We start from the raw sequence: 101,917 nt of genomic DNA, 5'->3' as shown, positions 1-101,917 counted from the left end.
GTGACCAGACCCGGACCCTGCTTGCGCAGGTACATCACGACCGGCTCGTCGTGCTCCGAGGAGACGACCAGCTGCTTGATGTTGAGGATCAGGTCCGTGACGTCCTCCTTGACACCCGGCACGGTGGTGAACTCGTGCAGGACACCGTCGATGCGGATGGACGTGACAGCCGCACCCGGGATCGACGAAAGGAGCGTGCGGCGAAGGGAGTTGCCGAGGGTGTAGCCGAAGCCCGGCTCCAGCGGCTCGATCACGAACCGGGACCGGAACTCGTCGACGACCTCTTCGGTCAACGACGGGCGCTGAGCGATCAGCATAGGAAGATCCTTCAGTCAGGGGCACCCGCTATTTGATGCCCTGAGGCCACCAGGCCGAGCCTGGCGGGTTACTTCAAGGGTACGGGCGGCACGGGCTCCGTACAGAGGCCGTACCGCCCGGAACCGGCGGAGCGCTGTGCGTCAGACGCGGCGGCGCTTCGGCGGACGGCAGCCGTTGTGCGGGGTCGGGGTGACGTCCTGGATGGAGCCGACCTCGAGGCCCGTGGCCTGGAGCGAACGGATCGCGGTCTCACGACCGGAACCCGGACCCTTCACGAACACGTCGACCTTGCGCATGCCGTGCTCCTGGGCGCGGCGGGCAGCCGACTCGGCGGCCATCTGCGCGGCGAACGGCGTGGACTTCCGGGAGCCCTTGAAGCCGACGTGGCCGGCGGAGGCCCAGGAGATCACGTTGCCCGACGGGTCCGTGATGGAGACGATCGTGTTGTTGAACGTGCTCTTGATGTGCGCGTGGCCGTGAGCGACGTTCTTCTTTTCCTTGCGGCGCACCTTCTTGGCAGCGCCCTGACGACCCTTGGGGGGCATCTAGTAACTCCTACGGGGAGGTGGTCGGTCCTACAGCGAAGACCGCTGATGAAGCGTTGTCCGCTGAGGACTACTTCTTGCCCGGCTTCTTCTTGCCGGCGATGGCGCGACGCGGGCCCTTGCGGGTGCGGGCGTTGGTGCTGGTGCGCTGACCGCGGACAGGCAGACCGCGGCGGTGACGCAGACCCTGGTAGCAGCCGATCTCGACCTTGCGGCGGATGTCGGCCTGGATCTCGCGACGGAGGTCACCCTCGGTCTTGATGTTGTTGTCGACGTACTCGCGGATCGCGACCAGCTGCTCTTCGGTCAGGTCACGGACGCGGGTGTTCGGGTCGATGCCGGTCTCGGCCAGCGTCTGCTGGGAGAGCGTCCGGCCGATGCCGAACACATAGGTGAGGGCGACTTCCACACGCTTTTCGCGCGGGATGTCCACACCGGAAACGCGTGCCATTCAATGGCTCCTGGTGATCGTCGGAGGTCTTCCGCAGGACCTGGGCCCAGCCGCCGTATCAGGTACGAGCTGGGTCCCCGGCCTCCGAGCCGGGGGTGTCAGACACCTGGGTGCCTGGGACCTGCGTATGAACAGATTCAGCTTGCGTCGCGCGAATCTCTGCGAGGGTGCAGAGGGATCGGTCGTGCGTCAGCCCTGGCGCTGCTTGTGGCGCGGGTTCTCGCAGATGACCATGACCCGACCGTGACGGCGGATCACCCTGCACTTGTCGCAGATCTTCTTGACGCTCGGCTTGACCTTCATGGGATTGAGGTTCTCCGGGTCAGTGCCACCACCCCGCCGAAACGGGATGCGGGCAAGATCTACTTGTAGCGGTAGACGATCCGGCCACGCGTCAGGTCGTACGGAGACAGCTCCACCACGACCCGGTCGTCAGGGAGGATGCGGATGTAGTGCATACGCATCTTGCCGCTGATGTGTGCCAGGACCTGGTGGCCGTTCTGGAGCTCGACCTTGAACATGGCGTTCGGAAGAGACTCGACGACAGTGCCCTCGATCTCGATGGCACCTTGCTTCTTGGCCACGCTTCGCCCTTCGAATCGACTACCTTGATCGACTCCCGCACTTTCCCTCTCGGGCGCATGCGGACATGCGGGTGCACGAGAGCCGACGAGTCAGTCTACGTCAGCGCACCCGGAAAGACGAATCGAGAATTCCTGCCCAGGACGACAGATCATTAAGCGCACCGGATCGAAGCACCCCACAGGGGCGCGGGGAACCACGCGACCGGCCCCCACCGGAGCCGCGCGTCGAAGCGATGCTCAGCCCAGCGGATCCGGCGCGGCCGTGATCCCGAGCTCGGCCAGCTTGGCCCTGCCCCCGTCGGGAGCCGTCAGCACCAGGGGACCCTCTTCGGTCAGCGCCACACTGTGCTCCCAGTGCGAGGACCAGGTCCCGTCCGTGGTGATGACGGTCCAGTCGTCCTCCAGGACCTCCGTGCGCGGCGTCCCCAGCGACACCATCGGCTCGATGGCCAGGCAGAACCCGGGCACCAGCTTGGGGCCCTTGCCCCGCCGGCGGTCCACGTAGTTCAGCAGGTGCGGGTCCATGTGCATCTCGGTGCCGATGCCGTGGCCGCCGTAGTCCTCGATGATCCCGTACTTGCCGCCGCCCGGCTTCGGCTGCCGGCGGATGTACGTCTCGATCGCGCGGGAGACGTCGACCAGTCGGCTGCCCTGCTTCATCGCCGCGATGCCGGCCCACATCGACTCCTCGGTCACCCGGGAGAGCTCGATCAGCTCCGGGGCGTGACCGGAGCCCACGAACGCGGTGTAGGCCGCGTCACCGTGCCAGCCGTCGACGATCGCGCCGCAGTCGATGGAGATGATGTCGCCGTCCTTGAGGACGACGTCCTCGGAGGGGATGCCGTGGACGACCACGTCGTTGACGGACGTGCAGATGGTGGCGGGGAAGCCGCCGTAGCCGAGGAAGTTGGACTTGGCACCGTGCTCGGCGAGGACCTTGCGGGCCACCTCGTCCAGGTCCCGGGTGCTGGCGCCGGGGACCGCCGCCTCCCGCGTCGCCGCGTGGATGGCGGCGACGACCAGGCCCGCCGCACGCATCCTGGCGATCTGCTCGGGCGTCTTGATCTGCACCATGAGGGGCCTGCGCTCTCCGTCACTCGCTCAACGTCAACCGAATACCTGCACAACAGTACGGCCGCGGCACCCGAGGGGGTACCGCGGCCACAACCGCCGCAGAACTTACTTCTCGTCGTCCTCGTGCGGCCGGAGCGCTTCCAGCGCCCGCCCGGTGATCTCGTCGACGGGTCCCAGCGAGGAGATCGTACGGACCAGGCCCTGCGACTTGTAGTAGTCGATGATGGGCTCGGTCTGCGTGTGGTAGACCTCCAGCCGCGTCCGGACGGTGTCCTCGGAGTCGTCGTCGCGCTGGTACAGCTCGCCGCCGCAGACGTCGCAGACACCCTCGGCCTTGGGCGGGGTGTACGTGACGTGGAAGACGTGGGACGAGTCGTTGCGGCAGATGCGGCGGCCCGCGATCCGCTTCACGACCTCTTCCTCGGAGACCTCCAGGTCGAGTACGGCGTCCAGCTTGATCTGCTCGTTCTTGAGCAGCTCGTCGAGCGCCTCGGCCTGCGACACGTTGCGCGGGAAGCCGTCCAGCAGGAAGCCGGGCTGGGCGTCCGACTGCTCCATGCGGTCCTTGGCCATCGCGATCGTGACCTCGTCGGGGACGAGGTTGCCGGCGTCCATGTAGGACTTCGCGAGTTTCCCGAGCTCCGTCTGCTGGCTGATGTTGGCGCGGAACAGGTCGCCCGTGGAGATGTGCGGGATCTTCAGCTCCTTGGCAAGGCGAACGGCTTGCGTTCCCTTACCGGCGCCAGGCGGCCCGACGAGGACGATTCGCATCAGCGGAGGAACCCTTCGTAATTGCGCTGCTGAAGCTGGCTCTCGATCTGCTTCACCGTTTCGAGACCCACACCCACGATGATCAGGATGCTGGTGCCACCGAACGGGAAGTTCTGGCTTGCCCCAAAGCCAACCAACGCCATCGTCGGTACGAGAGCGATCAGGCCCAGATACAGCGAACCCGGCCAGGTGATCCGGTTGAGCACGTACGAGAGGTACTCAGCGGTCGGTCGGCCAGCCCGGATGCCCGGGATGAAGCCACCATACTTCTTCATGTTGTCGGCTACTTCTTCGGGGTTGAAGGAGATGGCGACGTAGAAGAACGCGAAGAAAACGATGAGCAAGAAGTACAGGGTGATGTAAATCGGGTGGTCACCCTTGGTCAGGTTCGTGGAGATCCACTGCTTCCAGCCCGAATTGCCGCCGGCGAACTGCGCCACGAGGGCCGGAATGTAGAGCAGCGACGAGGCGAAGATGACCGGGATCACACCGGCCTGGTTCACCTTGAGCGGGATGTACGTCGAGGTACCGCCGTAGGAACGGCGGCCGATCATGCGCTTCGCGTACTGGACCGGGATGCGACGCTGGGCCTGCTCGACGAAGACCACCAGGGCGACCATGACCAGGCCGACCAGGATGACGGTGCCGAACTCGATCCAGCCGCCGGCCAGGGTGCCCTGCTTCTTGATGGCCCACAGCGCGGACGGGAACGTCGCGGCGATCGAGATGAACATCAGGATCGACATGCCGTTGCCGATGCCGCGGTCGGTGATGAGCTCGCCGAGCCACATCACGACACAGGTACCGGCGGTCATGCAGATCACCATCGTGATGGTGGTGAAGATGGCCTGGTCCGGGACGATCGAGCTGGCGACCTGGCAGCCGCTGAAGAGCGCGCCGCTGCGGGCGGTGGCGACCAGGCCGGTGCCCTGGAGCACGGCCAGCGCCACGGTCAGGTACCGGGTGTACTGCGTGATCTTCGCCGTACCCGCCTGGCCTTCCTTCTTCAGGGCCTCCAGGCGCGGGATCACCACCGTCAGCAGCTGAAGGATGATGCTGGCCGTGATGTACGGCATGATGCCCAGCGCGAAGATCGTGATCTGGAGCAGCGCGCCGCCGCTGAACATGTTGACGAGACCGAACAGGCCGGTGTTGCCGGAGGCCTCGCTGACGCACTCCTGGACGGCCTTGTAGTTCACCCCGGGGATCGGAATGTGCGTGCCGACCCTGTACACCACGATGATGGCCAGCGTGAACAGCAGCTTCTTGCGCAGGTCGGGCGTCCTGAACGCCCGGGCGAACGCGGTGAGCACGGTTCCTCCTGCGACCCCCGCGCCGCGCGCGGTAGGGGATAGTCGTTGTGACCGGGCCGGTGACCCGAACGATGTTTTCTACCACCCCGACGCCGAACGGCATACCTCGCGCGGGTACAGGTGGACCTCATGGACTCTAACAGTGCGCGCGCAACAAGGTGAAGTTAGCCAGCCAGGCCACCGGTAAGGGTTCGGTCCGGGGTTTTCCAAACCATCACCCGGCACGTGTCACCTCACGTTGACGCCCCTGGACCGATGGTGCCAAAAGGGCGGAACGGGCCCCTTGTACGGCGAAGGCCGGACAGCGCCCCTCGCGGGGAACTGTCCGGCCTTCGTACGTGCTGCGGTGGGTACCGCCCGGGCTCAGACGAGCTCGGTGACGGTGCCGCCGGCGGCGGTGATCTTCTCCTTGGCGGAGCCGGAGACGGCGTCGACCGTCACCTGCAGCGCCACGGAGACCTCGCCCTGGCCCAGGACCTTGACGAGGCTGTTCTTGCGAACGGCACCCTTGGCGACGAGACCCTCGACGGTGACCTCGCCACCCTCCGGGTACAGCGCGGCCAGCTTGTCGAGGTTCACGACCTGGTACTCGGTCTTGAACGGGTTCTTGAAGCCCTTCAGCTTCGGAAGACGCATGTGGAGGGGCATCTGGCCACCCTCGAAGCGCTCCGGAACCTGGTAACGGGCCTTCGTACCCTTGGTACCACGACCGGCCGTCTTACCCTTCGACGCCTCACCACGACCCACACGGGTCTTGGCGGTCTTGGCGCCCGGGGCGGGACGGAGGTTGTGGATCTTGAGCGGGTTGTTCTCCGCCATGATCAGTCGACCTCCTCAACCGTCACGAGGTGGCGGACGGTGTGCACCATGCCGCGGAACTCGGGGCGGTCCTCCTTGACGACCACGGTGTTGATCCCCTTGAGACCAAGGGACCGCAGGGTGTCACGGTGGTTCTGCTTGCTACCGATGTACGACTTCGTCTGCGTGACCTTGAGGCGAGCCATCACACACCCGCCCCGGCACGCGCACGAAGGAGGGCCGCGGGGGCGACGTCCTCGAGGGGCAGACCGCGGCGGGCCGCGATCTCCTCGGGACGCTGCAGGCCCTTCAGGGCCTCCACGGTCGCGTGCACGATGTTGATCGCGTTGTCGGAGCCCAGGGACTTCGACAGGATGTCGTGAACGCCGGCGCACTCCAGCACGGCACGCACGGGACCACCGGCGATAACACCGGTACCCGGCGAAGCCGGCTTGAGGAGAACGACACCGGCGGCCTTCTCACCCTGGATGGGGTGCGGGATGGTGCCCTGGATACGGGGGACCTTGAAGAAGTGCTTCTTGGCCTCCTCCACACCCTTGGCGATGGCGGCCGGCACCTCCTTGGCCTTGCCGTAACCGACACCCACGGTGCCGTCACCGTCGCCCACCACGACCAGCGCGGTGAAGCTGAAGCGACGACCACCCTTCACAACCTTGGCGACGCGGTTGATCGCGACGACGCGCTCAACGTACGCGGTCTTCTCGGCGGCAGCAGCGCCGCCGTCACGGCCCTTCCGGTCCCGCCGCTCGCCGCCACCGGCACCGCCACCGCGGCGCTGGGGTCCAGCCATTGGATTACCTCTCTCTTTCCGCTAGCTACAAGCGGCTCAGAACTTGAGCCCGGCCTCGCGGGCGGCGTCCGCCAGGGCGGCGATGCGCCCGGCGTACTGGTTACCACCACGGTCGAACACCACGGCCTCGACACCGGCGGCCTTGGCACGCTCGGCGACCAGGGCGCCGACCTGCTTGGCCTGCGAGGACTTGTCGCCCTCGCCACCGCGCACCGACACGTCCAGGGTGGACGCGGAGGCCAGGGTGTGGCCCTTCAGGTCGTCGATCACCTGCGCCACGATGTGGCGGTTGGAGCGGGTCACGACCAGACGGGGACGCTCCGCCGTACCGGAGATGTTCTTGCGGATCCGGATGTGACGGCGCTTGATCGCGGCGCGCTTGTAGGCGTCGCCCTTGAGGATCTTCTGCCCGTATGCCATGGCTTACTTACCCGCCTTTCCGACCTTGCGGCGGATGACTTCGCCCTCGTACTTGACGCCCTTGGCCTTGTACGGGTCGGGCTTGCGCAGCTTGCGGATGTTGGCCGCGACCTCGCCGACCTTCTGCTTGTCGATGCCCTCGACCGAGAAACGGGTCGGAGCCTCGACCTTGAAGGTGATGCCCTCGGGGGCCTCGACCAGGATCGGGTGGCTGTAACCGAGCGCGAACTCGAGGTTCGAGCCCTTGGCGGTCACGCGGTAACCGACACCGCTGATTTCGAGCTTCTTCACGTAACCCTGGGTCACGCCGGTGATCATGTTCGCCACCAGCGTGCGGGACAGGCCGTGCAGGGCCTTGCTCTGACGCTCGTCGTTGGGGCGGGTCACCGCGAGAGTGCCGTCCTCGCCCTTGGCGATGTCGATCGGTGCCACGACGGTGTGAGTCAGCTCGCCCTTGGGGCCCTTGACCTTCACCGTGCGGCCGTCGATGGTGACGTCCACGCCGGCGGGAACCGCGATGGGGAGCTTGCCGATGCGCGACATAGCTGTTTCCTCCGTTCCCTTCTGCTACCAGACGTAGGCGAGGACTTCCCCACCCACGCCCTTCTTGCCGGCCTGCTTGTCGGTGAGGAGCCCGTGCGACGTGGAGATGATCGCCACGCCGAGGCCGCCCAGCACCTTCGGCAGGGAGGTGGACTTCGCGTACACCCGGAGACCGGGCTTGGAGATCCGCTTGATGCCCGCGATGGAGCGCTCACGGTTGGGACCGAACTTCAGGTCCAGGACGAGGTTCTTGCCGACCTCGGCGTCCTCGACCTTCCAGCCCGTGATGAAGCCCTCCTGCTGGAGGATCTCCGCGATGTGAGACTTGATCTTGGACGCCGGCATCGTCACGGAGTCGTGGTATGCCGAGTTCGCGTTCCGCAGACGCGTAAGCATGTCTGCGATCGGATCAGTCATGGTCATGAATTGGCCTTCGGCCTCTCTCGCCGGGGTTTCCTGGTGCGCCATCCCTCTCCCCGATCCGAGACGGGACGGGTGCGGCGCGGTGGACCTACGGCGTAGTAAGTCGTACGGGCGACTGTCAGGCGCCCAACCCTCCAAGCCTAAGCCATGAAGGGGAGGGCGCCTGACACGCCCATTGCTTACCGAGAGCCTCTGGAATCCCTAAAAAGCGGGGACTACCAGGAGCTCTTGGTCACGCCCGGCAGCTCGCCACGGTGAGCCATCTCACGAAGGCACACGCGGCAGAGGCCGAACTTGCGGTACACGGAGTGCGGACGGCCGCAGCGCTGGCAGCGGGTGTAGCCACGCACACCGAACTTGGGCTTGCGAGCAGCCTTGGCAATCAGAGCCTTCTTCGCCATCTCGCTCACGCCTCCTTGAACGGGAAGCCGAGGTGACGAAGGAGCGCGCGGCCCTCAGCGTCGTTGGTCGCCGTGGTGACCACGGTGATGTCCATGCCCCGGGTACGGTCGATCTTGTCCTGGTCGATCTCGTGGAACATGACCTGCTCCGTGAGACCGAAGGTGTAGTTGCCACGGCCGTCGAACTGCTTGGGGGACAGACCACGGAAGTCGCGGATGCGCGGGAGCGCGAGCGACAGGGTGCGGTCCAGGAACTCCCACATGCGGTCGCCACGGAGCGTGACGTGGGCACCGATCGGCTGGCCCTCACGCAGCTTGAACTGCGCGATGGACTTGCGGGCCTTGGTGACCTGCGGCTTCTGACCGGTGATGGTCGTCAGGTCGCGGATCGCACCGTCGATCAGCTTCGAGTCGCGGGCGGCGTCGCCGACACCCATGTTGACCACGATCTTGACGAGGCCGGGGATCTGCATGACGTTCTCGTACTTGAACTCGTCACGCAGCTTGCCCGCGATCTCCTCGCGGTACTTCAGCTTCAGACGCGGAGCAGTGGTGGTAGCCATCAGATGTCCTCACCCGTCCGCTTGGCAACGCGGATCTTGTTGCCTTCGTCGTCGAAGCGGTAACCGACACGCGTGACGACCTTGTTGCCGTCCTTCTCAACGACCAGCTGGACGTTGGAGACGTGGACGGGCGCCTCGGTCGTGACGATGCCGCCGGCCTGGGAACCGCGAGCGGTCGGGCCGGCCTTGGTGTGCTTCTTGACCCGGTTGACACCCTCGACCAGGACACGGTCCTCGCGGGGGTAGGCCGCGATGACCTTGCCCTGCTTGCCCTTGTCCTTACCGGTGATGACCTGGACCAGGTCGCCCTTCTTGATCTTCATGCTTACAGCACCTCCGGAGCCAGCGAGATGATCTTCATGAACTTCTTCTCGCGCAGCTCACGCCCGACCGGGCCGAAGATGCGGGTGCCGCGAGGGTCGCCGTCGTTCTTCAGAATGACGGCGGCGTTCTCGTCGAAGCGGATGTACGAGCCGTCCGGACGGCGGCGCTCCTTGACGGTGCGAACGATGACCGCCTTGATGACGTCACCCTTCTTCACGTTGCCGCCGGGGATCGCGTCCTTGACGGTGGCGACGATGACGTCACCGATGCCCGCGTAGCGGCGACCGGAGCCACCGAGCACACGGATGCAAAGGATCTCCTTCGCACCAGTGTTGTCGGCGACGCGCAGTCGCGACTCCTGCTGGATCACGTCTATCTCCTGTGTGTCTGCCGGTTCCCGGCAGGGGCCTCAGTGACGAGGGCCCCTGCCGAGCCTGGCGGAACTGTCCTGCGAGGGATGCCCCGCAGGAGACTTACTTGGCCTTCTCGAGGATCTCGACGACGCGCCAGCGCTTCGTCGCGGACAGCGGCCGGGTCTCCATGAGGAGGACACGGTCGCCGACACCCGCGGCGTTCTGCTCGTCGTGCGCCTTGAGCTTGTTCGTACGGCGGATGACCTTGCCGTACAGCGCGTGCTTGACGCGGTCCTCGACGGCGACGACGACGGTCTTGTCCATCTTGTCGCTGACGACGAGACCCTCACGGGTCTTGCGGAAGCTGTCGCGCGCCTCGGTGTTCTCAGTCACGTTGCTCTCGCTCATCAGGCGCTCTCCACCGTCTCGATGCCCAGCTCGCGCTCACGCATCAGGGTGTAGATCCGCGCGATGTCCTTACGGACGGCCTTGAGCCGACCGTGGTTCTCGAGCTGACCCGTCGCCGCCTGGAAGCGGAGGTTGAACAGCTCTTCCTTGGCCTCGCGGAGCTTGCCCAGAAGCTCCTCGTTGCCCAGCTCGCGCAGCTCGGACGCCTTGGTACCGGCCGACATCACGCTTCACCTGCCTCGCGCTTGACGATCCGGCACTTCATCGGCAGCTTGTGGGCTGCGCGAGTAAGGGCCTCACGGGCGATCTTCTCGTTGGGGTACGACAGCTCGAACATCACGCGTCCGGGCTTGACGTTGGCGATCCACCACTCCGGCGAACCCTTACCGGAACCCATGCGGGTCTCGGCGGGCTTCTTGGTGAGGGGACGGTCCGGGTAGATGTTGATCCAGACCTTGCCACCACGCTTGATGTGACGCGTCATGGCGATACGAGCGGCCTCGATCTGACGGTTGGTCACGTAAGCCGGGGTGATGGCCTGGATGCCGTACTCGCCGAACGCAACCGTGGTACCGCCCTTGGCAGCGCCGTCGCGCTTCGGGTGGTGCTGCTTGCGGTGCTTGACCCTACGGGGGATCAGCATGACGGTCAGGCCTCCGTTCCGGTGCTCTCAGCCGGAGCGGCGGCGGGGGCCTCGGCCTTGGGGGCCTCGGCGCCGGCAGCCTGCTGCGGCTTACGACCACGCCGCTCGCCACCGCGGCCACCACGGGCCGGACGGTCGGCAGCGCCACCACGGGCCGGGCGGTTACCCGCACGGGCGGCAGCGTTCTCGGCGCGGACCTCGGCGATGTTCTTGACGTCGCCCTTGTAGATCCAGACCTTCACACCGATGCGGCCGAAGGTCGTCTTGGCCTCGAAGAAGCCGTAGTCCACGTTCGCGCGGAGCGTGTGCAGGGGCACACGGCCCTCGCGGTAGAACTCCGAGCGGGACATCTCGGCGCCACCGAGGCGGCCGCCGCACTGGATCTTGATGCCCTTGGCGCCGGCCTTCATCGCCGACTGCATGCTCTTACGCATGGCACGGCGGAAGGAGACGCGGGAGGAGAGCTGCTCGGCAACGGCCTGAGCAACCAGCTGAGCGTCCGTCTCGGGGTTCTTGACCTCGAGGATGTTCAGCTGGACCTGCTTGCCCGTGAGCTTCTCGAGGTCGCCGCGGATGCGGTCGGCCTCGGCGCCACGGCGGCCGATGACGATGCCCGGACGCGCGGTGTGGATGTCCACCCGCACACGGTCACGGGTGCGCTCGATCTCAACCTTCGAGATACCGGCGCGCTCCATGCCGGACGTCATCATCCGACGGATGGCGACGTCTTCCTTGACGTAGTCCTTGTACAGCTTGTCGGCGTACCACCGGGACTTGAAGTCCGTGGTGACACCGAGCCGGAACCCATGCGGGTTAACCTTCTGGCCCATTACCGGGTTCCTTCCTTGCTGCTGACGACCACGGTGATGTGGCTGGTCCGCTTGCGGATCCGGTAGGCACGGCCCTGGGCGCGCGGACGGAACCGCTTCAGGGTCGGGCCCTCGTCGACGTACGCCTCGGAGATGAAGAGGCTGTCGGCGTCGGTGTGGTCGTAGTTGTGCGCGGCGTTGGCGATGGCGCTGTCGAGCACCTTGCCGACCGGCACGGAGGCTGCCTGCGGAGCGAATCGCAGAACAGCCTGAGCCTCCGTGGCATCCATGCCACGGATAAGGTCCACCACGCGGCGGGCCTTCATGGGCGTAACGCGGATGTACCGCGCCTGGGCCCTGGCTTCCATGGTTGTCCCTCTCAGTTACTTACGTGTCTGAATGCGATCCGCTACTAGCGGCGCTTCGACTTCCGGTCGTCCTTGACGTGGCCGCGGAAGGTGCGGGTCGGCGAGAACTCGCCGAGCTTGTGGCCGACCATCGACTCGGTGACGAACACCGGGATGTGGGTCTTGCCGTTGTGCACCGCGATCGTGTGGCCGAGCATGGCCGGGACGATCATCGAGCGACGGGACCAGGTCTTGATGACGTTCTTGGTGCCGGCTTCGTTCTGGACATCCACCTTCTTGATCAGGTGGTCGTCGACGAAGGGCCCCTTCTTCAAGCTACGCGGCATCTCAACCCGTCCTTAGCGCTTCTTGTTCGTCTTGCGGCGGCGGACGATGTACTTGTTCGACGCCTTCTTGGGCGAACGAGTACGGCCTTCCTTCTTGCCCCACGGGGACACGGGGTGACGACCACCGGAGGTCCGGCCCTCACCACCACCGTGCGGGTGGTCGACCGGGTTCATCACGACACCACGGACGGTCGGGCGGACGCCCAGCCACCGCTTGCGGCCGGCCTTGCCCCAGTTGATGTTCGACTGCTCGGCGTTGCCGACCTCACCGACGGTGGCGCGGCAGCGCGCGTCCACCATGCGGATCTCGCCGGACGGCATACGGAGGGTCGCCATGGCGCCCTCACGGGCGAGCAGCTGCACCGAGGCACCCGCGGAGCGGGCGAACTTGGCGCCACCACCGGGACGGAGCTCGATCGCGTGGATCGTGGTACCGACCGGGATGTTGCGGAGGGCCAGGTTGTTGCCCGGCTTGATGTCGGCCCCGGGACCGTTCTCCACGGTGTCGCCCTGCTGCAGGTTGCGCGGGGCGAGGATGTAGCGCTTCTCGCCGTCCGCGTAGTGCAGCAGCGCGATGCGCGCGGTGCGGTTGGGGTCGTACTCGATGTGCGCGACCTTCGCCGGCACGCCGTCCTTGTCGTGACGACGGAAGTCGATCACTCGGTAGGCGCGCTTGTGTCCGCCACCCTGGTGGCGAACGGTCACACGACCGGCGTTGTTACGGCCGCCCTTGCTGTGCAGGGGGCGGACCAGCGACTTCTCCGGCGTGGACCGCGTGACCTCGACGAAGTCGGCGACGCTGGCGCCACGACGGCCCGGCGTAGTCGGCTTGTACTTGCGGATTCCCATTTCTCAGTCCTCGTCCGATATCGGACGATCCGACCCGCTTACGCGGTCGGACCGCCGAAGATGTCGATACGGTCGCCCTCGGCAAGGGTCACGATCGCGCGCTTGCTGCCGGCACGCTGACCGAAACCGGTCTTCGTGCGCTTGCGCTTGCCCTGGCGGTTGAGCGTGTTGACCCCGGTGACCTTGACCGAGAAGACCGCCTGGACGGCCTGCTTGATCTGGGTCTTGTTGGCGCCCGGGGCGACGACGAACGTGTACTTGTTCTCGTCCAGGAGCGCGTAGCTCTTCTCCGAGACCACCGGCTTCAGCAGGACGTCACGGGGGTCCGTGTACGACTTGCTCAGCGGGGTCTCGACGGTGTTCTTGCCCTCGGCCTCGTGGCGGCGCGCCTTGGCGACGCGCGCGGCCTTGGCGGCCTTGGCGGCCTTCGAGGCGATGCTCGGGTGGCGGGTAGCCATCAGACCTCGGTCCCTTCGGTGTCGTTGGCCTTCGGGCCGGCGACGAAGGACTCGAGAGCGGCCTGGGTGAAGACCACGTCGTCCGAGACGATCACGTCGTACGTGTTCAGCTGGCCCGGCTCCAGGATGTGGACCTGGGGCAGGTTGCGGGCGGACAGCCACGCGGCCTCGTCGGCGCGGTCGACGACCAGGAGCAGGTTCTTGCGCTCCGAGATCTTGCCGAACAGCGTGCGAGCGGCCTTGGTGCTGGGGGTCTCGCCCTCGATCACGCCGGTGACGACGTGAATGCGGTTGTGGCGCGCCCGGTCGGTGAGGGCGTGACGCAGAGCGGCAGCCTTCATCTTCTTCGGGGTGCGCTGCGAGTAGTCACGCGGCTGCGGGCCGTGGACGACGCCACCGCCGGCGAACTGCGGGGCGCGGGTCGAGCCCTGACGGGCGCGGCCGGTGCCCTTCTGGCGGTACGGCTTCTTGCCACCACCACGGACTTCGCCACGGGTCTTGGTCTTGTGGGTGCCCTGGCGGGCAGCCGCGTTCTGCGCGACGACGACCTGGTGGATCAGCGGGATGCTGACCTTCTCCACGCCGAAGATCTCCGCGGGGAGCTCGACGCTACCGGTCTTCTCGCCGGCAGGCGAAAGGATGTCAACAGTGCTCATCGGTTACCTCAGGCCCCCTTGGCCGCGGTGCGGACCAGGACGAGGCCGCCGTTCGGACCGGGAACCGCGCCCTTGATGAGCAGCAGACCCTTCTCCGCGTCAACGGCGTGGACGGTCAGGTTCTGGGTGGTGACACGCTCGTTGCCCATGCGACCCGCCATGCGGAGGCCCTTGAACACGCGGCCCGGGGTGGCGCAGCCACCGATGGAACCGGGCGAGCGGTGCTTGCGCTGGGTGCCGTGACCGGCGCCGAGGCCCTTGAAGTTGTGACGCTTCATGACACCGGCGAAGCCCTTGCCCTTGCTCTTGCCGGTGACGTCGACCTTCACGCCGGCCTCGAAGACCTCGGCGGTGACTTCCTGGCCGAGGGTGTACTCGGAGGCGTCAGCCGTGCGGATCTCGACGAGGTGGCGACGAGGGGTGACGTCGGCCTTGGCGAAGTGGCCCTTGAGGGGCTTGTTCACCTTGCGCGGGTCGATCTCGCCGAAGGCGATCTGGACCGACTCGTAGCCGTCGACGTCGTTGGTACGGACCTGGGTGACGACGTTGGGGCCGGCCTTGACGACGGTGACCGGAACAACACGGTTGTTCTCGTCCCACACCTGCGTCATGCCGAGCTTCTCGCCCAGGATGCCCTTGATCTGCTTAGCCATTCTCAGATCACCGGCCTCAGAGCTTGATCTCGATGTCGACACCGGCCGGGAGGTCGAGTCGCATCAGGGAGTCAACGGTCTTGGGCGTCGGGTCGAGGATGTCGATCAGGCGCTTGTGCGTGCGCATCTCGAAGTGCTCGCGCGAGTCCTTGTACTTGTGCGGCGACTTGATGACGCAGTACACGTTCTTCTCAGTGGGCAGCGGCACCGGGCCCGCGACCGACGCACCAGTGCGGGTCACCGTCTCGACGATCTTCTTCGCCGAGGAGTCGATGACCTCGTGGTCGTAGGCCTTGAGCCGGATGCGGATCTTCTGTCCCGCCATGGCTACTCAGTAGTCCTGTCTCTGCTTACGCTCTGCAACCCGGCGGTTACCGCCTTCGTTCTCCGACCCACGCGGTCGGGCGTGTCGCGCTCCCGCTGACAAAGATGTCCCTTGTTCGAACATCCCTGCGGGGAATGCACACGGCCCTTCCGGAAACCGCAAGCCGGGGGCGGAAGACCCACCGGGCGCTTGGCCGGTGCCGCACCGCGCTTCCCGAAAGATTCCCGTACGTCCGCCCCAGTGCTGCCGTAAGGCAGTTAAGGCGACGAGTACTGTGGGACTCGCTTCCGGTCCCCCCGGCGGGAGGCGCACAGCATCAACACTCGACCGAGCAACTCCGACAGTCTGCCATACGGGGCAGGCGGCTGGCCAATCGGGGGCCGGAGAGGATACCCCCAGGGCGACACGGGTCAAACACCCGTCCCCTCTCCTCCTCCGGACCCGACGCTCAGCCCAGGGTCGACCCCACCACGGGCAGCAGCTCGTCGAGCCCCAGTTCCCGCCGCCCGGACGCGTCCGAGAGCGCCCACGTGCCGTTCCGCTCCCACTCCACCCGCCGTACGTCACCCGAGTGGTTCTCGTACTCCACGAACCCGCCGGGAGCGTCCTTCAGCTCCGGGATCTCGGCCAGCAGGACCTCGGGCCGGGCCAGGGCACGCCCCGGGTTGTTGCTGCCTCCCCCGGTGCGAGGGTTGTCGAAGCGCATCTTCAGGAACGGTACGGGTCCCCGGCCGATGTCCGCGGTGGGCAGCATCTTGTGGTACCTGGCCTCCGCCTCCTCCAGGGTCTCCCGCCCCGAGAACTCGCACCGGTACGCGGGAAAGACGATGGTGGTCACGGCCGTGAGGCCGGGGTTCTGGACCCGGTGGTGGCCGTGCACCTCGGGCACGGTGGCCGCGACGGCGTCGAACGGGTATCCGGGCGCCTCGAAACCGCCGGCGGAGGTCAGGAAGCGCCCCCCGCCGATCAGCTCCGACTCGTGCGCGCGGGCGAAGGCCAGTACCGCGCGCGCCAGCGCCGCGTCGTGCCGGCGCACCTGGTTCATCTGGAGGAGCCGGGTGCCGTCGGTGGTCAGCGCTCCGGCGAAGTTCAGCACCGGGTTCAGACTCCACGTCCAGGCGTGGTCCAGGCCGTCGATCGGCGTGGCCCGCGGGAACGCGGTGACGGTGGACTGCAGATCCATGGTTCCTTCCGGGGTGTCCGGGGGTCGGTTCCGGGCCGGGCGGCCCGGCCGTCAGCGGCAGGAGTACTTGTCGCCCGTGTCCTGTCGGTATCGCGCGTCCATCAGCGCCCCGCCACGGGAGTTCTTGCTCTTCTCCATGGCTTCCATCTTGCTCGCGTCGTTGTAGAAGTCGTTCCGGGTGCCCCGGTCGGTGTCGTACCCGGTGCTGTTCCAGTGATCCACGACGGGATGCGTGTGCTCGTACGTGACCGTCTCGTGGAACGGTTTCGAACCGGGGTTCTTCGGGTCCCAGATGATGTCACCCTTGGAGTCGAACCAGGTGAGATCCTCCCGCGGGATCTTGTTGCCCTTCGAGTCGACGGGCCGCGCGTCCGCGGCCGCGCCCTCCAGCGTCCAGTTCTTGGCCATCTCGTCGTGCGTCGACTCCCGGTAGCCGGAGGGGTACTCGCTCTTCCTGTTGTGCGCCGTGTCCGGTGCGTCGGGGTCCCGCGCGTACTGGCCGTTGTCCTCGTCCCGGTACAGGCCGAGCGGGTCGATCCACCGGTAGGGGTTGGACACGTAGGCGGTGTCGTTGGCGGCGGGCAGCAGCCCGAGCGGGTCGGGGGTCGTGTAGTGCCCGGTCTCGGGGTCGTAGTGGCGGTGGCGGTTGTAGTGCCATCCGGTCTCGGCGTCGGCGTACTGGCCGGGGAAGCGCAGCGGGCAGGTGACCTCGTCCCCGGATTGCGCCGGACCGCCGCCCTGCGTCCCCATCGGCAGCCCCCACAGCGTGGTGAGCCGCTTCCAGGCCAGCTCGCCGTCGGGCGAGACCAGCTCGGCGGGTGCCCCCGAGAGGTCGGTGACCACCGCGTGGAAGCGGGTGTCCCCGCCGGGGCGGTCCGACCGGTGGTCGATCTGGGTGAGCGGCAGGTGGGTGCCCGGGGCGTAGTCCCAGGAGGTCACCCGGCCGCCGGTCGTGACCTGCTCGGCGAGCCGTGCGCCGTCCCAGGTGAAGCGCGTCTCCTCGGCGACGTCGCCGTCCGCGTCGAGACGGTGCTTCGCCACTCTGCGGCCCTCCGCGTCGTAGAGGTAACGCCAGCGCGTGCCCTCCGGGGTCACGGTGCCGACGAGCTGGCTCTGGCTGTTCCAGGCGAACGTGCGCACGCGCCTCTGCCCGTTGAGCAGTCGGCGTACCGACCGGACGATCCGGCCGTCGCGGTCCCGTTCGTAGCTGGTCCGGCCGCTTCGGCGGATCAGGGTGCCCGTGAACTCCCGGTCCCTTTCGTCGCCGCCGGTGACCGGTGTCGAGGCCTGGACCAGGTTCCCGAGGTCGTCGTAGGCGTACGTCTCGGTCCAGTCGCGCGCGTGGACGCCGGTGACGCGCCCGCCGGCGTCGAGGTCGAACCGCCTTGTGCCGCTGCTCAGTTCGCTCAGTTCGGTCAGGTAGCCGTCGGCGCGGTAGGCGTAGCTGCGGTGCTGGAGCAGCGTCTCCGCGCCCTCCGGGTGCCGGGAGAGCGTCTGGGACGTGAGCCGGTTGGCCTCGTCCCAGGACTGGCCGAGCGTGATCCCGGGGCCCAGGCTGCGGGCGGTCTCCCGTCCCGCGGCGTCGAACCCGAAGCCGATGCGATGGCCCGCGGCCTCCAGGCCGTCGGGGCGTCCCGCCGCGTCGTAGGTCCACGTCGACACGATCCCGGACGGGGTACGGCGCTCGACCCGGCGGCCGAGCGTGTCGTAACGGAACGTCGTGGTGCGGCCGTCGACGCTCTCGGAGAGGAGCCGGCCGACGGGATCGAAGGCGCGGTCGACCCTGACCTCGGGCCCGGTCTGTTCGACCAGTTGTCCCTGTCTGTCGTAGCGGAGCACCGTGGTCCGGCCGTCGTGCCGGAAGGAGGTCGTGCGGCCGAGGGCGTCCCGGCCGAAGGAGACGGTCTCACCGGCGCCGTTGGTGGCCGCGGTGAGCCCTCCCATCGCGTTCACCTCGTAGGCGAGCGTGCGCCCGTTGAAGTCGGTCTCGGCGATCACCCGGTTCGCCGCGTCGTAGCCGTAGTCCCAGGTGGCGCCCTGGGGGTTGGTCACCCGGACCAGGTTCAGCTCGGTGTCGTAGGTGAAGGTGTAGCGCGAGCCGTCGGGGCGGGTCCGGACGGCGGCGAGCTGGAAGTGCGTGGGCGTGTACGTGCTGGTGTGGCCGGCCTCGTCGGTGTACCGGACGAGGTTTCCCGCGGGGTCCCACTCGAAGCGTTCCGCGGGTGCGTCACCGGTCTGCCGCCAGGAGAGCCGTCCCTCGGTGGTCCAGCCGAACCGGGTGACCTGCCCCAGCGCCCCGGTGCGAGCGGTGGTCCGGCCGAAGGCGTCGTACTCGGCCGTCGAGACGCTGCCGAGCGGGTTGGTGAGCCGGACCGGCAGCCCCACGGCGTTCCCGACGGCGGTGTGCCGGTTTCCCAGGGCGTCGGTGACCTCCGTGAGGAATCCGGCGGCGTCGTAGCGGTAGTGGGTCTCGGCGCCGAGCGGATCGCGGGTGGCGGTGCGGTTCCCGCGTTCGTCGTAGCGGTGCTGCCATGCGACGCCGTCCTCCTCGGTCACGGAGACCGGCAGGTGGAGGCTGTTGTAGGCGGCGGTCGCGGACGTGCCGTCGGGGCGGGTGATCCTCGTGATGTTGCCGGCGGCGTCGTAGGCGTAGCCGAAGGTGTTGCCCAGGGCGTCGGTGCGGCTCACCAGCCGGTCGTTCTCGTCCCACGTGTTGTGCACGGCGGCGCCGAGCGGATCGGTGGTGGAGAGGAGTTGCAGCCGCTCGTTGTGGCGGTAGACGGTGGTACGGCCGAGGGAGTCGGTGTAACGGGTGGCGCGGGCCTCGGTGTCGTACTCGATGGAGCAGGCGAGCACGCCGTCCGCGCCCTCGCCCCGAACGACACGGTCGTGCTCGTCGTAGCCGTAGCGGTACCAGGAGCCGTTGCGGTCGGTCCGGGACTCGATCCTTCCGGCGAGGTCGTAGGTGAAGGTGAAGGGGACCCCGGTGGAGTCGTGGATCTCCGTGAGGTCGCCGGCCCGGTCGTAGCCGAAGCGCAGCAGCGTGGTCGCCGGGGATCCGTCGGCGGCGGCGCGCAGAGCGAGCCCGACGACGCGGCCGTCCCGGGTGTCGACGTCGACGTGGTAGCCGCCGGAGTGGCGCACCGCGACGGGCGTGCCGTCGGGAGCGCGGTCGAAGTGGACGCGGTTGCCGTTGCGGTCCGATATCGCGGCCAGCGGCAGGGTGGACGCCGCGTCGTCCGGGTTCCCGCCCGGCGGCCGGGAGAAGTGCCGGGTGATCCCCGTTGCGGGGTCGGTGACCCGCAGCCCCCCGGGCTGTTCGTCGTCCTGGGCCAGGGGCCGGCGCGGCCCCGCCACGGGCAGCACCGGACCGTCGGCGGCCGGGACGGGATAGCAGAGGATCATGCCGTCCTCGGTGGCGAACAGCACCCCGTCCTCGTCCGCTTCCAGCCGCTCGTCGAGGGTGGAGGCCCATGACTCGCCGAACAGGCTGCCCCAGTGATAAGTGGACAGGTGCGTCCGGCGGAGGATGACCGGAAGCACTCCGGGCAGCCCCACATCGGTCTGCTCGATGAGCATCTCGCCGGAGACCATGTCGACGGGGTCGCCGTTCTTGCACCGCCCCTTGGTCGGCTTGCTCTTCTCGACGGCGTCCTCGGCTCCCTTGCGCAGGTCCTTGCCGAGTCCTCTGCCCATGGCCTTGAGGCCGCCCTTGAGGAACTTCATCTCCTTGACGCCCTTGGCGAGTTTGCCGAGCGAGGTGATGCCCTTGCCTCCGGGTATGCAGTCCATGGCGGCGAACGCCACGTCCCACAGGGACGCCTGTCCCTTGGAGTACTTGTAGAGGGTGTCGGCGAGGACGACGAGGGCGGCGATGAGGACGATCGCGCCGAGGACGGGCCCGCCGATGATCATCGCGATGACACCGACGACGGCGACGACCACCTTGCAGACGGTGACGATGGTGTCCCAGTTGTCCTCGAACCAGTGGCCGACGTCCTGCCACCAGTGCCGGTTCGGGATCCCCGCGTCCGACGCCTCGTCGATCCTCCGCTTCGCCTCGCCCGCCGCGTCGTCCCGCATCTTGCGGGCGTCCTCGGCCATCTTCTTCGCCGCGTCCAGCGCGCTCTGCGCGGTCGTCACGTCCGACTGGGCCTTGGTGTGCGCGGACTTGGCGCTCTGAACGTCCCGGGTGGCCGCCCGCACCTTCCCCTCGTCCGGCTTGTCGCCGTCCGATTTGCTGCCGGTGGGGTCGTCCTTGTACTTGTCGGCTTCCTTCGTCGCCCGCGACACCCACGAATCGGCCGAGGACAGGCGCGACTTGGCGGAGGAGAGGTCGGACTGGGCGTCCTTCGCCTTCGCCAGGGCCTTGTCCGCCAGTGCCTGGGCGCGCTCCAGCTTCGGCCAGTAGTCGGCGAGGGCGTCCCCGCACAGCTCGTAGGACTTCTTGAGCTTCTTCAGGTTCTTGGGGACGTCCTTGAACTGGTCCTTGAAGACCTCGGCGGACTTGCCCGCCCACTGGAGCAGGGTGTCCTCGCCGGCCATGCCCCTGACCAGGCGCAGGGCGTCGGAGACGTCGTCGGCGAAGTCGTGGAGCTGCTTGGCGAGGGTACGGACGCGTTGCGGGTCGCCCGGAGTGGGGTCCTTGTCGAGGTCGAGAGGATGCCAGTCCGCCGGTCGGTACCCCGCCATGATTCCGCAACCCCCGTCACGTACTCACCGTCAACATCGCTGTGCACAAGCGAACTTACAAGGAACGGCTGTTCGGGGTGAAGAGCGCCGGCCCGTTCGGCTGCGGTGGGTGAGCCGGCACCAGTGGACCGGAGGGGATGCTCGGCCGCGCCGCCGAGCCCCTCGGTCCTCAGGGCCGCGGACGGCTGGGCCGGGCCGGATCACCGCGGTGCCGAGGTACCGCTCGCCCGGTCCGGGGAGTTCGGTTCGCTCAGTCCGCGAAGCGGAACGTCGAGGTGATCGCGTCGAAGATGTCGAAGAAGGAGTCGGCGAGGTCGAGGACCTGGCTGCTGCCGGCGACAAGGGCGACCTTGCCCTCCTGGCCAGGCACCGGGATGAAGGTCTGCATCAGGACCGCGCGGATCGTGCGGCCCAGGCTGTCCTCGGGGATCTGGATGTCCTCGATGCCGTACGTCCGCGCGGCGGGGCCCACGCCGGGGATGTCGACGGTCGTCACCTTGCGCCAGGAGTCGCCCTCCCGGTGCGCCTCCTTCGGCGCGAGCTGCGCGGCGATGGCGGCCGGGTCGTTGGAGAGCGGCGCGCCCTCGCGGGTACGGCCGCCGACCAGCGACACCGTGACCGAGCCGGTGATCGGGGTGTCGCCGCCGAAGCTCTCCGCCATGCAGCCGCAGTACAGGGCGCCCGACTTCCACGCGTCCGCCGCGGACTTGCGCAGGAAGCCGATGTAGGTGTCCCGGTACTGCGCCAGCTCCGGGTACCGGGTGACGCGTTCGGCGACCATGCGCCGGATCGAGTCGTCCCGCGACTCCGGCCGTACGTCGAACTCCCACCACGACTCGGGCACCTTGATCCGGAATCCGCCGCGCTCGATGGTGAGCGTCTCCATGTAGCGGGCCATGGTGTACGTCGTCCCCCGTCTGATGGTGTGATGTACGGTGCGGCCCAGACTACGAGATGCGCGGACGGGGGACGGTCACGTGGGCAAAGGGAAAAGCGATCTCGCGATACCGCTGAGCGAGCTGGAGGACTACGGCCGCCAGTTGCGCTCCATCAAAGAGCGTCTCAACCACACCAAGAAGATGTTCGAGTCGTACAAGGACGACATCGGCAGCGGCACGGTCTACGACGCCCTCGACGACTTCGAGTCCAACTGGCACGACGGCCGCGAGGACATCACCAAGCAGATCGACTCGCTCGCCGACATGTCCGACACCGTCGTGCGCGAGTTCAAGAGACTGGACGGCGACCTCGCGAAGAAGGCGCAGGACGCGGTGCGGCAGGAGGGGCAGCAGCAAGGCGGAGGCGGCGGCCAGCAGCAAGGTGGGGGCGGCGGGCAGCCGAAGGCCGAGTAGGGCGGGGTCCGGTCGCCCGGGACCGGACTACGGCCGGTCCCGGAGCAGTTCGTCCAGGGTTTCGTCGTAGGCCCGGAAGCCGGTCCTGACGGGGGCGGGGACGGGCGAGCCGGGGCGGAGCACCGGGGGGAGGCGGGCCACCCGCCACATGCGGTGTCCGGCACATGCGGCGGACGGGGCCGGGTCGTGCAGGGTCTCGGCTCCCGTCACCCCGGCCGACCAGAGGACGAGGAGCGGCGGCGGCAGGTCGTAGTCGCGGAAGCAGCCCGTCCCGTCGGTGGCCGTGCGGGCCTCGTCGGTGTCACCGCGCCGAGCGGCGCGAGCAGTTCGCGGGCGTGTCGGACCACGTCTCCCCCAGCCCCCTCGGCGGCACGCGGCCAAGGAACGGTTAATTCCAGGTTGTTCACCGTCGACCGACCGTGAAAAGGCCGCTCGGATATACCTGTGAGCAGCCATTCCGGAACATTTTCCATGCCTGTGACAATGCCTTATCCCGGCTTTACCATCGCCCAATGCGTATGTCCGAGGTCGAAGCAGCCAATGCCCGCACGCTCGCCCACGCACCGTCGGTCCGACCGGTCGCCACCGGGGACATCATCAGGGTGCACCGCAAGAAGTTCCCCTACCGCGGGTTCGTCGAGATCGAGTCCCCTTACTGTCCGCCGTTCGTGATGTTCTGCGTGAACGACGACGCGGTGGCCATGGACACCCTGTGGAACGGGACGTTCGGCTACGAACCCGGCACCCTCGCCACCTGGTCCCGTCTCGCCGCGCGGGCCACGACGATCGCCGATGTCGGCGCCCACGTCGGCTATTTCACGATGATCGCCGCGCTCGCCAGTCCGGACGCGCAGGTGCACTCCTTCGAACCGGTCGACCTCGTCCACGCCCGGCTGTCCGTGAACGTCCGCTCCAACGGCCTGCAGAACATCCGGCTCCACCAGGCCGGCGTCTCCGCCGAGACGGGCTGGGCCGACATCGGCGTCCGGTTCTCCGGGAACCTGCTCTCGACCGGCTCCACCCTGGAGGCCGCCGCCCCCGACGCCCAGCTCAAGCGCATCCCGCTGCGCACCCTGGACGAGGTGTTCGCCGGGACCAGGCTCGACCTCGTCAAGATCGACGTGGAGGGGCACGAGATGTCGGTGCTGCGCGGGGCCCGCCGGGTGCTGGAGCGCGACCGGCCGACCCTGGTGGTGGAGGCCCTGGCGGACGCTCCCCTGGACGGGCTCGTCGCCGAGTTCGAGCCGCTCGGCTACGACGTCCGCTGGATCTCCGAGTACGACGGCTCGCTCGTCCACTGGCGCGAGCCCCGCCCCCGGCACACCCGCAACCTCCTCTTCTCCCCGCGCCACTGAGTCCGCCGCTGGGCCCGGACGCACCGGACCCAGCCCCTGATGTCCCAGTGGGACACATGTCTCAGTGCGTCATGTGTCCCACTGGGACATCAAGGCGTATCCTCGGAGGCATGACGGCGACGAAGCCCCTCACCCCGACCCAGGACCGGCGGCAGCGCAAGGCGCGGCAGACGCGGAGCGCACTGGCCGGTGCCGCGGTGGAGCTGATCCTGGAGCGCGGGCTCGCGGCCACGACCGTCGAGGCGATAGCGGAGCGGGCCGACGTCACCCGCCGCACCTTCAGCCGGCACTTCGTCGGCAAGGAGGACGCGGCCCTGGACTTCGTCCGCGGCGACGGCGACCGCATCAACGCCCTGCTGCGCGACCGGCCGCACTCGGAGCCGCCGCTGCTCGCCTACCGGCGGGCGGTGCGCGACTGGCTCGCCGACCGGGAGAACCCGGCCCACCACCTGCGCCCCCGGATGCGGCGACTGCTGACCCTGGTGGACGCCGAGCCGGCCCTGTTCGCCGCCTACGAACGCATCCGGGTCGACGCCCAGGAGGAGTCGATCCGCATCATCGCCGAGCGGCTCGGCACGGACGACGTACGGGACGTGCGCCCGGCCGTGGTCGTCGACGCCGCCGCCGGAGTACTCACCGCCGCGCTGCGCGTCTGGGCGCGCGGCGGCTCCGGCCACGACTCGGGAGCCGCAGACCTGGCCGCCCTGGTGGAGCGGGCCTACGACGCCCTGATCTCGGAGGCCGCCACCGCGGCCGCCGAACCATCTTCCGAAGAGTGAGAACAGCAACATGAGCACCACCTACAGCACTGAGTTCGCCGGCCGTACCGCCCTGGTCACCGGCGCCGCCTCCGGCATCGGCCTGGCCACCGCCCGCCGCCTCGGGGCCGGCGGCGCGAACGTCGTCATCGCCGACTACAACGCCGAGGGCGCCGAGCAGGCCGCCGCCGAGCTGAAGGCCGAGGGCATCAAGGCCGCCGCCGTCCGGCTCGACGTCACCGACCCGGAGTCCGTGGCCGCCGCCGTGGCCTTCGCCGTCGACACCTTCGGTGCCCTGCACCTCGCCGTGAACAACGCCGGCATCGGCGGCCCGAGCGCCCCGACCGGCGAGTACGACATCGACGCCTACAGCCGGGTCGTCCGCACCAACCTCGACGGCGTCTTCTACTCCCTGCGCCACGAGCTCCCCGCCATCGAGGCGGCGGGCGAGGGCGGCGCGATCGTCAACGTGGCCTCCATCCTCGGCTCGGTCGGCTTCGCCGGCTCCTCCGCCTACGTGGCCGCCAAGCACGGCGTGGTCGGCCTGACCAAGACGGCCGCCGCCGAGTACGCCGCGAAGAACATCCGGATCAACGCGGTGGGCCCCGGCTTCATCGAGACCCCGCTGCTCAAGGGCATGGACCAGGAGGCCTACGACGGCCTGGTCGGCCTGCACCCGATCGCCCGCCTCGGCCGCTCGGAGGAGGTCGCCGAGCTGATCGTCTTCCTGCTCTCCGACCGCGCCTCCTTCGTGGCCGGCAGCTACCACCTGGTCGACGGCGCGTACACCGCCGTCTGAGTCCGGAGAGGAGTCCCTGTCATGAAGGCACTGCAGTACCGCACCATCGGCGCCGCCCCCGAGGTGGTCACGGTCCCCGACCCCGAGCCCGGCCCCGGCCAGGTCCTGCTGAAGGTCACCGCCGCCGGTGTCTGCCACTCCGACATCGCGGTGATGAGCTGGCCCGCCGAGAACTTCCCCTACGAGCTTCCGCTCACCCTCGGCCACGAGGGCGTCGGCACGGTCGCCGCCCTCGGTGACGGCGTCACCGGCCTCGGCGAGGGCGACCCGGTCGCGGTGTACGGCCCCTGGGGCTGCGGCACCTGCGCCAAGTGCGCGGAGGGCAAGGAGAACTACTGCCTGCGGGCGGACGCGCTGGGCATCCGGCCGCCGGGGCTCGGCTCGCCGGGCGCCATCGCCGAGTACCTCCTCGTCGACGACCCGCGTCACCTCGTACCGCTGGACGGTCTGGACCCGGTCGCCGCGGTTCCGCTGACCGACGCGGGGCTCACCCCGTACCACGCGATCAGGCGCTCGCTGCCGAAGCTGGTGCCGGGCTCGACGGCCGTGGTCATCGGCACCGGCGGGCTCGGGCACGTCGCCATCCAGCTGCTGCGCGCGCTCACCCCGGCCCGGGTGATCGCCCTCGACGTCAGCGAGGACAAGCTGCGCCTCGCGCGGGAGGTCGGCGCCCACGAGGCGGTGCTGTCCGACGCCCGCGCCGCCGACGCCGTACGCGCCCTGACCGGCGGTCTCGGCGCCGAGGCGGTGTTCGACTTCGTCGGGGCCGAGCCCACCGTGAAGACCGCGGGCGCGGTCGCCGCGGTGGAGGCCGACGTCACGATCGTCGGCATCGGCGGCGCCGCGCTCCCCGTCGGCTTCGGGTTCCTGCCCTTCGAGGTGTCCGTCGCCGCGCCCTACTGGGGCAGCCGCGGTGAGCTGATCGAGGTGCTGGGCCTGGCCCGCTCGGGCGCGGTCTCGGTGCACACCGAGACCTACTCCCTGGACGAGGCCCCGCTCGCCTACGAGCGCCTGCACGCCGGGAAGGTCAACGGCAGGGCCGTGATCCTCCCCAACGGCTGACCGGCGTACGGCGGTTCAGAGCCGCCGGCTCTCCAGCGGCCCCAGGTACGTCGGCGTCAGCCCGCCCGTGTCGACGACCAGCCGCTGCACCACCACCGTGGGGTCCACCGCCCAGAACGTCAGGCGGTGGACCCCGGCGGTGGTGAGGGTGTGCCGGGTCGCCGAGCGGTTCACGTTGTCCGACGTGTTGCGCGCCCACACCGTGTTCAGCAGCCCGTCGTCCGCGCCGGCCGTGATGTCCACGGTCGTGGGGTGGTCCTCGTCGAAGGAGAGCGCGTAGCGCAGGCCGGCCGTCGCCAGGGCGGGATTGCGCGGGGACAGGTACGCCCACACCGTCACCTCGCCCGCCGACAGCAGGCTCACCTCGTACTCCAGCCGGGGCCAGGCGTCCGGGGAGTCTCCCCAGCCGCCCGTCACCGGCCACGCCGTCATGCCCGCCCCGGTCCGGCCGATCCCGGCCAGCCGCCGCCACCGCCCGACCGCGAGGTGGTGGTGGTCCGCGTCGATCGCCACGTACCCGCCGGCCTCGACGAAGCCGCGCGGCCCCGGCCGGGCCGGCGGCCGCTCCGCCACGCACTCCACCGTCACCGACTCCCCCGCCCCGGTCACCGTCAGCGTCCCCCGTGACCGGCCCTGCGGCGCCCGCGACCAGTCCACCCGCACCTCCAGCCTGACCTGGCGCGTCACCCGGCCCCGCGGCCGGTCCACCACCAGCCACGGCACCGAGGGCTCCACCCGGTAACGGAAGGGCGTACGGCCCCGGTTGAACACCTCGACGTACTGCTGCGGCCGGGTCTGGTACGGGCTGAACGACGGCAGCGCCACGGCCGCCTCGTCGCCGTCCGCCGACACCCCGAGGCCCGCCGCCGCCGGCACCTCGATGCGCCGTACCGCCGGGAAGAGGACGTCGGGCAGGGCCACGTTGTCCTGCTCCGGCTGCTGCCAGGGCGCGTTGGGGCCGTAGCGGTCCACGTCTCCGTAGTCGATGTGCGGCTGGGTCTGGAAGCCCCGCCATTTGCCGCCCGCCACCCGGGAGTTGAAGTGGTCGGCGAGTGCGAGGTCGCGCTCCAGGCCCTGTTCCGCGGCCGTCGCGAGGTCGTTGGCCGCCGCCCGGCCCTCCCGGGCGTAGCGGAGGTTGGTGAACTCGGCCTCCCGCAGCTCGTAGAGGTTCGCGGTCGCCGCCACCTCGTACCCGACCAGCTCGAACCACGCGTCCTGGGCCGCCCGGGGCAGCCGCCGTCCGATCCGGGCCGCCCGGCCGCCCAGCTCCCGCCACTCCTGTGTGACCCGCTCCAGCTCACGGTGGGCGACGGAGAAGGGCGTCTGCCGGTCGTCGTACACCACCTGGCCGTCGTCCGCGAGCGTGATCCGGCGGTTCAGCAGCTCGGGCTTGCGGCGCGCCTGCAACTGGCCGTACCGGGCGAGGAGTCCGGCGATCTCCCGGGCGTGCGGTTCGCCGAAGTTCTGCCGCGCGTAGCGCAGTTCCCACTCGTCCAGCCGGTCGAGGTCCCAGCGCTCCGGGTTCCAGGCGTAGTCGAGGAAGAACTCGGTGGGCAGTTCGTTGCCCTTCAGGTCGCCCACGTTCGCCACCCACAGGCCGTGATTGCCGTAGGCGTGCGCCTGGTGGAGCTGGTCCCAGACGTTGCGGAGGTTCGCGGTGTCGACCCACTTGTAGTTGCGGCCGGCGCCGACGTAGTCGAAGTGGTAGTAGAGGCCGTATCCGCCGCCGCGGGGTTCCGCCGGGGACGGGTGCTTGCGGATGTTGCCCCAGTTGTCGTCCGTGAGGACCACCGTCACGTCGTCCGGTGCGCGCAGGCCCCGGTCCCAGTAGCGCTGGACCTCCTTGTACAGCGTCCACACCTGCGGGGTCTCGGCGGCCGGGCGCCCGGTCACCTCCTCGATGATCCGGCGCTGGTCCGCGATGATCTCCCGCATCAGCTCGATGCCGTCGCCGTCCGGCAGACCGGTGTCGCCGTTGCCGCGCATGCCGAGGGTGACCACGCCCTCGAAGCCCTGGTCGACCATGCGCTGGAGGCCGGCCCGCCAGTACGCCCGCAGCGCCTCGGGGTTGCGGAGGTAGGACCACTCTCCGGTGCCCCCGTAGGGGTCGGTGCCGCCGGTGGCGTGCCGGTTCCACTCCTCGATGCCGCGCATCATCGGCGCCTCGTGAGACGTGCCCATGACAACCCCGTAGTCGGCGGCGCGCCGGTGGTTCTCCGGGTCGTCCTCCGCGAACGCCCGTCCCCACACGGCCGGCCAGAGGTAGTTCCCCTTCAGCCGCAGCAGCACCTCGAAGACCCGGGCGTAGAAGTCCGCGTTGAAGCCGCCCGGATGTCCCGGCGCCTTCCCCGGGCCGAAGTACGCCGGCGCCCAGGTCCCGAGCGCCGGGTTCTCGTCGTTGAGGAAGAAGCCCCGGTAGCGCACCGCCGGGGTGCCCTGCGTGTACCGGCCCGGCAGCACCCACACCCGGTCGCGGTGGACCGGCGGCACGTCGTCCCACCAGTACCAGGGCGAGACCCCGATGCCGTACGAGACGTCGTACGCCCCGAAGATCGTGCCGCGCGGGTCGCTGCCCGCGATGACGAACGCGCGGTCGACGCCGGGCAGGGGGTGGTCGACCACCGTCTGGAGCGAGGTCTCCCAGCGCCCGCGGATCCCGGACACGTCCAGCCTGCCGGCGGCCACCAGCCCGTCGATCAGCGGGCTGCGGCCGACCGTGCCGACCAGCACCGCCTGCCGCGCGATCGCGGAGCCCGGCCGCACCCCCGTCACCCGCTCGATGTCGTCGCGGAGGTCGCCCGCCACCCGGACGACCCCGGGGTGGTCCTGGCCGCTCACCACGACCGGGGCGCCGACCAGCGAGAACGCCCCGCCGGTGAAGGAGATGTAGGCGCCGGGGTCGGTCGCGCGCGGCGCGCTGCCGCCCTCGGCCCACGCCACGCCCCGCGACAGCACGGGCACGGCGGCGAGCCCCGCACCCAGGACAGTCCTTCGACGCACGGACATGACTCACCCCTCCACCCGAATTTGGTCAGCGGCATGACAAATGGTGGAGGGGGTGGCCCGTGCGAACCAGGGGTCGTACGCGACGAATAGTTTCGAACGGCGAAGAGGCCCGCACGACCGGAGTCGTACGGGCCTCTTCGGACCTGCCCGGTCAGCCCTTGCGGGCCGAGATCACTTGTTGATCTTGGTGACCTGGCCGGCGCCGACCGTGCGGCCACCCTCACGGATGGCGAACTTCAGGCCCTCTTCCATGGCGATGGGCTGGATGAGCTCGACCTTCATCTCAGTGTTGTCGCCCGGCATGACCATCTCGGTGCCCTCGGGGAGGGTCACGACGCCGGTCACGTCCGTGGTACGGAAGTAGAACTGCGGACGGTAGTTGTTGAAGAACGGCGTGTGGCGGCCACCCTCGTCCTTGGACAGGATGTAGGCCTGCGCCTCGAACTCGGTGTGCGGGGTGACCGAGCCCGGCTTGATGATGACCTGGCCGCGCTCGACGTCCTCGCGCTTGATGCCGCGGAGCAGCAGACCGACGTTCTCACCGGCCTGGCCCTCGTCGAGCAGCTTGCGGAACATCTCGATGCCGGTGACCGTGGTGGTGGTCTTCTCGGTCTTGATGCCGATGATGTCGACGGTCTCGTTGACCTTGAGGACACCACGCTCGATACGACCGGTGACGACGGTGCCACGACCGGTGATCGTGAAGACGTCCTCGATCGGCATCAGGAACGGCTTGTCGACGTCGCGCTCGGGCTGCGGGATGGCCTCGTCGACGGCGGACATCAGGTCCAGGACGGACTGGGTCCACTGGGCGTCGCCCTCGAGCGCCTTGAGCGCCGAGACCTTGACGACCGGGACGTCGTCGCCCGGGAACTCGTACTCGGAGAGGAGCTCACGGACCTCGAGCTCGACGAGCTCCAGGATCTCCTCGTCGTCCACCATGTCGGCCTTGTTCAGGGCGACGACGATGTACGGAACGCCGACCTGGCGGGCCAGGAGCACGTGCTCCTTGGTCTGCGGCATCGGGCCGTCGGTGGCGGCCACGACCAGGATCGCGCCGTCCATCTGCGCGGCACCCGTGATCATGTTCTTGATGTAGTCCGCGTGACCGGGGCAGTCGACGTGCGCGTAGTGACGGGTCTCCGTCTGGTACTCGACGTGCGCGATGGAGATCGTGATACCGCGCTGACGCTCCTCGGGCGCCTTGTCGATGTTGTCGAACGCGGTCGCCTCGTTCAGGTCCGGGTACGCGTCGTGCAGCACCTTGGTAATGGCGGCCGTGAGGGTCGTCTTACCGTGGTCGATGTGACCGATGGTGCCGATGTTGACGTGCGGCTTAGTCCGCTCGAACTTCGCCTTCGCCACTGGGGTCCTCCTGTGGAGTGGTTCTGTACGCCTTGATTCGATCGGTTTGATGCGATCGGCGCCAGGTGATCTTTGCTGTTGGGTCCCGGGCCCCGGGTCATTCCACCGCGTATGCGGAGGAACGACCCGTGAGGCTCCGGGGTCAAGCCTAAGGCGTCTGTGCGCGCCGCGTTAAACGCGGTGGTTACTCGCCCTTGGCCTTCGCGATGATCTCCTCGGCGACGTTCCGCGGAACCTCGGCGTAGGAGTCGAACTGCATGGAGTAGCTGGCCCGGCCGGACGTCTTGCTGCGCAGGTCGCCGACGTAACCGAACATCTCCGAGAGGGGCACGAGGCCCTTCACGACGCGGGCACCGGCCCGCTCCTCCATGGCCTGGATCTGGCCACGGCGGGAGTTGATGTCGCCGATGACCTCACCCATGTAGTCCTCGGGCGTGGTGACCTCGACGGCCATCATCGGCTCCAGGAGCACGGGCTTGGCCTTGCGCGCGGCCTCCTTGAAGGCCTGCGAACCGGCGATCTTGAAGGCCAGCTCGGAGGAGTCGACCTCGTGGTAGCCACCGTCGAGGAGCGTGACGCGGACACCGGTCATCTCGTAACCGGCGAGGATGCCGAACTGCATGGCCTCCTGCGCACCGGCGTCGACCGAAGGGATGTACTCCTTCGGGATGCGGCCACCGGTCACCTTGTTCACGAACTCGTACGAGGCGTCGCCGCCCTCGATCGGCTCGATCGCGATCTGCACCTTGGCGAACTGACCGGTACCACCGGTCTGCTTCTTGTGGGTGTAGTCGACGCGGTCGACGGCCTGACGGATCGTCTCGCGGTACGCGACCTGCGGCTTGCCGACGTTGGCCTCGACCCGGAACTCACGGCGCATACGGTCGACCAGCACCTCGAGGTGCAGCTCGCCCATGCCGCCGATGATGGTCTGGCCGGTCTCCTCGTCCGAGTGGACCTGGAAGGAGGGGTCCTCCTCCGCGAGACGCTGGATGGCGACACCCAGCTTCTCCTGGTCACCCTTGGACTTGGGCTCGATGGCGACCTGGATGACCGGCGCCGGGAAGTCCATGGACTCCAGGATCACCGGCTGCTTGTCGTCGCACAGCGTCTCACCGGTCGTGGTCTGCTTGAGACCCATGACGGCGATGATGTCGCCGGCGCCCACCGACTCGATCTCCTCACGCTTGTTCGCGTGCATGCGGTAGATCTTGCCGATGCGCTCCTTCTTGCCCTTGACGGAGTTCAGCACAGCGCTGCCGGACTCCAGGCGGCCCGAGTAGACCCGGACGAAGGTGAGCTTGCCGAGGTGCGGGTCGCTCATGATCTTGAACGCCAGCGCGGACAGCGGCTCCTCGTCCGACGGCTTGCGCTTGACCACGGTCTCCGGGTCCTTCACGTCGTGGCCTTCGATGGCCTCGACGTCCAGGGGGGAGGGCAGGTAGCGCACGACCGCGTCGAGCAGGGGCTGGACGCCCTTGTTCTTGAACGCGGTACCGCAGAACACCGGGGTGACCGTGACGCCGTCGGACTTGCCGGACGCGATGGTGATGCGACGGATCGCGGCGTACAGCTGCTCCACGGAAGGCTCCTGGCCCTCCAGGTACAGCTCCATGATCTCGTCGTCGTTCTCGGCGACGGTCTCGACGAGCTTGCCGCGGTACTCCTCGGCAGCCTCGGTGTGGGTGGCCGGGATGTCGACGACGTCGTACATCTCGCCCTTCTCCGCCTCGGCGGACCACACGAAGGCCTTCATCGTGACCAGGTCGACGACGCCCTTGAAGTCGGCCTCGGCACCGATCGGCAGCTGCATGACGATCGGCGTGGCGCCCAGGCGGCCGCTGATCATGTCGACGCAGCGGTGGAACTCGGCACCGGTCCGGTCGAGCTTGTTGACGAAGCAGATACGCGGCACGCCGTAGCGGTCCGCCTGACGCCACACCGTCTCGGACTGCGGCTCGACACCGGCGACGCCGTCGAACACCGTCACGGCACCGTCGAGCACGCGCAGGGAGCGCTCCACCTCGACGGTGAAGTCGACGTGGCCCGGGGTGTCGATGATGTTGATGGTGTGGTCGACGTCTTCGAGCGGCCAGTGACAGGTGGTGGCAGCAGAGGTGATCGTGATGCCACGCTCCTGCTCCTGCTCCATCCAGTCCATGGTGGCGGCGCCGTCGTGGACCTCACCGATCTTGTACGAAACGCCGGTGTAGAAGAGGATCCGCTCGGTGGTGGTCGTCTTGCCCGCGTCGATGTGGGCCATGATCCCGATGTTGCGGACCTTGGCCAGGTCAAGTGAAGTGGTAGCCATAAGGCTTCGGTCTTCTCTCGGTCTCGATGTGGGTAGCGACTACCAGCGGTAGTGCGCGAAGGCCTTGTTGGACTCGGCCATCTTGTGCGTGTCCTCGCGCTTCTTGACGGCCGCACCGAGGCCGTTCGAAGCGTCGAGAAGCTCGTTGAGCAGACGCTCGGTCATGGTCTTCTCGCGACGGGCGCGGGAGTAGCCGACGAGCCAGCGCAGCGCGAGGGTGTTGGCGCGACCGGGCTTGACCTCGATCGGCACCTGGTACGTCGCACCACCGACACGGCGGGACTTGACCTCGAGGGTCGGCTTGATGTTCTCCAGCGCGCGCTTCAGCGTGATGACCGGGTCGTTGCTGGTCTTCTCGCGCAGGCCCTCCATGGCGCCGTACACGATGCGCTCGGCGGTGGAGCGCTTGCCGTTCAGCAGCACCTTGTTGATGAGGGAGGTCACCAGAGGAGAACCGTAGACCGGGTCGATGATGACCGGGCGCTTCGGGGCGGGGCCCTTACGAGGCATTCTTACTTCTCCTTCTTGGCGCCGTAGCGGCTGCGGGCCTGCTTGCGGTTCTTGACACCCTGGGTGTCGAGCGAGCCGCGGATGATCTTGTAGCGAACACCGGGCAGGTCCTTCACACGGCCGCCGCGCACGAGCACGATGGAGTGCTCCTGCAGGTTGTGTCCCTCACCCGGAATGTAAGCGGTGACCTCGATCCCGCTGGTCAGACGCACACGCGCGACCTTACGCAGGGCCGAGTTCGGCTTCTTCGGGGTGGTCGTGAACACACGCGTGCAGACGCCACGACGCTGAGGGGAACCCTCGAGTGCGGGCGTCTTGTTCTTCTCGACCTTGTCCTGCCGGCCCTTACGGACCAGCTGCTGGATCGTAGGCACTACTTCTCCGGTTTCTGTGTGCCGAATGGTGAAGCTAACCTGGAACGTCGCCGACCCACGCGGTCGGGTGTGTCGGATTCCGCGAACTCCTGCCGGTAGGCAGAAGGGGGCGCGGATCACGGTGGCCACTTCGTCACTCAGGTGCGGTTTGAAGGCACGCACGAGGGTCAGGGCACACCCCAGGCACAAGGTCTGAGCGTACCCAGCGCATTCACTCCGGTCAAAACAAAAGGAGGGGGACCGGCTGCGGAGGACCTGAGCTGCGGTTTTGAGGCAGCCCTCCGATATACCACGAAGCCGAACGACACGCGAACGGAAGCGGGCGCGGGGCTACCGGGAACCGGGCGGGCGGCCGTGCGACCCTTGTCGGATCTTCTGACCGCCGTTCCGCCGCAGTGCCCCTTGGGGGCGCGGGGGACTGCGCGCACGGCCACCGCTGGTGCTGACCGCGTACACCCTGGCCTCGATCGTGACGGTCCTCGGCACCCAGCAGATGTTCGGCAACACCCCGCGCTACCTGCTCTCCGCCTTCCCCCTGCTCCTGGCCCCGGCGACGGCGCTGGGCCGGCTGCGGTGGCCGAGCCTCGCGGTGTTCTTCTCGACGGCGGCGGTGGCGTCGGGGTGGTACGCGCACTACGTGATCTTCGAGCTGGGGATTCCCTAGCAGCGGGGGCGGGGGCGGGGCGGAGGCGCCCCGGTCCGTCAGGGGCGAAACGGGGTCCCTCCGCCCCGGTCCGTCAGGGGCGGCGCCGGGCGGCCGCGCGTTCCGCGGCGAAGACGTCCTCCAGCCGGAAGAGCGCGGCCCGGCCCGCCTTCCCGGCGGCCGTGAGGTGCCCGAGCTGGACCCATTTCCTGATGGTCGCCGGGGCGACACCGGCCTCCCGGGCGGCGAGCGGCCCGGGGAGGAGGGTGGGCGTGTCCGGCGTGTCCGTCCGCTTCATCGGCGGCTCCACTCCCCCTCGCCCCAGGTGTGCCGGTAGGCCGGGTCGTCGTGGCAGCCGCAGTCCGGGGCCGGGCAGCGGCAGGCGGGGTTCACGCAGAGGACGGCGGCACGGTCCGGGAAGGCCCGCAGCGAGACGGAGTCGCACCAGGGACAGCGCCCGGAGACGCGGACGACGGTCTCGGTGTCGCCCAGGGCGCGGGCGCAGCGCCGGGCCATGCGGCGGGCCTCGTCCCGGACGTGGGCGGCGAGGACGGGGTCGGCGGCGATGCCGTCGAGGAGGCCGGCGATCCGGCGCAGCCGCTCGGGCACGGGGGCGCGGCGGACCCGGGGCAGCCCGAGCCGGTCCCGTACCGCCTCCTCCAGCTCGGTCACGCCGTCGGTGATGTCGCGGATGGTGTCGGAGATGTGCAGCCGCAGCGGCGCGGCGCTGTGCCCGGGGGCGACCAGTCCGTGCGCCTGCTGGAGGAGCAGCGCCTCGGCGCGTTCCTCGCGGAGCCGGTCGGCGAGGTCCGCGGAGGGCGGGGCGGGCGTGGGCCGGTGGGCCGGGGAGGTGCGGCCGGGGACGAGCTCCACGGCCAGTTCGGGGAACTGCCGGAGCAGCAGTCCGATCCAGAGGGTGGCGTCGTCGGCGCCGGGGCGGTCCCCGGCGGGCGGGTGTGCGGGCGTCGTACGGCGGTCAGGCAACGGAGCCTCCGCTGCGCAGGGCGCCGCGCACGGCCGGGCTCTGCATGGCCGGGAGGAGCCGCGCGGGGATCTCGACCGGGCGGCCCCGGCGCCAGAGGCGGCCCCCGCAGACGCCGTCGAACCAGTTGGCGGCGGGGGCCACGGCCTCCTCGCAGGGGCGCCGGACCGGGCAGCGGGCGCAGGCCCGCAGCGCGGGGGCGGCCTCCTTCACCTTCTTCGAGAAGACGACCCGGGGCGGGAGTCCCGCGCAGGCGGCCGCGGTCTGCCAGGCGGGTGGTGGGCATGAGCTGCCGGTGACGGTCATGGGGCCTCCCAAGGTGGCTCCGGTGGGGCTGGTGTGAGCTGGTGCGAGGCGAGCGCCGCCCAGACTTACAGATTGCGCGCGCGCTCGCAACAAATATGCCAGCGACCCATTCGGAAGATCACGGAAGGATCGGGATCACTCGGGCACGTTTCACGGCCGAATCTCCCGTATCGCACGGACTTTCCTCAGCGCTTGCACGAGAGCACGTAATTCTGCGCGCGCAAGCAAGCTAAACTTGCTGCCCTCTAAAGGAAGCGAGCCCTCAGATGACCAGCCAGGATCTGGACGCGTTCGCGGCGTGGATCGAAGACCTGATGCGCGACCGCGGTTACGACATCGACAGTCCGCGCGGCGGCGGCAAGTCGCGGATAGCGGACGAGGCGGGGGTGCACCGGGCCGCCGTCACCCGCCTGCTGCAACGCCAGAGCATGCCGGACCTGGAGACCACGCGCCGGCTCGCCCGCGTGCTGGGCGTCCCGGTCCGCGAGATGCTCATCCGCTCCGGCCGCCTGACGGCGGAGGAGCTGGCCGACCCGCACGACCGGCTGACCGCCCCGGCGCCGAGCACGGAGTTCGACCGCCGTCCCACGCTGGAGGAGGTCGCCGACCTGCTGGGGGTGCCCGCGGACCGACGGGAGATGTTCGTGCGGGTGGTGGAGCAGTTCCTGCCGAACGACGCGTACGACCAGCCGATGGACGCGGCGACGACGACCGCGGACTGAATGCCGCCTCCGGCGCCGGACGCACCGCCGAGGAGACCCGTGGGCCGACGGGAGCTCCCGCACTCGCACCGAACCCCCTCCCCCACTCCAGCCATCCCCCCAGCCCCCCAGCCATCCCCCCGATCACCCCTTCTCGATCACTTCCGCGACTTAGTTGCGTGCGCGCACGCTCTCTGTCACAGTTGGTGCAGCGGCGGAGCTGTGCCCGGCGCCCCGCCCCCTCCGCACGCATCCACCCGCTGCCCCGAGGTGATCCGGCATGACCACACCCACCCCGCCCGCCTCGTTCCCCGACGTCGAGGCGATGATCGTCGACGTCCTGGAGGACGACCCGCGGCTCTCCGGCGCCACCGTCGCCGTACAGGCACCGACCGGCTTCGACGGCACGGCCGCCGCCGTCTTCGTCAACCGCCGCGGCGGCGCCTGGGTCGGTGAACGCCACGTCGACCAGCCGCTGATCGAGCTGGAGGTGTACGGCCCGACGAAGCAGGCCGCGCACGTCCTGGCCAACGACGCCCGCCAGATCCTGCTGTCGATGGCGGACAACCGGTACGGCACGAACCTCGTCACCGAGGTCGAGGAACAGGACGGCCCGCGCTGGCTGCCCGACTATCTCTACTCGGCCGCCAACCGCTACGTCACCGTGATGAAGGTGTACGTCGACGTCTACTGACGGACGGACGACCAGGGAACGACGCCCCCCACCCCACAGACCGAAGGCCCCGCCGCCCCGGCGGGGCCTTCGTCGTACCCGGACACCGCCGGGTACGGCACCTCACCCGAACAATCACTCGTCACAAGGAGAGACCACCATGGCAGGAACCAACTCCTCCGAGATCCGCATCGCCGGCGTAGGCCGCCTCTACGTCGCCACCGCCGACACCGCCGTGCCGACGACCTTCTCCTCCGACACCGCCACCGACTGGGCGAGCTGGAAGAACCTCGGCTTCACCTCCGGCGACGGCGTCACCTTCTCCAAGAAGGACAAGCTGGAGCCGGTCGACGTGTGGCAGGCCGTCAGCCCGGTGCACTTCGTGTACTCGGACCGCGACCTCACCCTGAAGTTCTCGCTGATGCAGTTCAACGAGGACACGCTGCCGTTCTTCATGGGCGGCGGCACGGTGGACGCGGTGACCGGTTCGACCGGTGTCTACAAGTACGACATCGCCGACCGGCCGTTCGCCGACGTGCGCGCCCTCGGCCTGGAGTTCACGGACGTCCGGGCGAGCGACGGCACCACCGTCACGTACCGCTTCGGCATCCCGCGCGGCCAGGTCACCGCGGCGGACGACATCAAGCTGGCCCGCAAGTCGGCGGCCCAGCTCGGCATCACCTACACGGCGATGGCCGCCGCCGACGGCTCGGCGCTGGCCAGCTTCGTGATGAAGGACGCCGCGTACGCCGCGTCCTGACCCGCCGGGGTGGGACGGCCCCCGGTCCGTCCCACCCCGGACCCCTCCCCCACCGCCTTTCCTCTGCTTCCTCTGTGCCCAAGGAGTCCCCATGGCCCGTTTCGACGTCAACGCGGCGCGCGCCCAGCGCCTCGAAGCCCTCGGCCGCACCTGGTCGTTCGAACTCGACAGCGAGAGCTACACCCTGCCCACGGAGCTGACCCGCGCGACCGCGAAGGCCCTGCGCAAGCTCGACGACAACGACGTGGACGGGCTGCTGCGCCTGCTGCTCGGCGAGAAGCAGTTCACCCGCTTCGAACAGCACGAGGTCACCATGCAGGACATCGCCGCCATCCTGGAGGCCTACGGCAAGGAGACCGGGCTCGGCCTGGGGGAAGGCTGAGCCTCGTCGGGTTCGTGGACGAACACGCCGAGGCCCTCGAAGCGGACCTGCTCCGCTACTACGGCATCGACCTGCTCGACTGGCATCGCGAGACGCTGACCGCACGGCGCCTCGCGCTGCTCGTCAAGCACCTGCCGCGCGACAGCGCGCTGAACAGGGAGCTGCACGGCGAGGCCGCCGAGTGGTCGGTGTCCGACCATCTCCTCGCCGCCGTGGTGGACCATCTGGCGGCCGCGAACTGGATGTTCGCGTGCGTCAACTCGGAGGAGGGCGACCAGCCGGAAGCACCGGCACCGGTACCGAGGCCCTCGTACGACGACTCGCACGAGGGCTCGCACGACGGCTCGCACGAGGGCTCTCGTGGCGGCTCTCGCGGCGGGGAGGCGGCACAGTCCGAGTCGGCCCCGAGCCCCGGTGCGGACGCGCCGGGGCCCGCCGACTCGGCGCCCTCGGCCGTACAACTGGCCCGTTTCTTCGGCTGATTCACCTGTACGGCACCGCCCCGGTCGGCCCGCTCACTCGTCCCGGCGCCGACCGGGGGCCCGGCCCTCCAGCTCGTCCGCGAGGGCGCGGGCCTTGTCGGAGAGCCGACGGCCGGGAGCATCCGCGGCCTCCTGCGCCCCGCGCTCCCCACCACCCTCCCCGCGGCGCCCCTTGTCCCGGCCTCCGCCCGGAGCGTCCCGCTGCAACGGAGGCACGCTGGGCCGCCCGTTCCGCCGTACGACCGGACGCCGTTCGGCGGGGGCCGGGGCCACCCGTTTCTCCCGCACCTCGCGCGCGGACAGCAGCGTGTCGGCCCCGGGCCCGGCGTCCGTCCCACCGCCGTCGACGCCCATGCCGATGTCGTCGTCGTCCTCGGCGTCGTCGAAGTCGTCGAGGACGTCGACCTCGTCGACGATGCCGTCCCACGGTGTCTGGTCCGCGACGGACCGCTCCCGCTCGCCGCGCTGCTCTACCCGCGTCAATTCGGACGGCGGCCTCAGTAACTGGACATAGGGCAGCGGAATGACCTCACCGCCCTGGGCCCGTTCCCGCTCCCCCTCGGGACGGCGGGCGCGCCGGGGCCGGCGTCCGGTCCGGGCGTCCTCCTGCCCCTGGAGATAGGCCGCGGTGATCCGCTGTTCGTACGCCCGCCGCACAGCGGGGAGTTGCTCGTCGACCACGTCGGCCCAGCCCGCGCTGTAGGCGGCCGTCTCCCGGCGGTCGAGCTCACCGCGGGGAAGGATCACCAGATCCTCGGGTTCGTACCCGAAACTCAGGACCAGCTCGGAGAGACGAGCGATGAGATGTGGCAGATCGGAGGCCTGTTCAAGCCAGTCGATCACGTGCCGTTGCCGCGCGTTATTCGCGTCCCCGTCCACCCCGTAGGCCTTGCTCTCGTCCCTGCCCCCATCGCGCCCCCCGCGCGAGGACGGCCGCCCGGTCGCCGTCCGCCGTCGTATGACAGGCCCTCAGGTCCGTTGTCAGGCCACACCGTTCACTTTCGATTCACCGACGGGAGAACGGCCGGATCCTACTCCACGGATCTGACACAAGATCCACTGCACCCTGACATCTCCCCAGGTCCGGCCGGGGCGGCAACGGAGAGTGAAATAAAACGGCTTCCGCAAACACGGAGCGACACCACCGGATTACTCGTACACTAGTTCGAACGTACGCTTCGAACGCGTCGGGAGCGCACACCTGTACCACCAGCCCAGCGGACAGACCGGAAAGCAGGACGACGACATGGCGACTGGCACCAGCAACTCCCCGCAGCAGCCGATCGACACCTACACCCGCCTCGCCCATCTCCTGCACTCCCCCGCACCCGACCGCGAGACACTGCTCGACCGGGTGTACGAGGAACTGCTTACCCGCGAATCCCGCGCCTACGCCGCCGGCTGGACCGACGCCCTCACGGAAGCCCGCCGAAGCCGCCCGTAGCCGTTCACCGCCCGCGGCTCACAGGGCGAACGAGCACCACACCGACTTCTCGCCGCACCCCGCCCGGTGCCACCCCCACCGCCGCGACACCGCCTCGACCAGCCGCAGCCCGCGTCCGCTCTCCCCCAACGGGTCACCTCCGAGCGGCAGTCGAGGCGCCCGCCCCGGCTCCCGGTCGACCACCACGACCCGAAGCGACGGCGGCGCGAACCGCAGCCCGGCCCGCCCCAGCACCAGTTCCAGCCCGGCGAGCCCGCCGCCGTGCCGTACGGCGTTCGCGCACAACTCCCCGACGGCCAGCTCGACGGAGTCCGCCAACTCGGGCAGCAGCCAACGCTCCTGAACCCACACCCGCGCCCGGCACCGGGCCTCGGCGACGGGCCGGAGCGGATCGAGAGCGGAACCGTCCCAGCCGACACGGGTGGGGGTGGTGTCGAAGCGGCAGGAGTCCATGGGTTCACCTCACGGGAGTCGGGGAGTGGCTTGCGTCACACCGTAGCGATAACTCCCAACCCGTGAGACCGAGTTCACTCCAACGAGTTGAACTCCGATGTTCGATGGACGGGTCCGGGGCAGGTCGGCAGACTGTGCGCGAACGACGAGAGGACGACATGGCACCGAGGCAGGCCCCGACGGTCCGGCAGCGCCGTTTCGGTACCGAGCTGAGACGGCTACGGGAAGCCACCGGGATGTCGGCCCCGCGGGCGGCCGAACTCCTGGGCACCGACCGCACCACCATCTCCAACACCGAGGCGGGTCGCTTCGGCATCAGCGAGCGGCGGCTACGGCGCATGGCCGCGATCTACGAGTGCGACGACCCGACACTGATCGACGCGCTGGCGACGATGACGGGCGGGCGCAACTCCGGCTGGTGGGACGAGTACCGGGGCAAGGTGCCCCCGGACTTCCTGGACCTGGCCGAACTGGAGCACCATGCGGCGTCGCTGCGCACGCTCCAGACGGCGCACCTGCCGGGCATGTTCCAGGTCGAGGACCATGCCCGCGCCCTCTTCGACCTGTTCATCCCCGCGTTGCCGCGCCTTGAGGTCGAGCTGCGCATCGCCCAGCGCCTGGCCCGCCGCTCGGTGATCACCAAGGAGCCGGCGGTGCCCTACCGGGGCGTGATCCACGAGACCGCGCTCCGGATGCGGGTGGGTGGCCGGCAGGTGGCCCGCGCCCAGCTCAGCCACCTGCTCGCGGAGAGCGAGCGCGAGAACGTCACGCTCCTCGTGATCCCGTTCAGCGCCGGCGGCTTCCCCCTGTGCGGCGACTCCGTGCTCTACGCGGCAGCCTCCAGCCCTCACCTCGACACCGTGCAGGTGGACTCACCCAACGGTGCCGTCTTCATCGACGCCCCCGGTCAACTGGCCAACTTCCGACGTCGTATGGACGCGGCCGAACAAGTAGCGTTGAATCGCAGCCAGTCGAGGGACGCCGTTCTCGGCATCATCAAGGAGCTGTAAGAGGAAGCCGTCGTGACCGAGTTGAAGTGGGTCAAGTCCTCGTACTCCGAGGCGTCCGCCAACAACTGCGTCGAGATAGCCACCGCCGGCCCCCTGATCGCCATCCGCGACTCGAAGGACCCGCTGCTCCCCTCGACCACGGTCCACCGGGCGGCCTGGACGAAGTTCACCGAAGCCCTGAGCCGACCCTTGCCACCGCAGTGACACCGGGGACGCTCCCGCGATCCCGCTGATCCGGATCGCCTCCAGGACAGGCTCCGGCATCGACATGGACGGCTCCCTCACGGCTCTGGCGAGTTTCGCTCCGGGCCCGCAGCCGGCCGGAAGGGCCTCCTGACCCGCGCACACCGCGCTCGCCGCCGGCACGGACCACGCCGTCCCGATCCCCGTCATCCGCGGAGAGCGTGCCTTTCATGCGCCATTTCCGGTCGCCCGGCATACCTGAATTCAGGGCTTGAACGTGTAGAAAACCACCATGAGCCCCTCTGCGGCAACGCCCGCACAGAGCCATAGCAGGAATTTCGCGAAGGGAACCTCCTTCTCGTCCTTGCGCCACATCAGGAACATCAGAAAAGCGACATAAAAAAGGAGCAATCCGCCCAAAAGGAAGAGGCTCCCGATAACCCAGAACAGAAAATCTACCATTTCCCCCCCTAATCCCGCACGATCCTCCGAGGGTACCGGGGGCCCACGGCGCAGGCAAGCCCCAAAAGGGGACAAAACCCCAGGCGGGCGACATCAGCGAGGAGCAGCCACATGGGAAATCACACCACGGACGAGGTATACGACCGACTCGCCGAACTGAAGCAGCAAATCGAAAACAATTCCAAGTCCGAGGTCACAGCCGGCCACTTCGACTCAAAGATCGCCGACCTGAAGGCGGCCATCGAGAAAGGAGGCAAAACCCCCGAGGAGAAGAATCCGAGCGGCCTGGACCTCATCAAGGAAATGCCGATCGTCAAGGAGATCCTGGCCCTCTTCAAGCAGGTCATTGATGTTTTCCACGGTAAAGACATATTGGCGCAGATCATCTTGGTCGGTTCCGCTGTCGCCGGTTTCATCGCTTTCTACGGCAAGATCCGTACGCTGATCACCGGCCTCGTCGAGAAGGTCAAAGGCTTCTTGGCAGTGTTCAAGAGCCTGACATTGAACATCACCGGCCGCCTGCCAGGAGGCCGCCGCTACCTCGGACGCGACGACGACGGGCGGCTGGGTCTCCGGCCGGAACAGACCTCCGGGGAGCGACAGCAGGCACATCGGGAGCACGCGCGGCAGTTCCGTCAGCGGACACGGCAGCTGGGCCGCAGCGCCTCGGGACTGCCCTCGGCAGGCGACGCACACTCGCTGGGACAGGCGATGAGCAGGGTCAACAGCGGAATCGAGACCTTCGACAGAATCAAGTCGAAGCTCCCGTCCGCAGCCAAGATGAAGCAGACGGCCGGCGCGGCGAACCGATTGGGCCGTGCGCTGGAGAAAGTGACCGAACGACTGCGTACCGCGGATCTCGACGATCTGACCAACGCCACGGACAGGCTCAACCAGAAGATGTCGGCCTTCGATCACGAAAAGCTGCCCAGGCCCGGAATGCTGCGGGACATCTCCACGGCCGCGAAGGAACTCCACAACAACGCGGACAAAGTAAAGGAGATGTTCCAGAATCTCGCCACTGCATCCGCTCACGCCGCCGACTCCATCGGCGCCTGACCTCGCCCTCTTCGAAGGAGGTGTCCCATAACGGCCCCCTCCGCTCCAGACATGAAGATCTTGCGCGCCGCAAGAAGACTGGGCCCGGTCGGCCAACTCCTCGTCGCCCGGTCCGGCTTGCGAGGGTCGTACACGAGGCGGACTACGGACTCGTCCTCCGCGAGTCCAAGATCCTCGGCCGGCATCGTGACGTAGTGCCTCTCATCGGCTTCGCACTGATAGACGACGTCGAGACGAACACAGCGAAGCACTCCGCCCGATAGTGGATGTCTTTCAAGAAGCCGCTCCTGCCGCACTGCGGATTCCTTCGCTCATATACGGCCGAAACCACCACACCTAGGATTGCCTCGCCCTGCCGGACTTCATCCGACCTGAGAAACCGTCGCGCCTAAACCGACCACAATCCGTTCCCCCCGCCGTTCAATGCCAAGGGTTCACATCGAGCCTGCCAAGCAGCACAACAAGCATGGACTTCCGCAGCAACAGGTCAATAACTTGCTTCAGCCCTTGCGGACACTTCGGACCAGAACCGGACTCATAGCGTGAGAAGGAATACCGAAAGCCCCAAGAACACCAGACCCGCTCCAGCCGTTGCGGCGATGAGCTTTGGTTTCGCCGGTATTTCCGCGACCCTTCGGGCGCTCTCCCAGGCCGAGAAGGAAACAAAGAAGAAAATCCCCGATACCAAGAAGAGCCCTGCGGAGATGAAGAAGTACCAGAGTCTCATTCCCCCCCCCCCACGTTCCAATGATCCCGTCAAAGGATAGCGGAGGAAAAGAACTCGGGCAAGAAAGATTCTCCCGGCGATGCCTTCACTTGTGGACAGCCCCTTTTGGGACATTAGCCGTTTTTCAGGCACCCGCGACCATCGAGGGGAAGGAAACTCATGGCACAGCACAGCACAACACGGATGAGGTGTACGACAAGCTGACCGACATCGAGCAGAAACTCGACAGCAGCTCCAAGACCTCTGTAACGATCAGGCATTTCGACGGCAAGATAAAAGACCTCAAGGAGGCCATCCAGAACGGGGAGAAGAAAGATGATGAAGACGAGAAGAAGAGCTTCAAGGACATCATCAAAGACATCTCCCCCATCAAGGAGATTCTCGCCGTCGCGAACGGCACCGATGCCCTCGGCAAACTTGCCCTGATGGTGACCGCTTTGAGTGCCGCAGCCGCTCTCGTCGTCGGCATCGTGGCGAAGATCAAGGAATTGACCCTCTCGTTCACAGGAAGCACGCGACAGTTCGGCCTCTTCAGGACCGCGATTCCGGAGAACCGACGAGTTCGAAGGTCCTTCGACCGCACCGAGAACGGCAGTTGGGGATTCCAGCCGGAGGAGCAGGCCGATGTCCGGCAGCCACGGCTCCCCTCGGTGGAGGAGGTCGGCCGAGTCAAGGACGCCATAGGACTCCTCAACACCGAGATCGGCACCTATCGCGAGAAGGTGCGCGGTCTCGCCACCCCCCGTGCCATACGCCAGATGGCCTCCGCCGCAAAGAAGTTGGAGAGCGCGGCGAAGAACCACCAGTCCGTCGACACACTCGCCGGCTCGATCCGTGACCTCAACGCGGAAATGCGTGCGCTCGCGGGCACGGCCGCGAACTGACACCCACGCCGAGGAGAACAGAACATGAGCCTCGTCAGTTCACTGAAAAAGGCGTCCGGTTCCCTTCAGGACTTCAAGGAGAAGGCCTCCGGCGCCGGTACGGCCGCGAAGAACGTCGGCAGCGCCGGACAGAAGGGGGCCGGACAGCTCAAGAGCCTCAAGTCTGCGGCCCAGGACTCGGGAAAGGAGCTGAAGGACCTCAAGTCCGCATCCGACCAGGCGGAGAAGTCGCTCGGGAAGGCCGGCAAAACCGGTTCCAGCGCGGGGAAGAACCTCGGGAAGTACGAGTCCGGGGCGAGCAAGGCGGCCAAGGGCCAGGACAAGATGAACAAGTCGATGAAGGGCAACTTCTTCGGCCTGCTCATGCAGTTGCTGCAGCCGCTCATCGACAAGGTCATCGACATGGTGACCAACTCGAAGACCATGCAGCGGGTCCTGAAGCAGGCCTTCGAGGTCATCAAGACCGTGATCAGCAACGTCATGAAGGCCATCGGGCCGATCATGAAGAACGCTGGCAAGCTGATCAAGTCGGTCTGGAGCGGCATCAAGACGGCGGTCAGCAACATCGTGAAGGCCGTCGCCACCGTCATCCGCACCTACGTCACCATGTGGAAGACGATCATCACCGGCGTGCTCAACGCGATCCGCTCGGTCGTCTCCGGGGTGTGGAAGGGCATCAAGGCCGTCATCTCGCCGGTCGTCAGCTGGATCAGGTCCGCCGTCCCGAACGCCTTCAAGGCGGTCAAGGACCGGCTGTCCAGCATCTGGGGCGGGCTCAAGGGCATCGCCGGCCGTGCCTTCGACGGCATCAAGGGCGCCGTCCGCGGCCCGATCAACGCGGTCATCGGCATCATCAACTCCGCGATCGGCGCCCTCAACGGCATCCACGTCTCCATCCCGGGCTGGGTGCCGATGGTCGGCGGCAAGACCTTCGGCGTCAGCCTGCCGAGGATCCCCGCACTGGCCACCGGCGGTGTCGTCCTGCCCCGCTCCGGCGGTGTGCCGGCGCTGCTCGCGGAGGCCGGTGAGGCGGAGGCCGTACTGCCGCTCAGCAAGCTCGACCGGCTGCTGAAGCGGGCGGCCGCGCGCGGTTCGGCAGCCGGCGCCGCCGACAGCGCGGGCGCGCTGCACATCGAGCACTACTACGCGGCCGAGACCAGCAGCCCGCAGCGCACCGCCGACGCGCTGATGTTCCTGGCGAAGGCGCGCGGATGAGCAGCGCGGCCCTGCGCAACCCGTTCAAGGCTGCCGTACCCGCACTGCGATCCTTCCGGACCAGGGTGGAGCGGACCGGGACCGGTCTCCGCTCCTTCGGCGATCGCGTCGGGGGCACCGCGAGCGACCTCGACCGCGTGCGCACCCCCGCAGGCCAGAGCGCCACCGCCGTCCAGCGGATCAGGTCGAGCGCCGACGCCGCCGCCCGTTCCGTCACCAAGGCGGGGCAGACCGCGACCGGTTCAGCCTCGGGCCTCAAGTCCGTCGGCAGCAGGGTCAGGAGCGCGGGGAAGTCCCTCGGAAAACTCAAGGACGGCCTCGGCGGTGTGTTCGGCGTCGTCGGCTCGCTCATCGCCGCATCCGGTGTCCTCGGCGGGCTCCTCGACACCTTCGGCACCGCCATGACCATCGCCTCCGGCGTGATGATCCTGGTCAACGTCCTGACCCGGGCCAACCCCATCGGCTTCGTCACCGGCATCCTGCTGCCCGTCGCCGGCTGGCTGCTCGACCTCGCGATGAACTCCGAGACCGGGCAGCGGCTGATGGACCAGCTCGCCAGGCTGATCCTCCAGTACGTGCAGAGCTACCTGACCCTCCTCACCCCGCTCCTCAAGGCCATCGCGACCGTGGTCGGCACGTACGTCACCGGCTACCTCACCGTCGTCACCGGCGTCCTGAGCGCCCTCGGCACCCTCATCGGCGCCGGGTTCGCCGTCCTCAAGGCCCTCACCACCGGCGACACCCGGGCGCTGAGCGGCAGGGTGTCGGCAATCTGGAGCGGGCTGAAGAACGCCGTACGGCCCGTGCTGGACTGGATCGCCAAGGACATCCCCCGCGGCTTCACCCGCGTCAAGGACGCCACCTCCGGCGCCCTGCACGCCATGGGCCAGTTCGTGACCACCGGCGCGCAGACCGTCGCCGGGGTGGTCAAGGGCCCGATCCAGGGGCTCGTCGCCTTCGCGAACTGGGTGATCGACGGGCTGAACAAGCTCAGCTTCAACCTCCTCGGCAAGAAGTTCGGCGTGCACCTGAGCAAGATCCCGATGCTCGCGGAGGGCGGGGTCGCCGTCCCCGGCGCCGCACACCGCACCGGCCGCGTCCTGCCGCTCACCGCCCTGTCCCGCAGGTACCCCGGGGCGGCGGCCCGACGCCCGTACCGCATCCAGGAGTTCCACGAGAGCCACCGCGCCGGCGCCCACGCCACCGCGACCGACCTGCTCTTCCTGGCCTCCGCCCACGCCCGCGCATGACGGCACCGACCCCTGCGAGGTGAAGGCCCGATGGCCGACCTGACCACGACCGCGTACACCGACGACGTTCCCCCCGGCTCACTCATCACCCGCGACGGGCAGATGCAGTGGGCCGGACTGCTGCTCGGCCCCGGCACGCCGTACGAGATCGGCAGTGACGGGCTCACCGGGTGGGAGGACCTGCCCGACTACGACACCACCGACGCCGACCACCCCACCGCGCACGGCGCCTGGCCCGGCGCCCGCTACGCCAAGCCCCGCAAGGTCGGCGGCACGGTGTGGACCGTGCCGCCGTCCGACGACACCGCCTCCGTCCTCGCCGCGACCCGCGCCCTGCGCCAGGCCCTGCTGCTCGGCGACGCGGAGCGCTGGCTCGCGGTGCGGCTGCACGGCGAGACGCTCGCCGTGCGGGCCCGGGTCTCGCAGCGCGTGCTCGCCGCCGACCGGACGTACACCACGCAGGGCGTCTCCAAGGCGTCCGTGCAGTGGTACGCCACCGACCCGCGCCGCTACTCGGTCGACGAGCAGGCCGCGGTGACCGGCGCCCCGCAGCCGGAGAGCGGGCTGACCTGGCCGCTGACCTGGCCGCTGTACTGGGGACAGGCGACCTCCACCGGGGACATCAGCGCCGACAACGACGGCTCGGCGCCCACCCACCCGGTGCTCACCTTCACCGGCCCCTGCACCAACCCGACCCTCACCGACCGGACCTCGGGCCGCCGGCTGCGCTACGAGATCGAGCTCGCCGCCGGCGACGAGCTGGTCGTCGACACCGCCGAGGGCACCGTCACCCTCAACGCCACCGCCTCCCGCCGTCACACGGCCGCCGCCGACAGCAGCCCCGAGGAGCTGTTCGCCTTCGCACCGGGCCGCGCCCAGCTGGCGTTCCGCCCCGACACCTACGGCACCGGCGCCCAGCTCTCCGTGCGCTGGCGCACCGCCGAATGGTGACGACCGCCGCACGGTGACGAACGCCAGCCCGACCGCCACGACACCACGGGAGACCCGTAGATGAACCTGCGCAGCTCATGGGTGGCCGAGACCGGCCAGACCCGCGAGGACACCCGGCTGACCCAGCTGGGCGCGACCACCCCGGCCAACCCGCTCGAAGTCCGCTCCGGCATCCTGCCCGGCTCCTACGACGGCCAGTACCGGATGTCCGGCTTCTGGCTGGAGGGGACCGGCGGCAGCATGAAGGCCACCGTCCACGAGGGCCGGGCCGTCGTCGCGGCCGGCGCCACCCAGGGCGCCTACCCCGTCACCCTGCCGGAACCGGCGAGCCTCACCTTCGCCGACGGCGACGCCGGCAACCCGCGCATCGACCTCGTCGTCCTGCGGATCCACGACTCGCTGTACGACAACTCCGGGCAGACCACGGCCGCCCTGGAGATCGTGCAGGGCACCCCGGCCGCCACCCCGGTCGCGCCCGCCGCCCCGGCCATCGCGCTGCCGATCTACCAGGTCAGGGTCCCCGCCGGAGCCAGCGCCGGCAAGGGCGGCCTCGACTGGAGCACCGCCCCCACCGACCTGCGCACCCCGACCGTCGCCGTCGGCGGGATCCTGCCGGTCTACGGCGAGACGGGCAACGGCGCCTACCCGGGCCAGTACCGCGACTCCGGGGGCGCGCTCCAGCGCTGGGACGGGTCGGCGTGGGTGGCGTACCCGAGCGCGCTCGGCGGCATCGCCCCGGCCGGGGCCGTCACCACCGCCAGCTACACCGGGCAGTACCGGGACTCCTCCGGCGGTCTGCTGCAACGCTGGAACGGCTCGGCCTGGGTGTCGTACCAGCCGGTGCCGTCCTGGACCGACTACACGCCGGTCTGGGGCGCCGAGACCGGCACCGCCCCCACGATCGGCAACGGCACGCTCGCCGGTTCCTACGTGAAGACCGGGACGGTCGTCCACGTCCGGGTCTATCTGAAGATCGGATCGACGACCAACCTCACCGCCCAGGACGCCAACGCCAACTGGACGTTCTCCCTGCCCACCGCACCGACCTCGGTCGCCTGGAAGCTGGACGGGCGGGTGCTGAACGCGGAGGCGTTCGACAGTTCGACCTCGCTGCTCTACCAGGGTTCCGCGCTGCTCGCGACGACCGGCGGCGGCGTCATCCGCTCGGTGCGCGACACCCTCGCCACCAGCACCGGCATCTGGGACAAGTCCCTGCCCTTCACCTGGACCACCGGTGACGTGCTGTCCATCCACGGCACCTACGAATCCGCTTCTTGACACCGGAGGTCCGCTGACATGACCGTACGCTCCGCCTGGCTGTCCCCGGACGGCCAGAGCCGCGAGGACACCCGGACCAACCAGATCGGCGCCCTCACCCCGACCGGCCCGGGCACCGGCCGTTCCGGAGTCCTGCCGGGCTCCGACGGCGGATCGTCCCTGCTGACCGGGCTGGGGCTGTCCGGCACCGACGGCGGCCTCGCCGCCCGGATCGCACCGGGCCGGGCCGTGATCCAGTCGACCCTCGACCGCGGCGCCCACCCGGTGGCCGTCACCGCGCCGGTGGACCTCGTCCTCGCCGCGGGCGACGCCCAGTACGGCCGGATCGACCTGGTCGTGCTCCGCGTCTACGACGACACCTACGACGCGTCCGGCCGCTCCGAGGCCGCCGTCGAGATCGTCCCGGGCACCCCGGCCGCCACCCCGGCCGCGCCCGCCGTCCCGGACACCTCGCTGGTGCTGTACCGGGTGGCCGTGCCGGCGAACGCGAGCGGCCTGACCTGGGCCACCGCGGCCACCGACGTGCGCCCGGTCACCGTCGGGCCGGGCGGCATCCTGCCGACCCGTTCCGACGACACCGCGGCCGGCGGCTACCCCGGCCACTACCGGGACATCGGCGGCGTGCTCCAGCGCTGGAGCGGCTCGGCCTGGGTGGCCTACCCGCAGGGCACCGGCGGCATCGCCCCGGCCGGCGCCCTCACCGCGGCGGGCTACACCGGGCAGTACCGGGACTCCTCGGCCGGGGTGCTCCAGCGGTGGAACGGCGCCGCCTGGCTGCCCGCCGTCGCACCACCGGCGTTCGCCTCGTCCCTGGACGCCGGCACCACCGCGTCGACGACCTACACGGCCGCGCTCACGGACTCCGCGGTGACCGCGCTCACCGCCACGTTCACCGCCCCGCCGACCGGCGCCGTGCTGATCGGCATCGGCGCGCGGATGCGCACCGTCTCGTCCACCACCGCCACCGCGTTCGTCGCCCCGCAGATCACCCAGGGCAGCACGGTCGTCCTGGCCGGCAACGACGAGTACGCGGCCTGCTACGGCGGCACCATCGCCGCCTCCGCGTCGACCGTGTTCCGCTACGCGCTCACCGCCGGCACCACCTACACGGTGACCGCCCTCTACCGCTCCAACGACGCGGCCGTCACCTGCTCCTTCGACAACATCCATGTGCGCGTCGACCCGGCCGCCTGACCTTCCCCACCCAGGAGTTCACCATGCCCGTACGCTCCGGCTGGCTGTCCCCGGACAGCCAGAGCCGTGAGGACACCCGGCTCGTCGCCCTCGGCGCCCTCACCCCGACCTCGCCCGTCGCCACCCGCTCCGGCATCCTGCCCGGCTCGTCGGACGGCCAGTACCGCATCTCCGGCTTCACCCTCACCGGCGCCACCGGCACCATGACCGCGACCGTCAGCCCCGGCCGCGCCATCGTCCAGGGCACCGACGCCCAGGGCGCCTACCCGGTCGCGCTGACCGAGTACCTGAGCCTCACCTTCGCCGACGGCGACGCCCAGTACGCCCGCAAGGACCTGGTGGTGCTGCGGGTGTACGACAACCTGTACGACGGTCTGGGCCGCGACGAGGCCGTGGTCGAGATCGTCCGGGGCACCCCGGCCGCGGTTCCGGTGGTGCCGGCCGCACCGGCCCTGTCGCTGCCGCTGTACGAGGTGGCCGTGGCGGCCAACGCGAGCGCGGGCGCGGGTGCCGTCGACTGGACCACCGCCCTCACCGGCCGCCGTACCGCCACCGTGGCCGTCGGCGGCATCCTGCCGGTCACCACCGACACCGCCGTCGGCGCCTACCCGGGCCAGTACCGGGACGTCGGCGGCGTGCTCCAGCGCTGGTCCGGCACGGCCTGGGCCGACTACCAGCCGCCGCTCGTGGTGGAGACCACCACGAGCGGCGCGGCCGCCTCGGGCAGCTGGAGCCTGAGCACCTTCAGCGCCCGCCGCACGCAGGGCGTCTGCTCGTTCACCCTCGGCCTCGCCCGGACGACGAGCAGCCTCACCGCGACCGCCGCCGGCACCACCAACCCGGGCAACGTCACCGACGAGCTGATGGCCACCCTGCCCTCCGGATGGCGGCCCGTGACCGAGAGCTACGCGATCGCGAGCGACGGATACGCCAGCGGCTCGGTCCGGATCACCACCGACGGCTCCGTCTACCTCATCACCTGGGCGACCAGCGGGGTGATCCAGGTCGGCAACAACCTGCGCATCTCCACGTGCTTCGTGCTGTGACCGCCGGCCGGCCGAGGAGCTGACACCCCATGACCACGAACACTCCCTACCGCGCGATCTTCTGCGACCTGCTCACCGACCGCACCATCGACATCCTGCCGCTGCGCGACGTCACCGTCGACGACTACATCGGCAAGGCCGGCTCGCTCTCCGGCACCGTGCCCGTGCCCAACGCCGACATGGCCGCCCGGGTCCGCCGCGTCGAGGAGGGCCGCACCTCGGTCTACCTCCAGCGCGGCACCGACCTGTGGTGGGGCGGGATCATCTGGACCAGCACCCTCCAGAGCGACGACCAGGGCGTCCTCACCCTCGGCATCCAGGCGGCGACCTTCGAGTCGTACGCGGGACGGCGGACGATCCGGGCACCGCAGCCCGCGTACGACCCCGGCTACACGCTCTCCTGGGCCGACCTGGACCAGCTCCAGATCGCCCGGAACCTGTGGAACGACCTGCAGACCGGGCTGGACGGCGGGAACATCCTGGTCACCCCCGGCACCGAGACCTCCGGCGTGTACCGCACGGTCACCTACCGGGACGGCGACGAGACCACCTACCAGGACGCGCTGGACTCGCTGGCCGCCCTGGAGAACGGCTTCGAGTACCACGTCACCGTCTACACCGACCCGGTCTCCGGGGGCCGGGTGCGCCGGCTGGTGCTGGGCCACCCCAGGATCGAGACCGGCTCCACCGACCTGGTGCTGGACCGGCCCGGCACGATCCTGTCGTACTCCTTCCCGCGCGACGCCACCCGCGGCGGCACCACCGCCCGGGCCCGCGGCGCCTCCACCAACAGCGACCAGGCCAGCGAGTCCCGGCCGCTGACCTCCACGGTCGCGGTCGCCGACCAGCTCATCGGCACCGGGGCCGGGCACGCCGGCCACCCGCGCATCGACCTGACCTCCGACCACAACGACATCACCGACCAGAGCACCCTGGACGCGCTCGCCCGCGCCGAACTGGCCGCGGCCACCGGCGCGGTGGTCATCCCCGAGATCAGCATCCGCCTCGACGACCTGGTGCCGACCGCGCTGCTCGGCCGGACCGCGCGCGTCCGGATCACCGACGAGTGGTTCACCGAGGGCCTGGACACCCGCTACCGGATCATCGGCGTCAAGGTCAGCCCGGCGCAGCGCGGCCGCCCGGACACCGCCGAGCTCTACCTGGAGGAGGCCGCCTGATGCCCCAGCTCCCCGAAGACATCATCGACCGGCTGACCCAGATGGAACGCCGGATCCAGCAGCTGTCCACCGCCGTCAACACCCGGCCCGCCCAGAACACCGTCACGGGCGGCAGCGTGGAGATCACCGGCGGCGGCGCGCTGGCCGTCCGGCCGCCGTCCGGCGGTTCCGCCATCTTCGCCGTCGGCAGGTGGACCGGTTCCGAGTACGGCCTGGCGATGCGCCGCCAGACCGGCGAGCTGGCCATGAGCCTGTACAACGGCGACGGCACCGCCGACTCGATGCAGCCGCTGCGCATCTACGACTCCAAGGGCCACGAGATCGTCTCGGACGACGTCAACACCGGCGGCCTCGCCCGCCCCTGGCTGACCATGCTGCCCCCGCAGGACTCGACCGCCACCCGCTGGCCGCAGACCACGTCCACCTCGATGACGACGATCGCGATGTCCTACAACACCGTCTGGCAGCCGAAGATGCGGCTCCTGATGAACACCCGGGTCAGCTCCGGCGCCACCGGTTCCGTCCAGGTCCTCGTCAACGGGGTCCAGTGGGGCAGCACGGTCAGCGCCGGCTCGGACTTCGACTACACCGGGGCGGTCAGCTCGGACTTCGGCTCGGTCTTCCAGAGCACGCTGCTCAAGGTCGAGGTGCAGGCCCAGGTGACCAGCACCTCCGGCACCGTCTACGCCAACCCCGTGCTGATGCACGGCCGTCAGACCTGAGAGGAACACGAGGAACACATGGACATCGACACCGGCCAGCCCTGGGGTCTCGCGATCGACTTCGCCGGCCGCGCCACCCTCACCGAGGCCGGCCACACCATCCACGTCAACGTCTCCGACACCAGCCTGAGCGACATCATCGGCCCGGACTCGATCACCGGTGCGTACACCCCGGTCAACATCACCGCCCAGTTCACCGAGACCGGCACCAACAACTCCGTGCTGCGCGGCTACGGCCGGGTCAGCGTGCTGCCCGTCGGCACGGACCCGGTGGTCCCCGACCAGACGGCGATCCAGCGCGCGGTGGCCGCGGCCCTCACCAACTTCACCGCCAACACGGCCGCTTACACGGCCCTGTGCACGAAGTGGACCCCCACGGACGACGGCTCCGGCGACGACGGCTCCGGCTCCGGCTCCGGCTCCGGCTCCGGCGACGACGGATCGGACGACAGCGGATCGGACGACGGCGGCTCGACCGACGACGGCTCGACCGACCCCGACACCCCGTAAGGGGCGCGGGGAACCGCGCGACCAGCCACGACGAACCCGCACACCGCACACCGCACACACACCCGAGCCACCCACCCCGGCCCGGGTTTTTTCATGCCCTCCTCCAGAAGGGAACCCCATGTCCACACCCCTCACCGCCGACGCCCTCGTCGCCGCGCTGAAGGCCGAGGGCGTCACCGTCGTCGAGCACGACGGCTGGCGCACCCACAACCGGAACAGCAAGGGCGGTTGGGGCCCGGTGAACGGCGTGATCATCCACCACACCGTCACCACCGGCACCAGCGCCTCCGTCAGCCTCTGCTACGACGGCCGCTCCGACCTGCCCGGCCCGCTCTGCCACGGCGTCATCGCCAAGGACGGCACGGTCCACCTGGTCGGCAACGGCCGCGCCAACCACGCCGGCAGCGGCGACGCCGACGTCCTCGCCGCCGTCGTCGCCGAGAGCGCCGCACTCCCCGCCCCCGACCAGAACAACACCGACGGCAACGTCCACTTCTACGGCTTCGAGTGCGTCAACCTCGGCGACGGCAAGGACCCCTGGCCCGACGTCCAGCTGGACGCCATGGTCCGCGCGTCCGCCGCCCTGTGCCGCGCGCACGGCTGGAGCGCGCGGTCGGTCATCGGCCACAAGGAGTGGACGAACACCAAGATCGACCCGCGCGGCTTCGCGATGGCGGACTTCCGCGGCCGCGTCACCGCCCGGCTCCAGTCGAAGACCTCCCCCGCCACCCCCGCCCACCAGCCCTTCCCCGGCGCCGAGTGGTTCAGGAAGAACCCGCGGTCGGCGATCGTCACCGCGATGGGCAGGCGCCTGATCGCCAACGGCTGCTCGGCCTACTCCTTCGGCCCCGGCCCCCAGTGGACCGAGGCCGACCGGGCCTCGTACGCCAAGTGGCAGCGCAGGCTCGGCTACACCGGCTCCTCGGCCGACGGCTGGCCGGGCGCGAAGTCCTGGGCGGCGCTGAAGGTCCCGTACAGCTCCTGACCCGGTCCCGAAGAAACGAGGTGCACGATGTCAGAGGCCGCCAGGCGCACCCTCCGTACCGTCGTACAGACCGCTGTCGGCCTGTGCGTCCTGCTGCCGGCGGTCGTCGACGCCGCCGGCATCCCGGACACCCTGCCCTGGGCCGCCGGCGCACTGGCCGTCGCGGCCGGGGTCACCCGGGTCATGGCCCTGCCCGCCGTACAGGCGCTGCTGCCGGCGTGGCTGCGGACGGACGGGGCGGCGAACGCCGACGCCGACCTCATGAGGCTGGCCCGGCCGGACACGGAACGGGGGGACGTATGACCGAACCCTCCGCCGCCCACTCCCTCTCCGACCCGACCGCGGTGGCCGTCGAGCTGGAGCGGCTGCGCGGGACGGTCGAGGCCGGGTTCGCCCGGGTCGACGGGTCGCTCGCGCTGCTGGTCCAGCGCAGCGACCAGACCGACCGGCAGCTCGCCGACCACGAGCAGCGCCTGGACGCGCTGGAGCGGACACGGTGGCCGCTGGCCAGCATCGGCGCGCTGGCCGCCGTCGCCGCGGTGGTGGTGACGGCCCTGGAGCTGACCGCCCGGTGAGACGCCGAAGGGCGGTCACCCCGTTGCCACGGGGTGACCGCCCTTCAGAACCCACTACTACTGGTTGTACGGACCGTAGTCGTAGTCCTCCAGCGGAACGGCCTGGCCGGAGCCGGTGCCGAACGGCGAGTAGTCGATGTCGTCGTAGCCGACGGCCGAGTACATCGCGGCCTTCGCCTCCTCGGTCGGCTCGACCCGGATGTTGCGGTAGCGGGACAGACCCGTACCGGCCGGGATGAGCTTACCGATGATGACGTTCTCCTTGAGGCCGATGAGCGAGTCGGACTTGGCGTTGATCGCCGCGTCGGTGAGGACTCGCGTCGTCTCCTGGAAGGACGCCGCCGACAGCCAGGACTCCGTGGCCAGCGAGGCCTTGGTGATACCCATGAGCTGCGGACGACCGGAGGCCGGGTGACCGCCCTCCTGGACCACACGACGGTTCTCGGTCTCGAACTTCGAGCGCTCGACCAGCTCGCCGGGCAGCAGCTCGGCGTCGCCGGACTCGATGATCGTCACGCGGCGCAGCATCTGCCGGATGATGATCTCGATGTGCTTGTCGTGGATCGACACACCCTGCGAGTTGTAGACCTTCTGGACCTCGCCGACCAGGTGGACCTGGACGGCACGCTGGCCCAGGATGCGCAGCACGTCGTGCGGGTTGGTGGCACCCACGGTGAGCTTCTGGCCCACCGAGACGTGCTCGCCCTCGCTGACCAGGAGCCGGGCGCGCTTCGAGATCGGGAACGCCGTCTCGTCGCTGCCGTCGTCCGGCGTGATGACGATCTTCTTGGTCTTCTCGGTCTCCTCGATGCGGACGCGACCGTCCGACTCGGAGATCGGGGCGACACCCTTCGGGGTACGGGCCTCGAAGAGCTCGACGACACGCGGCAGACCCTGGGTGATGTCGTCACCGGCCACACCACCGGTGTGGAAGGTACGCATCGTCAGCTGGGTACCGGGCTCACCGATGGACTGGGCGGCGATGATGCCGACCGCCTCACCGATGTCGACCAGCTTGCCGGTGGCCAGCGAGCGGCCGTAGCACATGGCGCAGGTGCCGACGGCGGACTCGCAGGTCAGGACCGAGCGGGTCTTGACCTCGGAGACGCCGCGGGCGACCAGCTCGTCGATGAGGACGTCACCGAGGTCGGTGTTGGCCGGGGCCAGCACCACGCCGTCGACGACGATGTCCTCGGCCAGCGCACGGGCGTACACGCTGGTCTCGACGTTGTCCGCCTTGCGCAGCACGCCGTCCGCGCCGACCTCCGCGATGTGCAGCTTGAGGCCGCGCTCGGTGCCGCAGTCCTCCTCGCGGATGATGACGTCCTGCGAGACGTCCACCAGACGACGGGTCAGGTAACCCGAGTCGGCGGTACGCAGGGCGGTGTCGGCCAGACCCTTACGGGCACCGTGGGTGGAGATGAAGTACTCCAGCACGGACAGGCCCTCACGGAACGAGGCCTTGATCGGACGCGGGATGGTCTCGTTCTTCGCGTTCGACACCAGACCACGCATACCGGCGATCTGCCGCATCTGCATCATGTTTCCTCGGGCACCCGAGTCAACCATCATGAAGATGGGGTTCGTCTTGGGGAAGTTCTCGTTCATCGCCTCGGCGACCTCGTTGGTCGCCTTGGTCCAGATCGCGATGAGCTCCTGAGTGCGCTCTTCCTTCGTGATCAGACCGCGCTCGTACTGCTTCTGGACCTTCTCGTCCTGCGCCTCGTAACCCGCGACGATCGCCTTCTTCGCCTCGGGGACGACGACGTCGGAGATGGCCACGGTGACACCGGAGCGGGTGCCCCAGTAGAAGCCGGCCGCCTTCAGGTTGTCGAGCGTCGCCGCCACGATGACCTTGGGGTAGCGCTCGGCCAGGTCGTTGACGATCTCGCCGAGCTGCTTCTTGCCCACCGAGTAGTCGACGAACGGGTAGTCCTCGGGCAGCAGCTCGTTGAAGAGCGCGCGGCCCAGGGTCGTCCGCAGGCGGAAGGTGTCACCCAGCTGCCACTCCGGCTCGCCCTCCTCCTGCGCCGGCGGGGTCCAGCCGCGCGGCGGGATGGTGCCCACCGGGAAGCGGATGTCGACCGCGGACTGGAGCGCGAGCTCGCCGGCGTCGAACGCCATGGTCGCCTCGGCCGTGGAGCCGAACGCGCGGCCCTCGCCCTTGGTGTCGCGCAGCTCGCCGTCGGTCGTCAGGAAGAACAGACCGAGGACCATGTCCTGGGTCGGCATCGTCACCGGACGGCCGTCGGCGGGCTTGAGGATGTTGTTCGAGGACAGCATCAGGATGCGGGCCTCGGCCTGCGCCTCCGCGGACAGCGGCAGGTGCACGGCCATCTGGTCACCGTCGAAGTCCGCGTTGAACGCGGTGCAGACGAGCGGGTGGATCTGGATGGCCTTGCCCTCGACCAGCTGCGGCTCGAAGGCCTGGATGCCGAGGCGGTGCAGGGTGGGCGCACGGTTCAGCAGCACCGGGTGCTCGGCGATGACCTCTTCGAGGACGTCGTACACGACGGTGCGGCCGCGCTCCACCATGCGCTTGGCGCTCTTGATGTTCTGCGCGTGGTTGAGGTCCACGAGCCGCTTCATGACGAACGGCTTGAAGAGCTCCAGCGCCATGGCCTTCGGCAGACCGCACTGGTGCAGCTTCAGCTGCGGACCGACGACGATCACGGAACGCGCGGAGTAGTCCACACGCTTGCCGAGCAGGTTCTGACGGAATCGACCCTGCTTGCCCTTCAGCATGTCGCTGAGAGACTTCAGCGGGCGGTTGCCGGGACCGGTGACCGGGCGACCACGACGGCCGTTGTCGAACAGCGCGTCGACGGCCTCCTGGAGCATGCGCTTCTCGTTGTTCACGATGATCTCGGGCGCACCGAGGTCGAGAAGGCGCTTCAGTCGGTTGTTCCGGTTGATCACACGGCGGTACAGGTCGTTCAGGTCGGAGGTCGCGAAGCGGCCACCGTCCAGCTGCACCATCGGGCGGAGGTCCGGCGGGATGACCGGCACGCAGTCGAGCACCATGCCCTTGGGGCTGTTGCTGGTCTGCAGGAACGCGGAGACGACCTTCAGGCGCTTGAGCGCACGGGTCTTCTTCTGGCCCTTGCCGGTGCGGATGATCTCGCGGAGCTTCTCGGCCTCCTCGTCGAGGTCGAAGGACTCCAGGCGCTTCTGCAGCGCCGCGGCACCCATCGAACCGTCGAAGTACGTGCCGAAGCGGTCCCGCAGCTCGCGGTAGAGCAGCTCGTCGCCCTCCAGGTCCTGGACCTTGAGGTTCTTGAAGCGGGTCCACACCTCGTCGAGGCGGTCGATCTCGCGCTGCGAACGGTCGCGCAGCTGCTTCATCTCACGCTCGGCACCCTCGCGCACCTTGCGGCGCACGTCGGCCTTGGCGCCCTCGGCCTCCAGCTCGGCCAGGTCGCTTTCCAGCTTCTTGGCGCGGGCCTCCAGGTCGGCGTCCCGGCGGTTCTCGACCTGCTGGCGCTCCACGGAGACGTGCGCCTCCAGGGAGGGCAGGTCGCGGGTGCGGCGCTCCTCGTCGACGAACGTGATCATGTACGCCGCGAAGTAGATGACCTTCTCGAGGTCCTTGGGCGCCAGGTCCAGCAGGTAGCCCAGGCGCGACGGGACACCCTTGAAGTACCAGATGTGCGTGACGGGCGCGGCCAGCTCGATGTGGCCCATCCGCTCACGGCGCACCTTGGCGCGGGTCACCTCGACGCCGCAGCGCTCACAGATGATGCCCTTGAAGCGGACGCGCTTGTACTTGCCGCAGTAGCACTCCCAGTCCCGGGTGGGGCCGAAGATCTTCTCGCAGAAGAGCCCGTCCTTTTCCGGCTTGAGGGTGCGGTAGTTGATCGTCTCGGGCTTCTTGACCTCGCCGTGGCTCCACTGACGGATGTCGTCCGCGGTGGCCAGGCCGATCCGGAGCTCGTCGAAGAAGTTGACGTCGAGCACTATGCGTCAATCCCTCTCAGGGTTGTAAGTCTGTGGTCTGAAACGGGGGCCTGGGGGTCGGCGGGGCCCTGATGGCTCAGGGCCCGCCGGACTCCCGTCAGACCTCTTCGACGCTGCTCGGCTCGCGCCGCGACAGGTCGATGCCGAGCTCCTCCGCAGCGCGGAAGACGTCCTCGTCGGTGTCACGCATCTCGATGGACATACCGTCGCTGGACAGCACCTCCACGTTCAGGCAGAGCGACTGCATCTCCTTGATGAGCACCTTGAAGGACTCGGGGATGCCGGGCTCGGGGATGTTCTCGCCCTTGACGATGGCCTCGTAGACCTTCACGCGGCCGGTGACGTCGTCGGACTTGATGGTGAGCAGTTCCTGGAGCGCGTAGGCGGCGCCGTAGGCCTCGAGGGCCCACACCTCCATCTCGCCGAAGCGCTGGCCACCGAACTGCGCCTTACCACCCAGCGGCTGCTGGGTGATCATCGAGTACGGGCCGGTCGAACGGGCGTGCAGCTTGTCGTCGACCAGGTGGTGGAGCTTGAGGATGTACATGTAGCCGACCGAGATCGGGTCCGGGAACGGCTCACCGCTACGGCCGTCGAACAGCCGCGCCTTGCCGCTCGGGAGCACCATGCGCTCGCCGTCGCGGTTCGGGATGGTGTGCTGGAGCAGACCCGCCAGCTCGTCCTCGCGGGCACCGTCGAAGACCGGGGTCGCGACGTTGGTGCCGGGCGCGACGGAGTCGGCGCCAATCGCCTGGAGGCGCTGCGCCCACTCCTCGCCGAGGCCGGAGACGTCCCAGCCGCGGCTGGCGAGCCAGCCGAGGTGGATCTCCAGGACCTGTCCCGGGTTCATTCGGGACGGCACACCGAGCGGGTTGAGGATGATGTCGACCGGGGTCCCGTCCTCGAGGAACGGCATGTCCTCGATGGGCAGGATCTTGGAGATGACGCCCTTGTTGCCGTGACGGCCGGCGAGCTTGTCACCGTCGGTGATCTTGCGCTTCTGCGCGACGTAGACGCGGACCAGCTGGTTCACGCCCGGCGGCAGCTCGTCGCCCTCCTCGCGGTCGAAGACGCGCACGCCGATGACCTTGCCGGTCTCGCCGTGCGGCACCTTCAGCGAGGTGTCGCGGACCTCACGGGCCTTCTCACCGAAGATGGCGCGCAGCAGGCGCTCCTCGGGGGTCAGCTCGGTCTCGCCCTTCGGGGTCACCTTGCCGACGAGGATGTCGCCGGCGATGACCTCGGCGCCGATGCGGATGATGCCGCGCTCGTCGAGGTCGGCGAGGACCTCCTCGGAGACGTTCGGGATGTCCCGGGTGATCTCCTCGGGGCCGAGCTTGGTGTCACGGGCGTCGACCTCGTGCTCCTCGATGTGGATCGAGGAGAGGACGTCGTCCTGCACGAGGCGCTGCGACAGGATGATCGCGTCCTCGTAGTTGTGACCCTCCCACGGCATGAACGCCACGAGCAGGTTCTTGCCGAGGGCCATCTCGCCGTTCTCGGTGGCCGGACCGTCGGCCAGCACCTGGCCGGTGATGATCCGGTCGCCCTCGTCGACGACGACCTTCTGGTTCACCGAGGTGCCCTGGTTGGACCGGGAGAACTTGTGCAGGCGGTACGTGATGTACGTGCCGTCGTCGTTGGCCGTGGTGATGTAGTCGGCGGAGACCTCCTGGACCACACCGTCCTTCTCGGCCTTGACCACGTCGCCGGCGTCGACGGCGGAGCGGTACTCCATGCCGGTGCCGACCAGCGGGGCCTCGCTCTTGATGAGCGGCACGGCCTGGCGCATCATGTTCGCGCCCATGAGGGCACGGTTGGCGTCGTCGTGCTCCAGGAAGGGGATCATGGCGGTCGCGACCGACACCATCTGGCGCGGCGAGACGTCCATGTAGTCCACGTCGTCACCGGCGACGTAGTCGACCTCGCCGCCGCGGCGGCGGACCAGGACGCGGTTCTCGGCGAAGCGCATGTCGTCGTTCAGGCCGGCGTTGGCCTGGGCGATGACGAAGCGGTCCTCCTCGTCGGCGGTCAGGTAGTCGACCTCGTCGGTGACCTGGCCGTCGACGACCTTGCGGTACGGGGTCTCGACGAAGCCGAAGGCGTTGACGCGACCGTAGGAGGCGAGCGAGCCGATCAGACCGATGTTCGGGCCTTCGGGCGTCTCGATCGGACACATACGGCCGTAGTGCGAGGGGTGCACGTCACGGACCTCGAAGCCGGCCCGCTCACGGGAGAGACCACCCGGGCCAAGAGCCGACAGACGGCGCTTGTGGGTGAGACCCGACAGCGGGTTGTTCTGGTCCATGAACTGGGACAGCTGGCTGGTGCCGAAGAACTCCTTGATGGAGGCGACGACCGGCCGGATGTTGATCAGGGTCTGCGGCGTGATCGCCTCGACGTCCTGGGTGGTCATCCGCTCGCGGACGACGCGCTCCATACGGGCCAGGCCGGTGCGGACCTGGTTCTGGATGAGCTCGCCGACGCTGCGCAGACGACGGTTGCCGAAGTGGTCGATGTCGTCGGTCTCGACGACGATCGAACCGCCGCTGTCGCCGACCGTCTCGGTCTCGCCCGCGTGCAGCTTCACCAGGTACTTGATCGTCGAGATGACGTCCTCGACGGTGAGCACGCCGGCGTCGAGCGGGGCGTCCGCGCCCAGCTTCTTGTTGACCTTGTAGCGGCCGACCTTGGCGAGGTCGTAGCGCTTCGGGTTGAAGTACAGGTTCTCGAGCAGCGTCTGCGCGGCCTCACGCGTGGGGGGCTCGCCCGGACGCAGCTTGCGGTAGATGTCGAGCAGCGCGTCGTCCTGGCCCTGGGTGTGGTCCTTCTCCAGGGTGGCGCGCATGGACTCGTACTCGCCGAACTCCTCGAGGATCTGCTCGGTGGTCCAGCCGAGCGCCTTCAGAAGGACGGTCACGGACTGCTTGCGCTTGCGGTCGATACGGACACCGACCATGTCGCGCTTGTCGATCTCCATCTCCAGCCAGGCACCCCGGGACGGGATGATCTTGGCGGAGAAGATGTCCTTGTCGGAGGTCTTGTCGATGGAGGAGTCGAAGTAGACACCGGGGGAACGGACCAGCTGCGACACCACGACACGCTCGGTGCCGTTGATGACGAAGGTGCCCTTGTTCGTCATGAGCGGGAAGTCGCCCATGAAGACCGTCTGGGACTTGATCTCACCGGTCTCGTTGTTGGTGAACTCGGCCGTGACGAAGAGCGGGGCGGCGTACGTGAAGTCGCGCTCCTTGCACTCGTCGATGCTGTTCTTCGGCGGCTCGAAGCGGTGGTCGCGGAAGGTCAGCGACATCGACCCGGAGAAGTCCTCGATCGGGGAGATCTCCTCGAAGATCTCCTCCAGACCGGACTTGGTGGGGACGTCCTGACCTGACTCCAGAGCCTCCTCGACCCGACTCTGCCAGGCGGTGTTGCCGAGCAGCCAGTCGAAGCTCTCGGTCTGCAGCGCGAGCAGGTTGGGAACCTCGAGAGGCTCCTTGATCTTTGCAAAGGAGATGCGCAGCGGGGCGGTGCTGGCGCCGTTGTTCATATTCGCGTTCGAGGCAGTGCGCGAGGCGGCCAAGAGGGGGTCCTTCCGAGGGCTCGGACTCACTACGCGCTCCCCGGTCCCTTCCCGGGACACAGAGACGGAAACCCCAGTTCAGAGGAGGTTCGGTCGTCGGCGTTCGGGTGAGGGCAGACCCCTGGTGACGGGCAGGGGACAGCTAACAGGCAGCGCAAAGGGTCAGTGTAGCCACTTGGCACACTGATGTCCAGTCCCCATTTTCTGAGACCCTCTTCATCGTCAACGCCTGCGTCATGCCTGCCCTCAACGCACGTTGATACTGCCCTCTTCGTCGCCGATCCATGCCTCGGATTCGGACCGTTCTGGCGACGCGTCCTGAGAATTGCGCGCTGCGTGCGGTTCGTCAAGGCCCCTCTGCGCAAACCCGGTGCGCCGGAGACACGACGAAGATCACCATACCCCTCGCCGTCACAGGTGCAAGGCAACCGTGGTCGGCCTCCCGGTAACGCCGAAGAGCGACCACCCGGATGGATGATCGCTCTTCGCGGTCTGCGCGTTACAGCCCCCGAGGGGGGTGTTTCAGCACACAGAGGTCACTGGGACCTCAAAGGTGTTACTTGACCTCGACGGAGGCGCCGGCGCCCTTGAGGGACTCGGCGGCCTTCTCGGCGGCGTCCTTGGCGACCTTCTCGAGGACGGGCTTCGGGGCGCCGTCCACGAGGTCCTTGGCCTCCTTCAGGCCGAGCGAGGTGAGCTCGCGCACGACCTTGATGACCTGGATCTTCTTGTCGCCGGCACCGGTGAGGATGACGTCGAACTCGTCCTTCTCCTCCTCGGCCTCGGCGGCGGCGGCCGGACCGGCCGGACCGGCGACGACGGTCGCGGCGGCGGCGGTGACGTCGAACTTCTCCTCGAAGGCCTTCACGAACTCGGAGAGCTCGATGAGGGTGAGGTTCTCGAACTGCTCGAGCAGCTCTTCCTGGGACAGCTTCGTCGCCATGAGGGCGATCCTTCCACTAATTCGGCTGGTGCCGGGATGTACATGTGCGGCGGGCGTACGTTGGCCCGCGTCGACCGCTGCCGGTGCGCGAGGCGGGCTGCCTCACGCGGCGGCGGTCATTGTGCGAGCCGAATTACTCGGCACCGCCCTGCTCGTCCTGCTTGGCGCGAAGCGCGTCCACGGTGCGGACGAGCTTCGACGGGAGCGCCTGGAAGAGCTGAGCAGTCTGCGTCTGCTTGCCCTTCAGGGCGCCCGCCAGCTTGGCGAGCAGAACCTCGCGGGACTCGAGGTCCGCAAGCTTCTTGATCTCGTCGGCGGACAGCGCCTTGCCGTCAAGGACACCGCCCTTGATGACGAGGTTCGGGTTGTCCTTGGCGAAGTCACGAAGACCCTTCGCCGACTCCACCGGGTCACCGGTGACGAAGGCGACCGCCGTCGGACCGTTGAACAGGTCGTCGAGCGTCGTGATCCCGGCCTCGTTGGCCGCAATCTTGGTCAGCGTGTTCTTCACCACGGCGTACTGGGCGTTCTCACCGAGCGAACGACGCAGCGTCTTGAGCTGCGCCACGGTGAGACCCCGGTACTCGGTCAGCACGGCGGCGTTCGAACCGCGGAACTGCTCCGCGAGCTCGGCTACCGCGGCAGCCTTGTCGGGCCTTGCCATAGAGCGTCGGCCTCCTTCCGGGTGATGAGGACCGCTCAGAAGGGGCTGAGGAAAACGAAACGCCCCGGCGCAGGCGCACGGGGCGTGGCTCGACCGGGCACACACACGCGAGCGCGTATTCCGGGAGCACTTCCACAGTCACCTGCGCGGGTCGTCCGCGGTTCAGCGGATCCTTCGGCCACCGCACACCCTTACGAGCACACGGCAACGACCAGCGGTCTTTGGCTTCCCGAGGAGCGTACGGGACCGGTGCGCTGTCAAGCAAATCGGCCCGGTACGGCCGCTCTCAGGAGGTTGATCCGCTGCCGCCCCGCTTCTTCAGCAGCGTCCTGAAGTCCTCGGTGTCGGCGGCCGGGGGCTTCTCGGCGCTGACCTTCACGCCGTAGCCGCTGTAGTAGGCGGTCTGGGTCATCTTCCCGCTGTCCGTCTGGGCCTTCTCGACCTTCTTGACCAGCAGGTCCTTGCCGTCGATCCAGATGTCCACGGTCTCGGTGGCGACGCCGGCCTGGCCGAGCTGCCGGCGCAGGTCGCTGCCCTCGGCCAGGTCGGAGGCGTTCACCGTGCCCGAGTAGTGGGTGGTGGACACGCCGGAGACCTTCTCCTCGCCGACCGCGCGGACGTCCTCGGAGGCCAGCAGCATCCGCACGGACTGGTTGGGCGTGGTGTTGCGCATCAGGTCCGTCATCATCGCGCCCGAGCCGCCGCCCAGGGTGGCGAGGTAGGCGTACGTGTACTTGATCCAGTGCCTGCCGCCGAGCTGCCGGGCGAACCGCTCGCCGACCTTGGCGTAGTAGGCGTCCTTGAGGTAGCGGGTCTCCAGGGACGTGGAGTCGAGGCTGCGCATCAGGTCGGCGGTGGTACCGCCGGTGTAGGTGATGGTGAGCGTGCCGGTGAGGCCGTGGGACCAGCCGAGGGCACCCTCGGCCCGGGTGGACATCAGGGAGCCCAGGGTGGTGGTGGAGCGGACCCTGACCGAGCGGGCGTGGTGCGTGGACCGCTCGGCGGAGCGCAGGGCGGCGAGCGTACGGGCCTGCGGGGCGGTGCTGCTCCTCGTCCCCCGGCCGGCCGGGTCCGCGGCGCCTCCCGCGGAGGTGCAGGCCGCCGTCCCGGTCAGCGCGGCCGCCAGCACGGCCGCCAGGACCGTCCGGCGCACGCCCGTGCCCGTCATCCAGAACCACCCCCCATGCGACTCCCCACCCCGACGCTAACCCAGGTCACCGGCATCGCGCCGGAAGTCGGCGGGGGCCGGTCCGCCCGGGGAAACGGGACGGGCCCCGCAACCCTCTCGGATTGCGGGGCCCGTCCTGCTGGCTGACGCGTCCCTGACGCGGCTACCGGACCGAGCGCGTGGCTCAGACGGCGGCCGGGTCCTCCTCGACGAGGAGGTTGCGGGTGCGGTTCGAGTCGATCGGGATGCCGGGGCCCATCGTGGTGCTGATGGCGGCCTTCTTGATGTAGCGGCCCTTGGCGGCGGACGGCTTCAGACGGAGGATCTCCTCCAGCGCGGCGCCGTAGTTCTCCACCAGCTTGTCGTCCTCGAAGGACGTCTTGCCGATGATGAAGTGCAGGTTCGAGTGCTTGTCGACGCGGAACTCGATCTTGCCGCCCTTGATCTCCGTGACGGCCTTGGCCGTGTCGGGGGTCACGGTGCCGGTCTTCGGGTTCGGCATCAGACCACGCGGGCCGAGGACGCGGCCGAGGCGGCCGACCTTGCCCATGAGGTCCGGGGTGGCGACGACGGCGTCGAAGTCCAGACGGCCCTTCGCCACCTCGTCGATCAGCTCGTCGGCGCCGACGATGTCGGCGCCCGCGGCACGCGCGGCCTCGGCACGGTCACCGGTCGCGAAGACCAGGACCCGGGCGGTCTTACCGGTGCCGTGCGGGAGGTTCACGGTGCCACGGACCATCTGGTCGGCCTTGCGCGGGTCGACACCCAGGCGGAAGGCGACCTCGACGGTGCCGTCGAACTTGGTCGTGGAGGTCTCCTTGGCGAGACGGACGGCCTCGAGCGGGGCGTAGAGCTTCTCCCGGTCGACCTTGGCGTCCGCAGCGCGGAGAGCCTTGCTGCGCTTGCTCACAACTGCTCCTGTGTGTTCTGAAGGAGTCGTGGTGTACGGGCCGAGCAGGCCCTACCACGGTGGTTCTACGAAAGTGGGGTTCAGCCCTCGACCGTGATGCCCATGGAGCGGGCGGTGCCGGCGATGATCTTCGCGGCGGCGTCCAGGTCGTTGGCGTTCAGGTCGGGGAGCTTGGTCGTGGCGATCTCACGGACCTGCGCCTCGGTGATCTTGGCGACCTTGGTCTTGTGGGGCTCGCCGGAGCCCTTCTCGACACCAGCGGCCTTGAGGATCATCTTCGCGGCCGGCGGCGTCTTGGTGACGAAGGTGAAGGAGCGGTCCTCGTAGACCGTGATCTCCACCGGGATCACCCAGCCACGCTGCGACTCGGTCGCGGCGTTGTAGGCCTTGCAGAACTCCATGATGTTGACGCCGTGCTGACCGAGCGCGGGGCCGACCGGCGGGGCCGGGTTCGCCGCACCGGCGTTGATCTGGAGCTTGATGAGCCCCGTGACCTTCTTCTTCTTGGGAGGCATTACTCTCCGGGTCCTTTCATTCGGGTCCTGCCCGCATCCGAGGACCACCCGGTTGCGGGCATACCGCACAACGATAGCGGGTATAGATGTGCGGCCAAAAACGAAGCAGGTCAGGTGGCCTGCTTGAGGCCAACCCGACCTGACTTATCCGAGGGCGCGGCCTGCGGCCGACGGACGACTCAGTTCTTCTGGATCTGGTCGAACGAAAGCTCGACCGGCGTCTCGCGCCCGAAGATCTCCACCAGGCCCTTGACCTTCTTCGAGTCGGGGTTGATCTCGTTGATGGTGGCCTGGAGCGTGGCGAACGGACCGTCGGTGACGGTGACCGAGTCGCCCACCTCGAAGTCCAGCACCTGGACCTCGACCTTGCGCTGCGGCGCCGGCTTGCCCTCGGCCTCCGCGGCCTCGCGCGCCGCCTTCTCCTCGGCCTCCGGCGCGAGCATCTTGACGATCTCGTCCAGGGTCAGCGGGTACGGGTCGTAGGCGTTGCCGACGAAGCCGGTGACACCGGGGGTGTTGCGGACGACACCCCACGACTCGTTGGTCAGGTCCATGCGGACGAGCACGTAACCCGGCAGCTTGTTCTGCTTGATGGTCTTGCGGTCGCCGTTCTTGATCTGGACGACCTCTTCCTGCGGCACCTCGGCCTGGAAGATGTAGTCCTCGACGTTCAGCGAGACGGCGCGCTGCTCCAGGTTGGTCTTCACGCGGTTCTCGTAGCCGGCGTACGTGTGGATGACGTACCACTCGCCCGGCAGCGTGCGCAGCTCCTCGCGCAGGGCCTGGACGGGGTCGACCGGCTCGGCGGGCTCTTCCTCGGCGAGCTCCTCGAGCTCCTCCTCGTCGGCCTCTTCCTCGTCCTCGACGTGGACCGCGGCCTCCTCGGCCGGCTCCCCCAGTTCGGCCTCGGCAGCCTCGAACTCGTCCTGCTCGTCCGCGCCCTCGACGATGTCCAGCTCGTCTGCGACGGCCTCTTCGGGCTCGACGGCGTCGTTCAGGTTCGGGTCAGACACGATGGCTGCTTCTTCCTGGATACATAGGGGTGGAACATGCGAAAAGGGGCGCCGGTACCACGGCGCCCTTCGCTGCTGTGCTTAGCCGAAGACGTACTTGGCGGCGTGGTTGAGTCCATAGTCAATCACGGTCACCAGAGCGATCATGATGGCGACGAAGAAGATCACCACGGTGGTGTACGACGTCAGCTGGTTTCGCGTGGGCCAGACGACCTTGCGGAGTTCCGCGATGATCTGGCGGTAGAAGGTGGCGAGGCGCTTCAGCGGGCCCTTCTTGGCACGCTTGCCGCCCTTGCGGGCCTTCTTGGACTCAGGCACCTCGTCGGCATCAGGCGTGTCGATGGAGCCCACGGCGTCCGTCATTCATCCTCACCTGATCCGGGGTCAAGGCCGTGCCGCGCCCGGTTATCAGGAGCCGCACGGCGGTGCAATGCTTGTACGTACATACGCACACATCCTGACGGTGTGTGTAGCAGGGCCGGAGGGACTTGAACCCCCAACCGCCGGTTTTGGAGACCGGTGCTCTACCAATTGAGCTACGACCCTTTGTGTGTCCCCCAACGTACCGCATCCGGCCGGGTGCTTGGTGCGCACCGGCTCAGGCCCGGCTGGCGGAGGCCAACGAGGTGAGAGTGTACGTGGTCCGCGGCGCCGCGTCGAACAGAAAGCGGCAGTCCGGGGCGGCCGTACGGAAGATCGTCCTGGCCGGGGGCCGGATCCGCACGCTTGTTCATGGTTCGGCCCGAACCTGTTCAGTCTGTGAAACCGGCGTGCCGGGCAGGTTTCCGGTCTGAAACGATGGGCCCATGAGCGCTGCAACCCCTCCCACCGAGCGCCGGGTCTCCGCCCGAGTCGGCGCGATCTCCGAGTCCGCCACCCTCGCCGTGGACGCCAAGGCCAAGGCCCTGAAGGCCGCCGGGCGCCCGGTGATCGGCTTCGGCGCCGGTGAGCCCGACTTCCCGACGCCGGACTACATCGTCGAGGCCGCCATCGAGGCCTGCAAGAACCCGAAGTACCACCGCTACACGCCGGCCGGCGGTCTGCCCGAGCTGAAGGCCGCGATCGCCGCGAAGACGCTGCGCGACTCCGGCTACGAGGTGGACCCGTCCCAGGTGCTCGTCACCAACGGCGGCAAGCAGGCCATCTACGAGGCCTTCGCCGCGATCCTCGACCCGGGCGACGAGGTCATCGTCCCGGCGCCGTACTGGACGACCTACCCGGAGTCGATCCGCCTGGCCGGCGGTGTCCCGGTGGAGGTCGTCGCCGACGAGACCACCGGCTACCGCGTCTCGGTCGAGCAGCTGGAGGCGGCCCGGACCGAGCGGACGAAGGTCGTCCTGTTCGTCTCGCCGTCGAACCCGACCGGCGCGGTCTACAGCGCGGCCGAGACCGAGGCGATCGGCCGCTGGGCCGTCGAGCACGGCCTGTGGGTCCTCACCGACGAGATCTACGAGCACCTGGTCTACGGCGACGCGAAGTTCACCTCGCTGCCGGCGGTCCTGCCCGAGCTGCGCGACAAGTGCATCGTCGTCAACGGCGTCGCCAAGACGTACGCGATGACGGGCTGGCGCGTGGGCTGGGTCATCGGCCCCAAGGACGTCGTCAAGGCGGCCACGAACCTCCAGTCGCACGCCACCTCGAACGTCTCCAACGTGGCGCAGGTCGCCGCGCTGGCCGCCGTCACCGGTGACCTGTCCGCCGTGGCGAAGATGCGCGAGGCCTTCGACCGGCGCCGCCAGACCATCGTGCGGATGCTCAACGAGATCGACGGCGTGCTCTGCCCGGAGCCCGAGGGCGCCTTCTACGCCTACCCCTCGGTCAAGGCGCTGCTCGGCAAGGAGATCCGCGGCAAGCGCCCGAAGGACTCGGTCGAGTTGGCCGCGCTGATCCTGGAGGAGGCCGAGGTCGCGGTCGTACCCGGCGAGGCCTTCGGTACGCCCGGTTACCTGCGACTGTCGTACGCGCTCGGTGACGAGGACCTCGTCGAGGGCGTGAGCCGGATGCAGAAGCTGCTGGCCGAGGCCAGGGACTGAGCTCTTTCCCCGCTCCACGCGCGCGTGCGGGCCGCTTCCCTCCGGGGAGGCGGCCCGCCGCCGTATGCGCTCCCGCGTCCGCTCCCGTATGCGCTCCCGTGTGCGAGCAAGGCCACTAAAGGGGAATCGGCTACCGGTACGACCGGTGCGTACGGCAGGATCCTGGGATGGAGCACGTACGTGATGTCTCTGGGCTGCCGAAAGCCCATCTGCATCTGCACTTCACCGGTTCGATGCGGCCGGGAACCGTCCTGGAACTGGCCGACAAATACGGCGTGCGCCTCCCCGAGGCGCTGACCGACGCCCTGACCAGCGGCGAACCACCAAAACTGCGGGCCACCGACGAGCGGGGCTGGTTCCGCTTCCAGCGGCTGTACGACGCCGCGCGCTCCTGTCTGAGAGAGCCCGACGACATCCGGCGGCTGGTGCGGGAGGCCGCCGAGGAGGACGTCAGGGACGGCTCCGGCTGGCTGGAGATCCAGGTGGACCCGACGTCGTACGCGCCGCGTCTGGGCGGTCTGATCCCGGCGCTGGAGATCATCCTGGACGCGGTGGAGACGACGTCCCGGGAGACCGGCCTCGGTATGCGCGTCCTGGTCGCGGCGAACCGGATGAAGCACCCGCTGGACGCGCGTACGCTCGCGCGGCTGGCCGTGCGCTACGCGGACCGGGGCGTGGTCGGCTTCGGGCTGTCGAACGACGAGCGCCGGGGCATGGCCCGGGACTTCGACCGGGCGTTCCACATCGCGCGCGAGGGCGGTCTGCTGGCCGCTCCGCACGGTGGCGAGCTGACCGGTCCGGCGTCGGTGCGGGACTGTCTCGACGACCTGAACGCCTCCCGGATCGGGCACGGGGTGCGGGCGGCGGAGGATCCGCGGCTGCTGAAGCGGCTCGCGGACCGGGAGATCACGTGCGAGGTGTGCCCGGCGTCCAACGTGGCCCTGGGCGTCTACGAGAAGCCCGAGGACGTCCCGCTGCGGACCCTGTTCGAGGCGGGCGTGCCGATGGCGCTGGGCGCCGACGACCCGCTGCTGTTCGGCTCCCGGCTGGCCGCCCAGTACGACATCGCGCGCGTGCACCACGGTTTCTCCGACGCCGAGCTGGCGGAGCTGGCCCGGCAGTCGGTGCGGGGTTCGGCGGCGCCGCCGGACACGAAGGCGAGGCTGCTGGCAGGGATCGACGACTGGCTCACCACTCCGGCACCGGGAACCGCGTAGCCCCCTGTCCGCCTCGCGGGCGTTCCCTCGGGCGTTCCCTCAGGGCCCCTCTCTGCGGCGGCCTTCCTCAGGGTCTTCGGAAGTGGGCGTACGGCGGGTAGGGCTTGAAGCAGACCAGCACCTCGACGGGGTGCCCGCCGCCCGGCGGCTGCCTCAGTCCCCACAGCCCCGACACGAGTGCCGAGTGTCCCTGGGCCACGCCCTTGTGGCCCGGCCCCCGGCCGGCCGCGTAGGCCAGGGACATGGCGGCCTCGGCGAACACCTCCCGGCCGCCGAAGAGGAAGAGGGTGCCGGCGTGGGTGGTGTGCCGCAGCTCGTCGCGGCGGTCGGCGCGCTGCTGCCGGGCGCGCCACAGGGCCGCGTCCCGCGCGGTGCGGGCCTCGTCGGTGCGGACGCTGAGCGGGGTGCCCTGCCGCAGCCGCCGGCGCAGGCCGGGCCACCCGGAGGCGCGCAGCCCGAGCGTCTCGTGGACCAGGACGAGGTCGACGAGCGGCCTCTGTCCCCCGTCCTGTCCCCCGTCCTCGTCGGACGGCACGGCCTCGCACAGCGGCACGTGGACGATCGTGTGCCGTGAGTGGGCGGCGAACGAGAACAGTCCGGCGAGCCGGTTGAGCCCGTCGTGGTCGCCGGTGAGTGTGCCGACCGGCGCGGGCTCGCGCAGTGAGGTGTGCCGCAGCGGCTGCCAGGGCTGGACGACCCGGTGTTCGGTCGGGCCGGTGCGGGGCCGGAACTCGCGCAGCCTCAGCCGCATGCGGGATGCCTCATGGCATCAGGGTCGCGGGCGGGCGGGGTCCTCGGCAACGGAGATTCCGCCCAGCAGGGTGCGGGCGAGCCCGGCGGCGAACTCGTCCACCGGCGGGCGCACGCCGGACGCGGTCGCCTCGTAGGAGAAGACGCGCTGGACGCAGGCGCCGAGCAGCAGGGTGGCGGCCGCGGTGGTGTCGGCGTCGGCCCGGATCCGGCCGATCGCCCGCTCGGCGCGCAGGTAGGCGTCGAGGGCCCGCAGCGGCACGTGCGGTCCGGCGCCGATGGTGCGCAGTCTGTCGTCGAGCTTCCGCTTGAGCTGCTGTTCCGCGTAGAGGGACGCGGTGATCGGGAAGCTCTCCTCGTAGAACAGGGCGGCCTGCCGGGCGATCCGGGTGAGGTTGTCCTGGAGGGTGCCCCGGCCGGGTTCGACGGTGAGCTCGCCGAGCAGCGGGAGGAGCCGCGGCAGCCGCTCGGTGAGGACGTGCACGAACAGTTCTTCCTTGCTGGGGAAGTACTTGTAGAGGGCCGCCTCGGAGCAGTCGGCCGCCCTGGCGATCTCCTTGGTGGTGGCGCGTGCCAGCCCGACGGTACGCATGAGCTGGTGTGCGGCGTCGAGGATGCGGACGCGGGCCGGTTTCTGCTCCATGACGCCCAAGGATCACATGCCCTTTCCCTCGGGTGCGACGGATGTCCCGAAGACCCTTGACGAGTGGGTGAGTGCTTACCCACTCTAGAGACCGGGCAGGGGTGAGTGAATACTCACCCACCTACTGACGCAGGAACACACGGGAGAAGTCATGAACCTCACTGTCTTCGGCGCGACCGGTGGGATCGGCGGGGAGATCGCCCGCCAGGCGCTGGCTTCGGGTCACCGGGTCACGGTGGTGGTCCGCGATCCGGCCCGGCTGGCCGTGTCCGGCCCCGGCCTGGAGGTCGTCCGCGCGGACCTGACCGACCCCGGGGCGGTCCGCCCGGCGGTCACGGGCCGGGACGCGGTCCTGTCCGGTCTGGGCCCGCGCGCCCGGGGCGACGCCGGGGTGGCCGCCCGGCTGACCCGCACGGTCCTGGCCGCGATGCAGGCCGAGGGCGTACGGCGGCTGCTGGTGGTCAGCGCGGCCCCGGTGGGCCCGGAACCGGACGACGGACTGCTGGACCGCTCGATGCGCGGCCTGGTCGGCCGGATCCTCCGGCCGGTCTACGACGACCTGCGCGAGATGGAGGCGGAGCTGTCCCGCAGCGCCACCGACTGGACGTCGGTCCGCCCGCCCCGCCTCCAGGACAAGCCCCTCACCGGCGCCTACCGCACGGTGATCGGCGGCTTCCCGCCGAAGGGCCGCTTCATCGCCCGCGCGGACGTGGCCCACGCGATGCTGTCGATGATCGATGACGAGGGGACGGTGAAGCAGGGCGTCGGGGTGGCGTACTGAGCCGCCTCCGGCACGCTGCCCCGGAGGGCTGCCGTCCGGCCGGAGGATCCCGCTTGGCCGACGACTCTCCCGGTCAGAGGCTCACGCCGACGGTCACCGGCTCGTTGACGAGAGTGACGCCGAACGCCTCGCGCACGCCCGCGACGACCTCACGCGCCAGCTCCAGCAGGTCCTCCGTCGTGGCCCCGCCCCGGTTCGTCAGCGCCAGTGTGTGCTTGGTGGAGATCCGGGCCGCTCCGGTGCCGTACCCCTTGGTGAACCCGGCCTTGTCGATCAGCCAGGCCGCCGAGGTCTTGGTACGGCCCTGGCCCGCCGGGTAGGCGGGCGGCTCGGCGCCGTCGCCCAGCCGCTCGCGCACGCGCGCGTGGAAGTCGGCGAACTGTCCGTCCGTGAGGATCGGGTTGGTGAAGAAGGACCCTGCGGACCAGGTGTCGTGGTCCTCGGGATCCAGCACCATCCCCTTCCCCGCGCGGAGCTTGAGCACGGCCGCGCGGGCGTCGGCGAGCGGCACCCGGTCGCCCGGCTCCGCGCCGAGCGCCCGCGCGGCCTCGGCGTACCGCAGGGGCGCCGACAGCCCGCCCTCGTCCGCCAGCCCGAACCTGACGCGCAGGACGACGTAGCGCTCCGGGTCGCCCTTGAACCGGCTGTGCCGGTAGGAGAACGCGCACTCCTCGTTGGTGAGCGTCACGGTCTCACCGCCCCGCCGGTCGTAGGCGACGACCTCGGTGATGGTGGCGGAGACCTCCTGGCCGTACGCCCCCACGTTCTGGATGGGCGTGGCCCCGGCGGACCCCGGGATCCCGGCGAGGCACTCGATGCCCGCGAGGCCCGCCTCGACGGTGCGGGCGACGGCGTCGGTCCACACCTCGCCGGCCGCCAGCTCCAGTGTCGTACCGCGCAGTTCGAAGCCGGTGGTGGCGATGCGCAGGGCGGTGCCGTCGAAGCCCTTGTCGCCGATGACCAGGTTCGATCCGCCGCCGACGACCAGCAGCGGGGTCCCGCTGTCGTCGGCCTCGCGGACGGCGGCGATCACCTCGGCGTCGGTGGTCGCGGTGACCAGCCGGGTGGCGGGGCCGCCGAGCCGGAAGGTGGTGAGGGGGGCGAGGGGGGCGTCGTGGAGTTCCTGCACGCGCCCAAGACTACGAGACGCCGGCGACGGTCCCGCCCGCGCCGAACGGCACGTGCGCGTGGGGCCCGTCCGTCCGGGACGGGGCCCCACGCGCGCGTGCCGTCACATGATCAGCTTCCGACGGTCTCCAGCTCCGGGGCGCGCTCCCCGGCGCCCGCCACGACCTTGCCCGCCCGGCGCCGGCCGGGGATGAACAGGGCGGCGATCCCGGCGAAGGCGACCACCGCGGCTCCGGTGACGAGGGCGGGCCGCAGTCCGTCCACGAAGCTCTGGGCGCTCTCGTAGCCGCCCTGGGCGGAGAAGATGGACGACATGACCGCGACACCGAGCGCGCCGCCGACCTCGCGGAGCGCGTTGTTGGCGCCGGAGGCGATGCCCTGCTCCTGCGGGCGGACGGCGGACATGACCAGGTTGGCGGCCGGGGCGAAGTAGAGCGCCATGCCGATGCCGCTGACGATCAGGCCGGGCAGCTGTGCCGCATAGGAGGCGTGCGCGGTGACGACGGAGGCCATGTAGCCGAGCCCGACGGCCTGGAGGAAGAGTCCGGCGGCGACGATGGGCCGGCCGCCGATCCGGTCGGAGAGGATGCCGGCGATCGGCGCGACGAGCATCGGCATGCCGGTCCAGGGCAGCATCCTGAGTCCGGCCTCGGTGGGCGAGTAGCCGAGCACGCCCTGCATGTACTGGCTGAGCAGAAAGATCGACCCGAACATCCCGAGGAACATCAGCAGGCTGGCGGCGTTGATCCCGGAGAACGCCCGGGAGCGGAAGAGCCGCATCGGCAGCATGGGGTTCCTGGCGCGGCTGCCGTGCACCACGAAGCCGGCGAGCAGGGCGGCACCGGCGAAGAGCCCGGTGAGTACGAGGGGGCTGCTCCAGCCGTCGGCGGGGCCGCGCACCAGGCCGTAGACGATCCCGAAGAGGCCGCCGCTGGCGAGCAGGGTGCCGGGGATGTCGAGCGGGGCGCCGGTGCCGCGGGACTCGGCGAGCCGCAGCCGGGCGAGCGGCAGCAGGGCCATGCCGAGCGGGACGTTCAGCCAGAAGATCCAATGCCAGGACACGTGTTCGGTGAGGCTGCCGCCGATGAGCGGCCCGGAGGCGACCGCGAGCCCGTTGACGGCGCCCCAGATACCGTACGCCATCCCGCGCCTGGCCTCCGGCACGGCCGCCGTCAGCAGGGTGAGCGTGAGCGGCATCATGACGGCCGCGCCGACGCCCTGGACCGCGCGGGCGGCGATCAGCGAGTCGATGCCGGGTGCCATGGCCGCCGCGGCGGAGGCGCCGGTGAACACGGTGAGGCCGACCAGGAAGAGCCGGCGCCGGCCGAAGCGGTCGCCGAGGGCGGCGCCGAACATCAGCAGCACGGCGAAGGTGAGCGTGTAGGCGCTGACGGTCCATTCGAGGTCGTCGAGCGCACCGCCGAGGTCCTCCCGGATGGAGGGCAGCGCGGTGGTGACGACGAGGTTGTCGAGGGCCGCCATGAATCCGGCGACGCTGGTGATGACGAGCGCCCAGGCGGCGCTTCCGCGACGTGCGGTGGGCTGTGCTGTCTGTTCTGACATCGCTCCCCCAGAGCGTGTTCCGCGAGTTGATTAGTTATTGGTCACTAATTTTTGGGCCCATGAAAGACCCTGGGTGAAGCACGGCGGACCGCGTTCCCCCTGAAGCCGTAAGACCGTGAAGCCGTGGCGCTACTTCTCCGGCGACCCCGTGCCGTCGGCGTCCGAGAACATCCCCTGCCAGACCCGGTGCTCGGGCGGGAACCCCATGGCCATGTAGGTGTTGATGAGCATCCCCTTGGCCAGGAAGGTGGTGGTGACGTCGACATCGGCCCCCGAGAGCAGATGAACGGTCTCCCAGAGCCGCGCCCACCCGGCCCGCACGATCTCACCGAACTCGTGCTCGCCCTCCGCCTCCGCGGCCGCGACGGTGATGTACGTCTGCATCTGCATCCGGAGCCGCTCCGGCCGCTCCTGGATCAGCCGCACGTACGCCTCACCCATGGCGTGCAGGGCCTCCTGCCCCTCCAGCCCCTCGGCCGCCTTCTCGAAGACCTCGCGCATCTCGTCGATGCAGCGCTGCGAGGCGGCGCCGAAGATCGCCTTCTTGCCCGGGAAGAGCCGGAAGAGATACGGCTGAGAGACCCCGACCCGCTTGGCGATCGCCTCGGTGGAGGTGCCGTAGTAGCCCCTCTGCGAGAACTCGGCGATCGCCGCCCGGACGACGCTCTCGCGCCGCTCCTCAGCACTCATCCTGACCATGCGAGAAAGTTAGTACTCAATCACTAACTGAGTCAAGGGGGCGTTTCACGAGCAGGAGGCCGCACACGCGTAAGGGGCGCCCCGCCATGGAGAACGCCCCTTACTTCCGGCAGCGCCACGATCTCGCCGCCGTCGCGACCGCCGCCACAACTGCCGTCGCAACGGCTGTCGCAGTCGTTCCGCCGCTGCCGCCGATCAGGCCAGTCGCACGACCGCGCGGGACATGCCGAGCACCTTCTGTCCGGCGCTGGTGGCCGTCAGGTCGATGCGCACGGTGTTGTCGTCGAGCTTGGCGGCGACCTTGCCGCTGACCTCGACGACGGCGCCCTGGTCGTCGTTGGGGACGACGACGGGCTTGGTGAAACGGACGCCGTAGTCGACGACCGCGCCCGGGTCGCCGGCCCAGTCGGTGACCACGCGGATCGCCTCGGCCATGGTGAACATGCCGTGCGCGATGACGTCCGGCAGGCCCACCTCCTTGGCGAACTTCTCGTTCCAGTGGATCGGGTTGAAGTCCCCGGAGGCACCCGCGTACCGCACGAGCGTGGCGCGGGTCACGGGGAAGGTCTGCGCCGGCAGTTCGGTGCCGACCTCGACGTCCTCGTAAGCGATCTTCGCCGTCATCGGATCCTCACGCCCCCTCTTCCACGTCCGCCGCGCGGGCCACCAGCTTGGTCAGGGCGCTCACCACGAGTTCGCCCGTCTCGTCGTGGACATCGCCGCGGATGTCGATGATGTCGTTGCCCGCGAGGGACTTGATGGCCTCGATGGTCGAGGTGACGCTCAGCCGGTCACCGGCACGCACCGGACGCCGGTAGGCGAACTTCTGGTCGCCGTGCACCACCCGGCTGTAGTCCAGGCCGAGCTGCGGGTCCTGGACGACCTGCCCGGCCGCACGGAAAGTGATCGAGAAAACAAAAGTCGGCGGGGCGATCACATCGGAATGACCGAGCGCCTTGGCGGCCTCCGGGTCCGTGTACACCGGGTTGGCGTCGCCCACCGCCTCGGCGAACTCGCGGATCTTCTCCCGGCCCACTTCGTAGGGCTCGGTGGGCGGGTAGGTCCGTCCCACGAAGGACTGGTCGAGCGCCATCGGCCCGGCACCTCCTGATGTCTGCTGTGATGCCCCACAAACTAGCGGGAAAGCTGTCCCCTGAAACGCCGTGAGGCCGCCCCCTTGCGGGGACGGCCTCACGGACGAGCCTGTTTCTTATCGCGTTTCGCGGTGCGCAGTGTGCGCGTTGCAACGCGGGCAGTGCTTCTTCATCTCAAGGCGATCCGGGTTGTTACGCCGGTTCTTCTTGGTGATGTAGTTCCGCTCCTTGCACTCCACGCAGGCCAGCGTGATCTTCGGGCGGACGTCGGTGGCAGCCACGTGAGTGCTCCTAAGACGAACGGATGGACTGATTCAACGCAAGAAAGAGTAGCCGATCGAAGGACCGACCCCGCAATCGGCTACTGTCAGTAGCGGTGACCGGACTTGAACCGGTGACACAGCGATTATGAGCCGCTTGCTCTACCGACTGAGCTACACCGCTTTGATGAGATCAGCTCCCGCCTTGCGACGGGAACCTCTCACACCAGAGCCCCAATACGGAATCGAACCGTAGACCTTCTCCTTACCATGGAGACGCTCTGCCGACTGAGCTATTGGGGCGAGCGATGAAGACATTACACGCTAGGCCGCCGTTCGCCCAAATCCGTTTCCCGCCGCCGTTCCAGGCCTCTTCCGCACCGCTCGCGACCACCGCACAACCGCCTCACGGACCCCTTCCGGCGCTCCTCACGCGCGTGTGCCGAAACCGGTCCCCGCAGGTCCGACGGCGCCGGTACGACTATTGCCCTCCTCCCCGCCCCGCGCGGCTCGCCGTCCTAGGCTCGACTCACTCTGCGTGATCTTGAGTCCCTCGCCTGGACCGACCTACCTGGAGCGCGATGCCCGACAGCCAGCCGCAGCCGCCCTCGTCGTCGTCCAACTCGCCGGGTTCCTCGGGGCATTCCGACCCGGCCACGCTCCTGCTGTGCGGAGCACGCCTCACCGACGGCCGGACCGTGGACGTACGGCTGGGCGGCGGGCGCATCGAGGCGGTCGGGACGGCGGGCAGCCTGGCGTCGGGGCCGGCCCGCGCGGGCGGCGCACGCGTGGACCTGACCGGCTACCTCCTGCTCCCGGCCCCGGCCGAACCGCACGCGCACGGCGACACCGCGCTCTCCGCGGACGGCGGCGGCCCGGTCTCGTACGAGCCCGAGGACGTCCAGCGCCGTGCCACCGAGGCGGCCCTGCTGCAACTCGGGCACGGCGCGACGGCCGTGCGCGCGCACGTGCGCGTGGGCGACGTCCAGGGGCTGGGCGCGCTGGCCGCCGTCCTCCGGGCTCGCCGCTCGCTACGGGGGCTGGCAGAGCTCACGGCGGTCGCGATGCCGCGGGTGCTGACCGGGATCGCCGGCGCCGACGGCCTCGCGATGCTGCGGGACGCCGCGAAGATGGGCGCGTCGGTGGTGGGCGGCTGCCCGGACCTGGACCCCGATCCCACGGGCTACGTGGAGGCCGTCCTGGAGGTGGCCTCCGAGCACGGCTGCCCGGTCGACCTGCACACGGACGCCGTCGACCCGGCCCGGCTGGCCAGGCTCGCGGCGATGGCGGGCGGTATGCGCCCCGGCGTGGCACTCGGCCCGTGCGCCGGGCTCGCGCGCCTTCCGGGCGAGGCGGCCGGCCGGGTCGCGGACCAGCTCGCCGCGGCCGGCGTCACGGTGGTCTGCCTGCCCCAGGGCGGCTGCGGCTCCGTCGACCGCCGCGGCACGGCTCCGGTACGGCTGCTGCGGGCGGCCGGGGTACGGGTCGCCGCCGGCAGCGGCGCCCTGCGCGACCTGTCGAACCCGGTGGGCCGTGGTGACCCCCTGGAAGCGGCCTACCTCCTGGCCTCCCGCCACGGCCTGCGCCCCGCGGACGCCTACGCCGCCGTGAGCGCCAACGCCCGCGCGGCCCTCGGCCTCCCCGAGGTCCGCGTAGAGGCCGGATTCCCCGCCGAACTCCTCGCCGTACGCGGCGACCGCCTCGCGGGCGCCCTCTCCCTCGCCTACAGCCGGATCGTGGTGCACCGGGGGCGCGTGGTCGCCCGCACGAGCGCGGTCCGCGAGTACTGCAACTCGGCGGCGACCGCGGAACTGGGGCTGCCCAGGCAAGGCCGGGGCGAGGTGTCCTGAGGGCCGGCCGGCACCTTCCGGCATCCCCGCGGCGCGGCGCCTCGGACGGGGGCAGGGCGCGCGGCGCAGGCGTGCAAGCGGGGCGCGTGGCAGAAGCGCGGGCGCCGGGCAGGGTCACGGACACAGACACGGGCGCGGGCGCGGGGATGCCGGAAGGGGCGGGCGGCGCGCGTGATCACGGGGCGCCGGGGCGCGCAGGGTGCGTGAGCGCCCGGCGTGGGAGCGGTGGCGCGGGGAGCGCACGGCGCGGAGGAGCGCACGCCGGTGGAGGGGCATGTCCCAGCCGAGGGTGACGGCCCCGGCAACGCGTTTCCACGGGACCGCTCGGACGGGTGGGGCGCATGAAGTCATGCGGCGGATGCGGGGCTTCGGGCGTACGGTCGGAAACATGCGCATTGTCATCGCTGGTGGTCATGGTCAGATCGCGTTGCGTTTGGAGCGGTTGCTCTCCGCACGTGGGGACGAGGTCGCGGGAATCATCCGGAACTCCGAGCAGGGTGACGACCTGCGGGCTGCGGGCGCCGAACCGGTGCTGCTCGACCTGGAGTCGGCATCGGCCGAGGAGGTCGCGGCGCACCTGCGGGGAGCGGACGTGGCGGTCTTCGCGGCGGGCGCGGGGCCGGGCAGCGGTCCGGCCCGCAAGGGCACGGTGGACAAGGGCGCTGCCGTGCTGTTCGCGGACGCGGCCGTGCGCGCGGGCGTCCGCCGCTTCGTGGTCGTCTCCTCGATGGGCGCGGATGCGGCGCACGCGGGCGACGAGGTCTTCGACGTGTACCTGCGGGCCAAGGGTGCTGCCGACGCGTATGTCGCCCGGCAGAGCGCGCTCGACTGGACGATCCTGCGCCCCGGTTCGCTGACGGACGAGCCGGGCACCGGCCTGGTTCGTCTGGAGGCGCACACGGGCCGGGGTGCGGTCACGCGCGACGACGTGGCCGCCGTGCTGGCGGAGTTGGTGGACACCTCGGCGACGGCCGGTCTGACCCTGGAGCTGATCGGCGGGTCGACGCCGGTCGGCGTGGCCGTGAAGTCGGTGGCCGGGAACTGAGCCCGCCGCCCGGCCGTTGGAACTGGTGACGGCGGCCGGGCGGAGCTTGCGGGGGCGGAGCCTGCGGGGGCGGGCCGGAGGTCAGAAGAGCGGCAGTTGCCCGGGGAATTCCGGCACTGCGTAGCCGTCCAACGACGGCTGGACCGCTTCGAGTTGTGCATGCAGGCGCGAGCCGGAGCAGGAGACCAGGTCCGTGGTCTCACGTGCACCGGGCGGGTCGTGCCGCGCGAAGCGGCCTGCCACGACGGCGATTTCACGGCGGCACACCGGACAGGTTCTGCGACGGGAGGACATACGTTCAGTGTGCCCCGGCGCACGGCACAGGCAGCGGACCGTCGATACCGATCGTCGGGGTCGTGGGGTCGCTCGTGGGGCCGTGGAGCATCAGGCTCACAGTGCCGCTCTCACCCAACGAGCAACCGACGCAGCATGTACATGATCTTCATCACGCGAAAGCGGCTCTGCGGGGCGCCACAGACCACGTTCGACCACACCGCGCAAGCCGATCAGCCATCCGTGGGAGTGCATGACAAAGAGCCCGTGACCTGCTTTGTTCACAGGTCACGGGCTCTCTGTTCCCGTGTGGCGGCGCCAGGATTCGAACCTGGGAAGGCTGAGCCGGCAGATTTACAGTCTGCTCCCTTTGGCCGCTCGGGCACACCGCCGGGGTTTTGTCGCCGAGTCGAACCGCTTTCCGGCGGTGCTCCCTGGCAACGACGTAAACAATACCCGATCCCGAGGGGTGCTTCGCCACTCGATTGATCGGCGCTCGCGGGACTCCGGGTGGCTAGGCTGGTGAGGATGCGACCCGGTCCCCACACCGGGTTCGGCGGCTGCCGCCGCGCGCCGCACGCATCCCGTTACGCCCCCCCGATACAAGGAGCCACAGGACATGGCCGACTCCAGTTTCGACATCGTCTCGAAGGTCGAGCGGCAGGAGGTCGACAACGCCCTCAACCAGGCCGCCAAGGAGGTCTCGCAGCGCTACGACTTCAAGGGCGTGGGTGCCTCGATCGCCTGGTCCGGCGAGAAGATCCTGATGCAGGCGAACTCCGAGGAGCGGGTCAAGGCGATCCTCGACGTCTTCCAGTCGAAGCTGATCAAGCGCGGTATCTCGCTGAAGGCGCTGGACGCGGGTGAGCCACAGCTCTCCGGCAAGGAGTACAAGCTCTTCGCGTCGATCGAGGAGGGGATCTCCCAGGAGAACGCGAAGAAGGTCGCGAAGATCATCCGTGACGAGGGTCCCAAGGGCGTGAAGGCCCAGGTCCAGGGCGAGGAGCTGCGCGTCAGCTCGAAGAGCCGCGACGACCTGCAGACCGTGATCGCGCTCCTGAAGGGCCAGGACTTCGACTTCGCGCTCCAGTTCGTCAACTACCGGTAGTCGGCATCGGCCGGAGCACGGGACGGAGTACGAGAAGGGCGGGTACCTCGCGGTGCCCGCCCTTCTCGCCTGCCGGTCGCGGCTTCGGGGGCGCTCAGTCGCGCGAGTTGCCGAACAGGATGCGGTAGGCGATCAGCAGGACCAGTGAGCCGCCGATCGCAGCCACCCAGGTCGTGCCGTCGTAGAAGTCCTTGGTGACCGGGTGGTCCAGCCAGCGGGACGATATCCAGCCGCCGAGGAACGCGCCCACGATGCCGATGAGGGTCGTGCCGATGAAGCCGCCGGGGTCGCGCCCCGGCAGGAGGAACTTGGCGATGGCGCCGGCCAACAGCCCCAGAATGATCCAACTGATGATGCCCATGTCCTGAACCTGCCCCTCCGCGCCGTGTTCTCACTTGCCCGGCCCTGTGATTCCGGTCGGGGCCGGCTGTGCCGGACACGCTGCCCGATCCGTCCCGATTCACCTGTCGCGGGTTCCGTTCGTTCCTCGTCTCCAGCAGGGACGACCGGGTGATACCGCACGGTTGCGACGGATCAGTAGGGTGCGGCACATGGCCTCCTCCCCCGCGCTGCGGCGCACGCTGGGCGTGCGCGACGCCGTGGTCGTCGGCCTCGGCTCGATGGTCGGGGCCGGCGTTTTCTCGGCCCTGGGCCCGGCGGCCCACGCGGCCGGGTCGGGACTGCTGACCGGGCTGGCCGTGGCCGCCCTCGTGGCCTACTGCAACGCCATGTCCTCGGCCCGCCTCGCCGCCCGCTACCCGCAGTCGGGCGGCACCTACGTGTACGGGCGGGAGCGCCTCGGCGCCTTCTGGGGGTACCTCGCGGGCTGGGCGTTCGTCGTCGGCAAGACGGCGTCCTGCGCGGCGATGGCGCTCACCGTGGGCGCGTACGTCTGGCCGGGGCAGGCCCACGCGGTGGCGGTCGCGGCCGTGGTCGCGCTGACCGCCGTGAACTACGGCGGGATCCAGAAGTCGGCCTGGCTGACCAGGGTGATCGTGGCCGTGGTGCTGGCGGTGCTCACCGCCGTGGTGGTCGCCTGTCTGACGCCCGCGGAGGCGGAGGCCGGGCGGCTGGGCGCCGGGCTGTCGTCGGGCGTGGGCGGGGTGCTTCAGGCCGCCGGGCTGCTGTTCTTCGCGTTCGCCGGGTACGCGCGGATCGCGACCCTCGGCGAGGAGGTGCGGGACCCCGCGCGCACCATCCCCCGCGCGATTCCGCTGGCCCTGGGTATCGCGCTGGTGGTGTACGCGTGCGTGGCGGTGGCCGTGCTGTGCGTACTGGGCGCCGACGCGCTGGGACGGGCCGAGGCACCGCTGGCCGACGCGGTCCGGGCGGCCGGTGCGCCGGGGCTGGTGCCGGTGGTGCGGGTGGGCGCGGCGGTGGCCGCTCTCGGCTCGCTGCTGGCGCTGATCCTCGGGGTGTCCAGGACGTCGCTGGCAATGGCCCGCGACGGCCATCTGCCCTCGGCGCTGGCCGCCGTGCACCCGCGTTTCCGGGTGCCGCACCGCGCGGAGCTGGCCGTCGGCGCGGTGGTCGCCGTGGCGGCGGCGACGGTGGATGTCCGCGGTGCCATCGGTTTCTCCTCCTTCGGTGTGCTGGCGTACTACGCGGTGGCGAACGCCTCGGCCTGGACGCTCGATCCGGCCCCACGCGCGCGGGTGGTTCCGGTGGTGGGACTGCTCGGCTGCGCGGCCCTCGCGTTCGCGCTGCCGGTGGTGTCGGTCGTCTCGGGGGCCGCCGTACTGGCCGTGGGCGCGGCGGCCTATGGCGTACGGCGACGGAGGGCGGTGCGGTAGCCGTCGTCCGGGTAGCCGTCGCCGTCCGGTTCGGGGGACGCGGTCGGGCGTCCCACGGTGGTCGGCTCGCTCAGGCGGCCGGGCCCGGGGCGGTGCGGGCCCGGAACTCGTCCCAGGGCACCAGTTCCGTGCCCTCGTCGGTCTCCTCGTACCAGCCCGTGCCGTCCAGCCAGACATGCAGCCAGCCGGCGAGGGTGGGTGCGTCCACGAACCAGGTGCCGTCGACGTCGTCGGCGTTCGGCTCGTAGAGCAGGACCGTGGCGTCCGGGGTCCGGCAGTCCACGCACGCGTACATGCCGCAGCCCCAGTGGGATATCGGCAGAACGCCCTCGGGCCAGGGCCGGTCGGGGTTCCTGCGGCCGTACTCGCGGTTGGTGAGGTACTGGGCGACGGCGGCCGGTTCACCGGAGGGCGCGGCGTCGAGCAGGGGCAGCAGGCCGTACGAGGGGCCGAAGCCGCCGTCCCCGACCCGCTCGTAGAGTGCGCCGAGGAGGGGTGGCAGGGGGAAGCCCAGGGCTTCCCGGGCGCGGTCGAGCGTGCCCGCCTCGACGGGCGCGGGGAGCGAAGGCCAGCCCCAGGGGTGGGAGTTGCGGGCCTGCGCGGTCACCCGTGTCAGCAGCTGCTCGATCTCGGTCATGGCTTCATGATGCAGGCCGCCACTGACATGCGTGACGGCCTGTGGACAACCCCGGCCCGGATGTCCGCCTGTGGACAACTCGACTGTCGGAAAACCCGGATGAAGTGCGGTCAGCGGGATGCGAACGGCTGGTCCGTGGGCACGATCTCACGTCCGAGCGGGAGCAGGGAGACCGGGATCAGCTTGAAGTTGGCGATGCCGAAAGGGATGCCGATGATCGTCAGGCACATGGCGATGCCGGTGACGATGTGGGCCAGGGCCAGCCACCAGCCGGCCAGGACCAGCCACAGCACGTTCCCGATGCAGGAGGGCGCCCCGGCGTCGCGTCGCTCGACGGTCGTGTACCCGAAGGGCCACAGGGCGTAGACGCCGATACGGAACGCCGCTATGCCGAACGGGATGCCGATGATCGTGATGCAGAGGATCACGCCTGCGAGCAGGTAGCCCAGGAACAGCCAGAAGCCGCTCAGGATGAGCCAAATGATGTTCAGGATGGTCTTCACTGCGGGCGACCTGCCATCTTCTCTAGCCGTGCGATCCGTTCCGCCATCGGCGGATGCGTCGAGAACATCTTGGACAGTCCCTGGCCCGGGCGGAAGGGGTTCGCGATCATCATGTGGCTCGCGGTCTCGATCCGGGGCTCCGGGGGCAGCGGGAGCTGCTTGGTGCCGGCGTCCAGCTTGCGCAGGGCGCTGGCGAGGGCGAGCGGGTCACCGGTGAGCTGGGCGCCGGAGGCGTCCGCCTCGTACTCTCTGGAGCGGCTGATGGCGAGCTGGATGAGGCTGGCGGCGAGCGGGCCCAGGATCATGATGAGCAGCAGGCCGAGGAATCCGGGGCCGTCGTCGTCGTCCGAACGGCCGACGGGGATCAGCCAGGCGAAGTTGACGAGGAACATGATCACCGAGGCGAGGGCGCCGGCGACCGACGAGATGAGGATGTCGCGGTTGTAGACGTGGCTCAGTTCGTGGCCGATGACGCCGCGCAGTTCGCGCTCGTCCAGGATGCGCAGGATGCCCTCCGTGCAGCACACGGCGGCGTTGCGCGGGTTGCGGCCCGTGGCGAAGGCGTTCGGCGCCTCCGTCGGGGAGATGTAGAGGCGGGGCATGGGCTGGCGGGCCTGGGTGGAGAGGTCGCGGACCATCCGGTACAGGGCCGGGGCCTCGAACTCGCTCACCGGGCGGGCGCGCATCGCGCGTAGCGCGAGTTTGTCGCTGTTCCAGTACGCGTACGCGTTCGTGCCGAGGGCGACGAGGACCGCGACGATCAGACCCGTCCGGCCGAAGAAGCTGCCGATGACGATGATGAGTGCCGACAGTCCCCCGAGGAGAACTGCGGTCCTGAGCCCGTTGTGCCGGCGGTGCACGGTACGCCCTCCAAGTCGTGCGGCAGGGGAACCCTTTGCCTGCGGTGCTGCCTTCCGATCTGCGATGCCACCGGTTCCGTGGTGTCACGTCCAGTGGACCCTCCCGCACTGGTCAACGCCAGGCGGCGGCCACTAGTTCCCTTGTGTCCGCTGTGCGCGCCGTGAGCTATCCGGGTGAGCCGCGGGCCCTGCACGCGCGCGGAACGGCTCCACGCGCGCGTGCAGGGCGTCAGAACAGGCCGGTGGTGGCGAAGCGGAGCACCAGCTGCGGTGCTCCGGAGAGCGCGACGCCGAGAACGCCGGTGAGGGCGAGCGCAGCCGTGAGGGGCGCCGGGAGCCGGTGCTCGGTCGGTTCGCCCTCGGGGGCGCGGAACAGCAGGGCGGTCCACTGGAGGTAGTAGAAGAGGGCGATCACGACGTTGACGGCCATGACGACGGCCAGCCAGCCGAGGCCCGCGTCGACGGCCGTCGAGAACACGGTGACCTTGGCGAACAGGCCGATGATGCCCGGCGGGAGTCCGGCCAGGCACAGCAGGAAGAACGCCAGGAGCAGCGCGGTGAGCGGGTTGCGGGCGTACAGGCCGCGGTAGTCGGAGACGCGGTTGAGTTCCTTCGTACGGCCCACCAGGGCGGCCACCGCGAAGGCGCCGAGGTTCACGGCCGCGTACATGAGGGCGTAGGCGACGGTGGAGCCGACGGCCTTCTGGGCGTCGTCGGTGTATCCGGCGGCCGCGATCGGCACCAGCAGGTAGCCGGCCTGTCCCACCGACGACCAGGCGAGCAGCCGTACCGCGCTGTACGCGCGCGTGGCCTGCTGGCGCAGGGCGGCGACGTTGCCGACGGTCATGGTGAGGGCGGCCAGGGCGGCGAGCGCGGGGCCCCACACGTCCGCGTACGACGGGAACGCGACGACGGTGACCAGGATCAGGCCGGAGAAGCCGACGGCCTTGCCGACGACGGACAGGTAGGCGGCGATCGGGAGGGGTGCGCCGACGTAGGTGTCGGGCACCCAGAAGTGGAAGGGGACGGCGGCCGTCTTGAACGCGAAGCCCACGAGGGTGAGGACGACGCCCGTCTGGGCGAGCGTGTGCAGTTGTCCGTCGACGTGCTGGATGCGGTCGGCGACCTGGGTGAGGTAGAGGGTGCCGGTGGTGGCGTACACGAAGCTGACGCCCAGGAGGCTGACGGCGGTGGCGGTCACCGAGGACAGGAAGAACTTCAGGGCCGCTTCGGAGGACTTCGCGTCGCCGTGCCGGATGCCGACGAGGGCGAAGGCGGGCAGGGAGGCGACCTCCAGGGCGACGATCAGGGTGGCGAGGTCGCGGGAGGCGGGCAGCAGGGCGGCGCCGGCGGCCGAGGAGAGCAGCAGGAACCAGAACTCACCCTGCGGGTAGCGGCGGTTGCCGTCCTTCAGCGTGGTGACGGACAGCAGTGCGGTGAGCAGGGCGCCGCCGAGGACCAGGAACTGCACGACCAGGGTGAACCGGTCGGCCGTGTAGCTGCACGCGCGCGCGGAGCCCGTCAGGCAGAAGGTGCTGCGGTCGTGGTCCAGGAGCGGCAGCAGCAGGGCGGTGGCCACTGCGAGCCCGGCGACCGACACCCAGCCGAGGAGCTGCTTCCTGGCCTCGGGCAGGAACAGGTCGGCGACCAGGACGGCGAGTGCGACGATCGCGGTGAAGGTGGGCGGGGCGACAGCCAGCCAGTCGACGGACTGGACGAGGCTCGCGGCCGGCAGCTGGGCCAGGGCGCTCATCGGGTGCCTCCTGAGAGGAGCTGCTGCACGGCCGGGTCGGTCAGTCCGAGCAGGGCCCTGGGCCACAGTCCGGCGACGACGGTGAGGGCCACGAGGGGGGTCCAGGCCGCGAACTCGTACGTGCGGACGTCGGTGAGTGTCGGCGTGTCCCGGGAGACGTCGCCCATGCAGACGCGGCGCACCACGGCCAGCATGTAGGCGGCGGTCAGCAGGGTGCCGAAGGCGGCGATCGCCATGAAGGTCAGGAAGGCCGGGCGGCTGAGGCCCGCGGCGGGCTCGAACGCGCCGAACAGGGCGAGCATCTCGCCCCAGAATCCGGCGAGGCCCGGCAGTCCGAGCGAGGCGACGGCGGCGAACGCGAGCAGACCGCCGAGGCGCGGTGCCTTGCCGTACAGCGCGGCGCCGCTCTCCTCGGCGAGGGTGTCGAGGTCGGTGCTGCCGGTGCGGTCCTTCAGGCCTCCGACCAGGAAGAACAGCAGGCCGGTGATGAGGCCGTGGGCGATGTTGGCGAACAGGGCGCCGTTGACTCCGGTCGGGGTCATGGTGGCGATGCCGAGCAGGACGAATCCCATGTGGCCGACGGAGGAGTAGGCGATCAGCCGCTTGAGATCGCCCCGTGCGCCGCGCTTGGCCAGGTTCAGGCAGGCCAGGGATCCGTAGATGATCCCGACGACGGCGAAGGCCGCGAGGTAGGGCGCGAAGGTGCGGAATCCGTCGGGCGCGACCGGCAGCAGGATCCGGACGAACCCGTACGTGCCCATCTTCAGCAGGACGCCGGCCAGCATCACCGAGCCGGCGGTCGGCGCGGCGGTGTGGGCGTCGGGCAGCCAGCTGTGCAGGGGCCACATCGGGGTCTTGACCGCGAGCCCGATCCCGATCGCCAGAACGGCGATGACCTGCACGGATGTGGTCAGCGACCGGCCGTTGTCAGTGGCGAGTGCCACCATGTCGAAGGTGCCCGCCTTGATTCCGATCAGGAGCAGGCCGAGCAGCATGACGACGGATCCGAGCAGGGTGAAGAGGATGAACTTCCAGGCGGCCTGGGTCCGGCCCGCGCCGCCCCAACGGGCGATGAGGAAGTACATCGGGATGAGCACCGTCTCGAACGCGAGGAAGAACAGCAGCAGGTCGAGGACGGCGAAGCTCGCGAGGGTGCCGGACTCCAGGACGAGCAGCAGGGCGACGAAGGCCTTCGGTGACGGGCCCTCGGGCATCTTGAAGTACGAGTAGAGCGCGCAGAGGAAGGTCAGCAGCGCGGTCAGGACCACGAGGGGGAGGGAGATGCCGTCGATGCCGAGGTGGATGCGCACGTCGAGTGCGGGGATCCAGCTGATGTCGGTCGTGGCCTGCATCTTCGAGGGATGGGCGTGGTCGAAGCCGAGCGCGAGGACGATCGCCGCGAGGAGGATCACACCGGTCACGGTCACGCCGTGCCGGAGCACGGCCTGCTCGGGCGACTTCCCCTTCAGTCCCGGCGGGGCGGGCAGCAGGGCGGCGACGGCTCCGAGGAGCGGGCCGACGACCACGAATGCCAGAAGGAACTGCATCACGGACTCGCTGATATCGATCACGCCTGCTCACGCTCCCGTGGCGACGAGGAGGACGGCGACCGCCAGGACGACGGTGCCGGCGAGCAGCGCGCTCACATAGGTCTGGACGTTGCCGGTCTGGGCGCGCCGTACGGCGGCCCCGAGCAGGCGGGGCAGGGCACCGGCCCCGCGGACGTAGGTGTCGACGACCTCGCGGTCGAGGAACTGGACGAGGCTCGCCGCGGCCAGCACCGGGCGGACGAACAGCGTGTCGTAGACGGCGTCCAGGTGGAAGCCGACGGCCGCGTGGCGGTGCAGCGGGCCGAGCAGCAGCCGGCCGGGGTCGGCCGGGTCGGGTGCGTAGGCCACATCGCCGAAGACCTGCTTGTGGGCGGCGATGGCCTCGGCCTCGACGAGTGCGGGTTCGGCCTCCGGGTGGGTGACGACCGCGCCCAGGGGGGAGCGGGCGGCCACTGCCCGGGTGTGCTGCCAGGCGCCGTAGGTGACGAGTGCGCCGACCAGGGCGAGGCCGGTGCCGAGGACCGAGGTGGTGAGGGTCGGGGCGAGGGCGCGGCCGTCGAACCAGCCGGGCAGCGAGCGGTAGGCGAGCCCGCCGAAGGCGAGGGACGGGACGGCCAGCACCCACAGCACCACGGTCATGGACAGCGGCTGCCGGCCGTGGTCCGGGACCTCGGGTCCGCTGCCCCGGAAGGCGAGCAGCCACAGCCTGGTCGCGTAGGCGGCGGTGAGCAGGGCGGTGACCAGGCCCGCGACGAGGACGATCCAGCCGGCGCTGCCGGGGGCGTGCTCGGTGTGGCCGGTGGCGACGTGCTCGGCGGCGCCGAGGACGGACTCCTTGGAGAAGAAGCCGCTGAAGGGCGGGATCGCGGCGAGCGCGAGGAGCGCCACGGTCATCGTCCAGTAGGCGTCCGGGACGCGGTCGCGCAGGCCGGAGGTGCGGGACATGACGGCCAGCGAGTTGGTGCCGGCGGCGTGGATGATCACGCCGGCCGCGAGGAACAGCAGCGCCTTGAAGGCGCCGTGCGACAGGAGGTGGAAGACGGCGGCACCGCGGTCGCCGACGGCGAGGGCGCCGGTCATGTAGCCGAGCTGACCGATCGTCGAGTAGGCGAGGACGCGCTTGATGTCGTCCTGGGCGAGTGCGGCGAGGGCCGAGCCGGCCATGGTGACGGCGGCCATGACGGCGAGGACGACCATCGCGGCCCGGGATGCCTCGAAGACGGGGAGGAGGCGGGCGACGAAGTAGACACCGGCGGCGACCATCGTCGCGGCGTGGATCAGCGCGGAGACGGGGGTCGGGCCCGCCATCGCGTCGGGGAGCCAGGTGTGCAGCGGGAACTGCGCCGACTTGCCCGCCACGCCCGCAAGGAGCAGCAGCGCCACCAGGGTCGGGTGGTGCAGTCCCCCGTTCGCGACGGTGTCGAGGACCTTGGTGATCTGGAACGACCCGGCGTCGGTGGCGAGCGCGAACAGGCCGATCAGGAACGGCACGTCGCCGAGCTTGGTGACCAGGAAGGCCTTGAGGGAGGCGGCGCGCGCCTCCGGGGTCTCCCAGTAGTGGCCGACCAGGAAGTAGGAGCAGATGCCCATGACTTCCCAGCCGACCAGCAGCACGATCAGGTCGCCCGAGTAGACGACCAGCAGCATCGCGGAGGTGAAGAGGGAGACGAGAGCGGCGTACGAGGGGTAGCGCGGGTCGTCGCGGAGGTAGCCGGTCGAGTAGATCTGTACGCAGGTGGCGACGAGGGTGACCAGGACGGCGACGAGGGCGGCGAAACCGTCGATGTACAGGGCGAGCTCGATCGGGACCGAACCGGTCGGGGTGAGCTCGGTGTGGGCCTCGACGGTCCGGCCGCCGCCCTGGTCGACGGCGACAGCGACGGTCAGCACGAACGCGGCGAGCGTCGGCAGGACCGCGAGCGGGCGGACGAAGCCGGGCGCCGTACGGCCCACGAGGAGGCCGGTCACGGCGGCCAGGAACGGCAGCAGGGGGACGAGGACGGCGAGGGTGGTCGTGGTCACGCGGTGGCCTCAGCCTTCTCGTCGGCCGGCCCGTCCGCGGGGGTGCCGTGCCCGTGGCCCTCGGCGGTGTCGCGGAGCCGGTCGATGTCGGAGGTGCCGCGGTTTCGGTAGACGGCTAGGACGATCGCCAGGCCGATGCCGATCTCGGCGGCGGCGATGGCGATGGTGAACAGGGTCAGCGCCTGGCCGGAGTGCAGGGTGTCGCGGGCCGCCTTGCTCAGCCAGACGTCGAAGGCGACGAGGTTGAGGTTGACGGCGTTGAGCATCAGCTCGACCGACATCAGGACGAGGATCGCGTTGCGGCGGGCGAGGACGCCGTACAGGCCGGTGCAGAAGAGGAGCGCGGAGAGAACGGCGGGATAGGCGAGGTGCATCAGCGGGCGCCTTCCTGCTCGATCGGGTGAATCCCGGAATCCGTGACGGATGGGGAACTCTGTGTGACGGCCCGGCCGTTCACAGGGGGCGGGGCCGAATCCGCCGCCGCCTTCCGGGACAGGACGATCGCCCCGACCAGGGCGGCGAGGAGGAGCACGGAGAGGGCCTCGAAGGGCAGGACCCAGTTCTGGAAGAGGCTCGCGCCGGTGACCTTGGTCGAACCGGCGGCAGCACCGTCCAGGTCGATCCAGGTGGTGCGGAACGCGTCCACGACCACCCAGACCAGGGAGGCGGCGGCGGCCACGGCGACGGCCAGCGCGGCCCAGCGGTTTCCGGAGTCGGCGTCCGGGGAGCGGCCGATCGGAGCCCTGGTGAGCATCAGACCGAAGAGAAGGAGGACGACGACGGAACCGACATAGATGAGGACCTGCACCCACGCGATGAACTCGGCGGTGAGCAGCAGGTATTCGACGGCGATGCCACCGAGGGCCACCACCAGCCAAAGGGCGGCGTGCACCAGCTGACGGGTGGTGACGGTGACCAGGGCGGCGCCGAAGGTGACCAGCCCGACGAGAAGGAAGGCGATCTCCACGCCGGTCGGCGACAGGAAGCCGTGCGGTGCCGGGGAGAGAGAGCTCACTGGTCCCCCTCCCGGGGCTCGGCCGGGGACGCGGCCGACTCGTCCTGAGCCGCCTGCACTGCCTGAGCCTCCTGCTCTGCCTGAGCCGCCGCGAGCTTCTCCGCGGTCTTGCGGGCGGCGGCGATCTCCTTGGGTTCCTCCGCGCCGGGGTCGAGGGCGGGCGGGGCCGGGACCGTCCACATCCACTCGCGGAGCTTGTCGCGCTCATGGGTGAGTTCGTGGATGTCGGTCTCGGCGTACTCGAACTCCGGTGACCAGAACAGCGCGTCGAAAGGACAGACCTCGATGCAGATACCGCAGTACATGCACAGGGAGAAGTCGATGGCGAAGCGGTCCAGGACGTTGCGGCTGCGTTCACGGCCGCCCGGGGCCGCCGCCGGGACGGTCTCCTTGTGGGAGTCGATGTAGATGCACCAGTCGGGGCACTCACGGGCGCAGAGCATGCAGACCGTGCAGTTCTCCTCGAACAGCCCGATGACGCCCCTGGTGCGGGGCGGAAGGTCGGGAAGGGTGTCCGGGTACTGCTCGGTGACCGACTTCCGGGTCATCGTGCGCAGGGTGACGGCCAGGCCCTTGGCGAGGCCGGAGCCAGGGATGGGGGCCACTAGGAGATCACCACCTTGACGATGCCGGTGAGGGCGATCTGGGCAAGAGAAAGGGGGACGAGGAGGGTCCAGGAGAACCTCTGGAGCTGGTCCTCGCGCAGACGGGGATAGGTCACGCGGAGCCAGATCACGACGAAGGCGAGGATCGCCGTCTTCAGGAGGGTCCACAGCCAGCCGAGCCCGTCGGCGCCCCACGGGCCGTGCCAGCCGCCCAGGAAGAGGACGGTGGTCAGGCCGCACAGGACGACGATCCCGGCGTACTCGGCGAGCAGGAACAGGGCGAACCGCAGGCCGGTGTACTCGGTGTACGCGCCGAAGATGATCTCCGAGTCGGCGACGGGCATGTCGAACGGGGGCCGCTGGAGTTCGGCGAGGCCGGCGGTGAAGAAGATCAGGCCGCCGGTGATCTGCCAGGGCAGCCACCACCAGTGGAAGGCGTCGACGATGCCCGGCAGCGAGACGGTGCCGGCCGCCATCGCCACGGAGGCGGCGGCGAGCAGCATCGGGAGTTCGTAGGAGAGGAGCTGAGCGGCGGTGCGCAGGCCGCCGAGGAGGGAGAACTTGTTGGCGCTGGCCCAGCCGGCCATGAGCGAGCCGAGGACGCCGACGCCCATCACGGCCAGCACGAAGAAGACACCCGCGTCCAGGACCTGGCCGACGGCGCCCTCGCCCGGCCCGATCGGGATGGCGAGCAGCACGAGCAGATACGGCAGGAGGGCGACCGCGGGGGCCAGCTGGAAGATACGGCGGTCCGCGCCCGCGGGAACCACGTCCTCCTTCTGCGCGAACTTCACGCCGTCGGCGATCAGCTGGGCCCAGCCGTGGAAACCGCCGGCGTACATCGGGCCGAGGCGGCCCTGCATATGGGCCATCACCTTGTGCTCGGTCTGACCGACGATCAGGGGGAAGGTGAGGAAGACGACGAACACGACGAGGAGTCGCAGGGCGACGTCCAGAGCGTCGTTCACTGCGAACCTCCTGGGTGGTCGTCCTGCGCGGCGGGGGGTTGCTCGGGGGCGGGGCCGTCGGCGTCCGGGGTCTCCGGACCGGGCACACCGGGATCGGGAGCCTCGGAAGCCACCGGGCCTTCAGGGGCGGGCCCCTCAGGCTCGGGGGCGTCAGTGGCCGGAGCCTCGGGCGCGGGGCCCTCAGACGCGGCGGTCTCAGAAGCCAACCTCCCGGGCCTGGCCTCCCGAGACGGCTCGGGGACCTCGGGCACGGAAGGCACCGGCTCGTTCGGCACCGGCTCGGTCGGCTGCGGCTCGGTCGGCACCGGCTCGGTCGGCTGCGCTGCCGTGCGTCGCTGTTCCGCGGCCTCCGGATCGGGTTCGTCGAAGGCGGGACGGGCGTGGTGCCAGGGGGCGTCAGAGCTGCGAGGGGTGGCGGGGCGGGCCGGGGTGGCCGGTTCCGTCGGAGTCGGAGACGACGTGTCCTGCGCACGCTGTGAAGCGGAGCCGCCCGAGGCGGTGCGTGCCCGTCGGGGCCCCCGGGGAGCGGCCGACGGCTCCGCGGCCGGAGCGGTCTCCTCCGCGGCGGAGGCCGTGCGCTGCGAGGCGGAACCCTCGCTCGCACTGCGTCCACGGCGGGGCGGTGCCGCGGACGGCTGTTCGCCGGGGGTATCGGAAGGACCGGAAGTTGCCGTCCCCTCCTCCGGGGCGCCCGCCCGCTGCGAGGCGGAACCCTCTCCCGCACCACGCGCACGCCGAGGAGCCGCCGTCGACCGGCCCTCGGAGGGCTCGGAGGGCTCGGAGGACGCCGTGCCAGGCACTGTGCCAGACGCCGTGTCCTCAGCGGAGTCCGGCCGCTGGGAAGCCGATCCCTCTCCCGCGCTGCGCGCACGGCGGGGCGGTGTTGGGGTCGGCTGGGGCTCGGAGAGCTCGGGAGACACGGCGGTTTCCGGGGCGGGCGTCTGGCTGGCCGAGCCCTCGGCCGTGGTGCGTGAGCGGCGTACCGGACGCTCTCCGGCCGCACGGGCGGGACGCTCGCCCGCTCCCGCTGCGGCTGGCCTGCCTGCGGCTGCCCTTCCTGCCGCGGCTCGGGCCGGGCGGGCGGGGGCAGGGGGGAGCTGGCCCTTCAGGGGACCCCACTCGTTCGGGTCGGGGACGCCCGGGGGCAGCATCTGGCGGCGCTTGGGGCCGCCGTGGTCGGACTCGCCCGGTTCCTTGGCGCCGGGCCAGGCCTTGGCGACGCGGGCCGCGAGGACGAAGTCCTTGCGGAGGGGGTGGCCCTCGAAGGTCTCGGGGAGGAGGAGGTGGTCCAGGCCGGGGTGGCCGGTGAAGCGGACGCCGAACATCTCGTGGGTCTCGCGTTCGTGCCAGCGGGCACCCGCGTAGACACCGACGGCGGAGGGGAGTTCGGGGGCGGAGTGCGGCACCGTCGTGCGCAGGAGCAGGCGGCGGACGGGGGCGAGGGCGGCGACGTGGACACAGACGCGGAAGCCGGCGCCGGGCTCGTCGACCGCGCTCAGCCAGTCGAAGTAGGTGCAGGAGAGGGTCGTACGGGCGGTGTCCAGGGCGGTGAGCCAGGAGGAGGGAGGCACGTCGACGGTCAGGACCTCGTAGGACTCCTCGGCAGTGGCGTCCGGGCCGAAGAGTTCCTCGACGGGGGCCGGCAGCCAGCCGGTCGAAGAGGTCATCGCGCATCCCCCTCCCCCGCCGGGTCCGACGGCGGTGACGCCGGTGACGCCGGGACCGAGGCCGGTGCGGGCGGTCGTACCAGGTCGCTCTGGAGGGCGGCGGTGGAGGGGCGGGCGGTGCCGTAGCGCTCGCCGAGGGACTCGGCCGCGATCTTCTCCTGGAGCTTGAGGATGCCCTGGAGAAGGGCCTCGGGGCGCGGCGGGCAGCCGGGGACGTAGACGTCGACCGGGATGATCTGGTCGACGCCCTTGGTCACGGAGTAGGAGTCCCAGTAGGGGCCGCCGCAGTTGGAGCAGGCGCCGAAGGAGATGACGTACTTCGGCTCGGGCATCTGCTCGTACAGGCGCTTGACCGCGGGGGCCATCTTGTCGGTGACCGTGCCCGAGACGACCATCAGGTCGGCCTGGCGGGGGCCCGGCGCGAACGGGATCACGCCGAGGCGGATGAAGTCGTGGCGGGCCATCGACGCGGCGATGAACTCGATCGCGCAGCAGGCGAGGCCGAAGTTGAAGACCCAGAGCGAGTAGCGGCGGCCCCAGTTGAGGACGACCTTCATCGGTTCGGGGGCGAGGCGGGCGAGCGCGCCCAGCCTCTTCGGCTCCGGCAGCAGGACAGGCTCCGGCGTCACGTCCATGTCAGGACGCCCTTCTTGTATGCGTACAGCAGGCCGACGGCGAGGAAGCCCAGGAAGATGAACATCTCCACGAGGGTGGTGGCGCCGTAGCCGGGGGCGGCGAAGACCGTCGCCCAGGGGAACAGGAAGATCGAGTCGACGGCGAAGATGACGTAGAGGAAGGCGTAGACGTAGTAGCGGACCTGGGTGTGGGCCCAGCCCTCGCCGACGGGGTCGACGCCGCACTCGTAGGTCAGGAGTTTCTCGGGGGTGGGGACCACCGGGCGCAGCAGCCGGCCGGCCCCGAAGGCGACGGCGACGAAGAGCACCCCGACGAGCGTCAGCAGTCCCACGACCGAGTAGGACGCGAAGTAGCCCGCCGCGACGGCCACGGTCGGCTCACCACCCACCGTCTCCCGCATCGCCCGTCCCTCACTCCCTCGACAGACATCAGACCCGGACCGGGCTGGTGTCGTGACCTCAGTCAACTCTTGATTCGACGATCTGTACGCACGGGAGTCTAGGCCCTGATAAAGACACGGTAAGCGGGCCGTCACACAGTGGGACCCGAGGCCCAGGTGGTTGGTGGGGTTTTCCCCAGGGTGACCCGGGCGGCGAACTCCATGGCGCGGCGCCGCGGCGCTACGGCACGCTGGCGCGTATGACCGCACCCGCGCCCCCATCCCTCAGCTCCGCCGACGACGGAGAGGACCACGAGCTGCTGCCGCCCGTGCGCTTCCCCTACGGCGGTCACACCTGGAAGGAGATCGCGCATCTCCTGCTGAACCTGCCGATGTCGCTGTTCGGATTCGTCTACGTCACCACGACGCTGTGGGTGAGCGGGCTGCTGACATTGACGGTGATCGGCATACCCCTGCTCGCCGCGACCCTGCTGGGCGCCCGGCAGCTGGGGAAGCTGGAGCGGGCACGCGCGCGTGCGCTGCTCGGGGTGCGGGTGGAGGAGCCGACCCCGATGCCGTTGGGCAAGCGCGGTGCGGGCGCGCAGCGGTTCTTCATGGCGCTCAAGGACCCGGTGGGCTGGCGGACGCTGCTGTACGACTTCATCCGGCTGCCGTGGGGGATCCTCACCTTCTGCACCGTGCTGATCTCGCTGTTCGTGCTGTGGCCGGTGCTGCCGTACATCGCGCGCGGGATGGCGAACGTGGACCGGGCGATGGTGCGCGGGCTGCTGTCGCCCTCCGACGAACTGGAGCGGCGGATCGCCGAACTGGAGTCCGACCGGGGGGTCGTCGTCGACACGGCGGCCGCCGATCTCCGCCGTATCGAGCGGGATCTGCACGACGGGGCGCAGGCCCGGCTCGTCAACCTGGCGATGGGGCTCGGCCTGGCGAAGGAGAAGCTGCTGGAGGACCCCGACACGGCCGCCGCGATGGTCGCGGAGGCGCACGGCGAGGTGAAGCTCGCGCTGCAGGAGCTCAGGGACCTCGCCCGGGGCATCCATCCGGCGGTGCTGACCGACCGGGGGCTGGACGCGGCGCTGTCGTCCGTCGCCACGCGGTGCACGGTGCCGGTACAGGTGACCGCCGACCTGCCGGCCAGACCCGCGCCGGCGATCGAGGGGATCGCCTACTTCACCGTCTCCGAGCTGCTCCAGAACATCAGCAAGCACAGCGGGGCGCGGACCGCGGCGGTCGACGTGTGGCGGTCCGACGACCGGTTGCTGATCCAGGTGCGGGACGACGGGCGGGGCGGGGCGAACCTGGACGGCGGCACCGGGATGCGCGGGCTCGCGGACCGGCTGGGGGCGGTGGACGGCCTGTTCGTCGTCGACTCACCGGCCGGCGGCCCGACGACGGTCACCGCCGAGCTGCCCTGGCGCGACCGGCCGTAAGGCCCCTGAGGGGTGTGGGGAGCACGGGGACGGACCGGGGGTAGGGAAAACCCCCCTTCCAAGACGCCGATGGCCTCCATGGTCGGTGGACCTGCGGCAGAGCAGGGTGGAGTCACGGCCGAGCAGGGCCGATGGGACGGGAACAGGACGGGACGGGACGGCACCGATGGCCACGGAGTGCGAACACGCGGACGGGTACGCGGACGGGTACGGGCAGGAGCCCGGGTACGGCTACGACCACGGCTATGGCTATGGCCACGGCCGCGAGCCGTACGGTGAGCGGCGGCATCGGGTGCCGGCCGTGCTGCGGGCGCCGTTCGAGGCGCGCAGCTGGCGCGAGTTCTCCTATGTGCTGCTGGGCTTCCCGATCGGCGTCGCACTGTTCGTGTGGACGGTGGCGATGCTGTCCCTCGGTGTCGGCCTGCTGGTGACCTTCATCGGGATCCCGCTGCTGGCGATGGCTCTCGCCGGCTGCCGGGGCTTCGGCTCGCTGGAGCGGGCACGCGCGCGTGGGCTGCTGCGGCTGGAGGTGGCGGACCCGGAACCGTTGCGGATGCGCAAGCCGGGGTTCTTCGCCTGGATCGGCGCGGTGCTCAAGAGCGGCAGCTCCTGGCGTCATCTGCTGTACGCGGTCCTCCAGTTCCCTTGGTCGATGTTCTCCTTCGTCGTCGCGCTGAACCTCTGGGTGTACGGCTGGGCCCTGCTGACGTACCCGCTGTGGTTCTGGGTCTTCCCGGTGTACGTCGGGCAGGGCGGCCTTCAGCTGTACGGCGACGCGCACCACAGCGTCTACCTCGACAACCCGTTCGAGATCACCGTGACCGCGCTGGTGGGGCTGCTGTTCACGCTGGCCACGCCGTGGATCGTGCGGGCGCTGACGCTGGTGGACCGGGTGATGGTGCAAGGGCTGCTCGGGCCGTCGAGGCTGGCGTCGCGGGTGGTGGAGCTGGAGTCGGACCGGGGGGTCGTCGTCGACACGGCCGCCGCCGATCTCCGCCGTATCGAGCGGGATCTGCACGACGGCGCGCAGGCCCGGCTGGTGGCGCTGGCCATGGATCTGGGGCTGGCGAAGGAGAAGCTGCTGGAGGACCCGGAGGCGGCGGCACGGATGGTGGACGAGGCGCACGGCGAGGTGAAGACCGCGCTTCAGGAGCTCAGGGACCTCGCCCGCGGGATCCACCCGGCGGTGCTGACCGACCGGGGGCTGGACGCGGCGCTGTCGTCCGTCGCCGCACGGTGCACGGTGCCGGTGCAGGTGGACGTGGATCTGGCCGAGCGGCCGGCGGCGGCGATCGAGGGAATCGCGTACTTCACGGTGTCCGAGCTGCTCCAGAACATCAGCAAGCACGCGCGGGCGGGTGCGGCGTCGGTGGACGTGTGGCGCGCCGAGGACCGCCTGATGCTCCAGGTCGTGGACGACGGGGTGGGCGGCGCGGACACGTCACAGGGCTCGGGTCTGGCGGGGCTGGCCGAGCGGCTGGACGCGGTCGACGGGATCCTGGTGGTCGACTCGCCCAAGGGCGGACCCACCCGGGTGACGGCGGAGCTGCCCTGGCGAGGCTGAGACCGGGAAGGGCCCCGGGCCCCGGCGCCCTGCTCCCCTCTGCCCCTCTGCCCCGCTGCCCCGCTCACCCCGAGCCCCAGCCTTCCTGGGGCTGAGCCCCTCCCGTCCTCAGCCCCGCACCCCCCTTCGGCCTGAATTGGTTCTCCTTCGCTCATGACCCGCACGCGCTCCGGTCCGAATGCTGGAATGCTGGTCTTCCGGACAGGGCAGGCATGTACGCCGGACGGGGTGGGGGGCCGCGAGATAGTGGAGGACAGGGTGCGGGTGGTCATCGCCGAGGACTCGGTGCTGCTCAGGGAGGGGTTGACCCGGCTGCTGACCGACCGGGGGCATGACGTCGTCGCGGGCGTCGGTGACGCGGAGGCGCTGGTGAAGACCATCGCCGACCTGGACGCGCAGGGTGCGCTGCCGGACGTCGTCGTGGCGGACGTGCGGATGCCGCCGACACACACCGACGAGGGCGTACGGGCCGCCGTACAGCTGCGCAAGGCGCATCCCGGACTCGGGGTGCTGGTGCTGTCGCAGTACGTGGAGGAGCGCTACGCCACCGAACTGCTGGCCGGTTCCAGCCGGGGCGTGGGGTATCTGCTCAAGGACCGGGTCGCCGAGGTGCGGGAGTTCGTGGACGCCGTGGTGCGGGTCGCCCAGGGCGGCACCGCGCTCGACCCCGAAGTGGTCGCGCAGCTGCTCGGCCGCAGCCGCAAGCAGGACGTGCTGGCCGGGCTGACCCCGCGCGAGCGCGAGGTGCTGGGGCTGATGGCCGAGGGGCGGACGAACTCGGCGATCGCGCGGCAGCTCGTCGTGAGCGACGGCGCCGTCGAGAAGCACGTCAGCAACATCTTCCTCAAGCTCGGGCTCTCCCAGAGCAACGGTGATCACCGTCGTGTTCTGGCCGTTCTGACGTATCTGAACTCCTGACGGACCGCGACCGTGTCGGCACCGTAAGGCAGGCCGGGGGAGAGAAAATCATGACAAGGCAGGGCAACAGGTCGTCTCACCGTGCCGTCCATGATGCGATCGGGCACAGGAAGGCGACCCTAACCGACGTAGGGTTGAATGTGGGATGGTCCGTGGGACGGCCACGCCCGGACAGCCGCCTCGAAGGAGGTCCAGTTCAGTGACCAGCCAGGTCAGCAGGACAACGGAACAGGCCGACGGAACCGTCGTGGGAGAGCAGCGCAAGCCAGACGGTGTGAAGGCCGTCCGGCGTCTTGACCGGGTGATCATCCGGTTCGCGGGTGATTCGGGTGACGGGATGCAGCTGACCGGTGACCGGTTCACTTCGGAGACGGCGTCGTTCGGGAACGA

113 protein-coding genes, 4 tRNA genes and 2 pseudogenes are annotated in these 101,917 nt (G+C 69.7%); 39 read left to right on the top strand and 80 right to left on the bottom strand.

Going from position 1 to position 101,917, the window contains the following annotated elements:
* From ACZ619_RS37860 to ACZ619_RS37705, 32 genes and pseudogenes are all read right to left on the bottom strand, one after another.
* Positions 1-317: pseudogene (locus tag ACZ619_RS37860) on the bottom strand (DNA-directed RNA polymerase subunit alpha); the annotation flags it as partial.
* 141 nt (positions 318-458) lie between these two features.
* Positions 459-863, bottom strand: coding sequence for a 30S ribosomal protein S11 (gene rpsK / locus ACZ619_RS37855; RefSeq protein ID WP_003956432.1), 405 nt, complete (start codon positions 861-863; stop codon positions 459-461).
* A 70-nt stretch (positions 864-933) separates the two neighbouring features.
* A complete protein-coding gene (gene rpsM / locus ACZ619_RS37850; protein ID WP_031167100.1) occupies positions 934-1,314 on the bottom strand; it encodes a 30S ribosomal protein S13 in 381 nt (126 codons plus the stop codon).
* 189 nt (positions 1,315-1,503) lie between these two features.
* Positions 1,504-1,617 (bottom strand): 50S ribosomal protein L36, encoded by a 114-nt coding sequence (gene rpmJ, locus ACZ619_RS37845; protein WP_003998809.1) that lies wholly within the window; start codon positions 1,615-1,617, stop codon positions 1,504-1,506.
* Between the two features lie 59 nt (positions 1,618-1,676).
* The gene (infA, locus tag ACZ619_RS37840) at positions 1,677-1,898 is read right to left on the bottom strand and encodes a translation initiation factor IF-1 (protein WP_003948620.1); all 222 of its coding nucleotides are present in this window, start codon (positions 1,896-1,898) and stop codon (positions 1,677-1,679) included.
* Positions 1,899-2,135: 237 nt separating this feature from the next.
* Positions 2,136-2,972 carry a type I methionyl aminopeptidase gene (gene map / locus ACZ619_RS37835; protein ID WP_469609079.1) on the bottom strand — a complete coding sequence of 279 codons (837 nt, stop codon included), beginning with the start codon at positions 2,970-2,972 and terminating at the stop codon, positions 2,136-2,138.
* Positions 2,973-3,077: 105 nt separating this feature from the next.
* A complete protein-coding gene (locus ACZ619_RS37830; protein ID WP_469609077.1) occupies positions 3,078-3,743 on the bottom strand; it encodes an adenylate kinase in 666 nt (221 codons plus the stop codon).
* Entirely contained in the window at positions 3,743-5,056 is a 1,314-nt protein-coding gene (gene secY / locus ACZ619_RS37825) for a preprotein translocase subunit SecY (RefSeq protein WP_469609075.1), read from the bottom strand. Before secY ends, ACZ619_RS37830 begins: the two co-directional genes overlap by 1 nt.
* A gap of 363 nt (positions 5,057-5,419) precedes the next feature.
* Complete coding sequence (gene rplO / locus ACZ619_RS37820) at positions 5,420-5,875, bottom strand: 50S ribosomal protein L15 (RefSeq protein ID WP_006140897.1); 456 nt, start codon at positions 5,873-5,875, stop codon at positions 5,420-5,422.
* A 2-nt stretch (positions 5,876-5,877) separates the two neighbouring features.
* The gene (rpmD, locus tag ACZ619_RS37815; protein WP_006376032.1) at positions 5,878-6,060 is read right to left on the bottom strand and encodes a 50S ribosomal protein L30; all 183 of its coding nucleotides are present in this window, start codon (positions 6,058-6,060) and stop codon (positions 5,878-5,880) included.
* Positions 6,060-6,665: a 30S ribosomal protein S5 gene (gene rpsE, locus ACZ619_RS37810; protein WP_469609071.1), complete on the bottom strand. Its 606-nt coding sequence runs from the start codon at positions 6,663-6,665 to the stop codon at positions 6,060-6,062. Before rpsE ends, rpmD begins: the two co-directional genes overlap by 1 nt.
* A 36-nt stretch (positions 6,666-6,701) precedes the next feature.
* Positions 6,702-7,085, bottom strand: coding sequence for a 50S ribosomal protein L18 (gene rplR / locus ACZ619_RS37805; RefSeq protein WP_355720039.1), 384 nt, complete (start codon positions 7,083-7,085; stop codon positions 6,702-6,704).
* Positions 7,086-7,088: 3 nt separating this feature from the next.
* The gene (gene rplF / locus ACZ619_RS37800) at positions 7,089-7,628 is read right to left on the bottom strand and encodes a 50S ribosomal protein L6 (RefSeq protein ID WP_046732374.1); all 540 of its coding nucleotides are present in this window, start codon (positions 7,626-7,628) and stop codon (positions 7,089-7,091) included.
* A 24-nt stretch (positions 7,629-7,652) separates the two neighbouring features.
* Positions 7,653-8,051 carry a 30S ribosomal protein S8 gene (gene rpsH, locus ACZ619_RS37795; RefSeq protein ID WP_089099428.1) on the bottom strand — a complete coding sequence of 133 codons (399 nt, stop codon included), beginning with the start codon at positions 8,049-8,051 and terminating at the stop codon, positions 7,653-7,655.
* Positions 8,052-8,266: 215 nt separating this feature from the next.
* Positions 8,267-8,452 carry a type Z 30S ribosomal protein S14 gene (locus ACZ619_RS37790; RefSeq protein ID WP_003948630.1) on the bottom strand — a complete coding sequence of 62 codons (186 nt, stop codon included), beginning with the start codon at positions 8,450-8,452 and terminating at the stop codon, positions 8,267-8,269.
* A 5-nt stretch (positions 8,453-8,457) separates the two neighbouring features.
* Positions 8,458-9,015, bottom strand: coding sequence for a 50S ribosomal protein L5 (rplE, locus tag ACZ619_RS37785; protein WP_469609067.1), 558 nt, complete (start codon positions 9,013-9,015; stop codon positions 8,458-8,460).
* Positions 9,015-9,338, bottom strand: a complete 324-nt coding sequence (rplX, locus tag ACZ619_RS37780; RefSeq protein WP_030967306.1) for a 50S ribosomal protein L24 — start codon at positions 9,336-9,338, stop codon at positions 9,015-9,017. The genes rplE and rplX overlap by 1 nt, the downstream gene beginning before the upstream one ends.
* A gap of 2 nt (positions 9,339-9,340) precedes the next feature.
* Positions 9,341-9,709 (bottom strand): 50S ribosomal protein L14, encoded by a 369-nt coding sequence (rplN, locus tag ACZ619_RS37775; RefSeq protein WP_003992364.1) that lies wholly within the window; start codon positions 9,707-9,709, stop codon positions 9,341-9,343.
* 103 nt (positions 9,710-9,812) lie between these two features.
* Entirely contained in the window at positions 9,813-10,100 is a 288-nt protein-coding gene (gene rpsQ / locus ACZ619_RS37770) for a 30S ribosomal protein S17 (protein WP_089099430.1), read from the bottom strand.
* Entirely contained in the window at positions 10,100-10,324 is a 225-nt protein-coding gene (rpmC, locus tag ACZ619_RS37765) for a 50S ribosomal protein L29 (RefSeq protein ID WP_030174543.1), read from the bottom strand. Before rpmC ends, rpsQ begins: the two co-directional genes overlap by 1 nt.
* Positions 10,324-10,743, bottom strand: a complete 420-nt coding sequence (gene rplP / locus ACZ619_RS37760) for a 50S ribosomal protein L16 (protein WP_469609061.1) — start codon at positions 10,741-10,743, stop codon at positions 10,324-10,326. Before rplP ends, rpmC begins: the two co-directional genes overlap by 1 nt.
* A 5-nt stretch (positions 10,744-10,748) precedes the next feature.
* Positions 10,749-11,573: a 30S ribosomal protein S3 gene (gene rpsC, locus ACZ619_RS37755; protein WP_123974797.1), complete on the bottom strand. Its 825-nt coding sequence runs from the start codon at positions 11,571-11,573 to the stop codon at positions 10,749-10,751.
* The gene (gene rplV, locus ACZ619_RS37750; protein ID WP_003974262.1) at positions 11,573-11,920 is read right to left on the bottom strand and encodes a 50S ribosomal protein L22; all 348 of its coding nucleotides are present in this window, start codon (positions 11,918-11,920) and stop codon (positions 11,573-11,575) included. Before rplV ends, rpsC begins: the two co-directional genes overlap by 1 nt.
* A gap of 44 nt (positions 11,921-11,964) precedes the next feature.
* A complete protein-coding gene (gene rpsS, locus ACZ619_RS37745) occupies positions 11,965-12,246 on the bottom strand; it encodes a 30S ribosomal protein S19 (protein WP_003948639.1) in 282 nt (93 codons plus the stop codon).
* Positions 12,247-12,258: 12 nt separating this feature from the next.
* The gene (gene rplB, locus ACZ619_RS37740; RefSeq protein WP_041665436.1) at positions 12,259-13,095 is read right to left on the bottom strand and encodes a 50S ribosomal protein L2; all 837 of its coding nucleotides are present in this window, start codon (positions 13,093-13,095) and stop codon (positions 12,259-12,261) included.
* Between the two features lie 38 nt (positions 13,096-13,133).
* Positions 13,134-13,553 carry a 50S ribosomal protein L23 gene (gene rplW / locus ACZ619_RS37735; RefSeq protein ID WP_469609056.1) on the bottom strand — a complete coding sequence of 140 codons (420 nt, stop codon included), beginning with the start codon at positions 13,551-13,553 and terminating at the stop codon, positions 13,134-13,136.
* Positions 13,553-14,209 carry a 50S ribosomal protein L4 gene (rplD, locus tag ACZ619_RS37730; RefSeq protein WP_123974799.1) on the bottom strand — a complete coding sequence of 219 codons (657 nt, stop codon included), beginning with the start codon at positions 14,207-14,209 and terminating at the stop codon, positions 13,553-13,555. The genes rplW and rplD overlap by 1 nt, the downstream gene beginning before the upstream one ends.
* Before the next feature lie 8 nt (positions 14,210-14,217).
* On the bottom strand, positions 14,218-14,862 hold the full coding sequence (rplC, locus tag ACZ619_RS37725; RefSeq protein ID WP_062706771.1) for a 50S ribosomal protein L3: 645 nt from the start codon (positions 14,860-14,862) through the stop codon (positions 14,218-14,220).
* 16 nt (positions 14,863-14,878) lie between these two features.
* A complete protein-coding gene (rpsJ, locus tag ACZ619_RS37720) occupies positions 14,879-15,187 on the bottom strand; it encodes a 30S ribosomal protein S10 (RefSeq protein ID WP_003948644.1) in 309 nt (102 codons plus the stop codon).
* A 448-nt stretch (positions 15,188-15,635) separates the two neighbouring features.
* Entirely contained in the window at positions 15,636-16,370 is a 735-nt protein-coding gene (locus ACZ619_RS37715) for a hypothetical protein (protein WP_469609051.1), read from the bottom strand.
* Positions 16,371-16,421: 51 nt separating this feature from the next.
* The gene (locus ACZ619_RS37710; RefSeq protein WP_469609048.1) at positions 16,422-21,062 is read right to left on the bottom strand and encodes an RHS repeat-associated core domain-containing protein; all 4,641 of its coding nucleotides are present in this window, start codon (positions 21,060-21,062) and stop codon (positions 16,422-16,424) included.
* Between the two features lie 250 nt (positions 21,063-21,312).
* The gene (locus ACZ619_RS37705) at positions 21,313-21,960 is read right to left on the bottom strand and encodes a hypothetical protein (protein ID WP_469609046.1); all 648 of its coding nucleotides are present in this window, start codon (positions 21,958-21,960) and stop codon (positions 21,313-21,315) included.
* 79 nt (positions 21,961-22,039) lie between these two features.
* On the opposite strand from ACZ619_RS37705, the gene ACZ619_RS37700 reads away from it, so the two are divergent.
* Positions 22,040-22,414: a hypothetical protein gene (locus ACZ619_RS37700; RefSeq protein WP_469609043.1), complete on the top strand. Its 375-nt coding sequence runs from the start codon at positions 22,040-22,042 to the stop codon at positions 22,412-22,414.
* A 27-nt stretch (positions 22,415-22,441) separates the two neighbouring features.
* On the opposite strand, the gene ACZ619_RS37695 is transcribed toward ACZ619_RS37700, so the two are convergent.
* On the bottom strand, positions 22,442-22,624 hold the full coding sequence (locus tag ACZ619_RS37695) for a hypothetical protein (RefSeq protein WP_469609041.1): 183 nt from the start codon (positions 22,622-22,624) through the stop codon (positions 22,442-22,444).
* 302 nt (positions 22,625-22,926) lie between these two features.
* Here ACZ619_RS37695 and ACZ619_RS37690 point away from each other — a divergent pair, with 302 nt between their 5' ends.
* The 4 genes from ACZ619_RS37690 (at position 22,927) to ACZ619_RS37675 (ending at position 26,388) form a co-directional block, all read left to right on the top strand.
* Positions 22,927-23,769: an FkbM family methyltransferase gene (locus tag ACZ619_RS37690; protein ID WP_469609036.1), complete on the top strand. Its 843-nt coding sequence runs from the start codon at positions 22,927-22,929 to the stop codon at positions 23,767-23,769.
* Between the two features lie 110 nt (positions 23,770-23,879).
* Positions 23,880-24,548, top strand: coding sequence for a TetR/AcrR family transcriptional regulator (locus tag ACZ619_RS37685; RefSeq protein ID WP_469609033.1), 669 nt, complete (start codon positions 23,880-23,882; stop codon positions 24,546-24,548).
* A 10-nt stretch (positions 24,549-24,558) separates the two neighbouring features.
* Positions 24,559-25,326: an SDR family NAD(P)-dependent oxidoreductase gene (locus ACZ619_RS37680; RefSeq protein WP_469609029.1), complete on the top strand. Its 768-nt coding sequence runs from the start codon at positions 24,559-24,561 to the stop codon at positions 25,324-25,326.
* A 21-nt stretch (positions 25,327-25,347) separates the two neighbouring features.
* On the top strand, positions 25,348-26,388 hold the full coding sequence (locus tag ACZ619_RS37675; protein WP_469609024.1) for an NAD(P)-dependent alcohol dehydrogenase: 1,041 nt from the start codon (positions 25,348-25,350) through the stop codon (positions 26,386-26,388).
* 15 nt (positions 26,389-26,403) lie between these two features.
* On the opposite strand, the gene ACZ619_RS37670 is transcribed toward ACZ619_RS37675, so the two are convergent.
* The 5 genes from ACZ619_RS37670 to rpsL form a co-directional block, all read right to left on the bottom strand.
* Complete coding sequence (locus ACZ619_RS37670) at positions 26,404-29,394, bottom strand: glycosyl hydrolase 115 family protein (protein WP_469609021.1); 2,991 nt, start codon at positions 29,392-29,394, stop codon at positions 26,404-26,406.
* Positions 29,395-29,565: 171 nt separating this feature from the next.
* A complete protein-coding gene (gene tuf / locus ACZ619_RS37665; RefSeq protein ID WP_469609018.1) occupies positions 29,566-30,759 on the bottom strand; it encodes an elongation factor Tu in 1,194 nt (397 codons plus the stop codon).
* Between the two features lie 184 nt (positions 30,760-30,943).
* Positions 30,944-33,070 (bottom strand): elongation factor G, encoded by a 2,127-nt coding sequence (gene fusA / locus ACZ619_RS37660; protein WP_469609015.1) that lies wholly within the window; start codon positions 33,068-33,070, stop codon positions 30,944-30,946.
* A 39-nt stretch (positions 33,071-33,109) separates the two neighbouring features.
* Positions 33,110-33,580: a 30S ribosomal protein S7 gene (gene rpsG / locus ACZ619_RS37655; protein WP_005481264.1), complete on the bottom strand. Its 471-nt coding sequence runs from the start codon at positions 33,578-33,580 to the stop codon at positions 33,110-33,112.
* Between the two features lie 2 nt (positions 33,581-33,582).
* Positions 33,583-33,954, bottom strand: coding sequence for a 30S ribosomal protein S12 (gene rpsL / locus ACZ619_RS37650; RefSeq protein WP_003948652.1), 372 nt, complete (start codon positions 33,952-33,954; stop codon positions 33,583-33,585).
* Between the two features lie 418 nt (positions 33,955-34,372).
* Here rpsL and ACZ619_RS37645 point away from each other — a divergent pair.
* Positions 34,373-34,618 (top strand): annotated as a pseudogene (locus ACZ619_RS37645) (hypothetical protein); the annotation flags it as partial.
* Between the two features lie 73 nt (positions 34,619-34,691).
* On the opposite strand, the gene ACZ619_RS37640 reads toward ACZ619_RS37645, so the two are convergent.
* From ACZ619_RS37640 to ACZ619_RS37630, 3 genes are read right to left on the bottom strand one after another with little or no spacing between them, the layout of a single operon-like run.
* The gene (locus ACZ619_RS37640; protein ID WP_469609012.1) at positions 34,692-34,895 is read right to left on the bottom strand and encodes a MerR family transcriptional regulator; all 204 of its coding nucleotides are present in this window, start codon (positions 34,893-34,895) and stop codon (positions 34,692-34,694) included.
* A complete protein-coding gene (locus tag ACZ619_RS37635; RefSeq protein WP_469609009.1) occupies positions 34,892-35,581 on the bottom strand; it encodes a hypothetical protein in 690 nt (229 codons plus the stop codon). Before ACZ619_RS37635 ends, ACZ619_RS37640 begins: the two co-directional genes overlap by 4 nt.
* The gene (locus ACZ619_RS37630) at positions 35,574-35,885 is read right to left on the bottom strand and encodes a WhiB family transcriptional regulator (RefSeq protein WP_469609006.1); all 312 of its coding nucleotides are present in this window, start codon (positions 35,883-35,885) and stop codon (positions 35,574-35,576) included. The genes ACZ619_RS37635 and ACZ619_RS37630 overlap by 8 nt, the downstream gene beginning before the upstream one ends.
* 266 nt (positions 35,886-36,151) lie before the next feature.
* Here ACZ619_RS37630 and ACZ619_RS37625 point away from each other — a divergent pair, with 266 nt between their 5' ends.
* From ACZ619_RS37625 to ACZ619_RS37605, 5 genes are all read left to right on the top strand, one after another.
* Entirely contained in the window at positions 36,152-36,607 is a 456-nt protein-coding gene (locus tag ACZ619_RS37625) for a helix-turn-helix domain-containing protein (protein ID WP_469609003.1), read from the top strand.
* 259 nt (positions 36,608-36,866) lie between these two features.
* Positions 36,867-37,280 carry a hypothetical protein gene (locus ACZ619_RS37620; protein ID WP_469609001.1) on the top strand — a complete coding sequence of 138 codons (414 nt, stop codon included), beginning with the start codon at positions 36,867-36,869 and terminating at the stop codon, positions 37,278-37,280.
* Between the two features lie 139 nt (positions 37,281-37,419).
* Positions 37,420-38,019, top strand: coding sequence for a phage tail tube protein (locus ACZ619_RS37615; RefSeq protein ID WP_469608998.1), 600 nt, complete (start codon positions 37,420-37,422; stop codon positions 38,017-38,019).
* Between the two features lie 91 nt (positions 38,020-38,110).
* Positions 38,111-38,401, top strand: coding sequence for a hypothetical protein (locus tag ACZ619_RS37610; RefSeq protein ID WP_351487295.1), 291 nt, complete (start codon positions 38,111-38,113; stop codon positions 38,399-38,401).
* A 65-nt stretch (positions 38,402-38,466) separates the two neighbouring features.
* The gene (locus ACZ619_RS37605; protein ID WP_469609086.1) at positions 38,467-38,883 is read left to right on the top strand and encodes a hypothetical protein; all 417 of its coding nucleotides are present in this window, start codon (positions 38,467-38,469) and stop codon (positions 38,881-38,883) included.
* Between the two features lie 33 nt (positions 38,884-38,916).
* Here ACZ619_RS37605 and ACZ619_RS37600 read toward each other — a convergent pair whose 3' ends face one another.
* The gene (locus tag ACZ619_RS37600) at positions 38,917-39,726 is read right to left on the bottom strand and encodes a hypothetical protein (protein ID WP_469608995.1); all 810 of its coding nucleotides are present in this window, start codon (positions 39,724-39,726) and stop codon (positions 38,917-38,919) included.
* Between the two features lie 403 nt (positions 39,727-40,129).
* Between ACZ619_RS37600 and ACZ619_RS37595 the strand changes: the two genes are divergently transcribed.
* Complete coding sequence (locus ACZ619_RS37595) at positions 40,130-40,327, top strand: hypothetical protein (protein WP_469608993.1); 198 nt, start codon at positions 40,130-40,132, stop codon at positions 40,325-40,327.
* A gap of 18 nt (positions 40,328-40,345) precedes the next feature.
* Here the strand turns inward: ACZ619_RS37595 and ACZ619_RS37590 are convergent, their stop codons facing one another.
* Positions 40,346-40,780 (bottom strand): ATP-binding protein, encoded by a 435-nt coding sequence (locus ACZ619_RS37590; RefSeq protein WP_469608992.1) that lies wholly within the window; start codon positions 40,778-40,780, stop codon positions 40,346-40,348.
* Positions 40,781-40,938: 158 nt separating this feature from the next.
* On the opposite strand from ACZ619_RS37590, the gene ACZ619_RS37585 reads away from it, so the two are divergent.
* Positions 40,939-41,790 (top strand): helix-turn-helix domain-containing protein, encoded by an 852-nt coding sequence (locus ACZ619_RS37585; RefSeq protein WP_469608987.1) that lies wholly within the window; start codon positions 40,939-40,941, stop codon positions 41,788-41,790.
* Positions 41,791-41,802: 12 nt separating this feature from the next.
* Positions 41,803-41,994 (top strand): DUF397 domain-containing protein, encoded by a 192-nt coding sequence (locus tag ACZ619_RS37580; protein WP_469608986.1) that lies wholly within the window; start codon positions 41,803-41,805, stop codon positions 41,992-41,994.
* 243 nt (positions 41,995-42,237) lie between these two features.
* On the opposite strand, the gene ACZ619_RS37575 is transcribed toward ACZ619_RS37580, so the two are convergent.
* A complete protein-coding gene (locus tag ACZ619_RS37575) occupies positions 42,238-42,435 on the bottom strand; it encodes a hypothetical protein (RefSeq protein WP_469608984.1) in 198 nt (65 codons plus the stop codon).
* A 111-nt stretch (positions 42,436-42,546) separates the two neighbouring features.
* Here ACZ619_RS37575 and ACZ619_RS37570 point away from each other — a divergent pair, with 111 nt between their 5' ends.
* The 14 genes from ACZ619_RS37570 to ACZ619_RS37505 all read left to right on the top strand — a co-directional run bounded on the left by ACZ619_RS37570 (position 42,547) and on the right by ACZ619_RS37505 (position 56,009).
* On the top strand, positions 42,547-43,494 hold the full coding sequence (locus ACZ619_RS37570) for a hypothetical protein (RefSeq protein WP_469608982.1): 948 nt from the start codon (positions 42,547-42,549) through the stop codon (positions 43,492-43,494).
* Between the two features lie 915 nt (positions 43,495-44,409).
* Positions 44,410-45,105 carry a hypothetical protein gene (locus ACZ619_RS37565; RefSeq protein WP_469608979.1) on the top strand — a complete coding sequence of 232 codons (696 nt, stop codon included), beginning with the start codon at positions 44,410-44,412 and terminating at the stop codon, positions 45,103-45,105.
* A gap of 24 nt (positions 45,106-45,129) precedes the next feature.
* Positions 45,130-46,320, top strand: a complete 1,191-nt coding sequence (locus tag ACZ619_RS37560) for a phage tail protein (protein ID WP_469608976.1) — start codon at positions 45,130-45,132, stop codon at positions 46,318-46,320.
* Entirely contained in the window at positions 46,317-47,570 is a 1,254-nt protein-coding gene (locus ACZ619_RS37555) for a phage tail family protein (protein ID WP_469608973.1), read from the top strand. Before ACZ619_RS37560 ends, ACZ619_RS37555 begins: the two co-directional genes overlap by 4 nt.
* A gap of 30 nt (positions 47,571-47,600) precedes the next feature.
* Positions 47,601-48,521, top strand: coding sequence for a phage distal tail protein (locus ACZ619_RS37550; RefSeq protein WP_469608970.1), 921 nt, complete (start codon positions 47,601-47,603; stop codon positions 48,519-48,521).
* A gap of 60 nt (positions 48,522-48,581) precedes the next feature.
* Positions 48,582-49,799, top strand: coding sequence for a hypothetical protein (locus ACZ619_RS37545; protein WP_469608967.1), 1,218 nt, complete (start codon positions 48,582-48,584; stop codon positions 49,797-49,799).
* An 18-nt stretch (positions 49,800-49,817) separates the two neighbouring features.
* Positions 49,818-50,993, top strand: a complete 1,176-nt coding sequence (locus ACZ619_RS37540) for a hypothetical protein (RefSeq protein WP_469608961.1) — start codon at positions 49,818-49,820, stop codon at positions 50,991-50,993.
* A gap of 23 nt (positions 50,994-51,016) precedes the next feature.
* A complete protein-coding gene (locus tag ACZ619_RS37535) occupies positions 51,017-52,039 on the top strand; it encodes a hypothetical protein (RefSeq protein ID WP_469608958.1) in 1,023 nt (340 codons plus the stop codon).
* 29 nt (positions 52,040-52,068) lie between these two features.
* Positions 52,069-53,217 carry a hypothetical protein gene (locus tag ACZ619_RS37530; RefSeq protein ID WP_469608956.1) on the top strand — a complete coding sequence of 383 codons (1,149 nt, stop codon included), beginning with the start codon at positions 52,069-52,071 and terminating at the stop codon, positions 53,215-53,217.
* Complete coding sequence (locus ACZ619_RS37525) at positions 53,217-53,939, top strand: hypothetical protein (RefSeq protein WP_469608953.1); 723 nt, start codon at positions 53,217-53,219, stop codon at positions 53,937-53,939. Before ACZ619_RS37530 ends, ACZ619_RS37525 begins: the two co-directional genes overlap by 1 nt.
* A gap of 18 nt (positions 53,940-53,957) precedes the next feature.
* Positions 53,958-54,449 (top strand): ATP-binding protein, encoded by a 492-nt coding sequence (locus tag ACZ619_RS37520; RefSeq protein ID WP_469608950.1) that lies wholly within the window; start codon positions 53,958-53,960, stop codon positions 54,447-54,449.
* Between the two features lie 118 nt (positions 54,450-54,567).
* Positions 54,568-55,434 (top strand): peptidoglycan-binding protein, encoded by an 867-nt coding sequence (locus tag ACZ619_RS37515; protein WP_469608948.1) that lies wholly within the window; start codon positions 54,568-54,570, stop codon positions 55,432-55,434.
* 27 nt (positions 55,435-55,461) lie between these two features.
* The gene (locus ACZ619_RS37510; RefSeq protein ID WP_469608945.1) at positions 55,462-55,737 is read left to right on the top strand and encodes a hypothetical protein; all 276 of its coding nucleotides are present in this window, start codon (positions 55,462-55,464) and stop codon (positions 55,735-55,737) included.
* A complete protein-coding gene (locus tag ACZ619_RS37505) occupies positions 55,734-56,009 on the top strand; it encodes a hypothetical protein (protein WP_469608943.1) in 276 nt (91 codons plus the stop codon). The genes ACZ619_RS37510 and ACZ619_RS37505 overlap by 4 nt, the downstream gene beginning before the upstream one ends.
* 57 nt (positions 56,010-56,066) lie before the next feature.
* On the opposite strand, the gene ACZ619_RS37500 is transcribed toward ACZ619_RS37505, so the two are convergent.
* The 10 genes from ACZ619_RS37500 to ACZ619_RS37455 all read right to left on the bottom strand — a co-directional run bounded on the left by ACZ619_RS37500 (position 56,067) and on the right by ACZ619_RS37455 (position 69,308).
* A complete protein-coding gene (locus ACZ619_RS37500) occupies positions 56,067-59,966 on the bottom strand; it encodes a DNA-directed RNA polymerase subunit beta' (protein ID WP_469608941.1) in 3,900 nt (1,299 codons plus the stop codon).
* Between the two features lie 97 nt (positions 59,967-60,063).
* Positions 60,064-63,549, bottom strand: a complete 3,486-nt coding sequence (gene rpoB, locus ACZ619_RS37495) for a DNA-directed RNA polymerase subunit beta (RefSeq protein WP_469608939.1) — start codon at positions 63,547-63,549, stop codon at positions 60,064-60,066.
* A gap of 556 nt (positions 63,550-64,105) precedes the next feature.
* A complete protein-coding gene (rplL, locus tag ACZ619_RS37490) occupies positions 64,106-64,492 on the bottom strand; it encodes a 50S ribosomal protein L7/L12 (RefSeq protein WP_469608937.1) in 387 nt (128 codons plus the stop codon).
* A gap of 133 nt (positions 64,493-64,625) precedes the next feature.
* Positions 64,626-65,156 (bottom strand): 50S ribosomal protein L10, encoded by a 531-nt coding sequence (rplJ, locus tag ACZ619_RS37485; protein WP_469608936.1) that lies wholly within the window; start codon positions 65,154-65,156, stop codon positions 64,626-64,628.
* 286 nt (positions 65,157-65,442) lie between these two features.
* Positions 65,443-66,324: an SCO4651 family lipoprotein gene (locus ACZ619_RS37480; RefSeq protein ID WP_469608934.1), complete on the bottom strand. Its 882-nt coding sequence runs from the start codon at positions 66,322-66,324 to the stop codon at positions 65,443-65,445.
* A 184-nt stretch (positions 66,325-66,508) separates the two neighbouring features.
* On the bottom strand, positions 66,509-67,234 hold the full coding sequence (gene rplA, locus ACZ619_RS37475) for a 50S ribosomal protein L1 (RefSeq protein WP_469608931.1): 726 nt from the start codon (positions 67,232-67,234) through the stop codon (positions 66,509-66,511).
* 80 nt (positions 67,235-67,314) lie between these two features.
* Complete coding sequence (gene rplK / locus ACZ619_RS37470; protein ID WP_055631380.1) at positions 67,315-67,749, bottom strand: 50S ribosomal protein L11; 435 nt, start codon at positions 67,747-67,749, stop codon at positions 67,315-67,317.
* Between the two features lie 179 nt (positions 67,750-67,928).
* Positions 67,929-68,762 (bottom strand): transcription termination/antitermination protein NusG, encoded by an 834-nt coding sequence (gene nusG, locus ACZ619_RS37465; RefSeq protein ID WP_469608927.1) that lies wholly within the window; start codon positions 68,760-68,762, stop codon positions 67,929-67,931.
* Between the two features lie 81 nt (positions 68,763-68,843).
* Complete coding sequence (gene secE, locus ACZ619_RS37460; protein WP_365296345.1) at positions 68,844-69,125, bottom strand: preprotein translocase subunit SecE; 282 nt, start codon at positions 69,123-69,125, stop codon at positions 68,844-68,846.
* A 110-nt stretch (positions 69,126-69,235) separates the two neighbouring features.
* Positions 69,236-69,308, bottom strand: a tRNA-Trp gene (locus tag ACZ619_RS37455).
* A gap of 260 nt (positions 69,309-69,568) precedes the next feature.
* Here ACZ619_RS37455 and ACZ619_RS37450 point away from each other — a divergent pair.
* On the top strand, positions 69,569-70,795 hold the full coding sequence (locus ACZ619_RS37450) for a pyridoxal phosphate-dependent aminotransferase (RefSeq protein WP_469608924.1): 1,227 nt from the start codon (positions 69,569-69,571) through the stop codon (positions 70,793-70,795).
* Positions 70,796-70,962: 167 nt separating this feature from the next.
* The gene (locus ACZ619_RS37445) at positions 70,963-72,012 is read left to right on the top strand and encodes an adenosine deaminase (RefSeq protein ID WP_469608921.1); all 1,050 of its coding nucleotides are present in this window, start codon (positions 70,963-70,965) and stop codon (positions 72,010-72,012) included.
* Positions 72,013-72,079: 67 nt separating this feature from the next.
* On the opposite strand, the gene ACZ619_RS37440 is transcribed toward ACZ619_RS37445, so the two are convergent.
* Together ACZ619_RS37440 and ACZ619_RS37435 are read right to left on the bottom strand one after the other, a co-directional pair.
* The gene (locus tag ACZ619_RS37440) at positions 72,080-72,763 is read right to left on the bottom strand and encodes a hypothetical protein (protein ID WP_469608919.1); all 684 of its coding nucleotides are present in this window, start codon (positions 72,761-72,763) and stop codon (positions 72,080-72,082) included.
* An 18-nt stretch (positions 72,764-72,781) separates the two neighbouring features.
* Positions 72,782-73,405 (bottom strand): TetR/AcrR family transcriptional regulator, encoded by a 624-nt coding sequence (locus ACZ619_RS37435; protein WP_469608916.1) that lies wholly within the window; start codon positions 73,403-73,405, stop codon positions 72,782-72,784.
* A gap of 151 nt (positions 73,406-73,556) precedes the next feature.
* Here ACZ619_RS37435 and ACZ619_RS37430 point away from each other — a divergent pair, with 151 nt between their 5' ends.
* A complete protein-coding gene (locus tag ACZ619_RS37430) occupies positions 73,557-74,186 on the top strand; it encodes an NAD(P)-dependent oxidoreductase (protein WP_469608914.1) in 630 nt (209 codons plus the stop codon).
* A 73-nt stretch (positions 74,187-74,259) separates the two neighbouring features.
* Here ACZ619_RS37430 and ACZ619_RS37425 read toward each other — a convergent pair whose 3' ends face one another.
* The 8 genes from ACZ619_RS37425 to ACZ619_RS37390 all read right to left on the bottom strand — a co-directional run bounded on the left by ACZ619_RS37425 (position 74,260) and on the right by ACZ619_RS37390 (position 79,233).
* Positions 74,260-75,315, bottom strand: coding sequence for a UDP-N-acetylmuramate dehydrogenase (locus ACZ619_RS37425; RefSeq protein WP_469608912.1), 1,056 nt, complete (start codon positions 75,313-75,315; stop codon positions 74,260-74,262).
* Between the two features lie 110 nt (positions 75,316-75,425).
* Positions 75,426-76,877, bottom strand: coding sequence for a DHA2 family efflux MFS transporter permease subunit (locus ACZ619_RS37420; protein ID WP_469608909.1), 1,452 nt, complete (start codon positions 76,875-76,877; stop codon positions 75,426-75,428).
* A gap of 129 nt (positions 76,878-77,006) precedes the next feature.
* The gene (locus ACZ619_RS37415; RefSeq protein WP_469608906.1) at positions 77,007-77,576 is read right to left on the bottom strand and encodes a TetR/AcrR family transcriptional regulator; all 570 of its coding nucleotides are present in this window, start codon (positions 77,574-77,576) and stop codon (positions 77,007-77,009) included.
* Positions 77,577-77,771: 195 nt separating this feature from the next.
* Positions 77,772-78,200, bottom strand: a complete 429-nt coding sequence (locus ACZ619_RS37410) for a MaoC family dehydratase (RefSeq protein WP_469608903.1) — start codon at positions 78,198-78,200, stop codon at positions 77,772-77,774.
* Positions 78,201-78,207: 7 nt separating this feature from the next.
* Entirely contained in the window at positions 78,208-78,669 is a 462-nt protein-coding gene (locus ACZ619_RS37405) for an FAS1-like dehydratase domain-containing protein (protein WP_469608901.1), read from the bottom strand.
* 117 nt (positions 78,670-78,786) lie between these two features.
* The gene (gene rpmG, locus ACZ619_RS37400) at positions 78,787-78,951 is read right to left on the bottom strand and encodes a 50S ribosomal protein L33 (protein ID WP_003948671.1); all 165 of its coding nucleotides are present in this window, start codon (positions 78,949-78,951) and stop codon (positions 78,787-78,789) included.
* A 90-nt stretch (positions 78,952-79,041) separates the two neighbouring features.
* Positions 79,042-79,114 (bottom strand) — tRNA-Met (locus tag ACZ619_RS37395).
* A gap of 46 nt (positions 79,115-79,160) precedes the next feature.
* Positions 79,161-79,233, bottom strand: a tRNA-Thr gene (locus tag ACZ619_RS37390).
* Between the two features lie 278 nt (positions 79,234-79,511).
* Between ACZ619_RS37390 and ACZ619_RS37385 the strand changes: the two genes are divergently transcribed.
* Positions 79,512-80,780, top strand: a complete 1,269-nt coding sequence (locus ACZ619_RS37385) for an amidohydrolase family protein (RefSeq protein WP_469608899.1) — start codon at positions 79,512-79,514, stop codon at positions 80,778-80,780.
* Between the two features lie 388 nt (positions 80,781-81,168).
* A complete protein-coding gene (locus ACZ619_RS37380; RefSeq protein WP_469608896.1) occupies positions 81,169-81,825 on the top strand; it encodes an SDR family oxidoreductase in 657 nt (218 codons plus the stop codon).
* Between the two features lie 81 nt (positions 81,826-81,906).
* Here the strand turns inward: ACZ619_RS37380 and ACZ619_RS37375 are convergent, their stop codons facing one another.
* Both ACZ619_RS37375 and ACZ619_RS37370 read right to left on the bottom strand, forming a co-directional pair.
* Positions 81,907-82,119, bottom strand: coding sequence for a hypothetical protein (locus ACZ619_RS37375; RefSeq protein ID WP_469608893.1), 213 nt, complete (start codon positions 82,117-82,119; stop codon positions 81,907-81,909).
* 289 nt (positions 82,120-82,408) lie between these two features.
* Positions 82,409-82,490 (bottom strand) — tRNA-Tyr (locus ACZ619_RS37370).
* 227 nt (positions 82,491-82,717) lie between these two features.
* Here ACZ619_RS37370 and ACZ619_RS37365 point away from each other — a divergent pair.
* Positions 82,718-83,206, top strand: a complete 489-nt coding sequence (locus ACZ619_RS37365; protein WP_469608890.1) for a YajQ family cyclic di-GMP-binding protein — start codon at positions 82,718-82,720, stop codon at positions 83,204-83,206.
* Positions 83,207-83,300: 94 nt separating this feature from the next.
* Here the strand turns inward: ACZ619_RS37365 and ACZ619_RS37360 are convergent, their stop codons facing one another.
* Complete coding sequence (locus tag ACZ619_RS37360; protein ID WP_469608888.1) at positions 83,301-83,567, bottom strand: GlsB/YeaQ/YmgE family stress response membrane protein; 267 nt, start codon at positions 83,565-83,567, stop codon at positions 83,301-83,303.
* Between the two features lie 190 nt (positions 83,568-83,757).
* On the opposite strand from ACZ619_RS37360, the gene ACZ619_RS37355 reads away from it, so the two are divergent.
* Positions 83,758-84,999: an APC family permease gene (locus tag ACZ619_RS37355; RefSeq protein WP_469608885.1), complete on the top strand. Its 1,242-nt coding sequence runs from the start codon at positions 83,758-83,760 to the stop codon at positions 84,997-84,999.
* Between the two features lie 70 nt (positions 85,000-85,069).
* Here the strand turns inward: ACZ619_RS37355 and ACZ619_RS37350 are convergent, their stop codons facing one another.
* The 13 genes from ACZ619_RS37350 to ACZ619_RS37290 all read right to left on the bottom strand — a co-directional run bounded on the left by ACZ619_RS37350 (position 85,070) and on the right by ACZ619_RS37290 (position 97,615).
* Positions 85,070-85,636: an SMI1/KNR4 family protein gene (locus ACZ619_RS37350; protein ID WP_469608883.1), complete on the bottom strand. Its 567-nt coding sequence runs from the start codon at positions 85,634-85,636 to the stop codon at positions 85,070-85,072.
* Positions 85,637-85,746: 110 nt separating this feature from the next.
* Positions 85,747-86,139, bottom strand: coding sequence for a YccF domain-containing protein (locus ACZ619_RS37345; RefSeq protein ID WP_469608880.1), 393 nt, complete (start codon positions 86,137-86,139; stop codon positions 85,747-85,749).
* Positions 86,136-86,999, bottom strand: coding sequence for a zinc metalloprotease HtpX (htpX, locus tag ACZ619_RS37340; RefSeq protein WP_089099496.1), 864 nt, complete (start codon positions 86,997-86,999; stop codon positions 86,136-86,138). Before htpX ends, ACZ619_RS37345 begins: the two co-directional genes overlap by 4 nt.
* 229 nt (positions 87,000-87,228) lie before the next feature.
* A complete protein-coding gene (locus ACZ619_RS37335; RefSeq protein WP_469608876.1) occupies positions 87,229-88,752 on the bottom strand; it encodes an NADH-quinone oxidoreductase subunit N in 1,524 nt (507 codons plus the stop codon).
* Positions 88,749-90,323, bottom strand: coding sequence for a complex I subunit 4 family protein (locus ACZ619_RS37330; RefSeq protein ID WP_469608874.1), 1,575 nt, complete (start codon positions 90,321-90,323; stop codon positions 88,749-88,751). The genes ACZ619_RS37335 and ACZ619_RS37330 overlap by 4 nt, the downstream gene beginning before the upstream one ends.
* 6 nt (positions 90,324-90,329) lie before the next feature.
* Positions 90,330-92,324, bottom strand: coding sequence for an NADH-quinone oxidoreductase subunit 5 family protein (locus ACZ619_RS37325; RefSeq protein WP_469608872.1), 1,995 nt, complete (start codon positions 92,322-92,324; stop codon positions 90,330-90,332).
* Positions 92,321-92,698: an NADH-quinone oxidoreductase subunit NuoK gene (nuoK, locus tag ACZ619_RS37320; protein ID WP_469608869.1), complete on the bottom strand. Its 378-nt coding sequence runs from the start codon at positions 92,696-92,698 to the stop codon at positions 92,321-92,323. Before nuoK ends, ACZ619_RS37325 begins: the two co-directional genes overlap by 4 nt.
* On the bottom strand, positions 92,698-93,339 hold the full coding sequence (locus ACZ619_RS37315; RefSeq protein WP_469608866.1) for an NADH-quinone oxidoreductase subunit J family protein: 642 nt from the start codon (positions 93,337-93,339) through the stop codon (positions 92,698-92,700). Before ACZ619_RS37315 ends, nuoK begins: the two co-directional genes overlap by 1 nt.
* Complete coding sequence (locus ACZ619_RS37310) at positions 93,336-93,944, bottom strand: NuoI/complex I 23 kDa subunit family protein (RefSeq protein WP_469608863.1); 609 nt, start codon at positions 93,942-93,944, stop codon at positions 93,336-93,338. Before ACZ619_RS37310 ends, ACZ619_RS37315 begins: the two co-directional genes overlap by 4 nt.
* Complete coding sequence (locus ACZ619_RS37305) at positions 93,944-94,912, bottom strand: complex I subunit 1/NuoH family protein (RefSeq protein WP_469608861.1); 969 nt, start codon at positions 94,910-94,912, stop codon at positions 93,944-93,946. The genes ACZ619_RS37310 and ACZ619_RS37305 overlap by 1 nt, the downstream gene beginning before the upstream one ends.
* Complete coding sequence (locus tag ACZ619_RS37300) at positions 94,909-96,579, bottom strand: NADH-quinone oxidoreductase subunit C (RefSeq protein WP_469608858.1); 1,671 nt, start codon at positions 96,577-96,579, stop codon at positions 94,909-94,911. Before ACZ619_RS37300 ends, ACZ619_RS37305 begins: the two co-directional genes overlap by 4 nt.
* Positions 96,576-97,214: an NADH-quinone oxidoreductase subunit B gene (locus tag ACZ619_RS37295; RefSeq protein ID WP_469608856.1), complete on the bottom strand. Its 639-nt coding sequence runs from the start codon at positions 97,212-97,214 to the stop codon at positions 96,576-96,578. Before ACZ619_RS37295 ends, ACZ619_RS37300 begins: the two co-directional genes overlap by 4 nt.
* Positions 97,205-97,615, bottom strand: coding sequence for an NADH-quinone oxidoreductase subunit A (locus tag ACZ619_RS37290; RefSeq protein WP_469608853.1), 411 nt, complete (start codon positions 97,613-97,615; stop codon positions 97,205-97,207). Before ACZ619_RS37290 ends, ACZ619_RS37295 begins: the two co-directional genes overlap by 10 nt.
* Positions 97,616-97,854: 239 nt before the next feature.
* Here ACZ619_RS37290 and ACZ619_RS37285 point away from each other — a divergent pair, with 239 nt between their 5' ends.
* From ACZ619_RS37285 to ACZ619_RS37270, 4 genes are all read left to right on the top strand, one after another.
* The gene (locus ACZ619_RS37285) at positions 97,855-99,045 is read left to right on the top strand and encodes a sensor histidine kinase (protein ID WP_469608851.1); all 1,191 of its coding nucleotides are present in this window, start codon (positions 97,855-97,857) and stop codon (positions 99,043-99,045) included.
* A 166-nt stretch (positions 99,046-99,211) separates the two neighbouring features.
* Positions 99,212-100,609 carry a sensor histidine kinase gene (locus ACZ619_RS37280; RefSeq protein WP_469608849.1) on the top strand — a complete coding sequence of 466 codons (1,398 nt, stop codon included), beginning with the start codon at positions 99,212-99,214 and terminating at the stop codon, positions 100,607-100,609.
* Between the two features lie 258 nt (positions 100,610-100,867).
* Complete coding sequence (locus tag ACZ619_RS37275; RefSeq protein WP_469609083.1) at positions 100,868-101,527, top strand: LuxR C-terminal-related transcriptional regulator; 660 nt, start codon at positions 100,868-100,870, stop codon at positions 101,525-101,527.
* Between the two features lie 199 nt (positions 101,528-101,726).
* On the top strand, positions 101,727-101,917 hold a 191-nt coding region (locus ACZ619_RS37270; RefSeq protein WP_469608847.1), incomplete at its 3' end, for a hypothetical protein.

Source organism: Streptomyces sp. NPDC104367, from assembly GCF_055583825.1.
This window is presented reverse-complemented; position numbering and strand designations above follow the sequence as displayed.

Bases quoted from the DNA above. Each gene is read 5' to 3' on its own strand.
- secE (WP_365296345.1), bottom strand. From the start codon at position 69,125: ATGACGGACGCCGTGGGCTCCATCGACACGCCTGATGCCGACGAGGTG.
- ACZ619_RS37710 (WP_469609048.1), bottom strand. From the start codon at position 21,062: ATGGCGGGGTACCGACCGGCGGACTGGCATCCTCTCGACCTCGACAAG.
- ACZ619_RS37585 (WP_469608987.1), top strand. From the start codon at position 40,939: ATGGCACCGAGGCAGGCCCCGACGGTCCGGCAGCGCCGTTTCGGTACC.
- ACZ619_RS37610 (WP_351487295.1), top strand. From the start codon at position 38,111: ATGGCCCGTTTCGACGTCAACGCGGCGCGCGCCCAGCGCCTCGAAGCC.
- ACZ619_RS37360 (WP_469608888.1), bottom strand. From the start codon at position 83,567: ATGGGCATCATCAGTTGGATCATTCTGGGGCTGTTGGCCGGCGCCATC.
- ACZ619_RS37530 (WP_469608956.1), top strand. From the start codon at position 52,069: ATGACCACGAACACTCCCTACCGCGCGATCTTCTGCGACCTGCTCACC.
- ACZ619_RS37670 (WP_469609021.1), bottom strand. From the start codon at position 29,394: ATGTCCGTGCGTCGAAGGACTGTCCTGGGTGCGGGGCTCGCCGCCGTG.
- ACZ619_RS37715 (WP_469609051.1), bottom strand. From the start codon at position 16,370: ATGGATCTGCAGTCCACCGTCACCGCGTTCCCGCGGGCCACGCCGATC.
- ACZ619_RS37690 (WP_469609036.1), top strand. From the start codon at position 22,927: ATGCGTATGTCCGAGGTCGAAGCAGCCAATGCCCGCACGCTCGCCCAC.
- rplD (WP_123974799.1), bottom strand. From the start codon at position 14,209: ATGAGCACTGTTGACATCCTTTCGCCTGCCGGCGAGAAGACCGGTAGC.
- ACZ619_RS37705 (WP_469609046.1), bottom strand. From the start codon at position 21,960: ATGGCCCGCTACATGGAGACGCTCACCATCGAGCGCGGCGGATTCCGG.
- rpsC (WP_123974797.1), bottom strand. From the start codon at position 11,573: ATGGGCCAGAAGGTTAACCCGCATGGGTTCCGGCTCGGTGTCACCACG.
- rplO (WP_006140897.1), bottom strand. From the start codon at position 5,875: ATGGCGGAGAACAACCCGCTCAAGATCCACAACCTCCGTCCCGCCCCG.
- ACZ619_RS37420 (WP_469608909.1), bottom strand. From the start codon at position 76,877: ATGTCAGAACAGACAGCACAGCCCACCGCACGTCGCGGAAGCGCCGCC.
- rplC (WP_062706771.1), bottom strand. From the start codon at position 14,862: ATGGCTAAGCAGATCAAGGGCATCCTGGGCGAGAAGCTCGGCATGACG.
- ACZ619_RS37335 (WP_469608876.1), bottom strand. From the start codon at position 88,752: ATGAGCGCCCTGGCCCAGCTGCCGGCCGCGAGCCTCGTCCAGTCCGTC.
- ACZ619_RS37680 (WP_469609029.1), top strand. From the start codon at position 24,559: ATGAGCACCACCTACAGCACTGAGTTCGCCGGCCGTACCGCCCTGGTC.
- rpsE (WP_469609071.1), bottom strand. From the start codon at position 6,665: ATGGCTGGACCCCAGCGCCGCGGTGGCGGTGCCGGTGGCGGCGAGCGG.
- rplE (WP_469609067.1), bottom strand. From the start codon at position 9,015: ATGGCTACCACCACTGCTCCGCGTCTGAAGCTGAAGTACCGCGAGGAG.
- ACZ619_RS37405 (WP_469608901.1), bottom strand. From the start codon at position 78,669: ATGGCGCTCGACCAGTCCTTCGTGGGACGGACCTACCCGCCCACCGAG.
- rplJ (WP_469608936.1), bottom strand. From the start codon at position 65,156: ATGGCAAGGCCCGACAAGGCTGCCGCGGTAGCCGAGCTCGCGGAGCAG.
- ACZ619_RS37350 (WP_469608883.1), bottom strand. From the start codon at position 85,636: ATGACCGAGATCGAGCAGCTGCTGACACGGGTGACCGCGCAGGCCCGC.
- rplV (WP_003974262.1), bottom strand. From the start codon at position 11,920: ATGGAAGCCAGGGCCCAGGCGCGGTACATCCGCGTTACGCCCATGAAG.
- ACZ619_RS37505 (WP_469608943.1), top strand. From the start codon at position 55,734: ATGACCGAACCCTCCGCCGCCCACTCCCTCTCCGACCCGACCGCGGTG.
- rplP (WP_469609061.1), bottom strand. From the start codon at position 10,743: ATGCTGATCCCCCGTAGGGTCAAGCACCGCAAGCAGCACCACCCGAAG.
- ACZ619_RS37515 (WP_469608948.1), top strand. From the start codon at position 54,568: ATGTCCACACCCCTCACCGCCGACGCCCTCGTCGCCGCGCTGAAGGCC.
- ACZ619_RS37290 (WP_469608853.1), bottom strand. From the start codon at position 97,615: ATGCGGGAGACGGTGGGTGGTGAGCCGACCGTGGCCGTCGCGGCGGGC.
- ACZ619_RS37415 (WP_469608906.1), bottom strand. From the start codon at position 77,576: ATGGTCAGGATGAGTGCTGAGGAGCGGCGCGAGAGCGTCGTCCGGGCG.
- rpsK (WP_003956432.1), bottom strand. From the start codon at position 863: ATGCCCCCCAAGGGTCGTCAGGGCGCTGCCAAGAAGGTGCGCCGCAAG.
- ACZ619_RS37615 (WP_469608998.1), top strand. From the start codon at position 37,420: ATGGCAGGAACCAACTCCTCCGAGATCCGCATCGCCGGCGTAGGCCGC.
- ACZ619_RS37830 (WP_469609077.1), bottom strand. From the start codon at position 3,743: ATGCGAATCGTCCTCGTCGGGCCGCCTGGCGCCGGTAAGGGAACGCAA.
- ACZ619_RS37525 (WP_469608953.1), top strand. From the start codon at position 53,217: ATGCCCCAGCTCCCCGAAGACATCATCGACCGGCTGACCCAGATGGAA.
- ACZ619_RS37440 (WP_469608919.1), bottom strand. From the start codon at position 72,763: ATGCGGCTGAGGCTGCGCGAGTTCCGGCCCCGCACCGGCCCGACCGAA.
- ACZ619_RS37630 (WP_469609006.1), bottom strand. From the start codon at position 35,885: ATGACCGTCACCGGCAGCTCATGCCCACCACCCGCCTGGCAGACCGCG.
- ACZ619_RS37555 (WP_469608973.1), top strand. From the start codon at position 46,317: ATGAGCAGCGCGGCCCTGCGCAACCCGTTCAAGGCTGCCGTACCCGCA.
- ACZ619_RS37575 (WP_469608984.1), bottom strand. From the start codon at position 42,435: ATGGTAGATTTTCTGTTCTGGGTTATCGGGAGCCTCTTCCTTTTGGGC.
- rplL (WP_469608937.1), bottom strand. From the start codon at position 64,492: ATGGCGACGAAGCTGTCCCAGGAAGAGCTGCTCGAGCAGTTCGAGAAC.
- rplK (WP_055631380.1), bottom strand. From the start codon at position 67,749: ATGCCTCCCAAGAAGAAGAAGGTCACGGGGCTCATCAAGCTCCAGATC.
- ACZ619_RS37285 (WP_469608851.1), top strand. From the start codon at position 97,855: ATGACCGCACCCGCGCCCCCATCCCTCAGCTCCGCCGACGACGGAGAG.
- rplW (WP_469609056.1), bottom strand. From the start codon at position 13,553: ATGGCTACCCGCCACCCGAGCATCGCCTCGAAGGCCGCCAAGGCCGCC.
- rplR (WP_355720039.1), bottom strand. From the start codon at position 7,085: ATGGCATACGGGCAGAAGATCCTCAAGGGCGACGCCTACAAGCGCGCC.
- ACZ619_RS37640 (WP_469609012.1), bottom strand. From the start codon at position 34,895: ATGAAGCGGACGGACACGCCGGACACGCCCACCCTCCTCCCCGGGCCG.
- ACZ619_RS37280 (WP_469608849.1), top strand. From the start codon at position 99,212: ATGGCCACGGAGTGCGAACACGCGGACGGGTACGCGGACGGGTACGGG.
- ACZ619_RS37595 (WP_469608993.1), top strand. From the start codon at position 40,130: ATGGCGACTGGCACCAGCAACTCCCCGCAGCAGCCGATCGACACCTAC.
- ACZ619_RS37570 (WP_469608982.1), top strand. From the start codon at position 42,547: ATGGGAAATCACACCACGGACGAGGTATACGACCGACTCGCCGAACTG.
- ACZ619_RS37300 (WP_469608858.1), bottom strand. From the start codon at position 96,579: ATGACCTCTTCGACCGGCTGGCTGCCGGCCCCCGTCGAGGAACTCTTC.
- ACZ619_RS37435 (WP_469608916.1), bottom strand. From the start codon at position 73,405: ATGGAGCAGAAACCGGCCCGCGTCCGCATCCTCGACGCCGCACACCAG.
- map (WP_469609079.1), bottom strand. From the start codon at position 2,972: ATGGTGCAGATCAAGACGCCCGAGCAGATCGCCAGGATGCGTGCGGCG.
- rpsH (WP_089099428.1), bottom strand. From the start codon at position 8,051: ATGACCATGACTGATCCGATCGCAGACATGCTTACGCGTCTGCGGAAC.
- ACZ619_RS37590 (WP_469608992.1), bottom strand. From the start codon at position 40,780: ATGGACTCCTGCCGCTTCGACACCACCCCCACCCGTGTCGGCTGGGAC.
- rpmD (WP_006376032.1), bottom strand. From the start codon at position 6,060: ATGGCTCGCCTCAAGGTCACGCAGACGAAGTCGTACATCGGTAGCAAG.
- rpsM (WP_031167100.1), bottom strand. From the start codon at position 1,314: ATGGCACGCGTTTCCGGTGTGGACATCCCGCGCGAAAAGCGTGTGGAA.
- ACZ619_RS37375 (WP_469608893.1), bottom strand. From the start codon at position 82,119: ATGTCCTCCCGTCGCAGAACCTGTCCGGTGTGCCGCCGTGAAATCGCC.
- ACZ619_RS37355 (WP_469608885.1), top strand. From the start codon at position 83,758: ATGGCCTCCTCCCCCGCGCTGCGGCGCACGCTGGGCGTGCGCGACGCC.
- rplX (WP_030967306.1), bottom strand. From the start codon at position 9,338: ATGAAGATCAAGAAGGGCGACCTGGTCCAGGTCATCACCGGTAAGGAC.
- rplF (WP_046732374.1), bottom strand. From the start codon at position 7,628: ATGTCGCGCATCGGCAAGCTCCCCATCGCGGTTCCCGCCGGCGTGGAC.
- rplB (WP_041665436.1), bottom strand. From the start codon at position 13,095: ATGGGAATCCGCAAGTACAAGCCGACTACGCCGGGCCGTCGTGGCGCC.
- rpsQ (WP_089099430.1), bottom strand. From the start codon at position 10,100: ATGAGCGAGAGCAACGTGACTGAGAACACCGAGGCGCGCGACAGCTTC.
- rpsS (WP_003948639.1), bottom strand. From the start codon at position 12,246: ATGCCGCGTAGCTTGAAGAAGGGGCCCTTCGTCGACGACCACCTGATC.
- ACZ619_RS37445 (WP_469608921.1), top strand. From the start codon at position 70,963: ATGGAGCACGTACGTGATGTCTCTGGGCTGCCGAAAGCCCATCTGCAT.
- ACZ619_RS37625 (WP_469609003.1), top strand. From the start codon at position 36,152: ATGACCAGCCAGGATCTGGACGCGTTCGCGGCGTGGATCGAAGACCTG.
- nuoK (WP_469608869.1), bottom strand. From the start codon at position 92,698: ATGCACCTCGCCTATCCCGCCGTTCTCTCCGCGCTCCTCTTCTGCACC.
- rpsJ (WP_003948644.1), bottom strand. From the start codon at position 15,187: ATGGCGGGACAGAAGATCCGCATCCGGCTCAAGGCCTACGACCACGAG.
- ACZ619_RS37685 (WP_469609033.1), top strand. From the start codon at position 23,880: ATGACGGCGACGAAGCCCCTCACCCCGACCCAGGACCGGCGGCAGCGC.
- ACZ619_RS37385 (WP_469608899.1), top strand. From the start codon at position 79,512: ATGCCCGACAGCCAGCCGCAGCCGCCCTCGTCGTCGTCCAACTCGCCG.
- ACZ619_RS37675 (WP_469609024.1), top strand. From the start codon at position 25,348: ATGAAGGCACTGCAGTACCGCACCATCGGCGCCGCCCCCGAGGTGGTC.
- rpmC (WP_030174543.1), bottom strand. From the start codon at position 10,324: ATGTCGGCCGGTACCAAGGCGTCCGAGCTGCGCGAGCTGGGCAACGAG.
- ACZ619_RS37410 (WP_469608903.1), bottom strand. From the start codon at position 78,200: ATGACGGCGAAGATCGCTTACGAGGACGTCGAGGTCGGCACCGAACTG.
- ACZ619_RS37295 (WP_469608856.1), bottom strand. From the start codon at position 97,214: ATGGACGTGACGCCGGAGCCTGTCCTGCTGCCGGAGCCGAAGAGGCTG.
- ACZ619_RS37620 (WP_469609001.1), top strand. From the start codon at position 36,867: ATGACCACACCCACCCCGCCCGCCTCGTTCCCCGACGTCGAGGCGATG.
- ACZ619_RS37550 (WP_469608970.1), top strand. From the start codon at position 47,601: ATGGCCGACCTGACCACGACCGCGTACACCGACGACGTTCCCCCCGGC.
- ACZ619_RS37535 (WP_469608958.1), top strand. From the start codon at position 51,017: ATGCCCGTACGCTCCGGCTGGCTGTCCCCGGACAGCCAGAGCCGTGAG.
- fusA (WP_469609015.1), bottom strand. From the start codon at position 33,070: ATGGCTACCACTTCACTTGACCTGGCCAAGGTCCGCAACATCGGGATC.
- ACZ619_RS37450 (WP_469608924.1), top strand. From the start codon at position 69,569: ATGAGCGCTGCAACCCCTCCCACCGAGCGCCGGGTCTCCGCCCGAGTC.
- ACZ619_RS37380 (WP_469608896.1), top strand. From the start codon at position 81,169: ATGCGCATTGTCATCGCTGGTGGTCATGGTCAGATCGCGTTGCGTTTG.
- ACZ619_RS37480 (WP_469608934.1), bottom strand. From the start codon at position 66,324: ATGACGGGCACGGGCGTGCGCCGGACGGTCCTGGCGGCCGTGCTGGCG.
- ACZ619_RS37365 (WP_469608890.1), top strand. From the start codon at position 82,718: ATGGCCGACTCCAGTTTCGACATCGTCTCGAAGGTCGAGCGGCAGGAG.
- rpsG (WP_005481264.1), bottom strand. From the start codon at position 33,580: ATGCCTCGTAAGGGCCCCGCCCCGAAGCGCCCGGTCATCATCGACCCG.
- ACZ619_RS37430 (WP_469608914.1), top strand. From the start codon at position 73,557: ATGAACCTCACTGTCTTCGGCGCGACCGGTGGGATCGGCGGGGAGATC.
- rpmJ (WP_003998809.1), bottom strand. From the start codon at position 1,617: ATGAAGGTCAAGCCGAGCGTCAAGAAGATCTGCGACAAGTGCAGGGTG.
- ACZ619_RS37510 (WP_469608945.1), top strand. From the start codon at position 55,462: ATGTCAGAGGCCGCCAGGCGCACCCTCCGTACCGTCGTACAGACCGCT.
- ACZ619_RS37520 (WP_469608950.1), top strand. From the start codon at position 53,958: ATGGACATCGACACCGGCCAGCCCTGGGGTCTCGCGATCGACTTCGCC.
- ACZ619_RS37545 (WP_469608967.1), top strand. From the start codon at position 48,582: ATGAACCTGCGCAGCTCATGGGTGGCCGAGACCGGCCAGACCCGCGAG.
- ACZ619_RS37560 (WP_469608976.1), top strand. From the start codon at position 45,130: ATGAGCCTCGTCAGTTCACTGAAAAAGGCGTCCGGTTCCCTTCAGGAC.
- ACZ619_RS37540 (WP_469608961.1), top strand. From the start codon at position 49,818: ATGACCGTACGCTCCGCCTGGCTGTCCCCGGACGGCCAGAGCCGCGAG.
- ACZ619_RS37790 (WP_003948630.1), bottom strand. From the start codon at position 8,452: ATGGCGAAGAAGGCTCTGATTGCCAAGGCTGCTCGCAAGCCCAAGTTC.